Raw genomic sequence first — 115,343 nt, forward strand, 5'->3', positions numbered from 1 at the left:
TCTCTGCTTCTTCATGCGTCCGTCCTCAATGGGCCGGACTCTAATCCATTCTGGAGGAAATTCTCAGTGGCAGGTCAATGCAATCGCACTATGACTTTAGCAAAGCAATAGATAGGGCCGATCTCAGCACCCTCAAATGGGAGATGGAAGTCGACCGGCTGGGCACCCCGGATATCCTCTCATTTGGAACTGCCGACATGGATTTTCGATCTCCGCCGGCTGTCGTAGACGCGCTGCATCGTGCGGTCGATACCGGCCATTTCGGTTACCCATACAGGAGGCCGAGCTATTTCGACGCGCTCACAGGTTATCTGAGCAGGCGCTTTGGATGGCAAGTCGAACAGTCGTGGATCGATTCCTGCGTCGCGATCTACCCATCAATGTTCGCGATCATCACGGAATTGACGCAGCCGGGTGATGAAATCATCTATCAGCCACCCGTTCATCACGTTTTTTTGGAAATTGTGAAGGCCAACGGTCGTGTACCGGTCGCCAACCAACTGGTCAGACGCGGTGAAACCTATGAGATGGATTTTGCCGGGCTGGAGGCCTGCATAACCGAGCGAACAAAATTGCTGTTGCTCTGTAGTCCACATAATCCGGTCGGTCGCGTCTGGACTCGAGACGAGCTAAAAGAGCTGGCACGTATATGCGCGGAACGCGGCATCATCGTGGTTTCCGATGAGGTTTACAGTGGGATGCTCTTTGAAGGGGTGGAGTTCACACCTTTCGCGGCGGTTTCCGAATGGGCCGCGATGAATTCTTATTGCCTGATGTCCCCAAGCAAGCCCTTTAACCTTACCGGGCTAAAGCATTCCATCGTGATCACCCCAAATCCGGCACTGCGGGAAGATTTCAGGCGCGGTTTGGTAGGCGCTAATCTCATGTATGGCGGGAGTGTCCTTGGCTACGCCGCTGCAGAGGCAGCGTTTCGCGATTGTGACGATTGGAGCGAAGCGTTGATGCAGCACATCTCCAGCAATCACGCCTACGTCGCCGACCTCATCCATGCTTTTCTGCCAGAGGTGACGGTTCCGGCGGCCGAAGCGGCATACTTCGCCTGGCTCGACCTCTCGAAGCTAAAGACGCCGAAGAGCGTTTACGAGGAGCTTATCGAAAAACAAGCGAAGCTCATTGTGACCTACGGCGAATTGATGGGGCCTGGCGGGGAAAATCATATCCGTATCAACCTCGGCACGTCGCGCTCGGTCTTGGAAGCTGGCATGCGCCGCCTGCTTTCAGTTCTTGTTCCCCTAACTGGGCGCGTCTTTGATGATTGAGCATTCTAATGGCCAGGCGGAATATCCGCGTTCTGAACGATGTTTCGAGCGTCTCCTATCCACCATAAGCCTGCCAGAAGCCGCCAGTCCGTTACCGGCCCCAAACTGCCAGACCGAAAAGCCCGCCCAAGCCGCTCGACTCTATCGTCGGCCAGTGACCAAGATGCACGGAGGTGACGCCTATATGTAATCCTCCAATGGCGGGGCTTCCTGCACGGTCACGCCGGTTGACCCACTGCAACAAGACTGCCACTGTTTATGACACCTTTATGACAGCCTGCATCTTTGATCTTTCGAACTCGACAAGGCCGCCGATGTCGCCACCGTATTTGCCTTCTAGCCGTCCTCAGGAGGATGGGCCTGACGCCGCAACGCGGGCCCGAATGGAATTTTCTAACGAGATGCTCTTCGACCGGCCCAAGGCCGAAGCCTTCTACGGTTCCCCGCCGGAGCGTGCCGGACGCTTTTATGACGATGATCGAGGGCTGGTGGTGCGCTCCGACATCGATGGCAACCCGTTTCATCAAGATCTGATACAATTTGATCCAGATGCCCTCGCGTTTACCGGCAGCGGCACGCCGCGCCCCTTGCCAAGCGTCGGGCATCATTACCAGACCGTCGAGAGCGGGGATTGGCTGCATTTCTGCCTGCGTCTTGGCGGGCGGGGCGTAGAAAGCATCTCGAACTACGCAGATATAGACCAGCCCAGCAGGAGCTGCATCGTCACTCGCTATCCGGCCGGCGCGCGGATAGAGCGGATTTCCTCTCCGGTCGATGGCTGGCGCACAGCGTGCCTCTGGCTGCGGCCGGCGGCGGTACTGCGCTTCCTTGAAACCACGGTGTCACGCGTTCCTGAGCATCTTTCGCTTCTGGTTGACCCCGGCCACATCGATACGCCGAGGCATTTTTCGCTGCCGTTGGACAGGCGGATGGTTCTGGCGGTCGATCAGGTGCTGGACTGCCCCTTTACCGGAGGTACCCGGCGTGCCTTCGTTCGCTCGCGCTATCTCGAGATCCTCGCGCTGATCTATCAGGCCGCGGTCGAAATGCCCGGCGAGAGCGTCGGCGTCTCGCTCACGCGACACACCACCGAAGCCATCACCCGGGCTGCCGCGCTTCTTGCTTCGCGGCTGGATCGCATGGGCAGCCTCGATGAAATCGCCCGCGAGGTAGGCATCAGCCGCACCCGCTTGACCCACGGTTTCCGCGCGCTGATGGGCACCTCGGTCGAGGCGTACTGGCGGCAGTGCCGCATGAACTATGCCCGAGACCGTCTCTGTGAGGACAAGGTCGCGATCGGTGAACTGGCACAGCAACTTGGCTATGCCGAGCTGGCTTCCTTCTCGCGCGCCTTTACCCGAACCTTCGGATTAAGCCCGATGCAAATGCGTACGTTGCGCTGAGTGGGTGCAGACCGTACAGCGTCGTTGCGTTGTCTTCTTCACTGCTGCCCTCAAATCAACGCTTGAGCGACCTTCGGACCTGTCCGTTGCGACAAGAAATTTGTCCGCACAGACAAGGGCTTTTACCGGGAAGTGCAATAGCATGATCCGGTGATTGCCTGGCCAGGATCGCCTCCCTACCGGATGTAATCCTGCTGCATCGAACAAAGATGTGAAGGCGTGACGTTGCGCCTTCGTCAAGGAGCCCAAAGGGGGAGGAGATAACGGATGACAACTCGCAGACAGGTTTTGGTAGGTGCGGGCGCCACGCTGGCGCTTGGCGCGGTTGGGATGCCACTTGCGGCCAAAGCCCAGGGCAAGAAGACCGTTGTGCTGGCATCAATGGGTCCGTTGACCGGTAACTTCGATCCGACGTCCCATACGACGCTGGGGCAGGGCAATTTCGACAAGCTGATCTTCAGCCATCTGACACGTGCGCCGATGGAAGAGGGCAAGACTGACGTGCTCGAGCCCGATCTGGCCCTCAGCTGGCAAATCATCGACGAGCATACCCTCGAGTTCAAGCTCCGTGATGGCGTGAAGTTCCATGACGGGCAAGATTTTTCCGCAGCGGATGTGAAGGCTACCTTTGAGTATGCATCGCAGCCCGATCGTCCTGCCTCTTCCTTCTATCCCGGGCAGGTCGAAGTCGAAGTGGTCGACCCGTTGACCGTCCGCATCAAGACCGACAAATACGGATACCCGGCCTCGACCTTCTGGTTCGTGTCCAGCTACCTGCCGATCCTTTGCGCGGCCGACATCGCCGATCCCGCCAAGTTGCAGTCGCGCCCGAACGGCACCAATGGCTTCAAGTATGTAATGACGGAAGGTGACCGCAGCACGCTCGAGGCATTTGACGGCTATTATGCGGGTCGGCCGAAGATCGACGAAATTGTCTATGCTTATGTGCCCGATGCGAACACCCGTGTGCTTGGCCTCATGAACGGCGAGTATCAGATCGCCGAGCGGCTGGAACCTGAGCAGTATCAATCGCTGCTGTCGAATGACACCGTGGCGGTGCGCAAGGGCATGTCTACGGAAAACAAGTATCTGCACTTCCGCTGCAACAAGGCCCCCTTCGATGACCCGCGCATCCGTCTGGCGGCCTGTCATGCAATCGACCGGGAACAGATCCTTGCCCTTATGGGGGATGCGGGCGTGGCCTCGAATTGCTTCGTTTCGCCGATGAAGTTCGGCTACACGGACATTCCGAACTATCCCACCTATGATCCGGCCGAATCCGCACGTCTGCTCGAGGAGGCCGGATTTCCGGGCGGCAAGGGTTTGCCTCAGCTGGAATACATCACCTCGATCGGCTTTTATCCCAAGACCAAGGAATATGGCGAACTGATCGCAGCGATGCTGATGCAAGTCGGCTTTGATGTGCAACTGACCGTACTGGAGCCGGCGGCTTGGGAGCAGGCGATCTACCGCGGTGCCGATGGCCAGGGTCCGGGGCATATGTGTGACGTGGGCTGGATGACCGGCTCGCCGGAGCCCGATCTGGTGCTACGCCCGAACTGGCATTCCTCGGCCGCGCTGATCAACGGGGTGAGCGATGCCGAGATCGATGCCGCGCTGGACAAGGAGCGGGCGACGCTGGATCCGGCGGAGCGGATGAAGGTGCTGGCCGAGGAGACCTTCCCGCTTCTCGCTGCCAAGGTGCCGAGCTTCTCGCTCTTCTCGGCGGTCGTTTTCCACGGTGCTGCGAAGAATCTCAAGGGTGCCTACTACTACCCGAATGGCCCGATCGACCTGACCAAGGCCGACCTGGTCTGATGTCGCGCCGGGATGCCCGTCCCTGACGGGGGACTTCCCAAAACCCTTATTTGCATCGGCCCGCCTGCGGGTGGGCCGGGCGCAAGAATTTGCGAGCCCGCCGGATTGCCAGGGCGACCCGAACAGGACTGGTCATGTTATTTGCCGTAGACTTCTTTCTGCGCAGGTTGTTGCAGGGTTTGGTCATCGTCGTTCTTGTCGCGATGCTGATCTTCACGCTGCTTCGCGTTGTGCCGGGCGATCCCGTCCGGATTATGCTGGGCCCGATGGTCACGGCCGAGATGGCCGAGGAGACCGCGCAGAAGATGGGGCTGCGCGATCCGGTCCCGGTGCAGTTCATCCGATACGCCGCTCAGGTCGTAAGCGGCGACTTTGGCCATTCATTCGTGCGAAGTGCACAAGGGGGCAGTACCGGCGGTTCGCGCGGGGGGGACACCTTCGATGCCTCAAACCGCGCGCCGGTCATGGGGCTGATCCTGACCGCCTTGCCCTACAGCCTTCTTTTGGCCGGCCTCGCTCTCGGCATCTCGTTGGTGATCTCGCTTCCCATAGGCATCGTTGCGGGACTGTTTTCCGGGCGTTGGCCCGATCGACTTGCCCTATACCTGAGCTCGCTCTTCGTCTCCCTCCCGAACATCTGGCTGGCACTGGTTCTTATCTTCTTAGTCTCGGTAAAGGGAGGGCTTCTGCCCGCCATCGGCTACCAGAACTGGACCTACGCCATCCTGCCGGCGCTCGTTCTGGCAATCGAGCTCTCGCCGGTGTTCATCCGCTCGGCCTCGGTGGCCGTATCCAGCAACATGATGGAATCCTACGTGCCGTCGGGAATTATTCGCGGCCTGTCACGACCGAGGATGATCGTGGCCCACGTCCTGCGCAACTCGATGATCCCGCTGTTGAATGTCGTCGGTATCCAGGCCATCGGCCTGCTGCTCGGCAGTCTCTTCGTCATTGAATATGCATTTAACTATCCTGGTGTCGGGCTGCTGATGATCAACGCCGTCTTCCAGCGCGATTTCCCCGTGATCCAGGCCATCGCCATCCTCGCTTGCACGGTGCTGGTGCTGGTCAACATCCTCGTGGATTTCGCTGCCACCACGATCGACAGAAGGTTGCAATACTGATGACGCCCGAGCTTGTCTCCACTACCTCTGTCGCACAACCGACCCTCCGTGGTCAGCGTTCGCTTTCGGCGACGATGTTCATCAATGCCTGGAGAACGACCGAGTTTCGAATAGGCTTTTTCGTCTTCTTCGGGCTGATCGTTTTGTCGGTGCTGGGGCCGTCATTGTTCGGCGTCTCGCCCACGAAAATCAGCGTCGCGGACAAGTTTCTGCCTCCGATCGGCTTCGAGGGCGGAAACTGGGCGCATGTGCTCGGAACCGACCAGTTGGGCCGTGACCTTTTTGCCCGTTCGCTCATCGGGTTGCGCAATGCGCTGATGATCGGATTGATCTCGGTCGTTGGAATGTTTCTCCTGGGCTCGGCAATCGGAATGATTGCGGGATACGTCGGGGGGTGGGTGGACCTGATCCTGATGCGGATCACTGACGCACAGATGGCCATTCCGGTCATCATACTTGCGATCACCATCCTGGGGGTTTCTCGCCCGACGCCTTTCTCAATCGTCTGCGTGCTTATTCTCGCCGGCTGGCCCGCCTATGCCCGCACAGCCCGCAGCGTGATGCTGTCCGAACGACGCAAGGAATATGTTCGCGCGGCCAAGATTCTCGGCGCCTCGGATCTGCGCATCATGATCGTGCATGTCGCGCCAAACATCCTGCCGCCTATCGCCTTTGTCGCGGTTCTGGATGTGGCACGGATGATGATCATCGAGGCCATCCTCGGCTTCATCGGCATCGGCATCCAGCCGCCGACCCCCACGTTCGGCACGATCATTGCCGATGGAACGAAATACTTGATGAATGCATGGTGGATCACCACGGTCCCCGGCCTACTGCTGGCGATATCGCTTTGCGGCATCAACCTCATGGGTGGCGCACTGGAGCGGGCCCGCAACAAGCTTCTGCAGGGGGTATCATGAGCGAAGCGCATCCCATCCTCAGGGTCCGCGACCTTACGGTTGAACTGCAATCCGCTGCTAGCCGCCGCACGGTTCTAGACAGTGTCTCTCTCGACCTCCACGCGGACGAGGTTCTGGGCATCATCGGCGAAAGCGGCTCGGGGAAGACCGTGCTGTCGCGGGCAATGGTCAACTGGGTCTCGCGCCCGCTCGAGATGACCAGCGGCCAGATCTTCTACCATGGCGAGGATCTGAGGCAGATGCCCGTGCGGCAGTTGCAGGTCCTGCGCGGTCGCAAGATCTCTTATATCGGTGCCGACCCGACCAGCGCGCTCGATCCGACGCTGCCGATCGGGCATCAGATCGTCGAGAAGTTGAAATCGGTCGAGCCGGGCATATCAGAGGCCGACGCGAGGAAGCGGGTGATCGAGACACTGCAGGCTGTCCGGATTCCCTCGGCCGCCGAACGGTTCAACGAGTTCCCGTTTCAGTTCTCCGGCGGAATGATGCAACGGGTGATGATCGTCGATGCACTGGTGACCAGCCCCGACCTGCTGGTCACCGACAATATCACCCAGCCGCTGGACGTGACGGTGGCCGCCCAGATTCTGCGGCTGCTACGGGACTTGCAGGCCGAATACCGCACTGCAATCCTTTTCGTTTCCTCGCTTCTGGGGGTGGTCAACGATATCGCAGACAAAGTGCTGGTGCTGGCGAATGGGAGGGTCGTCGAGCGCCAGTCGATGCAGGGCATCTTGCAGTCGCCCGAACATGAGTACACCCGCCATCTGGTCCGTGACATGCCGCGCATCTGGGAGGCGCAGAGCGAAGTCCCGGCCGTCCGGGCCCGTGTGAACTCCAATGATGGGCGAGAGGCTATCCTTTCGGTGCGCGATGTCAGTCGCACCTATGCGACCAAGGACAGAAGTCGCCTTTTTGGCAAGCAATATGTGCAAGCGGTCCGAGGGGTTTCCTTTGACGTCTACAAGGGTGACAGCCTTGGCATTGTCGGAGAATCCGGCTGCGGGAAGTCAAGCCTCTCGCGGCTGCTGAGCCGACTGGAGGAGCCCGACAGCGGTAAGATCCTGTTCAAGGGTCAGGACGTGGGCGGCTTGCGGGGGACCGCCCTCCTCAACCTCCGCCGGGGCTTCCAGCTGCTGTTGCAGGACCCCTACAATTCGATCCCGTCGCATCTGACCATTGGTCGGACCGTGGCCGAGCCGCTGATCATCCACGGCGGTCACTCCAAGGCCGAGATCCGCGAGAAGGTGGCAGAGACCATGGCTGAGGTCGGGCTGGGGCCCGAGCTTGCCCATAGCCTGCCGGTCGGCCTCAGCGCCGGGCAGCGCCAGCGGGTCAACATCGCCCGCGCCATGGTGCTGGAACCGGAGCTTCTGATCCTCGATGAAACGCTTTCGGCACTGGATCAGGTGGAGCAAGCCAAGCTCCTGGGGTTGTTCGAGAAACTGCAGGTCCGCCACGGCATGACCTACATCTACATCTCGCATGATCTTGGCATGGTGCGTCGGGTCTGTAGCCGCGTCGCAGTGATGTATCTTGGTCGCGTGGTCGAACTGGCCGGGAACGAAACCACCTTCTTCAACCCGGGCCACCCGTACACAAGGGCGCTTCTCTCAGCCGTGCCGGCGATCGAGCACCGGCCCTATGACGCAGCGACCTACCTGCTGGAGGGCGAGCCGCCGAACCCGATCAACATCCCGCCCGGATGCAGTTTCCGCACACGCTGCCCCTTTGCCTTCGACCGCTGTGCCAAGGACGATCCGGCGCTTCTCGCGCGCGGCAGCGGCGATCTGGCTGCCTGTCATTTGGCAGAAGGCGGGATGCCCGCACCCGGCATGTCGCCGGCAGGACTTCACGATCTTAACCAAGTGCCGGCCTTGAGATCCGGGACAGGCGCTTGAACTGAGGGTTTCACCAGATGGACTTCGACTACATCGTGATCGGCTCGGGAAGTGCCGGGTCTCCCCTGACCGCTCGCCTTCTCGAGAAGGGCATGAAAGTGCTACTCATCGAGGCGGGCAAGCGCGAGCGCATTCCGATCACCCGCCTTCCCGCAGCCTTGATACATACGGTCGGCAATTCGCGCTATGATTGGTGCTACAAGACCGAGCCTGATCCCACCCGCAACGGACTGACCGAGGCCTGGCCCCGCGGCAAGGTGCCGGGCGGGTCTTCCGCGATCAACGGCATGATCTTCATCCGCGGCGCCAAGCAGGACTACGATGCCTGGGAGAAGCTGGGCAACCCAGGCTGGGGTTGGAACGACGTACTGCCGTATTTCCGGCGGATGGAAACGGCTGATAACGACAAGGACAATGGTGTGCGCGGCGGCATGGGGCCGCAGCGCGTCTCGGCGCTCCGCTGGAAGCATCCGGTATCGGAGACCTTTTTGAAAAGTTTCCTCGCTGCCGGTGCCACGTTCAACGATGATATGAACGGCGTCTCGCATGAGGGCGTGGCCTGGAACCAGGGCTCGACCAGGAACGGTGTTCGTGCTTCGAGCTATGACAGCTTCGTCCGCCCGAAGCTTGGCAATCCGAACCTGAGGTTCGTCGACGACACGCTGGTCGAGCGCGTGATCATCGTGGACCGCCGCGCTACGGGGGTGGAGGCGCTCCAATCTGGTGAACGTGTCACCTTCTCCGCCAGGCGGGGCGTGGTGCTGTCTGCAGGCTCGATCAACTCGCCGCAATTGCTGATGCTGTCCGGCATTGGCGATCCGGCGGAACTCAAAAAGCACGGGATCGTCACGGTTGTCGACAGCCCGGAGGTGGGCAAGAACCTGCTTGAGCATCCGGGCCTTTATGCGCTGGCCGAGATGAAAGTGCCAACCGCCAACCGGATGGCTCGTCCACTACGCGGCGCCTTGGCCTTCGGAGAATGGCTCTTCGGCAGGCGAGGGGTGATGAGCGTGCCGACCGCCCAGCTGATCGCATTCATCAAGTCGCGGCCGGAGCTGGAGTATACCGATCTGCAGTTTCACCTCTTCCCGTTCGGCCTGGCTCAGACCAAGACTAAGCTCAAGGTGCCGAAGGCGGATCTTGTCACCATCTTGATGAACATCAATCATTCGAAAAGCGTCGGTCATCTTGAACTTCGGTCGGCCGACCCCCGGGAGAAGGTGGCAATCTTCCCGCGTCTGCTGGACCACCCCGATGATGTTGAAACCCTGCTTCGCGGCATTGAGTGGATCCGTCGGATCTGTGTCCAGCCGCCCTTTTCGAAAGACATGCTGCGCTTTCTCGACCTTCCGCCCGAGGGCAGCTCACGAGAGGAAGAGATCGCCTACCTGCGCCGCACGACGGTGCCGTTCTTCCATCCAGTCGGCACGTGCCGGATGGGATCGGATGACAAGGCGGTGGTGCGCCCCGACCTCAAGGTGCGCGGCGTCGAGGGGCTTTGGGTCGCCGACGCCTCGATCATGCCGCGGCACATTTCGGGGAATACCAATGCCACCGCGATCATGATCGGGGACAAGGCCTCGGATTTGATTCACGCCTGACGCCGTCCCGGCAAGGGCGCGTTTCCGGCCTTGTCGAAAACCAGACTTCCGGCACGTCGCGTGCCTCACTCATCTCGCTCCACTGCGTCCCGGCCGGGACGCGGGCTAGTGAACCACGTTCAAAAGGCAGATCCTGACATGACGGAATTTTCTGAACTCTTCATCGGAGGACGTCGCGTCGCCTCCACCGCTCCGCGGATCATTGAGGTCCGCTCTCCCTATGATGGCTCAGTCGTCGGCACTGCCCCGCTGGCCAGCCACGAAGACATTGACCGCGCGGTCGACGCGGCCCGCCGTGCGTTTGATCATGGGCCCTGGCCGCGCCTTTCGGTGGAAGAGCGCATTCAGGTAATCGAGAGGTTCCATGCGCTATACGAGGCGCGCTCGGATGAGTTCGCCCGCTTCGTTTCGCGCGAGATGGGCGCACCGCACTGGTTCACCCAGGCAATCCGGACCCTGATTACCAATCAGAGCCATGCCTTCTTCAAGGCCGCGCGCAGCTACCCGTGGGAGGACCGCCGCGATGGCTTCCCGACCGGCAAGAGCCTTTGGTTGCGGGAGCCGGTCGGCGTCGTCGCAGCCATCATTCCGTGGAATGCCCCACATCAGGTGGCGCTTGGAAAGCTCTATCCCGCGCTGATCGCCGGTTGCACCGTAGTGCTGAAACTTGCCGAGGAAACGGCGGTTGACGGCCAGTTCCTGGGCGAGTTGTTCGCCGAGGCGGGGCTGCCAGAGGGCGTGTTCAGCGTGATTGCCGCCGACAAGGAAACCAGCGAACGTCTGGTGACCCATCCAGGAATCGACAAGATCGGTTTTACAGGGTCCTCTGCGGTGGGGCGCCGCATTGCCGGTCTTGGCGGCGCCCTTCTGAAACGCGTGAGCCTGGAACTGGGTGGAAAGTCGGCAGCCATCGTCCTGGAAGACGCCGATATCGAGGAAACGGTGGCGGCGCTCAAGTTTCGCTCCTTCCCGAACAATGGGCAGGTCTGCGTGGCTCAGACCCGGGTACTGGTACCGCGGCATCGCCAAGTCGAATTTGCCGATGCCATGGCCGCGATGATCAAGGAAATGACCATCGGCGATCCAAGTGCGGAGACCACCTTTCTTGGTCCGGTTGTCTCGGAACGCCAGCGGTTGCGGATAACGGACTACATCCGTCAGGCCGAAGCAGAGGGCACCCGCATCGCCATTGGCGGCAGCGGAATGCCCGATGGCATCAACCACGGCAGTTTCATTCGTCCCACCCTCTTCATTGACGTCGACAACAGCTCCCGCATTGCCCAGGAAGAGATATTTGGCCCGGTTGTCTGCATGATCCCCTATGACAGCGAAGAAGAGGCCATCGGCTTGGCCAATGCTTCGGACTATGGCTTGGCCGGGTCGATCTGGACGCCGGATGCGCAAAGGGCCGAGGCTATCGCCCGCCGCGTGCGGACTGGCACGGTGACGCATGGCAACGCGGCGATCGATCTGCTTTCGCCCTTCGGGGGATTCAAGCAGAGTGGCATCGGCCGCGAGTTCGGCGCTGAAGGGATCAACCACTATATCGAGCACAAGACGATTGCCATTTAAGCCATGGATAGAAGCAACAACGTCCATCTTCGCCTGCGCCGCGGGCTTCCGGTACAACATTGGTAACAAAAGGATGCGCGGCCTGCCTCCGGGCGGACGGCTCCTCTTGATAAGCTTCAGAGGCACCAGATGACAGCTGACCTACCCCATGATCTTGTTCAGGAAGCGCTGCAATGGCGCCATGACCTGCACCGGCACCCGGAAATTGCCTATCAGGAACACCGCACATCGGCCTTTGTCGCCGGCAGGCTGTCCGAATTCGGCTATGAGGTGACCCGCGGCCTGGGGGGGACCGGGGTCGTCGGCACGTTACGACGCGGCAGTTCCACACGCTCCATCGCGCTTCGCGCAGACATGGATGCCTTGCCAATCCATGAACAGACCGGGGTTGCCCACTCTTCGACGGTGGCGGGGATGATGCATGCGTGCGGTCATGACGGCCATACCGCGATGCTGCTGGCGGCGGCGCGCCACGCCGCTACCCGCGAGGATCTGGACGGGGTGCTCCATGTCATCTTCCAGCCCGCCGAAGAGGTCGAGGGCGGCGCGCAGAAGATGATCGAGGACGGGCTGTTCGATCAGATTGCGCCCGACCGGATCTTCGGCTTGCACAACTGGCCTGATGCCCAGCCCGGCACCGTGGCAGCCCCGGACGGGGCGATGATGTCGGCATTTGGCACCTTCGACATCACGGTCTCGGGTAAGGGTGCGCATGGTGCCATGCCGCACCAAAGTGCCGATCCCATTCTTGCCGCCAGCCAGATCGTCTCGGCCCTGCAAGTGATTGCGGCACGCAATGTCTCGCCGCTCGACTCCATCGTCGTCTCAGTGACCAAGATGCACGGAGGCGACGCCTATAATGTGATCCCTGGATCGCTGCATCTGGCTGGCACGACCCGCTGGTTTACTGCTGAAGGTGTCGAACTGATCGAACGTCGGCTGACGGAGGTGGCGCAGCATGTGGCCGCGGGATTCGAATGCCGCGCAGAGGTCGTGCATCAGCGTCGTTACCCGGCAACGATCAACGATGCCGGGGCTGCCACCTTCGTACGCAGTGTTGCGGCAGAGGCAGGATTTGGGATTGTCTCGGCTCCGCCCTCGATGGGCGCCGAAGACTTCTCATTCATGCTGGAACGTAAGCCCGGCTGCTACATTTGGCTCGGCGCAGGCAGGAACGGTAAGAACCCGATGCTGCACTCGCCGTTCTACGACTTCAATGATGCGGTGCTGGGGGATGGCATCAGGCTATGGGACCGACTAATTGGCGCGGCCCTGGCGGCCTAGTAAGTGCTCGAGACGGGCAAGAGGCTGGTCATCCTCAATCAGACGCAGGGGGGCGTCGTTGAAATGTGGATTACGCGGCACCAATGCCCCAATCGGCAGGCCGGGTGGAGGTCTCGTGGGAAGGCGACAGACAACCCTTTTGTTGAGCCACTTAAATGGGGAGCGAAGCCGCGAGGCCAATTGCGCGCGATGGCATACAATCCATTCTGTCCGCTTTCCTTCCACGTCCCACCAGCAGCGGACAGTCGGCTTCCGGCCCCATTTCGGTCGTTTTGACCGTGGCTTGGAAGCTGAGTTGGAGCCGTAGTGAAAACCGTTTCCGTTTCGACTGCGGCGAATGTACAAGTCTCAGTGTAATCAGGCCCCCGCAACCAGATCAAAAGCCTGCTTCGTGCGGGCTTTTTTGTATAAGCTATTGTTAATTTTAATTTAATGCAGCTCATTGTTTTGAGCCCGCCGCGCTCGGAAAAAAACCGGGCTCCGGCGAGTTAAGGACTGAGGTTATCCGATCTGCACCGATACGGAGCGCATTTCCCCGGAAAATCCCCGGACCTGCATAGCCCGCCCTTCCGGAAATGTGCTGCGACAATCGCGTTCTAGCCATCGCGTTGAAGAGGCATACTAGTGATTCTCTGCCTTGTCCTCTTTGGGCACGCCGTGGCCACCTCGACCGCGCAGTTTTCCGCAGACTCAATCAATCAGCCAAGCTTTCTTGACGGCCTTCCGTACTTGGTCAATGTGCGAGGAAGACACCGGTTACGGTGGATACCGGAGCTTGTGAGAACGGATTGACGAAGCACACTCTCACTCGTTGTGCGCTGGAAGCACGAGCGGTTCAACATTTGCAGGACTCTTGGAAAAAATCCGGTTGGCCCGTGCCGCTTCGGTTTTCTGTTGCCAAGGAGCCCCGGCCCGTAGGCTTCACGCGGCTCAGACTGGGTCATCCGGCTTGGAGGACCCGTCGAAGTTCATTCGCTACATAGGGAGTTAAACCTGCCGTGACGGGATTTACTCTCGCCAAGAAACTCCGGGCCGATGCATAATTGACCTTGTCCCCCAGTTTTATCCAGTTTTGAGTTCGCTCCAGCGGTTTTGGGTTGCTGCATTTGGGGTGTAGCGGCGGGTTGCGGTGCGGAGCCATTTCGGCTGCGCAGCACCGAATCACGTCGCGGGCTGATGGTCTGAGCGAACTCGGCAGGTGTCAGCCAGCCGAGGCCGGAGTGCGGTCGGTGATCGTTGTAGTCGCCGCGCCAGTTTGAAAGCGCTGAGCGTGCATGGGTCAGTGATGAGAAGGGCGTTTCATTCAGGAGCTCGTCTCGCAGCCGCCCGTTGAAGCTTTCGATGAAGGCGTTCTGGATCGGCTTGCCAGGCGCGATGTAGTGCCAATCCACCTTGGTCCGGTCCGTCCATTGCAGGATCGCGTTGCTGGTGAACTCGCTGCCGTTGTCACTGACGATCATCTTCGGTGTGCCGCGCGCCTCGATGATCCGGTCAAGCTCACGGGCAACCCGTAGGTCGGAAAGCGATGTATCGGCGACGAGAGCCAGGCATTCCCTGGTGCAATCGTCGACGACCGTCAGCACCCGTAACCTGCGGCCATCGGTCAGTTGATCCGACACGAAGTCCAGCGACCAGTGCTCATTGGCTGCCATCGGGATCAGCATCGGGGCTCGTGTGCCGATCGCCCGCTTCCGGCAATCGCTGACGCCGTGCCTCCGGCAAAGCTCCGAGACAGGCGTACCCGCCTCGTGCTCCTTCAAAATGCCGATGATCTGTTCGTCTGTGAAACGGTTGCGCTTCATTCCCTGGTCCTCTCAATGGGCCAGAGCTTACTTCAAAATGGATTATTTCAACGGGGCAAGGTCAATACAAGACACCAGCCGAAGTCTTCCGGCAGAAGCTACTGGCGCAGATGCGCCCTGCCGGATAGCTTGGTTCCGCTCGCAAGTCGCGGTTCGGCATGAACTCACAAACTCACACCTGCATCTTTGCGCAACGAAATGTTGATATCGTTCAATGCCGCGGCATCGCCGATGCGCACCTTCAGGACCCGCCCCGGATGGACGCCGCGGCTCCCGTCAGCAGGGGAGAAGGGCTCGAGATCCGGTGAGAATTGCGCAGCAAGCAATAACAACATTCCCGCTACACAACCCAGCCACATAAGCAGTTTTGCAGCGGTCATCGTTTGGTCATCTCCTCCTGAAGGAGGAGCAACGGTTTAGATCGCTGAGAGGTTCAGGTCTTCTACCCATCTTCCGTTATCGCTCCCTGAAGGCTCGTGCGAACTGATCTGTGAACGGCTTGACGAAATAGGAGAGGGCCGTCCTCTGCTCGGTCGAGATGAACACTTCGACCGGCATGCCGGGCAGAAGCTTCGCTTGGCCGAGCTTTTTCAGTTCCTCTGCCGTGACGTCGATCCTCGCGAGATAGTAGGTTTCGCCCGTTGCGTCGTCATGGCTGGTTGCCGGGGAGATGTGCATCACGCTTCCGCTGAGTTCGGGTGTCGTGCGCTGGTTGAAAGCGGAGAAGCGCAGGCGCGCCACATGCCCCGTCTCAACCTGATCGATCGACACCGGGGAGAGCCGTGTCTCGATGGTAAGGCGTGCATCGCTGGGCACGATGGTGACCAGAATCTCGGCCGGAGTGATGACGCCGCCTATCGTGTGAACCTTGAGTTCGTTGACCACGCCCGAGATCGGCGCGCGCAGGTCGGTGCGCGACAGCAGGTCCTCGATCGCCGTTCTTCTGTCGTGCAGTTCGGAAAGCTTGGTGACGACGAGGCCAAGCTCGCGTTGCGCCTCGGTTCTAGCCTGCTCGTCGATGGCGATGATCTGGAGGCGGACCTCGTTCTTTCGGGTTCCCGCCCGCGCGATCGCTGCGGTGATCTCAGCGCGTTCGCCGGCCAGACGGGCCCGGTCCCGATCGATGCTGTAAAGCCGGCTGTGCTCGATGAGTTGCTTCTCGACCAGACCCTTCATCTTGGCGTGCTCGGCGGCGATGAGCGTGATCTCCTCGCTCTTCGATTCGCGCTGGGCTTCCAGGCCGGCCAATTCGTCGTCAATTTGGGCGATGCTGAGTTCGAGCTGCTGCTTTTGGCTGAGGCGATGTTTACGGTTGCCTTCAAAAAGGCGCGTTTCGCCCGCCATCATGAGAGTTGCCTCGTTTCCCTCGGTAGCGAGGCTCTTCGGGAACACGATTCGGTCAATGCCGTCCCGCTCAGCCAGGAGTCTGGCCTCACGGGCCGCAAGTTCGGTTGTCTGCGCGCGAACGATCGACAGTTCCGCCTTTGTCTGGGCATCCTCGAGCGAGAGCAGCACCTGTCCCTCCTCAACGAAGTCGCCCTCGCGCACAGCGATGGTGCGAATGATCCCGCCGTCACGATGCTGGACGGACTTTAGCTTCTGATCGACGGCAACAGAGCCCTGAGCAATCACGGCGCCGGTGAGCTGAGCGGTCGCCGCCCAGCCGCCGACTCCTGCCAGCAGCAGAAAGGCGAGCGTGAGGCCGGCCGTTACGTGCAGCCCGAGGCGAAAGGCGGGCTGCTCCTCTTCGGAAGGGTTGGCCGACGCGGGCCGGATACTGTTCGGCTTCATCATCATGGCGGTGCGTTCCCCAATTTCTCATAATATAGCCTGGCAGCTCAGGCGATGGCCTCCACGATGACCAGCACATGACGCCCGTTAAGAAAAATGGTGGTCTCATAGATGTCGTCACGATTGAAATCGGCCTCGATGACGGTGGTATCGGTGCCCGTCTCCGCGTTGTACTCGCTTCGGAAGCGAATTCGGGCATCGTCGTCGTCAACTTTATCGCCATAAATCTTCTCGAATTCGTCCTCGAATTTGTCGAACACCTTCTCGAATATGTCGTACTTCTTGAGCTTTACCTTGTCGCCTGCTTTGAAGTCGGTGATTTCGAATACCGTTGGTGCTGCTACAGGTGTGAACTCAAAAGTATTGTTGCCGCCGCCGCCCGCAAGAACAGCGGGTGCGCCGGCACCGGCGCGGAAATAGTCGTCACCGACACCGCCGATAGCAATCTCAAAGCCGGTGATCGTATCATCGCCAATCTCGATGCCGGAAGCGGTCCCGCAGACCAGATCGATTGCTACGCCCTGGGTGGTTGCCGAATAGTCGATCGTGTCGCAACCCGCGCCGCCGTCGTAGCGGTCGTCGTCGCCGTCTAGCGCTGCGACCACCGTGTCGTCGCCGGCGCCGCCATAGACGATATCACGGCCTGCCCCATCGTGGATCAGGTCGCCGCCGCCGTTACCGTAGAGGATTTCGTCGCCATCGCCGCCAATGAGCGTGTCTGCGCCGGCACCGCCCATGGCAATCTCGAAGCCAACAATCGCATCGTTGCCGATCTCGCTGCCGGACGCGCTGCCGTCGACCAGATCGATAACGACACCCTGTTGGCTTTCCGAGTAGTCGAGCGTGTCGCGCCCGTCGCCGCCGTCGTAATGGTCGTCGTCGCCGTCGATTGCCGCAACCACCGTGTCGTTACCGGCGCCGCCATGAACAACGTCACGGCCTGCCCCATCGCGGATCTGGTCATTGCCATTGCCGCCGCGGATGACATCGTCGCCCTCGCCGCCGTCGAGGATGTCGTCGCCTTCTTCGCCGTCCATCCGGTCGTTGCCGTCGTCGCCATAGGCGGTATCGTTGCCTAGCCCACCGATGATGAGATCGTTGCCCTTGCCGCCGAAAAGGACGTCGTCTCCGGCATCGCCGAACAGCGTGTCGTCGCCCTCTTCTCCGAATATCCGGTCGTTGCCGTCGCCGCCTGAGAGCCAGTCGCTGCCGCTCCCGCCGAAAATGACGTCGTGGCCCGAGCCGCCGAAAACCGAGTCATTGCCGCTACCCGCCAAAATGTGGTCGTTGCCGGTACCCCCGAAAATCGTGTCATCACCGCTGCGCGCATCGATGTTATCGTCACCCGCGCCGCCGTCGATCGTGTCGCGGCAAGTGGAGCCGAGAACCCGGTCGTCGGCATCCGTACCGATGATCAGATTTTCCCCGACGACGGCGAAATGCGCCGTCTGCACGACGGAAAGGGCTCCATCGGTCACTTCATAGGTAATGGTGATCGGGCCCTCCAGGCGCGGTGTTGCCTGGAAAATCCATCCTTCTGCCGACGCGGCTAGACTGCCGGAGGAGATCTGCACATTTCTGATCGAAAGCGTATCCCCATCGGGATCATGAGCGTTGCGCAGGAGGTCGGCAATCGAAATCGCAAAGGCGATGCAACTGGTGACATCCATCAGTTGGACGGGACCGGAGAGGCGCGGCGCCCGATTGACACGTTCCCCGTCGTCATCGCTGTTATCATTGCCGCTATCATCGTCGTCGTTATCATCATTGTCGTTGCTGGATGGCGGATCGGTCTCTTCTTTATCGTCATCATTGTCGCTGTCAGTGGGGGGATCACCATCGCCGCCCTTGTCGTCGTCGACGGCGTCGCTTCCGTCGGGCGTCGGCTTAATGCCAGGTGTCGGACCGGTGCCGCCATCCACCATGTTGTCGTTGGCCGGGCGCGCGGGCGCAGAGGGTAGGGACGGATCGCGCCAGGTCAAAGGCAGTTCCGGTAACAGATAGTTCGGTACTGGGTCCATGGCCAGTGGCAACAGCCTGCCTCGGCCGAGCAGTTCGATTACCTGCCCACCGCCGGCCCAACTGTTCGGCAGGATCGAGCCGGTGATCACTTCTGTGTCCGGCCGCTCCTCCTCGCTTTGCGGGGACATTTGATCGCCGGCTTCCATCATCTCGTTCGCCGGATCCGCAGGCAGGTCGTCTCCACGGGCCTTCCGTTCGGCTCGCGGTTGGGTCAGCCAGGCAGACATCATTGACATCAGATAGAGTGCTGTCCCGACCAACAACCAGGCGATCACCTTCGGGCCGTGAGCCGGACGGTCCATGCTTTCCAAAAGATAGCGTTGTGATGCGGAAGCCTCTTTTGAATCTGTTTTGGTGCCTTTTGCCTTGATAATCATGCCGGTAACCGCGCCGATAGCTGTGCGCGCCCCTGTTTTTTGCCGTCAGGATTGATCGCCGGCTCGGCACGCCGGTTCTCGCCGCCGAGAATGCCGTCCTTTGCTCCGAAGGCCGTCATTTTTCCATTTTGAACCACTGCGACAAGGTCGACCGCCGCCAGCGCGCTCGGCCGGTGCGCTATCACGACGACGATGCCGCCGCGGGCCCGCACCGCTTCGATCGCAGCCGTCAAAGCCGCCTCTCCCTCGCCGTCGAGGTTCGAATTCGGTTCATCCAGAACGAGCAGGAACGGATTGCCGTAGAGAGCGCGCGCAAGCCCGATGCGCTGGCGTTGTCCCCCCGAGAGCGAGACGCCCAGTGGTCCAACCCGAGTTTGATAACCCTCCGGCATTCGAACGATCATCTCGTGTACACCAGCTGCCTTTGCCGCCTCGACGACGGAGCGCGCCTCTGGCTCCGCAGTCAGGCGGGAGATGTTCTCTTCGATCGTCGCGTCCATCAGCGACACGTCCTGCGGTAGGTAGCCGATGTAGCGGCCCCGCGTTTCATCGGACCACTGCTCCAACTCCGCCTCGTCGAGGCGCACGCTGCCGCGCAAAACGGGCCACACACCGGTCAGGACCTTGACGAGGGTCGTCTTGCCGCCGCCGCTTGGGCCGATCACCCCGACGGCCTGGCCCGCCTTCAACTCGAAACCGACATCGGCGAGTAGGATGCGTCCCGACGACGGAGCTGCTACGGTCACGTTTTCGACCTTCAGCGATTGCGTCGGGGCGGGAAGCGGCATCGGCTGGCGGACTTGCGAGAGTGCCACCACCGTCTCCTTCAGCCGGTTGTAGGCAGCGCGTGCCGAAACAAAGTTCTTCCAGTTGGCGATGGCCAAGTCGATCGGCGCGAGTGCCCTCGCGGAGGCCACCGAGGCGGCAATGATGGCGCCGGCCGACAGTTCCCCGCTTATGGTCAGGAATGCGCCAAGCCCGAGCACGGCCGACTGCAGGATCATCCGCAGCACGCGCGAGATGGCCCCGAACGTGCCGCTGATGTCGTTGGTGCGGGTCTGCACCCGGAGGTGGGCGTCGTTGGCCGTGTTGAACCGCTGCACAGCACGGCGGGCAAAGCCCATCGCCTTGAGGATATCGGCATTGCGCGCGTTGGAATCGGCGATCGTATTGCGGTTGATCACCGCCTCGTGCAGCGCCTTGTTCCAGCGCCGTGTCATGAGCTCGGTCGCGATCGTCAGCATGGTCAGCACGAACGCGCCGCCGATCGTCAGGGCGCCAAGGAAAGGATGGAGGATGTAGACGAAGACGAGGAAAAGCGGCATCCACGGAAGGTCGAACAGCGCGATCGGTCCCTGGCTGCCGAGGAACCCACGCACGGTGTCGACGTCGCGGCCGCGCTCCAGCGCCTCCGCCGTCGAAAAGCCGAACCGCGGCATGTCGACGGCAACCTCATGGGCGAGCGGTGCCAACTTCTTGTCGAGCCGGGCTCCGACGCGGATAAGAACCTGGGAGCGGATAATGTCGAACAGGCCCTGGAACAAATAAAGTCCGACGGCGAGAACCGAGATAGCCAGGAGCGTTGCGACGGACCCGCTCGTCAGTGCCCGATCGTACACCTGCAGCATGTAAATGGAGCCTGTCAGCGCCAGAATGTTGATGATGCCGGACGTGAAAAAGAGAAAGACGAAGATGCCGCGAAATCCCTTGGTGAGCTGTTCGGCTCCCTTGCTAAGCGACGCTGCCCTGGCATCCTTGGAATGCATGTCAAATCCCCCACGCCGTCCTTCGCTGGTCGGGGCCGCCCTGTGGACGAAACAGTGGCGGCCCCTGCTGCTCTTGCTGCTCCGGCTCAGAGATTGAAGTCGCCCCCTGTCAGGCTATGGGTGCCCTTGATGCTGATCTTGAAGTCGGCATCGGTGCTGCCCGATGTGTTGCCGGAAACCACCGTGTAGTCCCCGTCTTCTCGGTTCTCGTAGGTCACGAGCAACTGTCCACGGTCGGTGATGGCATTGGACACCAGCGTGAAGCTCTGGTTGCCAGCAACTGCGCCGTCGGCATCGATCGACGAGAGGTCGAGCCGGTCGCCCGGCTGGAAGCCGAGGATAGTGTCGCCGTCCGCGTCGGCGGCTGCAAGGAAGCGGAACGTATCGTTGCCGGTGCCGCCATCCATGACGTTCACCGCAGCACTCGCGGTGATCGTGTCGTCGCCCGAACCGGTGATGATGTTCTCGACGCTCCACAGCGTGTCCGAACCTGTCTGGGAGCTGGTGACGCTGCCGCGTCCCAAGTAGCCCGTACCGAGATCGGCCGTGATGGCCACGGTGATGGCCGACATGTCCAGTGTGTCGTTGCCGGTTCCACCGTGCATGTCGTCGCCGTAGTAGGTGTCGTTGCCGTCGCCGGCTTCGGCTACAAACAGGTCGTTGCCTTCGCCCCCGAACACCGTGTCGTTGCCGGCCCCGGCGTTGATGAGATCGTCGCCACCCTGGCTGAGGATGCGGTCGTCTCCGGCCTCGCCGTAGATTATGTCCGCGTCTGCCCCGCCCAGCACGTCATCGTTGCCCGCACCGGCGAAGATGACATCCCGGCCCGTGCCGCCGTCGATGAAGTCGTCGCCGGCACCGCCGCGGATGACATCCGCACCGCCGCCACCGATCAGAACGTCATCGCCGTCAAAGCCGATGATCGTGTCTGCATCCGCGCCACCGGTCAGAACGTCGGCAGCCGGTGTTCCTACGAGGACCGGCCGAGAGACCGGTGGCAAGATGACATCGTCGTCGTCAGTTGGCGTATTACCGTCGTCTTCACCAGCGGCATCATCATCATCATCATCACCGCCCCCAAGCACGTCGTCATCATCGCCGCCGGCATAGGGAACGTCATCGTCATCCGCGCCACCGATGGTCGGCATGCCGTCAGGGGCGAAAAATGTGATGGTCTGCCCGTCGGGGCCGACCAGGGTCGTGCGCCCGTCGTCGCCGATCGTCACCTCGTAGTCGGCAATCGTCCGGCCGTATGGCAGTTCCACCACATCCTGCGAACGCAGCGTGCCGATGATGGTGTCGTTGCCGCCGTTGGAGCGGAAGTAAATCCGGTGGGCCGAGGCCAGGGCCGAGATGTCCACCGTATCATCGCCGCCATCGCCGTTGATGGTGATGGTGTTGAAGTTGAGGCTGGTTGGGCCGAAGTCGCCCACCGTCGAGACCGTGTCGTTGCCCGCCCCGGTGTTGATCGTGATCTCCTCGATGTTGTCGAGTTCCGCGATCACGGCCCCGTTGCGGGTGATGACGATCTCGGTCTCATCCCTCAGGACCGCGATCCCCGCGGCGACCGCGGCTGCCTTCGAGTAGACCACGAAGGCCTCTGCCGTGTTGTTACCGTTAACCACGAAGCGGTCGCCCACTGCGGTGTTCGTGCCGCCGTCGACGAAGTCACGGCCGTCCGTGGCGCCATTGTTGTTGGCGTTCCACGTGATCGTATCGTTTCCGCCTCCCGCGAAGATGATGTCGTCGCCCGTGCCGGCATCGATCGCGTTGGCGTTGCCGTTTCCGACGATGATGTCGTTTGCGGTGGTGCCGTTGAGCGCGTCGGACGTGGTCGTCGTGACGGTTACCCGGGCAGCATTGTTGCTGCTGAGGCTGCCGTCGGTGATGTTGTAGTCGAACCGCCCACCTGAATTTTGCGTGTCCGTCACGCTGAATGAGCCACCCGAACGAACCACGTTTAGGCTGTTCACCTGCGTGGGGTTCCCCGTGATGGAGACTGGCGAACCTTCCGGATCGGAGTCGTTGGCCAGCAACGCCCATTCCGGAACGAGGAAGGCGGTGTTGTTCGCGACGTTCGTGATGACGTTGTCGCCGACTGCGACGGGTCGATCGTTCACCGGTGTGACGCTGATTGTGGTCCTGGCCACGTTGCTGTCCAGGATACCATCGTTCACCGTCACGTCGATGACGCGGTCCTGGTTGCCCGGGTTGTCGGAGGTGCTCCGGTAGAAGATCGCCTGGATGGCCATCTGGTAGTCGGCCGTCGAGGCGGTGCCGGAGAGCGTGACTGTGATCCGTCCCTCGACCGATTCGTCCACCGTTGCCGAGATGCCTGCCGGCAGGGCTCCTACAATCAGCGAGTCCCCCAGACGGGAATTCGTCAGGACGATCCGGGCCGACACGAGCTCACCGCTGTCCTCCTCGATCCCGGGGAGCGAGGCGATCGGGACCGCATTCCCGTTCTCGGTGAAGCTGGCGGCATGATGCTCCGTCGGCGAGGCGGCCGGCACGATCACGTCGATCGACAGGTTGTCGACGCGGACGAACTCGTTTCCGCTGCTGATGTTGGAGGCAACGAAGCGGATCGCGGCGTTCACCGTGAACGGCCCCTTGAGATAGAAGCCCATCTCTGCCGGGCTGCCCCCGTCGATGATGCCGATCTGCTCGAACGTCGATCCGTCGCGGGAGAACCAGACGATCACCTGCTCGTCGGGCTCAAGGTTCGCGGTGCTCGTCGTGAAGCCGATCTTGGCGTCCGTTGCCGCGGAGAGGTTGACGGTGCGAGTGATGGTCGCCCCGCCGCCCTGGCCGAACTGCAAGGTGCCGCCCGTGATGCGGATCTGGCCCGCGGTCGGGGACGAGTTGCCGTCGCCCTGCTCTGCCCAGCCCGGCCCCCAGTTGAGTGAGCCGTTGGTATTGCCGTAGTTGCTGCTGCTGAAGTTGTCGCGGTAGTTGCCCGCCGCGTCGTAGGCATTCAGCATCAGCTTCGGCGGGGAGAGGGTGATCTCCTGGTCCTTGAACCTGAGCACCTCGATGTTGGTCAGGCGGTCGATGCCGTCCGAGACCCTGTTGCCCCCCGTGGTCGGGTTGACCTCGTCCGAGACCGTGACGTGCTCGACGGTGATGCTGCCGTCGGCGTTCCGCGTGATGGAGTAGTTCTCCCGCACGTCCCAGTAGACCGCAACGTCCACGTCGCCTTCCTTGCCGCCGTCGACGATCTCGCGGACGATCGAGAGCTGGCCCGGGTTAAGCGTTCTGTCGAACATGGTCTGCTGGAGGGTCTTGCCGCCGAACTGCGCCGTCGCGCCGTCGACGACCTCGCCCTTCATGTAGTCAGACTCGAGGTAGATTTTCGAGTCCATCCCGTCGGCCGTGTATGCGACATCATCCTTGACGATCCGGATGCGGACGTTGAGCCACTTGTCGCCGTCGATGATGTCGTTGCCGCCGCCGCCCTTGATCGTGTCGCTGCCGCCGCCACCGAGCAGGATGTCGGAGGCGTCGTCCGTGTTCATCACCGCCGTCTCGGTCTTGCCGTCGGCCCCGGTGAGCGTGAACCGTTCGAGATGCGCCACGAGATCGGCGAGGCCGTCGACCAGGTGAAGGTTCTTCTCCAGCAGCGCGTTGGAGTAGGACTCAAGCGGGGCATCGGGGCCGATCTGGGCGGCGTTGCCGTTGGCGTCGAAGGCGCCCATGACCACGTCACGGCCAGTCAGCTTATCGTTGAGCTTCCAGCCCGACAGGCCCTCCACGAGGTCGAAGCGGTCCCGCAGGATGTTGTTCTGCTGGTTCTGGAAGATCGTGATCGTCATATCCGAGTCGGCGGCCTGGTTGTGGCCCTTGTGGATAGCCCAGTCGAAGCCAGCCATGCCATTGTTGCGTTCGATGCCCTCATTCTGGAACATGATGTCGTCGCCGGACTCGGCGTCGTAGTCGTTGTCGTTCCCGCGACCGTTCAGGACATCGTGGCCAATGATGGTCGAGTTGAAGAATAGCTCGGAATTTTCACCCGCTAGGGTGTCGAAGCTCTCGCCGCCCTCGATCCAGTCGTCGCCCTCATTGCCTTTCAGGAAGTTGATGCCCGTGCCGCCGCGGATGAAGTCGTTGCCCAGGCCGCCGGAGATGTCCTTGGCCTCTGTGCCGCCGTAGATGAAGTCCTGGCCGCTGCCACCGAAGACGAGGTCGAGGCCGCTGCCCGGGTTGATGACGTCGTTGCCTGCATCGCCATGGATCACGTCGCCCGCGCCGATGTCGGTGCCGCTGTCAACGATGATGTCGTCGCCGTCGCCGCCGTGGAGATGGTCGACGCCGTAGCCGCCCTCGAGATAGTCGTCGCCGCCGTCACCCCAGAGCGTGTCGTCGCCGTCGCCGCCGATCAAGGTCTCGCCCCGGTTCGAGCCGCCAAGCACGACGTGGTCGGTGCCGGTGTAGCGCAGGTAGTCAACGATCCCGTCATTGTTGGTGTCCTTGCGGATCACCATCGGGCTGATCGCGCCGAGGATCGGATCGTCGTGCAGCGGATCGTCCCCAATCTGCTTGTGTCTCTCGATTTCGAGGATGTGGTCAGCAGTCTGGAAGGCGGCGCCATTGATGTGAGTTGAACGATCGTCGCCGAGGCTGGTGTTGCGCATGATGAGCTGAGCGAAGGAGTCAGCCTCGAGCTCGTTGAGCAGGTTCAGGCCCTGCGTGCGGCTCAGGTAGTAGAACCGATCGCCCGCCTGGAGCTGCTCCATCTGGTACTCGAAGACGTACGTGAAGGTGGACCCGAGCATCGACCCGAAGGTCATCTTCTTCTCGGCCAGGCCGCCAATCCAGAAGTCGACGTCGTTGAGGCCGCCGAGCCTCCCATCCTCCGTGTCCCCGTAGGCACCCTGTCCGTGCAGGAAGTCTAGCCGGTCGGCCGGAGCGCCATTGCCACCCATCACAAGCAGGGTCGCCGCCGTGCGCTTGGCCTCTAGTGTGGTGGCTGCGGTGATCGAGGCATGAGTGCCGTAGGCCGCAATGAAGTTGATCACCGAGGCGGTGTTCTTGAGCGAGAGCGCGAAGTCGTACCAGCTCTCGTAGGGCTTGACGCGGGTGTCCTGGGTGTCGGCGAAGAACTGCTTGCGGGCCTCGTTGAGCGAAGGCACGCCGGTCTCACGGGCCCGGGCGATGTTGGTCGCACCCAGGTCGAGCGGTAGGCCGACGAGGTTGTTGCGCAGCGCGCCCGTCAGGAACTCGTCAATCTCGTTGCCGACCTGGCGGCTCATGCCGTTCAGGATGGCACCCGCCGCCTCGTTGGGGTTGATGCCCGCATTGCCGAAGGCGAGCGGGTTGAGGAACGCCTCGATCAGGCCAATATCGCTCTGGACCGGATTGCCCTGAGCATCGGTGTGGACCATGTCGATGGTCTCGGTGAGCATCGAATGGCCGAAGCGGTACACCACGTGGGCGAACTCGGCGACGATGGCGCCGGAGACGGTGGTGGAATTGGAGAACAGGAAGGGGTCGACGTCCGGCGCGACGGCGCGGGCGAACTCCTCGAAGACCAGGTGCTGGTAGACCATCTCGGTCGTGAAGCGCCCCGCCTGGAAAAGGCGCTCGCCATCCCAGACCAGGGCATCGATCTCAGCCTGCGTGGTCGGGATTTGCGTCACGTCGACGGCCAGCCACTCGTTGAGGAACGCGAGATCCCCAGACTCAAGCGCGATCTTCTTCGTCTCATCGATGATCCGGTTGTGCTCGGAGTGGAAGACGTGGTGGATCGAGGTCAGGCCGATGTTCTCGTTGCCGCGTCCGTCGCCCACGATCACGTGCCTGTCGAGAAGCTCGTTGTCGTAGGTGGTGTTGACCCCCATCTGGTTCGCGATGATGGGGTTGCCGGCGATGCTGTCGTCGTCAGCGGCCTTGATTCCGTCCGCGACGCCGTCATGGTCGAGGTCGTACATGCCAGGAGCGGCGTTGTGGGCGATGTCATTCAGGAACGCACGCCCGGCTGACATTGCATCCGAGGCTGTGATTGGATCGGCAAGGTTGCCCTCCACGAAACCATTGGCCGTGACGAGCTGCGGGAAGCCGTTCTCGCCGCGCACGAACTCGCCGTAGACATCGGTCAACAGGCCAGGAACGCGCAGGATGTCCATGTCGGTCAGGAGGATGCCGAGCTTGGTTGCCGCCTGTTCCTTGACGTCGGCCCAGGTGGCCGGGCCGCCGTTCTGGCCCTCGAGCATGCGTCCAGTCGCGACGGGCTTGCCGTCGACCAGCGTGTACTCGCGCAGGAAGACCTGGTGCGACGGATTGGAGGTATAGACCTGGTTGAGGTCGATCCACGGCGTGGTCTCGTTCCGGTGGCCGAGGAGGACGTCGTCATCCGTGCCCAGTTCCCCGTCCGCGCCCGCGCCCATCACCGGGGTGGCGCGCGTCAGGACCATGAAGTTGGTGTGGCTGCCGTCCACGTAGAGCGGGTCATCGGGCTGGAGCGGGATGTAGACGGTGCCGTTGTCGCCCTTGCTGACGAGATCGAGGCCGTGGTCGAAGAACTGACCGAACAGGGTGAAGAAGCCGTTGAAGGGCGCCGTATCGCCGAGGTCGGCGGACACGTTGTCGATCATGACGGTCTTGGGCGTCATCTCGATGTAGTCGATACGGGCGAGTTCCAGCGTACTCGCGGTCGCCCTCAACTCGACGACCGATTCCGGGCCGATCTTAACGTTCTCGAAGGTGATGGTGCGGAGGTTCGCGGCCTGGGCGCCGTCACCGGGCTGGTTCGGGGCATCGAGCATCCAGTTGCCGACCTTCTTGCCGTCGACCCAGAGTTCCATGGGGATGGCGCCGTCGTTCTCGTCCAGGTAGGCGATCTTGATGTCATTGAATACGGATGCAGCCTCGTTTGACGACACATTGGTCGAGGCCGCTCCGCTCTGGTTGGGACCAAGGCGGATCACCGTGTTTCCGGACGTGCCGCTGATCGTCTCCCTGAAGAAGGCACCGGGATTGGTGAAGTCCTCCGCCTCGATCCTGGTCGCGGTGCCGTATACGTATTGAGCCTTGCCCTGAGCGATGAGAGCCTTGATGGCAGGGTTGTCGGGGGACTGGTCAGAGATCAGGTTCGAGATGATGCGAGGATCGGCATCCCACACGTCGCCAGTGTTCCCGTAGTGCGTCGGCTCCGGACTTGCCGGCGACCCGGGCCCCTGCGCCCCGGCGGGTCTATGATCGGCCGGAACGTACTTCGGATTGAGGAGACGCGGCATGATCTGGTCTGCGGCGCCGTTCCACTCTTGGCCGGCGATCAGGTTGTTGTAGCTGCCGTCTACTGTGCGCAGTCCGTAGGGAAGCAGGTCATGGCTGACCAGTTCCGTAAGCGGGGTCGACTCGGGGCCGTCATGGGCCACCGAGTTGGCCTCGGCAGTCTTGATCTGCTTCAGGATGAATTCGAGATCGTGCTTGACCAGTTGGACCATTTTAGCCTCACGTTTGAAATGCGGCAGTCAACCTGCCCGCCAGGACTGCGGGAACGAACCTGCATAGCCGTGTTTGGCGGGCGCCGTTCCTGGACTATTTTGCTCTGTGTCAGCGAACGGGAGCTTCGCAGTGTTCCAGACTGACCGACAATGCCCCGGGGTCACCTCCTCCGCATCTTCTGTTGGTCCAATCGTTTGTTGGACTTCCAGCGGATAGGCATTGGACCCTCGGCCGGTAGCGCGATTGGACCAAAGGCGGATGCGGGCTACTGAATTTCGTGACACGCACGCGTTGGCGAGCACGCGGATCAACTGAAGTTGACTTAACGTTAGGGGGGGTGCATTACAACTTTTCCACGCATGTGGCTATCCAGGCGAGTATTTGCCTGAACCAGCGCGAGTATAGCGTACCCGGGGTTTGCGACGGGGGCATCAGTGGGGACGGTCAAATTGAGAGTGGCCAGATTTCGATCGCTGTCGATGCAGTTCCTTGTTGTCGGCGGGCTGCTAACGGTCGCAGTCATGGCAGTCGCGGGTTATCTGATCACAACCATGGTAGCCCGCGACACTGTCGGCGCCACTGCCGCTTCGACGGCCCTCTTTATGCAGGCGATTACGGGCAAGCACATTCCCCATTTGAGCGGGTTTCAGTCGCTGGATTCAGAGACAGTGCAGGACCTGGAATCTCTATTTGCTGCGGATGCATTCAAGCAAAGGTTTCCCTTCGTCGAAATCTGGTCGCCTGAGAGCACCGTCCTCTACTCGACTAGTCGGGAACTCATTGGCCAGCGCTTCGATCCCCCTGCGGGCCTTCAGCGGGCTCTGGCGGGTGAGGTGGCGGCCGAATACACGGACCTGCAGGCAAGGGAACACAGTTCGCGCGGATTTAGGTCGCAGTTCCTCGAGGTTTACAGCCCGCTTAGAGCGGTAGACGGACGCATCGTAGCCGTCGCAGAAGTCCACGAGTCGGCCGAACCGTTGAGACAGCAGTTGGCCCACCTGGAGGCCACCACTTGGGCGGTTGTCGGGGGATCGACCCTCCTGTTCGTTGGGGGCCTATTTTCAATCGTCCATCGCGGAAGCAGGACGATTGAACGTCAGGACGCGGAGCTTCGACAGCGCCTCGCCAAAGCGCAAAGCATTTCCGAGCAAAACAGCGTCCTGAAGGACCGCGCGCGCAAGGCCTCGGTCAGGGCATCGGATGTGAACGAGCGGTTTCTAAAGGCGATTGGTGCGGACCTTCACGACGGCCCTGTCCAACTCCTCGCCTTCGCCATTCTCCAAGCCAGCCATCTCGCGACCGTCAACAAAACCAACGAGCGCGAAACCTGTATCAGTATCCTAGTGTCGACGCTCCAGCACGCGACGCGGGAAATCCGCGCGATCTCAAAGGGTTTGCTGATGCCGGAGTTGGACGACCTGCCTCTAAAGTCAGTTGTGATGGAAGCCATCAATGCCCACGAAATGAGGACTGGGACAACGGTAGAGTTTGATCTCGATGAGATAGACGTAAAAATGTCTCCTGTCGTGACCGCCTGCGTCTACCGTTTTATGCAGGAAGGCCTCAACAACGCCTATCGGCACGGCACGGCAGACTGGCACAAAGTGGAAGCCCGTCTGGCGAATCAGGAACTGGCGGTAGCTGTCCTCAACCCTGTGGGACCGCCGAAAAAACGCGCGGTACGCGGCGACCGAGGGTTGGGTCTCGTCGGCATACGCAGCCGGGTGGAAAGCCTAGGCGGCAACGTCACCTTCTGCATCCGCCCGGACGATGCCGCCAGGCTCGAGATGCGCCTCAATGTCGGAGATGATGTGTTCACCCTACATCCTGACAAGTTTGAATAGACCGTATGGACGACGCTTCTGCTGAAGGGACACATTTACTAATATAGGCGATGAGCGGCTTTGCTTCGAAAGAATATACGCCAGAATTTACCAATAATTAATTTTTCGTTTCCGCTAAAATTCTAATTATGTATCCTTTGCGTTCAAAATTGAGGCGGAGGTGATTGGGTTATGGGCGAGGTTACCCTAGCATTCATTGATGACCATCCTGTACTGCTTGAGGGGATCGGGAAGATATTTTCCATGGACCGCGCCTTCAGAGTGGTCGCGAGCGGCAGTTCTGCCTCAGACGCGATTCACATCTCCAGGCAGTTTCGGCCAGACGTTCTCGTCATGGACCTGAACATGGAAGGCAATGCATTCGAGGCGATAGGATGGATCGCCCGGGCCGCGCCGGAAACGAAGGTGGTTGCCTTTACTGCGGCTTCCGGGACGGACGCGGCAGTCAAGGCGCTGGAGGCCGGAGCCAGCGGCTATGTTTTCAAGGGTAGCACGACGGAAGAGCTACGTAGAGCCATCTTTGCGGTTCTCAAGGGTGGAACCTTTATTTCACAAGAGGTCGCACTCAGCGTGATCACCGCCTTGCGTAGCAGCAAGAAAGGTCATGATCTTGATCGCAATGCGCTCAAGCTGAGCGTCCGCGAACAGCAGGTGGTCAGCTTCCTGCTACTCGGAAAAACAAACCGCGAGATCGCCGCCGAACTGGGAATCGGCGATAAGACGGTTAAGCATTACATTGGCATCTTGCTGCAAAAGCTTCAGGTCAGAAATCGGACCGAACTGGTTCTTGCCGCACAGAGGCTGCCTCATGTAACGGCATCCCCGATCGGCGACTACCTCAATTAACTCAAGCTATGGCTTGCTTGGTGCCACGCTGACACGATGGAGGGCTGTTTCTACGCAAGGTCGCCCGCCACCAAATGTGCCGGCTGACTAGAAGAGTCATTCTGGTCTGTCCATTTCCACCTGCGTTACACCTTGGCCGCTATGATGTCTTACAAAAGCAATCGATCTGGATTGAAATGACCAATGGCTGCTCAGGGTCACTGGCACTGGCCTGAATGTCCGCTCCTGATGCTTGTATCCGTGATTCAAGAAAGGCCTACTCAACTCATTTTCGCTGAAGCGGAAATTATTTCCGCTTGAGCCGTCTCACTGAAGTGAAATGTACACTTGCACTTGGGACCATTGCGCGTGAGCGGAAATTTCCGCTCACGGTTCGAAGGTAATGTCTAGACGACCGACTGTTAGTGGCGGGTTTGCGCCGCCATTTCGGTCGTTGAGATGAATGTTTCGCACGCCCGTAAGCAGACGCTTGGACCATCTGTGACCGGCGCGGAGCGTTATGGGCATTGCGCACTTAGTCGGATGACGTCGAATTGCAGGAAGCAGCGGCTGACACTTCTGTCCTGTGCTACTCGGCAAGTTTACCCCCAAGCGCCGGAGAGGCCATGTAGCGGATAGCGGCTTCGATCTCTTCCTCAGAGCAGTCTTCACAGGCGCCCTTGGCAGGCATGGCATTGAATCCATCCATGGCACGCTGGAGAACCGTCTCGAAGCCTGCTTTCAGGCGTCGCTCCCATTGCACGCGGTCGCGCAGCTTGGGCGAGGACACCATGATGTTGGAAGGCGCGTGACATGCCGCACAGGAGGATTCGTAGACTTCCTTTCCGACGTTCCAGTCCGAGGAATCAAGCTGAGCCTTGCTCGTCAGCGACTGCGAAAATGCCGCAGGGATCGCGAGGCCAATCAATATGGGGAGGAGGATAAGCACGTACCGCATGGCCGATGTCCCTGTGGATGAGCCGGACGGGCGAACCCGCCCGGCTGATCGGCCTTACTGGCCTTCCTTGGCGCTGAACATCTGCTCGGCATAGATGACACCGAGACCATACCCGCCAGCATGTTCCTTGGCGATGTCCATCGTGCCGGCATAGGTTTCGCCGCGGGCCCAGTCGCGCTGGAGTTCCAGGAGGTACTGAACCCAGGTGATCGGGATTGCCCCCGCCGCGACCATCCGCTGAACGGCCATGTCATGCGCCTCGTCCGTGACCCCACCCGAGGCGTCGGTGACGACATAGACCTCGTATCCGTCTTCAATGGCGGAAAGCGCCGGCAGCACGACGCAGACCTCAGTCCACAGTCCAGCCATGACGATCTTCTTCCGTCCGGTTTCTTTAATGACGCGAACGACGTTGTCATCTTCCCAGGTGTTCATCGTGGTACGATCGATCGGCTTCTGATCGGGGAAGACCGCCTGAATCTCGGGGAAGATCGCGCCCGAGAAGCTGTCGGCGGCGACAGTCGTCAGGATCGTCGGCACGTTGAAGAGCGCGGCGCTCTTGGCCAGGCCAACAGCATTGTTGCGCAGCTCCGCCACATCGATGGACTTGGTGGCAAACGCCATCTGCGGCTGGTGGTCGATCAGGATCAGCGAGTGATTGTCCGGGGTAAGTAGGCTGTTGGCCGCGGGAGCAGCCTCGGCTGCGTAAGTGCCGAGGCTGATCGGCAGCGCGACAGCAATGGCCTTCAGAGTGTCGAAGAAGCGCATTTTGGAACTCCTGGTAATCTGACAGAGGCGGGAATGCCTCTTCACGGCCTAGAGTTGATGGGTTTTTCATGCCGGAACAATTGCCTATTGCGGGAATATTGAATTCGATATTATTGAATAATCCCTGACAAGCCTCGGAGCCCTCCCGGACCGGCCATTGCAACGAAACAGAGACAGATGATCCGAGATCTTGCCACCTTGAGAACGCTTGTGACGATCGCAACCGCGGGAAGCTTTGCCGGTGCCGCTGAGAAGCTGCGGATCTCACGGGCCATGGCCAGCAAACACATCGCGGACCTGGAAACGGAACTCGGCGTCAAGCTCATCAATCGCACGACGCGCCATCTCAGCCTCACGGAGGCAGGTCAAACGCTTACCGCGACGGCAACCACGATGTTCGGCCTGATCGAGACGGCCGAGCAGGAAATCCGCGCGTCGAGGGCCACGCCCCGCGGCACGCTGCGCGTCAATGCTCCCATGTCCTTCGGCATCCGGCATCTCGGGCGGATCGTGAGCGAATTCCTCAAGCAATGTCCTGAGGTCGAGGTCGAACTCACGCTGAACGATCAGGTGGTCGACGTTGTCGAGCACGGCTATGACGTCGCCATCCGCATCCGCCAACTCGAGGATTCATCGCTTACAGCCAGGTATCTGGCTCCGGCCCGCATGGTGGTTTGCGCCTCGCCCGAGTATCTGGAACGGCGGGGCAAGCCTGCGCATCCGCGCGATCTCGAGGGGCACGATTGCCTCGTTTATGACTATCTTGCCCGGCACGGGACCTGGAGCCTTGAGCGGCAGGGGGAGCGCGAGGACGTGCGCGTGCGCGGGCGCATGCGCGGCAACAATGGCGACGTGCTCATGCAGGCGGCCATAGACGGGCATGGCATCACGCTGTCGCCCACCTTCATCGCCCATGAGGCTTTGCGGGCCGGCACCCTGAAACCTGTCCTGGACGACTGGTCCATCGTTGCCCCGGCCTTCTTCGCCGTGATGCCACCGGGCCGCGTCGACGTTCTGAAGGTTCGGGCCTTCCTCGATCACCTCGCGCGATCGCTTGGCAAGGAACCCTATTGGGACCGCGAACTCCGGCTTGGGGATTGAGGTCTCTCGCTTGCCGATGTGACAAAGCGGACTGGAAAGGCCTTTAGGGGACTGTGCTGTCCCCCTCCAGAATATTCCGCTGCCGCGCGATCTCGGTCGCCAGGAAATCAAGGAAGACGCGAACGCGCGGTGAATGTCGCATATCGGGGTGGGTAAGCAGCCAGAGATCCGCAGCGAAGTCGGGCTGCGGATCCGAGAGCCGGCTGAGGGCGGGGTGCGCATCCCCGATGAAGCATGGCAAATAGCCTATGCCGATCGCTGATTCGATCGCCCGCGCAAGGCCGAGCACGGCGTTCACCCTGTAGACGATCCGTTCCGGCGGAACGTGCCGCTGGACGAACCGGACCACGTTCAGTCCCGCGAAGTCGTCGTCGAGCGAAACCCAGTTGCGCCCGAACAAAGCGCCGTCGCTTGCTTCGCTGCCAGAAGCGGTTTCGGCGCTTGAACCATAGAGAGCCCACGCGATCCGCGCGACGCGTCGGCCCACCAGATTCTCGGGTGGAGCATCTGTTGCGCGGATCGCCACATCGGCATCGCGCTTTGACAGGTTGAGCGCCCGGTTGGCCAGGACGATGTCGAGGCGGATCTGTGGATAGGCTGAACGGAAGCGGGCGAACAGCGGCGTCATCAGATGAACGAGGAGGGAGTCGTTGGTGGTGACGCGCAACTCGCCCGCGGGAGAAATCTCGCGAGCCATCGCTCGGCGGGCAAATGCGGCAATCTCCTCGTCCATTCGCTGACCGAGTTCCACCATCTCCTCGCCGATAGGCGTAGGGACGAAGCCTCTGCGATGGCGCTCGAAGAGCTTTGCCCCCAGTGCCTCCTCGATCTGTGCAAGCCGCCGGAAGACAGTCGAATGGCTGACGCCGAGTTGTTCCGCGGCGGCAGGCAATCCCTGCCTGTCGGCCACCGCCGTCACAAGGCGGAAGTCATCCCATGGCAGCGTTTTCAGTTGATCGGTCATCCTGTCCTCATTCGATGCGGGGCCGGCGTGCTCTTTTGAAGGCCGATTTCCCTGCCATTGCAACAGCCGTTGCAAAATTGCGCTACCGCCATTGCGCCGATGCAATCAACAAACCCTAGTGCCCGCCCGCCTTTTCCCTATCTTCTGAAGCAAGGGCATGAAAGCACGCCCCCGTGAAGGGAGATTTCAGATGGTTGAGAACGGCATTCATCACGTCACCGCGATATCTGGCCTAGCCCGCCGCAACCTGGATTTCTACACCCGCGTCCTTGGTCTCAGGCTGGTCAAGAAGACCGTAAACTTCGACGATCCAGCGACCTATCACCTCTACTATGGCGATGAGAGCGGGACACCTGGGACGATCTTGACCTTCTTCCCATGGGAGCACGTTGCACCCGGGCGGGGCGGCATTGGCGAAACGATAGAGACCGCCTTCCGGATTCCAGAGGGATCCATCGGTTACTGGACGCACCGTTTCCTTGAGAAGGGTGTCGAATATGATGCGATCATCAGGCGCTTTGGACAGACGGTACTTTCCTTCAGGGACCCCGACGGCATGCGTCTGGCGCTGGTCGCCCACCCTGGCATCGGGAACGAGGCTGCGTGGGCTGCGGCAGACGTGCCCTCAGAGCATTCGCTCCGCGGCCTTCACGGCGTGACCCTGCTCCTGCGCGAGGCTGCTCCGACCGGCGCGATCCTGACGGACGTGTTCGGCTTCTCAGAAGCAGGGCGAGAAGGCTCCATCGTTCGCTTCAAGGCCGCAGAGACCAGGCTTGGCGGTATCATCGACATTCATGCTGTCGGCGACTTCCTGCGCGGGCGACAGGGTTGCGGATCGGTGCACCACATCGCCTTCCGTGCTGCAGATGACGAGGCGGAGTTCGCGATGATGCGAAAGCTCGCCGAAAATCATGGCATCCGCACCACCGAGCAGAAGGACCGGAACTACTTTCGCTCGCTCTATTTTCGCGAACCTGGCGGCGTCCTGTTCGAGATCGCGACGGACATTCCGGGCTTCGCTGTCGACGAGCCGATGGCCGAACTCGGTCAGTCGCTGAAGCTTCCGTCGCAATACGAGTCGCGGCGGCAACAAATCGAGGCACGGCTGCCAGACCTGGCGGCCTGATTGCAAGGTGTCTTTTGACGCCGGGCGTCGGATGAACCGACGCCCGGACAACGAGAAGCCTGGACGGACTGCGAGACGGATCGGCCGACCTGCCGATCCGAGCGGTCGCGCGCGGGCAAACGAAGGAGCATTATGATGATACAGAACTCGAGATCCAATCGCCGCGCGCTTGCTGCAGTCACCGAGCCCCGCTTGGATATCGGCCGTCGCGATTTCCTGCGCTTGGGTCTGGCCGGCGGCCTCGCCTTTGCGGCCGCCCTGCGGACAGATCACGTGTTCGGGCAGACCGGGGAAGCCGACCTCATTCTGACGAACGGGCGCATCACCACTTTGGATCCGCTGCGGCCGCAGGTCAGCGCCGTCGCAATGCGCGATGGCCTCATCCTGCGGACAGGCTCTGACGACGAGGCTCTCTCCGCGCGAGGCAGCGCGACGAGGATCATAGATCTCGGAGGTCGCACGGTCATCCCTGGCCTGAACGACAGCCACACCCACGCTGTACGCGGCGGCCGCTTCTACAATCTCGAACTGCGATGGGACGGTGTGCCGACGCTCGAGCGTGCGCTCGCCATGATCGCCGAGCAGGCGAAGCGGACACCACAAGGGCAATGGGTCAGGGTGATCGGCGGCTGGTCGCCCTATCAGTTTGCCGAGCGGCGCATGCCCACGCCTGCGGAACTGACCGAAGCAGCTCCCGACACGCCGGTCTTCGTGCTGTTTCTGTACAGCCGCGGTTTCCTCAACCGTGCCGCGGTGAAGGCGCTCGGCATAACCCCGCAGACGAAGGCTCCGGACGGCGGGCGCTACGAGATTACGCCCGACGGCGGCGCGATACTCTGGGCCGAGCCTAACCCGGCAATCCTGTACCAGACGATCGCAGCCCCGCCGCAGCTCTCGGCCGAAGAGCAGGTCAACTCGACGCGCCATTTCTACCGTGAGCTCAATCGGTTCGGCATCACCAGCGCGATCGATGCGGGCGGCGGCGGCCATGAGTTCCCTGAAGACTACGGCGGCAGCGAGGTGCTTGCCGCAGCCGGCGAGATGCCGATACGTATCTCGTACTATCTGTTCGCGCAAAGAGCGCATGAGGAACTGAGGGACTTCCAGCGCTGGTCCCGCAACTGGGCGGAAAACATGAACATGGCCAGGAAGCTGGAGGATGGCTTCGTCCTCGAAGGCGCTGGCGAGTTCCTCACCCAGTCGGCGGGCGACTGGGAAAACTTCACCGCGCCGATGCCCGATATTGCTGCGCGACCGGGCTGGCGCGAGGAATTGACCTCGGTCACGCGCCACCTGCTTCGCGAGCACTGGCCGATCCGCATTCACGCGACCTATGACGAGTCGATCGGCCACGTCATGGACGTGTTCGAGGCCGCGCATCGCGCGGAAGTCGAAGCCGGCGGTTCCGGATTCAGGGGCATACGCTGGGCGATCGATCATGCCGAGACGGTGAGCCGCAAGAACCTCGAGAGGATTGCTGCGCTTGGCGGTGGTGTTGCAATCCAGAACCGCATGGCTTTCGCCGGCGAGTTCTTCGCAGAGCGGTACGGCGAGGAGATGACGCGCCAGGCGCCCCCGATCCGCGACATGATCGAGCTTGGTATTCCGGTTGGCGCGGGCACCGATGCGACACGGGTCGCCGGGTACAATCCCTGGATCAGCCTGTGGTGGCTGGTGACGGGCAAGACCGTCGGCGGCACGCCCCTTCGCGATCCGCGACATCTTCTCTCGCGCGAGGAGGCGCTCGGGCTCCACACCACGGGTGCGGCATGGTTCTCCGGCGAGGAAGCCCGAAAGGGCCGCCTGGCTCCCGGCCAATACGCCGATCTCGCCGTTCTCTCGGAAGACTATTTCTCCGTGCCGGAGGACAGGATTCCGTCCATCGAAAGGGTGCTGACCGTCACGGGCGGACAGATCGTCTACGGCGCCGATTCCTTCGGAGACCTTGCACCTGAGCTGCCCCCGATCCAACCCGCCTGGTCGCCGGTGGCGCAGTTCGGCGGATTTCACCGAAGCGAGTGAAAACCCCAAGCGGATCCGCGAACCGGTTGCCATGCGGGCAGCCCTTTGCGGCCGCCTGAGTTGACTTGACGCGAACTGGCGACGAGGCGGTTTGGCCCGATCACTGGCCCAAACCGCCTCGTCGTCCAAGCGCACGATCGCGCCCCGTCATGGCGACCGTCGAATATCGGATCTCACCAGCCTACCAGGCGGTATACTTAAAAGAAGTCATGAAGGAGCTTTCTCATGAGCGTCGCTGTGGCGGGCCCGACGAATATCCGGAGCGGTTTTAAATGGTTCTTCGTTGAAGCTTGGCGGCACACCTTCGTCAGCGTCGGCGGGCTTCGAAGATTCCCGCCAACATCCAGGAGAAGGCGCGGGCGCTCCATCGAAGTGAGCGACCGCTCGCAGTCTCGCATTACATCGGGCTTGAAAGCTGACCGCCAACCCCGCCGTAAGTGGCGGAACGGATCTCGCGCTTCGCGAGCAGGGTCGCTCTGACGTGTGCCTTCGGGCATCTCATGCAAGGCTGAGATGGCCGCGAGCCTGACGTTCATCTGTCGGCCGATGAACGTCTCCTTTGGCGAATCCTCGCGTCCGCAAGGAGCCAAGACACAGAGCGGTCAGGAAAGCATCCGAGTTTGTGACGATGTGCCTAAACATCGCCTCGCTCTATGGTTGCGGATCTCTCAGGCCCAGCATCTTGCGGGCCTGCCGCCACGTTGCCACCGGGCGGCCGTGCCGTTCGCATAGCTCTGTTGCGCGGCGCACAAGGGCGGCGTTGGAAGGCGCAAGGGTATGGCGGTCCAGCCTGACGTTGTCCTCGAGCCCAGTGCGGACATGTCCGCCTCCCGCGATGCACCACTCGTTGAGCTCAATCTGGTGCCGTCCTATTCCTGCGGCGCACCACAGTGCTCCTGGCATGAGGCGTTGTGTCGTGCGGACATAGAAGTCGAAGACCTCGCGGTCGGCAGGCATGGCATTCTTCACGCCCATGACGAACTGGACGTATGGCAGGTTCTTGATCTTCCCCTCGCGGACCATCTCGGCTGCCTTGAACAGATGGCTGAGATCGAACACTTCAATCTCCGGCTTCACGTCGTGGATCAACATCTGCCTGCCCAGCCAGTCGACCAGTTCGGGCGGGTTCTCGTAAACCGTGGTGGGGAAGTTGTTCGATCCCACTGCAAGCGACGCCATGTCCGGCCGCAGGGACAGCATGCTCCCACGCCTCTCTCCCGCGCCGGACCGTCCTCCCGTGGAAAATTGGATGATCATGCCTGGGCAACTCTTCCGGATTCCTTCCTGCAGGCGCGCAAACCGTTCCGGGTCCGAGGTGGGCTGTCCCGCATCGTCGCGAACGTGGCAGTGGACGATGGAAGCTCCGGCTTCGAATGCTTCCTGCGCACTCTCGACCTGTTCCGCCACTGTGATGGGGACAGCCGGGTTGTCCGACTTTTGCGGAAGTGACCCGGTGATGGCGACGCAGATAATGCAAGGTTCGATTGTCATTCCCGGCCCTCCTTGGCCACAGCCGATAAAACGAGTTCTGGCCCCCAGTTACCCGCCTTCCGCGTCCGCCTGTGCTCGCTCGCGGGCGAGGGACCGCTAGGCGCGCGAGCCGCCGGGCTTACGCAGTGATGGGGCCTCCCCGCTCCAGGCGCGAACAAGCAAGGCCTTGAGCCCGGCGGCCTCGAGCGGCCGTGGATTCCAGTAGGGCTTGGCAAGGGCCTCGTCGACGGCAGCGTCGATTCCCTCCTCGCGCATGCCGAGGTCGCGGAGTGCGGTGGGCGCGCCGAGCGCCTTGGCAAGATCGTAGATGCCCCGAGCCGCATCTCGAACGCCAATGGCCCGAGACACGCGTTCCATGGCTGCAGGGGCGGCGGGGGCATTGTAAGCCATGCTGTGCGGCAACAGAACCGTGTGGGTCTCGGCATGCGGCATGTTGAATATCCCGCCCAGCACATGGGCGAGCTTGTGATGCAGCGCCATCGTCGTCGAGCCAAGCACGGATCCGCACAGGAAAGCTCCATAGAGGGCATCCGCTCTCGCCTCCCGGTCCGAAACTTGCCTCATGATGCGCGGGAGCGCTCGCGCCATTCTTGCAATGCCTTCCTCCGCCAGCAGCGACACGACAGGATTGCCATCCCGTGCATAGAGGCCTTCGACGGCGTGCGCCACGGCGTTCATGCCCGACGTGGCCGATATCGCAGCCGGCAGCGTCAGGGTCAGGTCGACGTCGTAGATCACCGTCTCCGGCAGGACCTTGGGGCTGCGCTGCGTGGTCTTCCGATCTCCCGCGGTCTCGCCGAGGATCGGTGTCATCTCCGACCCGGCGTAGGTCGTCGGCAGCACGATCTGCGGCAGGTCGGTGCGGAGCGCGAGCGCCTTGGACAGGCCGATCGCGGAGCCGCCTCCTACCGCGACCAGCATGTCAGCGCCAGCCTCCCGAACGGCTGACAACGCGCTGTCTGTCACCGCGACGGGGGTATGCATCACGGCCTGGGCACACACGCCCACGCTCAGCGGGCCGAGATGCCCGGCGACATCGTCGGCGACGCGTTCTCCCCGCCCCGGGGTGGTGATCGCGATGGCCCGTCGGCCGCCCAGCCGCGCAGCCTCATTCCTCACCTGACGCATCGTTCCGCTGCCGAATACGACCCGCGTCAGGACGGTCTCATAGATGAACCCGAGTGTCATGATGCTCCTCCATAGGCGAACCAGATCAGCTCAGGAACCTGGTCACTGCGACGAGTTCTTCCTGCCGGACTTCGTGGCCGCCGTCGTGCATCGCGAGTTCCACATGCGCGCCCTGACCTTGCAGGTAGGCCGCCAGTGATTGCGTTGTCGGCAGCGGACAGATCGGATCGCGCCGCCCCGCCGTGACCAGCACCGACACGGACTTCAGCGCCGGATTTGGCTGCGGCGTCCACGGGATCAGCGGATGCATCAACACCACCCGGTCGAACAGTTCGGGCGCCTCGAAGATGACGGATGCCAGGATGTTTGCGCCGTTCGAATAGCCCAGCCCGTAGACAGGCGCACCGGGGCTCGAATCCTTATGGGCCTGGATGAACTGCTTCATCTTTTGCGTGCGCGCCGCAAGGTCATCCATGTCGTAGACCCCTTCTCCGGTGCGGCGAAAGAAACGGGCGGCACCGTGTTCCGAGACGTCGCCCCGTGGCGAGACGATGCCCGCCTTGGGCAGGATCTGTTCGACGAGGCCGGCGAACTGGTGCTCGTCGCCGCCAGTGCCGTGAAAGGTGAACACCAGCGGAGCGCCTTCGGCAGGTCGTTTGGTGATGTGGTGATAGGCCGATTTCGACATTGTTCGACTCCTTCAAGGGGGAACCGCCGGCAGGGCCGGCGGTTGCTGAGGTTGGTCAGTCCGCGATCGGGGCTAGAATCTTCTCGATCTGGGGACGCAGAAGCGCGTGCTGGGCGGGGATCTTCAGCGCCTCACCGAGGTGCGCTGTGTCCTCGTCGGTATCAAAGCCCGGTTCGTTGGTCGCCACCTCGAAGAGCACGCCGCCTGGCGTGCGGAAGTAGATTGCCCAGAAATAGTCGCGGTCGATCACCGGGGTGACGTAATGGCCAGTGTCGATTAGCGCCTTCCTCACCTCGAGCTGGGCCTTGCGATCTTCCACAGCGAAGGCGACGTGGTGGACCGAGCCGGCACCCTGCCGGGCCGGTGCCGCACCGGGCAGCACCTCCAGGTCGATGAAGTCAGCACCATTGCCGCCGGGAATGGCCAGACGGGTCAGCGCCCCCTGACGGTCGACCTCCTGGTAGCCCATGTACTTCAGCAGCTCGCTTGTGGCGCCGCCGTCGCGAAGGCGCATGGTGACCCCGTGGAATCCGTGCACGCCGACATCCTCCGGTACACGGCCACCGTCGAAGGGCTTGCGTTCGTCACCATCCACTTCCACCAGCGCGAAGCCGTCGCCATCGGGTCCGAAGAAGCGCAGGCGCTTCTCGCCGAAACGTTCCTGCTGTTCCAAACCGGACACGCCTTGCGCAGCGAAGCGCTCCTGCCAATAGCCGAGCGTGCCGCGCGGAACAGCGAAGACTGTCTCGGAAGCCTCACCGGCGCCCCGTCGTCCCTTTACGATATCGGCAAATGGAAAATAGGTCATGATCGAGCCGGGGGCTCCGGTCTCGTCGCCATAGTAGAGGTGATAGGTGCCCGGATCGTCGAAGTTCACGGTCTTCTTTACCCGGCGCAGGCCGAGCAGCTTGGTGAAGAAGTCGTTGTTCTGTTGGGCGTCCGCCGCCATCGACGTGACGTGGTGCAGGCCTCGGATCTGGTTGAGCATAGCAGGATCTCCTCGCGTTCGAGTGTTTCGCTGCCCAGAAGGTAGGGCTTGCTACTCCGCAGTAGAATAGGCATAATTCGGCGGATATTATTGCGCCAAATGCAATGGTGATTGATGGGCGAACTCGAATCCCTCCGGGTCTTTCTAGCCGTTGCAGAGGAGCGCGGCTTCGCTGGCGCGGGCCGCCAGCTCGGCATGACGCCCGCCTCGGTGACGCGTGCGGTGGCGGCTCTCGAAGAGAGGCTGGGCGTGCAGCTTCTCCTTCGAACGACTCGGCAGGTCTCGCTGACCTCGGCTGGCGCGGTTTACGCGGCGCGCGTCGCTCCGCTGGTAAGGGGCATCGCCGATGCTGCTTCCGAGACGATGGAGGCGCAGGGCATCACCTCAGGCCTCATCCGGGTGAGTGCACCGATGTCTTTGGGATTGAAGGTGCTGCCCACCGTGCTGTCGCAGTTCGCGACGCTCTATCCTCAGACCCACGTCGCAATGACGCTCTCCGACCGTTTTGTCGACATCGTCGAGGACGACTACGACCTCGCCATCCGCATATCGGGCCCGCCCTCCGACAAATCGACGATCTGGCGGAAGGTCTGCAGGGTACCCCGCGTGCTCGTCGCCTCTTCCGCCTATCTTGCGCAGCGAGGCACTCCGGAAAAGCCGGAGGACCTCGCCGGATTCTCTTGCCTGAGCTACAGCCAGGATGCAGGAATCGAGATCTGGGAACTTTCGAGGGGAGTGAGCCACCGGAGCCACAGGGCGGAAGGCAGCTTCAGCGCCAACAACGGGGACTTCCTGGCGCGCCTGGTCATGAACGGGGAGGGCATCGCCCTCCTGCCGCGCTTTATCGTCGAAGACGACCTACGCTCCGGACACCTCGCCGAGGTTCTGCCAGACTGGACCGCGCCGGAGATCTGGCTAACGCTCTACTATCCCCCTTACGCGCAACTGCCACTGCGGGTTGCCACATTCTCAGACTTCTTCGAGCACTATGTGAGCGACACCCGCCCGCTCTGAGAGCCGGGGGGCGCCCGCCGCAGGTGAAGCCGCCGTTCCAAATACGCCACTGCCATCCAATCCGGCGACCCCGCATATTGCTGATGATGAAGGCTGCACCTCCTTCTTAATGTTCAGCCAGGGCAACACGAAAGATTGTGCCATTGGCATCGTCGCTAACCAGCAGGGCTCCGTCCTGGGTGACTGCGATGCCGGCAGGGCGGCCCCAGACCGTGTCCTTGTCCAGCACGAACCCGGTCATGAAGTCTTCATAGACGCCGGTCGGCTTGCCATCCTTCATGCGGGCACGTATCACCTTGTAGCCGGTCCGTTCCTGCCTGTTCCAGGACCCATGCATGGTCGCAAATGCGTCGCCCCGGTACTCCGCTGGAAACGCGTCCTTGTCGTAGAAGACAAGTTGCAACGTGGACGAATGCGCCTGGAGAAGGACGTCCGGCACGCTGACCTTGTCCTTGAGGTCGGGACGCTCGCCGGCATTGGCCGGATCCTCGTTGCCGCCGGTGTAGTACCATGGCCAGCCGTAAAATCCGCCGTGTTTCACGGTGGTCAGGAAATCGGGCACCAGGTTGGGGCCGAGATGATCGCGTTCGTTGCCCGTGCACCACAAGGTGTCCGTACCCGGCTGAATGGTCATGCCCGAGCAATTACGGATGCCGGTAGCAAAATTGCGGACGTTCTCACCTTCCGAATCGAACACACGCACCACGGCCCGATTCTCTTCATCGCCCCAGGCGGCGCCGACCCCGTGCGTCTTCTCGAAGGCCTTGATCTCCTCGGGCGACTTCTTCGGCATGTCGGGAGCGACATTGGTGGACGAGCCTATGGAGACAAACAGGTGTTGGCCGTCCGGCGAGACCGCTAGGTCGCGGGTCCAGTGCCGCTTGGTGGGAATATCGGGGATGATGACTTCGGCAGGCCCGGTCGCCTTGCGGTCCCCGGCCTTGTACGGGTAGCGAACGACCTGGTTGGTGGCCCCCGCAACCAACGATACTTGTAAATTCTCCCACTCGGGGTATTTGCGACGAAGCTCCTCCGCAGATGCGTCGAGGAGCTTTTTGCGTTTATGCTCCGTGTCAAGTACGGGGGCACGCATATTGAACGCCCCTGTCCGAGTGATGCACAAGACCGCCGCCATGAACGGGACGCCGCTCATGAAGGGCCTGCTCCAGGGCATCGAGGACGAACCCCGCGTGTGCCGACCGGCTCACCCGCCGGCCGACGATGCGACGGGCGAAGGCATCGATGACGAAGGCCACGTAGACGAAACCCTGCCAGGTCGCGACATAGGTGAAACCGAAACCCAGAGCCTGTTCGGCGCAGGAGCCTTGAACTGGCGGTTCACCCGATCGAGCGGGCTGGGAGTCGTCTTGTCCGGGATCGTCGTGCGGATCGGCTTGCCGCGGATGAGACCCTGCGGTCCCATCGACCGCATGAGCCGGGCGACGGTGCAGCGGGCTATATCGAAGCCTTCCCGCTTCAATTGCCGCCAGACCTTGCGCACGCCGTAGACGCGAAAGTTCGCCTCGAACACACGGCGTATCTCCATCTTCAATGCGATATCGCTGCGGGCGCGGACCGACAACCGGTCCACGTCCAGGCGCTTGGCAACGTTGTCGTAGTAGGTTGATGGGGCAATCGGCAGCAGTCTGCAGATTGGCTCGACCCCGAACACCGACCGGTGTTCGTCGATGAAGGAGATCATCGCTTCAATGGGCGGTCGAGCTTCGCCATCGCGAAATAAGCAGACGCTTTGCGCAGTATCTCGTTGGTCTGCCGAAGCTCGCGGTTCTCCCGCTCCAGCGCCTTCATCTTCTCGGCCACGTCGCTTGGGAGTCCGGGCCGGGAACCATCGTCCACTTCCGCCTTCTTCACCCATTCATTGAGCGTCTGCGCCGTGCAGTCGATCTTGGCGACGATCGAGGAAATAACTGCCCATCGTGAGGAATATTCGCCTTCGTGATCCAAAACCATCCGCACTGCTCGGGCGCGACTTCCGGTGAAAATTTGTTTGTTGTCTTTTTCATATCGGCTCCACTTTCTCAGAAGTTGGAGCCTCCGGCAAACCCGGTGCGGTTCAAACCGCGCTTCGGCTCATCGCAGGATGGATCGAAGACTGCAGCGAAATCCATCCCCATTCCGCGCTCAAGATGGCTTCCCCACGGCAGTTCGTTAGGGCTAAATCAAACCCGCCGACCTGTCCGGTGAAACGGGGTGCGCTCGAAGGACAGTGGCCGCCTTCATGGTGGCGTAAGCCGAAAGGCCTTCTCCCACTCGCTCGATACACGCGGCCATTGCCATCCATCTGCATCGCCTGCGAGCGATTGCCGTCGAACTTGGAGCAAAGGATTGAGAAGACGGCGCGAAAAAGCTAGATTGCAATCCCGCCCACAAACGATGGTCGAGCAGGATCCACACATCGCGTACCTGGCTATAAGAATTACTTGAAAACAAGGCGCAACATACGAAAGGCATAGCTCAGTCTTTGCTGAGACCGACCTTTCGGGTCGAAAGGAGGGGAATAGGAATGACATTTCCGCATCCTTCTGTTGTTTCCGGGCTTTTCGTTGAGGGCTCTTTGGCACTTGGTGGTTCTACTTCGCCGGGTCCGGGAGATTGGGAGGCCGCACCGACTACGCAACGCGGATCCCGCTCCTGCTGGCGGGAGCCGGGACGGTGACCGCCGATGGGAGCATCACCCACGCCCCTTATGCGGAGCGATTGGACGGGCGGTACGTACCGTCCGACCGCGAAAAAGATCGTGCAGTGTCTGTCACGAAAAACGCGGCGGCTCTGACACGCTTTGAGTTCTCGACCGAGGACGTGGCGGGTTCGGACCGGTTTGCGGCCTGGCGCGACAGCTTTGCACCAATGGTCGAACTGGCGCGTACCGATGCGACGCCGACGCATTTCAGCGGCCGGCAACGGCTATGGGACCTTGGCAGTCTCCTCCTTGCAGAGATCATCACCGACGACCTGGCGTTTGCCAGTCTGCCCGGACATGCGCGGCGTGACCCGGTGGATCACTGGGTTATCACACTCCTGAAATCCGGCACCATGCGGACCGAGACGCCGAGGACGGCCTTTACGGCCGAGACGGGCAGTGTCCAGATTCATTCGCTCGGCCGGGAGTTTACCGGCCACGCGTCGAAGAGCGAGATGCTGATGCTCTTCGTGCCGCGCGATTTTTCGCTCGAAGCGACGGCCATGCTGGGAAGGGCCGAGTTCTCCAGGCTTTCGACCGGCATGGCGGGCCTGTTCGCGGACTTTCTGGTCGATGTGGCCAACCGGCTGCCGATGCTTGCGCCGGCAGAGCTGGATGCCTTGGTGGCAGCAACGCGTGCGATGATTCTCGCCTGCGTGCAACCTTCTGTAGAGAATGTCGGTGCCGCGGAGGGGCCGATCTCGACCCTGCTTCTCGAGCGGGCGAGGCAGTTCATACAGAAGAGGCTGCTTGACCCCGAACTGGATTCCGAGGCTGTGCGGCGCGAGCTCGGTACCTCGCGCACGCGCCTTTACAACCTTTTCGAGCCGTTCGGCGGCGTGATGCACTACATTCAGCACCGTCGGCTGATGGGCGCCTATGCCGCGCTGACCGACCCGAGCGACCGACGGCTGATATTCGAAATTGCCGCGAAGCACGGGTTCAGTGACGGCGCGGAATTCAGCCGGGCCTTCAAGCGGGCGTTCAGCCATAGCCCAAGCGCGGTGCGAAATCGCGGCGGCGGCTTGCCATACCGTCGAGCCACGAACCTCCAGGACTGCCCCGCGCAGGAGCGCCTGGGCGTGCTTCTGCGGCGCCTGCAGGGGTAGGCCGGATACTGTTGCAGTGCCGATCGCATTTCCAAAAAAACCGAAGAATAATGCCCCGGTCATGCCGGCATGGACGACAGAAGAGGGTGGAAAAGTCGGCGGAACGATCGAGGCTTTCCGAACGAACGTTCCGGGGAATGGGTTCGGCGTGAACTTCGGGAGCGCCGAAATTTGAACTGACAGCCTGGTTATGGGATTCTATGCCGATCACAGCCCGATCGGCCTGACACTATACTCATGCGGGTGGCGCGTGGGGAGTCGTGCTTGTGATTACGGTTGGAGCAATCATCGGCGCCGAGTTGTGAGCACTCATCGACGCAGCGGAGAGTTGGAATTGGCGCCGCTATCCGCAGCGTTTCCAGGGCCGTGATCGGCAACGGCGCGGGACAGTCAGACCAATGCTTTTTCCCCCTCCGATGTCGCGCGTCGCGGCAGCCGGTGGACGTCAAGCCGCACAACGTCCCGGTGGTGTCGCTCTCGGCGCCGCGTATTTGCGGCTGGGCGTACCGGGTCGCAGGCCTGCCGGTGCTCCCAAGTGCCCATTAGCGGTGCCTGCAGCGGTGCCTGCGCAAGTGGTAGTCGATGGCGCCGGCCCCAGAATTTTCGCGCGACGCTCGGTCGCGATTCCTCGGTTCAACGGGCTCAACAGGAGACCGCATATGGCAACTGCCAACGCCGCACCGAAGACCGCGATGCAACGATTCCTCGACGGCGTCGAGAAGGTGGGCAACATGGTGCCCCACCCGGTGGTCATCTTCCTGATCCTGATCGGCATCGTCATCGTGCTGTCGGCCGTGTTGGGTGCCTTTGGAGCCGCGGTCACCTATGAGCGGATCAATCCGGAAACCCACGAAATCGAGGCCGCGTCGACACAGATCCGCAGCCTGCTGAATGTGGACGGCATCCGCTTTCTCTACGCCTCGCTCATTCCGAACTTCATGACCTTCACGGCCGTGGGGCTGATGATCGCCGCCATGATTGGCGCCGGCGTGGCCGAGGAGTCCGGCATGGTCACGGCGCTGATCCACAAGCTCGTGGCTGTTTCGCCGAGCTGGGCGCTGACCTACATTCTCGCCTTTGTCGGCATTCTCGCCAGCATCGCCGCGGATGCGGGCTATCTGGTGCTGATCCCGCTGGCCGGCGTGGCCTACCTGGCCGTCGGGCGCCACCCGGTCGCCGGGATTGCGCTCGGCTTTGCCGCGGTCGCCGGCGCCTTCACGGTCAACATGCTGATCAAGCCGCTCGATGCCGTGCTCGTGGAGTTCACCAACGACGCGGCGCACCTCGTCGATCCGTCGCGCTCCATCGGGCTTGCCTCCAACCTCTGGTTTTCCATCGCCTCGGTGCTGTTTCTCACGGTCGTCGTCGCCTTCATCACCGACCGCATGATCGCGCCGCGCCTGGGCGCCTATGTGCCCGACAATGCGGTGGATGGTGCCGGCACCGAGGCCGGCGCGGCCCTTTCCGAGCGGGAATCACGTGGCTTGCGCTTTGCCCTTTACGGGTTCATCGGCCTGATCGCGGTCTTCCTGCTCCTGACGGTGCCGGCCGGCGCGCCGCTGCGCAATCCCGACACCGGCGAACTGATCGGCAACTCGCCGTTCATGAACGGGCTGATCGCCCTGATCATGCTGATGTTCCTGGTGACGGGCTGGGCCTATGGCATCGGCGCGGGAACGCTGCGAACCCTGGCGGAGGTGATCGCAGCGATCGAGAAGTCGATCAAGAACATGGGCGGCACGATCTTCCTGTTCTTCGTGCTCAGCCAGTTCGTGGCCTACTTCACCTACACCAATATCGGCACGGTCATGGCGCTCAGCCTGTCCGGCGCCCTTCAGGCGGCCAATATCGGCGCCTTGCCGCTGCTCCTCGGCTTCATCGTCGTGGTGGCGATCATCGATCTGCTTCTGACCGGAGCGATTGCGAAATGGGCGATCTTCGCGCCCGTCTTCGTGCCGCTGCTGATGAAGCTCGGGGTCGAGCCGGAAGCCGTGCTCGCCGCCTATCGCGTCGGCGATTCACCGATGAACGCGATCACCCCGCTCAACGCCTATTTCGCGCTCGTCGTCGGCTTCGCCCAGAAATACGACAGGTCCGCCGGCGTCGGCACGATAGTCTCGCTGATGCTTCCCTATGTCGTGTGGATGTTCGTGTTGTGGACGGCGCTGTTTACCATCTGGAAGGCGCTCGGACTGCCCTGGGGGCTGTGACGAGGCGGTGCAACCCTGGAAACCCAAGCGACCCGAAACCCAAGCGAACGGATGGAAATCATGAGCACCACCTCTATTCCCCTCGACGTCGCCGCGGCGGAAGAACATCTCATGCAGTTTCTCTCCGTCGAAGGCGTCACCGGGCAGGAAGCCAACATCGCCGCCGCCGTCAGCGACGCCCTGAGGAAGATCGGCGTGCCGGCCTCGGCCATTCGCTTCGACGACGCCAACACGCGCATTCCGCTGCCGACGCAGACCGGCAACCTCATCGTCGACATTCCCGGAACGCGGCCGGGGCCGCGGCTGCTGTTTTCCACCCACCTCGATACCGTTCCGCTCTGTGCCGGGGCCAAGCCGCGGCGGGAAGGGGACCGGATCGTTTCCGACGGCACGACGGCCCTGGGGGGCGACGCCCGCACCGGCGTTGCCGTTCTCGTCGTGGTCGCCGAGACCATCATCAAGCACAAGCTGCCGCATCCGCCGATCACCCTTCTGTTCACGGTGCGCGAGGAAAGCGGCCTTCACGGTGCGCGCGAGTTGAACCCTGCCGATCTCGGCGGCGCCGCCATGTGCGTCAATGTCGACGGCCAACTTGCCTCGGACCTGATTGTCGGGGCAGTCGGCCAGGAGAACTGGGAGGTCGAAATCACCGGCCGGGCGTCGCATGCCGGCGTGGCGCCGGACAAGGGCATCTCTGCGACGCTCGTCGGGGCGATCGCGCTCACCGAGGCGCAGCGCGCCGGCTGGTTCGGCAAGATCGTCAAGCCCGATGGCCGCGGCACCAGCAATGTCGGCATTTTCGGCGGCAAGGGCAACAAGCCGGCCGGCGACGCCACCAACGTGGTCACCGACTACGCCTTCATCAAGGGGGAGGCGCGCAGCCCCGAAGCGGCCTTTGCAACCAAGATCGCCAATGGGTACAAGGAAGCCTTCGCGAAGGCCCAGGCCGAGGTCAAGACCAGCGACGGCGACATGGCCGAAGTCAAGTTCAGCCACAGGGCGTCCTATCCGCCCTTCGAGCTGGGCAAGGACAGTCCGGTCGTCCAGCGGGCGACGAAGGCCCTCGGAATGCTCGGCATCGAGCCGGTCTATGTGTTTTCCAATGGCGGGCTCGACGCGAACTGGCTCGACAAGCACGGGGTCCCGACGATCACCATCGGCGCCGGTCAGGCCGAAATTCATACGATCAAGGAATACGTGAACCTGGCGGAATATGAAATAGGCTGCCGCCTGGCCATCCTGATGGCTACGCTCGACGACTAGCTCCGCGACCGGCTGTCCGGGCATTGCGGTCAACCGCGATCGTCCGGCCGACCCGCGAGGGACGGAGCCCGACCTCGCCGCGGATCGGGGCGATTTTACCGCAGGTGGCGTGCGCGTCGGGAGCGGGCGTCACTGACCTGGCATCGAGGCCCGGCGGGGCCGATTGAGGAGCAGATCGCTTGAGCCCCATTGCCTACATCGCGATCATCATCGCCGCGACCGTCGTCCTTTTCGTCTGGAACAAGTTGCCGGTGGTCGTCATCGCGATGGCAACCGCCCTGGCGCTCTGGGCAACCGGCGTCCTTACGATCGGCCAGGCGCTGAGCGGCTTCGGCGATCCGGCGGTGATCTTCATCGCATCCCTTTTCGTCATCAGTTCCGGGCTGGAGGCGACCGGCGTGACCGCCTGGGCGGGGCAGTTGTTGATCCGGGGGGCAGGTGAAGAAAGCCGCACCCGGCTTCTATTGTTGACGATGGGGCTGGTGGCGCTTCTGACGGCGCTGATCAGCGTCAATGGTGCGGTTGCCGCGCTGCTGCCGGTGGTGGTCGTCATCGCTGTCCGGCTGAAGCGGTATGCCTCGCAGTTGCTGATGCCGCTGGTTTTTTCCGCCCATGCTGGATCGATGCTGGCCCTGACGGGGACCCCGGTCAACGTGCTGGTGTCCGAGGCGGGCATGGACGCCGGCGTCGGCGGTTTCGGCTTCTTCGAGTTCGCCCTGGTCGGCGTGCCGCTGCTCGCAGGCACGATGGCAATCATTATTCTGTTTGGCAGGCAGCTTCTTCCCGAACGCAACGGCGCAACAATGCCGGCGGATTTCAGCCATCACGCCAGAACGCTGGTCGAACAATACGGCCTCGCCACCGGTATCCATCAGATGCGCGTCCGCGGCAACTCGCCCTATGTGGGCATGCGATCCGATGAGCTGGTGCTGGCGGCCGATTCCGGCCTGCAACTCGTGGCGATCCAGGAGGGCGACGCGGCAGGACCGCTTCGCCGGCCCGTCATCGCCGAGGGGGACCGGTTGCTGGTGCGTGGCGAGGCCGAGGCCGCCGCCGCCTTTGCCGCGCGGATGCATCTCGCCTTTCGCGACAAGGTTTCCGCAGGGGACAGCGAGGAGACCCTGTTCAACCGCAGTTCCGGTCTTGCCGAGGTCGTCATTCCGCCTCGCTCCGGCCTGATCGGCGAGACGGTCTTTCCGGGCATGGTCACCGAAAGCGGCGACCTCATTATCCTGGCGGTGCAGCGGGCAGGCACGGAGATCGCGGCGCAAGCCACCAGGGATACGGGCGGAATCGTTCTCCAGGCCGGCGACACCATGCTCTTGCAGGGAACCTGGAAAGCGCTCGATGTCCACCTCGACGACCCGGACGTGCTGGTGGTCAATTCGCCCGAGCTGGTGCGCCGTCAGGCCGTGCCGATGGGGCCGGGCGCGCGCCAGGCGGTCGCCATTCTCATCGCCATGGTGCTGCTCCTGGCGACCGGCATCGTCCCCCCGGCCGTCGCCGGCCTTTTGGCAGCCGGCGCGATCGTGCTCTCCGGGATCATGAACGTGGAGCAATGCTATCGCGCCATCGGATGGACGACGGTGATCCTCGTCGGCGCGCTGATGCCCCTTTCCACCGCCATGGTGGAGACCGGCGCGGCGAAGCTGCTGGCCGAGCATCTGGTCAATCTGGTCGGGGATGCCGGGCCGATGGCGCTGCTGGCGGGGCTGTTCGTGCTGACGGCGATCATGGGGCAGCTGATCAGCAACACGGCGACGGCGCTTATCGTCATACCGATCGGCATTGCCGCGGCGACGACCATGGGCATTTCGCCGCGACCGGTGCTGATGAGCACGGCGGTGGCCGCTGCCGGCGCGTTCCTGACGCCGATCGCAACGCCGACCAACCTGATGGTCATGGCGCCCGGCGGCTACGCCTTCAACGACTACTGGAAGCTCGGGCTGCCATTGCTGATCTGGTTCTTCGTCGTTTCCGTGTTCATCGTCCCGTTGATCTGGCGGTTCTGACATCCACTGCCGCAAGCGCGGCGCGCTTCAGTTGGATTTGACCAGTCCGGAAAACCCGGCGACGGCGAGAAGGCTCAGGGCCCAGCCAACGACGGACTGGAAGAAGTAGTAGTTCAACGTGAAGGCCCCGTTGGGCATGGTCGGGTCCGGCCGCCAGTACTCCTTCTGCCCGATCGCCAGCACCGGTAGAAGCACGTCCAGTGAATACATGACCGCTTTGAACTCCGGATAGCTGGTCGCCTCGGGCTGGCGACGAAAGCAGGTGAGCTGGCTCTCCCCGGCCTTAGCGCGCCCTGTCAGTTCCTGTCCGGTGGAGGGCATGAAGCGGCGTTCGGTCTGCTCAAGGCCGCACATCGTCCACTCTGTCGAGCGCAGCACGACAGGGCTGTTCGGCTTGATCGCGCCGTTTCGCTCCGCCAGCGCGAAGACCACGACGCCGATCGCCCAGAACAACACCAGCCACAGCAGCGCCATCAGCGGCTGTCGCCCATAGCGCAGCGTCACCGCCAGCACGCCGTCGCTTACGGCCAGGGCAGTGCGCAAAAACGGGTTCCGTGCGCGTGCCCGCCGCGCCCGCCGCTGCAGCCGCTCCTTCTCGATCAGAACCGCACGGGCGTCCTCGTTGTGGCCCATCTCCCGGAGCACGGTCGAAAGCTGTTCGTAAGGTTGCGGCCAGAAATCCGCGTTCCAGCGCTCCGGCGTCTGGCGTGACAGCCAGTCCAGCCTGCTTGCCGCATCGACGGGACCGCCGATGAAGGCGCCGTACTGGCAGCGGTTCAACAGGAGGTCGCCCGGCTGCGGCCAACTGCCCCGGTCGTCGTCGATGGCTCCGATGGACGTGGCCGTCAGATCGAGCACCCCCTCGATCGAGGCTCCCTGGCGTAGAAAGAAGGCGCCGGTGATCGTGGCCCTGTCGAGCCGCAGGGCATGGCCGCCGGGCTGGAGGAGCGTTGCAGCGCTACAGTCGATGTCACCACCGAAGTGGGCCCCGAGAAGGCGGATCTCGCCTGAGATGATGGCGCCTCGCAGCGCCAGATCGCCGCCTGCCGCCATACCATCGAGATTGAGCACCACCCCGCCAGGACGTTCGATGCGCGCGCCGACCGCGTTGACGTCCCCGACAAGGCGGCCCCCCAACAGGTTGATGCCACCGCGCACATTCGCCCCGCGCAACTGGACGCCGCCGCGGGCTTCCAATCCCGCCGCCTCGAACACGATGCCGTCCGGCACTGCAAGCGTTGCGCCGTCGGCCTCGATGCTGTCGCCGGTGCGTGCACCGGAAAGCCGGATTTCGCCGGTCACGATCGCGCCGCGAAGGGACAGGCAACCGCGTGCTTCCAGCCGGTCGGCCTGCAGTCCGGGCAGCGAGGAGCCATCGAGGAACAGGTTGTCGATGATGGCGGAGCGCAACACCGGCGGCGCATCGAAGTGGCAATCCTTCAGCCCGATGTCGCGCGGGATGCGGCACCCCTCCAGGTCGAGAATTCCACTCACCCACGCCCCGGTCAGCCGCAAGCCTTTTTCGTGCACACGGAATTCGTCCTTGCCGAGAATGAGGACGCGCAGCAATTCCGCGCGCACCACGCGGGCGGGGTCCTCCCGCTCCGGCCGAAGGCCGTCGCCGAGCCTGTCGAAATCGCCCATGCTCAGGTGAGCGACGATCTTGGACTCGGCGGCGCTGAGCGGCTGGAAACGGGCGAGGCTCGCCGCAGGCGGAATGTCGGAACCGGGGGGCGGACCACTGTCGTTCATCGGTCCGGCATCCGATCGGTTTCGGGGCGAAGCGCTGTCGCAACCCGTCCCCTCGTTGACACGGCCATGGAAGCGCTTCTGCTCATGCCATCGTCTCCTTCTTCGGCGCAGGGCGCACGGGGGGATACCGGCAGGCGACCGCCAGAACGGAGAGCAACAGCCAGCGGCAGCTACGCGCACTTGATCCGGCAGGCCAACAAGAATTGATTTCTCTCATTCGACGAACGGGTCAAGGGGCGGGGGTCATTGCGGGCTACGGCGAAGCCGAAAAACGCGGCAAGTGCCGCGCTCGCCGGACCAGAGGCGAAATTTCCGGATTCAATGCCGATCACAGCGCCGCATCGGCAGTGCTAGTATCGCAAGCCTCCGTCTGCTCGTGGGCGTGCGGGGAGGGCCGCATGCAGTGAACGTTCCTGCCCTGTCGTGCATCCCAGACAATTTTACCCGCTCAAGGGCCTGCAAGATGCCGCAAAGCCAGAATGAGGTTCAGTCACCCGCGGCGGGAATGTCACAGAGCGTCATGGTGCTCTGGGCGCTTCTGTTCGTCGTCTGGCTGGTGGTCAACGCGTCGCTGGAACTGCCGATCGTCGTTGTCGGCGCGGTGCTGTCTTTCATTCTGGCGTGGGTCTTCGTTCGTCGCAGCGCGGTCTGGCGGATCGAGTGCACGCCGCGCACGGCATTTCATTTCCTCGCCTATACCGGGGTCTTCATCGTCGAGCTGGTGAAGGCCAATCTCAACATGCTGCGCTACGTCTATGCGCCGCGGATCGACATCCATCCCGGCATCGTCAAGGTGAAGATGCGGCTGAAATCGCCTATCGGCCGGCTGGCGCTTGCCAATTCGATCGCGCTCACACCGGGGTCCCTGGTCATGGACATCGAGGGCGACGCACTGTTCATCCACTGGCTCGACATCCGCACCACGGATCCGGAGCAGGCGACCGCGATGATCGTCGACCCGTTCGAACGGCATCTGGGAGCGGTCTTTGGCTGATACGATCCTCACAATCGCGGTCGTGCTGATCTTCCTCAGCATCCTGTTCGGCGTGGTGCGGCTGATCGTCGGACGAACCGTGTTCGATCGGGTCGTGGCCATCGACATGCTGACCGTCGTCACCATCGCATTGATCGCGCTCTATGCCCACCTGTCGGGCCGCTTCGTCTATCTCGACGTGGCGCTTGTCTATGGGCTGCTGAGCTTCCTGGCCGTTCTTGCCATTGCCCGCTTTCTGGAAAGGGGGCCATAGCGTGATGCTCGAACTGCTGATCCTCCTGGTCTGCGGCAGTATTCTCGTCAGTGGCCTCCTCGCCGTGACGCTGGACAATCTCATGGCGGCGATGGTCAGCGCCGGGCTGGCAAGCCTGTTTGCCGCAGCCTCCTATGTGCTGCTTGCCGCGCCGGACGTTGCCATGGCCGAGGCGGCGATCGGCTCCGGCCTTGCAACGCTGGTCTTTCTCTATGCGATCCGCAAGACCGGTGGGGGAGGGAACGGCGCGTGAGGGAACTGATCGGCAGCATCGTGATCCTTGGCGGGGCGTTCTTCCTGTTTTCCGCCGGCCTCGGCCTGCTGCGCATGCCGGACGTTTTCACGCGCATTCAGGCCGGAACGAAGGCGTCCACGCTGGGCAACATCCTCATTCTTGTCGGCCTCGGCATCTACCATCCCGATTGGGCGCTGAAGCTGGTCATCATCGCCTATTTCGTTCTGATGACCAATCCGTTGTCCTCGCACGCGCTGTCGCGCGCCGCCCACGCGATGGGCACGCCGATGGCACCGACGACTGTGGCCGACGCGCTAGCGGACAGGAACCGGCCGGCCGACGACGAGGGGGCGGCATGAGGGGCGCCTTCTCCCTGCTGGCGGTCGCTGCCTTCGGCTTCATCTTCGCCGGGCTCGTCTTCGACTACAGCGAGCGCCAGCTCGTTTCCGAGCTGGCCGAGTACTATCTGACGCAGGTTCCCGCGCAACTTGGCGCGCCGAACGTGGTCACGGGCATCCTGATTTCCTTTCGCGGCTTCGATACGCTGGGGGAGGTTGCCGTGCTGTTCATGGTCGCGGCGAGCGTCGGCGCGCTTCTCACCGCTGGAGCCGGCGCAGGGCCGCAAGCCGCCGGGACAGCGGCGACGAGGCGGCCTCCGAGCGAACTCGTGCGCAACGGCGCCGAGGTCGTGCTGCCGCTGATCTTCCTTTTCGGCGCCTATGTGATCAAGAACGGTCACCTGTCCGCCGGCGGCGGCTTTCAGGGCGGCGCGGTCGTGGCCTCCGGCGTCATGCTGTTCATGCTCGCCTATCCCGAAGGCCGGATCCCGCAGGCCTTCCTCAGCGTGACGGAATCGCTGGCGGGTGTCCTCTACGTCACCATCGGCATCCTCGGGATCGCCTTCGCCGGAGGTTTCCTCGACAGTCGCATCCTGCCGCTCGGCGAATTCGGGACATTCATCAGCGCAGGCGCGATCCCGCTCGTTTCGGCCCTGCTCGGCATCAAGGTGGGGGCTGAACTGAGCGTGATCATCTACCGCTTCCGAAGCTGAACCGCAGCAGGGGGATCATCATGGGAGTGCCGGTATCGCACATACTGCTCGCCACCGGGTTTGCTCTGGTGCTGCTCGGCTTCTGGGGGCTTCTGAGGCACCGCAACATCCTGCGGATCATCATCGGCTTTTCCCTGGTCGATACCGGCATGCACATCGTGCTGGTCGCGACCGGCTACATCACCGGCGGAACCGCTCCGATCATCGACGCGGCGCTCGGCCGGAGCGAGGCGGCCACGCGCGCCGTCGATCCGATTCCCTCGGCGCTCGTCGTCACCGCGATCGTCATCGGCTTCTCGGTCAGCGCCGTGATGCTGGCCTTTGCCATCCGGCTTTATGAGACACGGAAGACCCTTTTGATCGACGCGCTGACGGAGGCGAAATGGTAGAGAGCCTTCTCCAGCCGCTGAACATCTTCCTGCTTGGGCTCGGCGGCGGCTTTCTCATTCCTCTTCTTTACCAGATCAACAAGCGCCTGCCGGCCATTGCCTTTATTCTCGCGCTTGTCGGCATGGCCGTCATTTCCGCGGCCTGCCTGTGGCGGATCCAGGGGGGCGTGTCGTCGTTCGAGGTCATGATGGCCGGCAGCGTGCCGCCGTTTTCGATCAACCTGCGCTTCGGGCCTTGGGAAGGCTTCTTCTCGCTCAGCGTCAACATCGTTGCGCTGCTGGGGGCCTGGCACGCCTGGGAGCGATTGCGCGACAGCTATGTGGCGCTGCTCCTCTACCTGATCCTGATCATGGGCATCAACGGCATGGTGATGACCCGCGACCTGTTCAACCTGTTCGTCTTCCTGGAGATCGTCTCCATCGGCACCTACGGGCTTCTGGGCCTCGACAGGACACCGGTGGCGCTGGCTGCGAGCTTCAAATACATCCTGGCGACGGTGCTCGCCTCGTCCTTCTTCCTGCTGGGGACCGGGCTTCTCTATCATGTCACCGGCATGCTCAACATCGATGCGATGATCGCCAATCGGGCGCTGATCGTCGGTCCGCTCGGCACGACGGCACTGCTGTTCGTGCTTGCCTGCCTTGTCGTCGAATTGAAGCCGTTTCCGGCCAACGGCTGGGGGCTGGATGTCTATCAGGCGGCAAGCTCCGGGACGGCGGCACTCGTCTCGGTCGGGGTTTCGGCTGGGGTATTCTTCGCGCTGTTCAAGCTCCTGCCATTGTTCGAACCCTATCTCGGCATTCTGGCCCTTGCCGGTGGGACGACCTTCCTGTTTTCCAATCTTGTCGGCCTGCGACAGGTGAACGTCCAAAGGATGCTCGGCTATTCGTCGATCGCGCAGATGGGGCTTCTGCTCCTGGCGTTGTCGCTGCTGCACGAAACCGACGCCGAGGCGGCGCTGCCGCTGGTCGTCGGCGGCCTGTTCGTCAACCATCTCTTCGCCAAGGCCGGGCTGTTCTGGCTGGCCGGCTTGGTCGGCCGGGACGAGGTCGACGGCTGGGGCGGCATTGCCGGCGATCGGCGGGTTTTCATGACCCTTGCCGCGCTTGTCGTCGCGATTGCCGGGCTGCCGCCGTTTCCGGCGTTCTGGGCGAAATGGGAACTCGTCATGCAGGCGGCGGCCGGCGGGCGGTATGCGGCAGTCGCTGTCGTCCTGATCGGTTCGCTGCTCGAGGCGGCCTATATGTTTCGCTGGTTGGGGCAGGCAAAACGGGCGCCGCCGGGCGAGGCAGTGGTCGTTCAGCCTGTGGCGCGGCTGATGCCTGCCATGGCCTGCGTGGTCCTGCTTGCCGCAAGCGGCACCATGGCCGCCGCCCTTGCTGATGCCGCGTCTCTCCTGCTGGTCGCGCCCTTGTGCATCGGTGCCGGTCTCTTCCTGTTCGACGGGCTTCCCGGCCGGGTTAAATGCCTGCTGATGCTCGTTGCCGTTTTGGCTTCGGGAGTGGCAATCCTGCCCGGCCTCCAGGGCATCAGACAGTTGTTCGCCGTGGTCCTGCTCGCCGGCGGACTGGTCATCGGTTTTGCCGGCCTCTACCGTTCCGAGCCGCGATCCGGGTTCCATGCGATGCTGGCGGTGCTGCTCCTGTCCATTGTCGCGCTGCTGCGGGCTTCGACCAGCCTGGAATTCTTCTTCCACTGGGAGATCATCACGCTTTCGTCCTATTTCCTGATCGCGCAGGGTCGCCGCGCCGGGGCGCACATCCTGCCGTTCCTGCTTTTTTCGCTGGCCTCGGCCTACTGCATGCTCGCGGGCTTCGCACTGGCTGCTGTGGCGACCGGAACGACCGCCCTTGCCGCACTGGCGACGGCGGGGCCTGCCGCAACCACCGCCTTCACGCTGCTCGCCATCGGCTTCCTGGTCAAGGCCGGGGCTGTCGGCGTGCATGTCTGGCTGCCCGGAGCCTATGCGGAGGCGGACGACGATCTGTCGGCGATGCTGTCGGCTGTCGTCAGCAAGTTGGCGGTCTTCGGTTTGTTCATGGTGACCTATCTCGCCATTCGCTCCGAGGTCGGGCTCGATATGGCGCACGCCATGGGCTGGATCGGCCTGCTGACGACGCTCGTCGGCGCCATCCTGGCGCTGCAGCAGGACGACATGAAGCGCATGCTCGCCTATTCAAGCATGAGCCAGATCGGTTACATTGTCACCGCGATCGCGCTGATGAGCCATCTCGGCTGGGTGACGGCGTTCTATCTCGTCGCCAACCATCTCATGGTCAAGGGGATCCTGTTCCTTGCGATCGCCGCCGTCATCCTGCGGACCGGAACCCGGTTGCTCGACCAGGCGGGCGGCGTTGCGGCCAAAATGCCGTTCACCTTCGGGCTCGTCGTGATCGCCCTGGTCTCGATGTCGGGCCTGCCGCCGCTGGCGGGCTTCGGCGGCAAATGGCTGCTGCTCAGCGCCATGGTCGACAAAGGCTGGTACGGGCTTGCGATCCTCACGGTCTTGGCAACATTTATCGGCTTTCTCTACATGTTCCGCCTCGCCCATGCACTTGCCGTCGGATCCGGCAAGGCGGGCCGGGGCGATCTGCGCGAAGCCCCGTGGCCGCTGCTCGGGGCGCAATTCGTTCTGGCTGCGGCGATTTTCCTGCTGTCGTTCTACCCCAAGCTCTTCATGGACCCGGTATCCGCCGCGATCGACCCCTACTTCGCTTCGACGCTTGTCTGGCAGGGCATGTCGCTTGAAACGATCTATGGCTACTGGAACCCCATACCCGTCATGGCGATGACGGTGGCCGCCACGGCGGTGCTGTTCTTGCTGTTCCTGCTGATCTACAGGCGGCGCGGTCGTCGCTCCCCGGCGATTGGCACGCCGCAGTTCTACGCCTTCTACCGGGCCGCCCTGGCGCGGGTCGTTGTCCCGATCGCCAGCGTCTTCTGGGACGGCGTGTGGGCCGCAACGATGGCGGCAGCGGGAGGAGTGCGAAGGATCTATACGGGCGACGGCCAGACCTATGCGTTGCACGTGCTCTATTATGTAATCGTGCTTTATGTCCTTGGCACTTTCGGCTTTCCGCGAGGCTGATCGAGCGGATTCCGGTCCGATGTGACGGACGTTTTTCTGCGGAGGTGTCGGGTGGCGACAAAAAATCTGGACGCTGGGCCTGATTGCGGGATTCCTTGCTGATCACTTGGCGTCTTGAACCGCACTATAGTCCGAACTGGGCTGTGTGGGGCTGCTGAAGGCATTGCCCAGACCGATCCAGGCACTTGGGGGCGCATCGTGACTTGGGTTCAGACGCTCGTTCGCACTGATCACAACTGCAGCAGGTCTCACAATCAAGGGAGCCCTTGCCTGCTCTGTCGCACGGTCGTCCGCGCCGGAAAAGGGTCCGGGTCCACAACGCTGTTCCGCCGCGCCAGGTTCATAGCTTCGCGACCCGTTTGCCGACCCATGCCCAGGTTTCTTCAATGATTTGCGCGTGACGGCACGATGCCGCGCCGCCAAGCTATTTGGGACGCTATCGATGAGAGCTCGCCTTGCAGCATCGAGACCTAGCGCAATCCTTGGTGTCTGTGCGGTCGCACTCGCCACCCTGGTCCTGGCCGGATGCCGGGACGAGGAAGAGGCGGCGGCGCGCCCGCCACGCCCGGTGAAGACAATCGCCGTCTCGTTCAATCCCGATGACACGTTCGGCTCGCTGGTCGGTGAGGTTCGCCCGCGCACCGAGACGAATTTCGGCTTCCGGCAGGGCGGCGAGATTCGCGAGCGCGATGTCGAAGTCGGCGATCTTGTCGAGGTCGGAACCGTTCTCGCCCGCCTCGACGCCGAAGATGCGCAGGACGCCTTGCGCAAGGCGGAGGCAAACCTGTTTGCCGCCCGGGCGCAACTCGAGAATGCCGAGGCCGAGCGGGCACGCCAGCAGCAGCTTTACCCGCGGACCTCGACCCGCCAGGCGCTCGAAAGCGCGATTGCCCAGGCAAGCACTGCCCAGGCCGGCGTTGACGCCGCCCAGGCGGGTCTGCGGATCGCCCAGACCAACCTCGACAACCGGGTCCTGAAAGCGAATTCCGCCGGTGTGGTCACCGCGGTGGGGGGCGAAGTCGGGCAGGTGGTCGGTGGAGGGCAGATGGTGGTTCGCGTCGCCAAGCTCGATGCCCGCGACGCCGTGTTCCAGGTGCCTGAGGCGACGATCCAGACCACCGGCGGCGACGCTCGCATCGAGGTCCAGCTGCTGAGCAATCCCAATGTCAAGGCGACCGGAACCGTGCGCGAGATATCCCCGACCGCGGACCCGATTACCCGCAACTTTACCGTTCGCGTCGCACTCGACGCCGCTCCGGAGGATTTCCGCTTCGGTAGCGCGGTGCGGGGGACGCTCCGTTTCCCGGGACCTCCGGCCGCGCGCCTGCCGATCTCCGCGCTGTTCAACCAGGGCAACCAGACGGCGGTCTGGGTTGTCGATACGGCGACCAGCACGACCAAGCTCATGCCGGTCGAAGTGCAACGGTTCGATACGGATGACTTCCTGGTGACCAAGGGGCTGGCCAGTGGCGACAATGTGGTCGCCGCCGGCGTCCAGCAGATACGCCCGGGCATGGCCGTTCGCTTGCTTGAAGGAAGCACAGAATGAAGGATGGCTTCAACCTGTCGGTTTGGGCAATCGAGCGGCAGAGCCTCATCATCTTCCTCGTCGTGCTCAGCGCGATCGCCGGCATCCTCGCCTATCTGAACCTCGGGCGCGACGAAGACCCGGAGTTCACCTTCAAGACGATGGTTGTCTCCGCCGGCTGGCCGGGCGCCACGATCGAGCAGACCGTCGACCAGGTCACCGACCGGCTGGAGCGCGCGCTGGAGGAGGTGCCGCATCTCGACAACCTGCAAAGCCTGACGGCGGCCGGGCAGGCGGTCATCCATGTCACGCTGGACGATGCCACGCCGCCCGACCAGGTCGGCGAATCCTGGTATCAGGCGCGCAAGAAGGTCGGCGACATGCTGACGACGCTGCCCGCCGGGGTGCGCGGCCCGTTCTTCAACGACGATTTCGGCGACACGTTCGGCATCATCTATGCCTTCACCGCGGAGGGATTCAGCGACCGCGAGGTGCGCGACTGGGCCTATGAGGCGCGCACGCGCCTGCTTCAGCTCGAAAACATCGGCAAGGTTCAGCTGATCGGCACGCAGGACGAGACGATCTACATCGAGTTTTCCACCGAGCGGCTGGCGAGCCTGGGGCTGAGCAGCCAGACGGTGATCGCCACGATCCAGGCTCAGAATGCCGTGCTGCCGGCCGGCCTCATCACCGCCGACCAGGACCGCACCATCCTGCAGGTTACCGGAACCCTCTCCGATGAGAACACCATCCGGGCGCTGAACATTCCGACCGCCGCCGGCTTCGTCCGGCTGGGCGACATCGCAACCGTGGTACGAGGCACGGTCGATCCGCCCCAGCCACGCTTCCGTGTCAAGGGCAAGCCTGCGATCGGCCTTGCGATCTCGATGGCATCGGGTGGCGACATCCTGCAACTCGGAAGCAACATCGACGCGACCATGCGGAAGCTGGAGGATGATCTGCCGATCGGCATCACGCTGACGCACGTGGCCAGCCAGCCGACCGTCGTCAAGACCGCGATCCGGGGTTTTACAACCTCGCTGGCGCAGGCGGTCGTCATCGTTCTCGGCGTCAGCTTTCTCGCGCTCGGTGTCCGCGCCGGGCTGGCGGTGGCCGTTTCGATCCCCCTCGTCCTGGCGCTGACCTTCCTGTTCATGGATATTGCCGGGATCGCGCTGCAGCGGGTCTCGCTCGGCGCGTTGATCATCGCCCTGACATTGATGATCGACGACACGATGGTCACCGTCGAAACGATGATGGCGAAGCTCGAACAAGGCTATGAACGCGTCAAGGCGGCGGCCCATGCCTACACGTCCACGGCATTTCCCATGCTCGCGGGCACGCTTGTTACGATTGCGGGCTTCATTCCGGTCGGCTTCGCGCAGAGCTCTTCCGGCGAGTATGCACGCTCGCTGTTCCTCGTCATCGGCTTTGCGCTGATCGTGTCCTGGCTGGTCGCGGTGCTGCTGACGCCGATCGTCGGCCTTGCGGTGCTTAAATCCGGATCAGGCGGCGGCGGCAAGGAAGACGGCCCGGTGATCCGCGGCTTCAAGAGCCTCCTGCGCAACTGCATGCGAATGCGCCATGTGGTGATCCTGGCGACAATCGGCCTGTTCATTGCCGCGCTTTTCGGATCGAACTTCATGAAGCGGCAGTTCTTTCCACCTTCGGACCGTCCCGAACTGATCCTGCAACTGACCTTGCCGCAAGGCGCGTCCCAGGCAGCGACGGCGGCGCACGTGGCCAAGGCCGAAGAGGTGCTTGCCGCCGACGAAGACGTGGCCGACTGGAGCTTCTATGTCGGCTCCGATCCGGTCCGCTTCTACCTCTCCATGGACTTGCAGGCGCCGGCCCCGTCGCGTGCCCAGGCCGTCGTGATCGCCAAGAGCGTCGGCGCACGTGATGCGCTGCAGGCGCGTCTGCAGAAGGCCCTTGACGAGAAGCTTGCCGACATCGTCGTGCGTGTATCGCCACTGGAAATGGGGCCGCCGGTCGGCTGGCCGGTGCAGTATCGGGTGAGCGGCCCGGATGTCGCCGGCGTGCGCCGGCTGGCCTGGGAGGTCGCCGATGCGATCAGCAGGGTCCCGGGCGTGGTTGAGCCCAACCTCGACTGGAACGAACCGATCCGCAAGATCGTCATCGATGTCGATCAGGATCGGGCGCGGCTGGTGGGGTTGAACTCGTCCGTCATCGCCCAGACGCTCTTTGCCACCACGTCCGGCCTGCCCGTCACCCAGGTCAAGGATTCCATCTATCTCGTCAATGTCGTGGCCAGGGCTCCCGAGAACGAGCGGGTCGACGTCGACACGCTTCGCTCGCTGCAGATCCCCGTCGGCCCCAACCACACGGTGCCGCTGTCGAGCATTGCGACCATTGACTATCAGGTGACCCAGCCGGTCATCCGGCGACACGATCTTTCCACGACCATAACCGTCCAGGCCGATACGGCCGAGGGCGTGATGGCCGCCGGCGTGGTCGAGGATGCCGCCGCCAAGATTGATGAGCTTCGGGCGGCCAATCCGAACTACCAGATCAAAGTGGGCGGCACCGTCGAGGGCGCCGACGAAGGGCTCGCCTCGGTCGTCGCGATGCTGCCGGTCATGGCCGTCATCATTCTAATCATTCTGATGTTCCAGTTGCAGAGCGTGCAACGGCTGCTGCTCGTCATCAGCGTCGTCCCGTTGGGCCTGATCGGTGTCGTTCTGGCCATGCTGATCACCAACACCCCCGTCGGCTTCATCGCCGTTCTCGGCATGATCGCGCTGATCGGCATGATCACCCGCAACTCGGTGGTGCTGATCGACCAGATCGATCAAAAAATGGAGGAGGAGGGCAAGTCGTGGCAGGGCGTGATCGACGTGACCGCGAACAGGGTGCGGCCCGTGTTCCTGACTGCCGGGTCGACGGTGCTCGGCATGTTGCCGATCATTCGCGATCCCTTCTGGTCCCCGCTTGCCTTCACCGTCATCGGTGGCCTCGTGGTGGCGGCGGCGCTCACACTCGTGTTCCTGCCGGTGCTCTATGTCCTCTGGTTCCGCATTCCTCCCAAGGCGGAGCCGGCAAGGGTCGACGCCGAACTTGAAGCATCCGAACCGCAACCCGTCGCGGTCGGAGGCTAGACGGCGGCGGGCGCCCAAATGAAAATCATTCCGTCGGCTGAAACCGCCCAAGACCCGCGACCGGCGGAACCGTGCGGAAATATGCCAAAGCCTGGGAAAAATGCCTGAGGGAGACATGGCGGAACGCGGCAACAATGGGACGGGAAGCGCGGTCGCCGCGGGAATTCTGGTGCTCGCGCTGTTCTATGTGGCCGAGCCGATCTTTGCACCGCTGGTCTTCTCGCTGATGATCATTGCGCTCGTCTGGCCGTTTCAGGCCGCTTTGCAACGCTGGTTGCCGCGCCTGCTGGCGCTGCTGGTCACGCTCCTGGTCACGATGTCCGTGATCGTCGCCGTCGGCTCGTCGGTGGCATGGGGATTCGGCAAGCTCGGCCACTGGCTTTTTCTCAACGCGCAGCGATTCCAGGCGATCTATGCCGACTGGACCGACTGGCTGGAGCAGCATGGCATCGCCATTGCGGGGCCGGTGGCCGACCGTTTCGACGTCGGTTGGCTGGTCGGCTTCCTGCAGGGCATGGCGGGGCGATTGAACAGCTTTGCCGGCTTTGCGCTGCTCGTCTTCATCTTCGTCATGCTCGGCCTGCTGGAAGTCGAGGATTTCAACCGGCGTCTTCGCGCCCCGGCCGCCCAACCCTACGGCGAGCGGCTCCTGATCGCCAACCGGGTGATCGGTGCGAAACTGCGTCGCTTCATGCTGGTGCGCACCGTGGCGAGCATTCTCACCGGGCTGCTGGTGTGGTTGTTTGCGCTTGTCGCCGGGCTCGAGCTGGCCGCCGCCTGGGGCGCCATCGCGTTTGCGCTCAACTATATTCCGTTTCTCGGCCCGTTCGTCGCCACCGCGCTCCCGACTGTCTTTGCCATCGCCCAGTTCGACACCTGGCAGACGGCTGCGGTCGTCTTCGTCAGCCTCAACGTGATCCAGTTCATCATCGGCAGCTATCTGGAGCCGCTGCTGACCGGGGCATCGCTGCAGATATCGCCGTTCGCCGTCATCTTCGCGGTGTTCTTCTGGAGCTTTCTATGGGGCATCGCCGGCGCCTTCATCGGCGTGCCGATCCTGATTGCATTCATCGTCTATTGTGCCGGCATTCCATCGGTACAGTGGCTGGCAATCTTGCTGTCCGGCGGCTCGAAGAGCGTGCCGGAGGGGTTGGGCGGCCCATCTTGAAAGTCTGACCGGAGACAGATGGCGTTGACGTTTGGCTCTCTCATGGAGCAGCCGACCCATGTTCTCATCGATCCTGTTTCGCATTTCTGGGGTTCATTTCCGATCTCGCTGCCTAGAGCATGCCGTCGAACTCCTTTCGGCCAGCCTCGAGAGTTCCGCCTTTTACGGACCGGCGACCGAGGACAACCTCTTGAGGCTCCACAACCAAGCGTCCGACACGCAGATGATGGAGGCGATAGAACCGTTCCTGTTCCGCTGCCAGCTTGCGGAGCAGATGCTGACAAAGCGCGTCTTCCTGGGCCGATAAATCGCGGCGGGCCTGCTTGGCTTCAGGCAGGCCCGCCTTGGTCAGTGACGTTGAGCCCGGCCGCAGACCTGGAGATCAGGTGCGCGGCTTCAGGTTCTCGGGATCGTAGAGCGGCTTGTAGCCGATGCCGACGACCTCGACCGGGTAGGTTTCGGCGAAATACTGGATGTTGAGCTTGCGCCCCACCTGGCAGTAGGTCCAGGGCAGATAGGCAAGCGCGATGTTTTTGCCGATCGTCGGTCCGAAGGCGATCGAGGTCGTGTAGGAGCGGCGGCCGAGTTCGTCGATGAGCACCTCGCCGGTTTCCGGATCCATGACCGGCAGGTTGCCGAGCGGGTAGCGCTTCACGCCGTTCCGGTCGGTGTTTTCCGTCATCACCAGCGTGCAGAGCATGGCCGGCTGGTGCTCGCGCGCCTTGTATTCCAGGTGCTTTGCCTTGCCGCGGAAGTCGGCCTCCTTGACCTTCGGGCGGGCAAGGTCGGCCTCGATGAGGTTGTACTGGGTGAGGAGGTCGGCGTTCTGGAGGCGCAGGCTCTTTTCCATGCGACGCGAGTTCGCATAGGTCTCGACGCCGACCGCGATGACGCCCGTGGAGCGCAGCGCGTCCCAGACGGCAAGGCCGTCCTCGTACTTCATGTGCAGCTCCCAGCCCTGCTCGCCGACATAGGAGATGCGGAAGGCGCTGACCGTCCTGCCGGCGATCTCGATCGGCTTGATCGCGGCGAAGGGGAAGTTCTCGATGTCGAGACCGGCCGGATCGGCAACCACCTTCTTCAGCGTGGCGCGGGCATTCGGGCCCCAGATACCGATGGTGATGAACTTTTCCGACACGTCGGTGATCGTGACGTCGAGGCCGCGATCCTGTGCGACCCGGCGCATGTAGTGCAGGTCGCGCGGTCCGGCATCGGCACCGTTGACCAGACGGCAACGGTCGGCCATGCGGAAGACGGTGAAGTCGGCGCGCACCATGCCCTCGTCGTCGAGGAAGTGGGTGTAGATGCCCTTGCCGATATTGGCATCGCCGCCGATCTTGGCGGCGCAGAGCCATTCCAGCAGCTCGACGTGGTCCGGCCCCTCGATGTCCACCATGTGGAAGTGCGAGAGGTTGATGATGCCGCAATCCTCGCTCAGCGCCAGATGCTCGGCGTTGGAGACGCGCCAGAAGTGGCGGTTGTCCCACTCGTTCTCGCGCACCGGCACGCGATCGCCATACTTTTCGAGCAGATGCTCGTTGGCCTTGTAGCCATGCGCACGCTCCCAGCCGCCGAGTTCCATGAAGTAGCCGCCGAGTTCCACCTCGCGCTCGTAGAAAGGCGAGCGCTTGACGTTGCGGCCGTTGGCGAAGGGTTCGCGCGGATGCACGGCCGGGAAGTAGATCTTCTGGGCGGACTCAAAGCAGCGGCCCTCGATGTACTTTTCTTCCAGCTGATGCGGGTAGAAGCGGGCGTAATCGATGCCGTTGTGGTCGATCTCGGTGCGACCGTCGGTCATCCAGTCGGCGATCAGCTTGCCGTAGCCGGGGCCGTCCTTGACCCAGATGGCGATGCAATACCACAGGCCGCGCACCTTCTGGCTCTCGCCGCAGGACGGACCGCCGGCGGCGGAGACCTGCAAGAGGCCGTTGAACGAGTGGCTTTCGTTGTAGCCGAGTTCGCCGAGGATCGGCGTCAGTTCGATGGCCTTTTCCAGCGGCTCGAGGATCTGTTCCATCTCGAGGTCGCGCTGCGAGGGCGACAGGCGCGCCTCATGCTTTTCGAGGATGTCGCGCGGGTGGCAGAGACGCGGATTGGTGGTCTCGTAGTAGCCCCACTCGATCTGGCCGCCCTCGGTGGTCTTCGGGTCGCCGGTGTCGCGCATATAGGCGGAGTTGCCCTGGTCGCGCAGCAGCGGATAGCCGATCTCCTTGCCGGTGCCCTCGAACTCGTTGTACGGGCCGAAGAAGGTCAGCGGGTGGTCGACCGGCATGACCGGCAGGTCTTCGCCAACCATTTCGGCAATCAGGCGGCCCCAGATGCCGGCGCAGACGACGACGTGGTCGGCCATGATCGTGCCGCGGTGCGTGACGACGCCCTTGATGCGGCCGTTCTCGACGATCAGCGACTGGGCGGGCGTGTTGGCGAAGGCCGTAAGCTTGCCCGTCTTTTCGGCGGCATCGACCAGCTTGCCGGCAACGGTCTGCGAGCGCGGGATGACGAGACCGGCGTCGGGATCGAACAGACCGCCCTGCACCTTGTCTTCCTCGATCAGCGGGAACAGCTTCTTAATTTCGGCCGGCGAAACATAATGGGCGCGGGTGCCGAAGGCCTTGGCCGACGTCAGCTTGCGCTTGATCTCCTCCATCCAGGCGTCGTCGCCGGTGCGGGCCACTTCCAGGCCGCCGATGCGGGCGTAGTGGCCCATCTTTTCGAAGAAATCGATCGAGTACTGCGTGGTCCAGACCGAAAGGTAATCATGGCTGGTCGTGTAACAGAAGTCGGAGGCATGGGCCGTCGAGCCGATGTCGGTCGGGATACCTGACTTGTCGATGCCGACGATGTCGTCCCAGCCCCGTTCGATCAGATGATGGGCGATCGACGCGCCGACGATGCCACCCAGCCCGACGATTACGACTTTCGCCTTGTTCGGAAACTCTGCCATTGATTGCCACCCTAGTTGGTATTCGCGCCGGATTTTAGAGCCTGCACCATCGTGACTAAAGCCTGTCTACGACATAATCATCCTGCTGCACGACCAGTGCGACATTTGCGATGATGGAGGCTTGGTCCGGGCGGGCAGACAGCCGCAGTCAGGCCGCACATTCTGCCACCCGATCACGAGAAAGGCCGGCCGACGGCCTGCGTCGCAGGGCCGGGCAGCGAAGATGGGTCGATGTCCGCACCGGTTGCCGCCGAGGCACTATTGTTCCAGCCGCTGCTCATCGTCTTGGCTGGAGACGATGGTGGAGACCGACGGTGGAACGTCCGGATCGCCTTCCGCGCGGTCCCGGTGCAGCGCTGCCTGGGCGAGCAGCATCAGCGTGACCGGCGTCGTGACGGTGACGAAAATGCCGACCAGCAGCTCGTGGAACACCGGCCGTCCGCCAATGACGGAGAAGTAGATCATCGAGGCCATCACCACGCCGCCGGTTCCCCAACTGGTGCCGAGCGTCGGCGCATGCAGGCGCTGGTAGAAGGTCGGCAGCCGCGTGAAGCCGATCATGCCGATCAGCGCCAGCCCCGAACCGAGCAGGAGAAAGGCCGACACGACGATGGCCGCCCACAGCGGCAGGTCCGCGGCATGGCTCATTCGATCACCTCGCCGCGCATCAGGAACTTCGCCAGTGCCATCGTCGAGACGAAGCCGAGCAGGCCGATGATCAGCGCCGCCTCGAAATAGATCGTCCGCCCGCTGCCGATGCCGAAGACCAGCAGCAGGAGCATCGAATTGAGATAGAGCGCATCGAGGCCGAGCACGCGATCCTGCGCCCGCGGCCCGAAGACCATCCGCAGCAGGGCCAGCGCCATGGCGATCGAGAGCATCACCTGCGCGGCGGTCAGCGACCAGTAGAGGATCGTTGCGCTCATTCGAATATCTCCCTCAGCAACCTCTCATAGCGGTTCTTGACGATGTCGATCCATTCCCTCTCGTCCATGACGTCGAGAATGTGCATCAGCAGCGTTCCCTCGGATGAGTTGTATTCAATCCAGGCGGTGCCTGGCGTGCTCGTCACGATCACAGAAAGCAGCGCCAGCCCGGTCGGATCCTTCAGGTCGAGGGGGACCACCAGGAAGGCGGAGTGATGTCCGGGCTTGCGGCCGGTGAGGATCAGCAAGACGACGGCGATGTTCGATTGAATGATGTCGTAGAGTACGATTGCAAGCAGCCGCGCGAGAAGATCCCATCGGCGGATGCGCGGCTTGCTCGGCCGCAGGGCCGCCATCGACCAGGATGCGAAGACCGCAATGGCGCTGCCGAGGAGGAGATGGCCGACCGAGAAGCTGTTGAGGACGAGCCACATCAACAGCAGCGACAGTGCCAGCAGCGGGTAGGGCAGGACACTCATGGCTGCACCTCCGCGCTGGCCGGGCCCGCCAGGCGGGCATTGGTGACGGCGTCGATATACTGGTGCGGGGCGCTCAGCGCGCGCGCGGTCGCCTCCATGTAGCGCATCGCCGGGCCGGCCTGCACGGTCAGGAGCAGCGTTGCGAGCAGCAGCAGCAACACCGGCGCCACCTCGATCACCAGCACTCGGGGCTTGGTGCCTTCCATCGATGCCCAGAAGGTGCGGATGCCGGAGCGTGTCATCGCGATCAGCGCCGAAAGGCCCGACAGGATGATAAGCAAAACGACGAACCACATGACGGCCGGCACGACGGCGGCGCTGCCGCTGCCGGCAGGCTCGAGCATGGCCGACAGCATGGCGAACTTGGCCACGAATCCGGAGAGCGGCGGAAGCCCTGCGAGCAGGATGCCGCAGGCGGCAAAGCAGATGCCGAGCACCGCCATGGTGCCGGGCAGGGCAATGCCCTCACCGCCTTCTTCCGGTTCATCCTCGTCCGCGTCGCCGTAGACCTCCATCGTCACGGCCAGCACGCTCGCGCCGGCATCCTGGCCGCGCTCGACCAGTTCGATCAGCATGAAGAAGGCGCTGATCGTCAGGGTCGAACTTGCAAGATAGAACAGTGCCCCTGTCGTGATCGCGCCGCTGCCGAGGCCGATGGCCATCAGTAGCGTGCCGGAGGAGACCAGCACCGAGAAGCCGGCGAGGCGACCGAGCGCCTGCGAGGCGAGGACACCGATGGCGCCAAACGCGATGGTCGCCATGCCGCCGATCAGAAGCACCTGCAGGCCGAAGCCGGACGAGCTCGACGTGCCCTCGCCGAACACCAGCAGAGACAGCCGGAGCACGACATAGATCCCGACCTTCGTCAGGATCGCGAAAATGCCGGCGACCGGTGCGGCGGCCGCGGTGTATGCCGGCGGCAGCCAGAAATTGAGCGGCCACATGCCGGCCTTGATCAGAAAGGCCACGCCAAGAATGCCGGCACCGGCCTCGAGAAGCATCCGCTTCTGCGGTTCGACGCTTGCCACGCGAACGGCGAGGTCGGCCATATTGAGGGTGCCGGTGACGCCATAGATGAGGCTGACGCCGATCAAAAACAGCAGGGCGGCGGCGAGATTGACGGCGATGTAGTGCAATCCGGCCTTGACGCGCAAAAGCCCCGAGCCGTGCAGCAGCAGGCCGTAGGAGGCTGCCAGCAGCACCTCGAAGAAGACGAAGAGATTGAACAGGTCGCCCGTCAGAAAGGCCCCGTTCAGTCCCATCAGCAGGAACTGGAACAGGCTGTGGAAATGCGCACCCGCCGTGTGCCAGCGGGCAAGGGCGAAGATCAGCGCCGGCAGCCCGAGCGTCGCGGTCAGCACCAGCATGAGTGCGGAAAGCCGATCGACCACCAGCACGATGCCGAAGGGGGCGGCCCAGTTGCCGAGCAGATAGACGCCCTGCCGCGCCGTTTCCGGCCCGTCGATCCCATCGGCAAAGCGGAAGAGCGCGACGGCAACGACAAGGAGGATGATGGTGGAGGCGAGGCCGATCATTGCTTTCTGAAACCGCCGGCGCTCGTCGATCAGAAGCAGCATGGCTCCCGTGAGTAGCGGAACCAGGATCGGGGCAATAATGAGATGCTGCCCGAAGCTCATTGCGACTGCTCCCGGCCGTCGACGTGGTCCGTCCCGGTGAGGCCGCGGGCTGCGAGCAGCACGACGAGGAAGAGTGCAGTTGTGGCAAAGCCGATCACGATCGCGGTCAACACCAGCGCCTGCGGAACCGGGTCGGCCAGCGCCGCAGTCTTGGACCCGTCCGCCAGGATGGCGGGTGCGTTGACCTTCAGACCGCCGACGCCGAAGATGAAGAGGTTGACCGCATAGGAAAGCAGCGAGAGCCCGACGATGACCTGATAGGTGCGCGGACGCAGGATGAGCCACACGCCCGATCCCGTCATGATTCCGATCCCCAGCGAAAGAACGAGTTCCATTATGTGTCCTCCGGCTTCGGCTCGGTCCTGATCCGATAGGTGCGGACGGACTGGTGGGCAATAGCGATCAGGATCAAAACGGTTGCGCCGACGACGAGACTGAACACGCCAAGGTCGAAGAGCAGGGCGGTTGCGGTCGGGACCTTTCCGACCAGCGGCAGTTCCACATATTGCGAATGCGACGTGAGGAACGGGTAGCCGAAGAACCAGGATCCGACGCCGGTGGCGACGGCGATCAGCAGCCCGAGCGCGATCCAGCGCAGCGGCAGGATTCGCAGGCGGTCTTCCGCCCAGCGCGTGCCGCCACCGAGGTACTGCAGCAGGAAGGCGATCGCCATGGTGATGCCGCCCGCAAAACCGCCGCCCGGCAGGTCGTGGCCGCGCAGGAACAGGTAGATGGCGAAAATGATGATCACCGGGAACATCCACTGCATCACCACCGAGGGAACCAGCAGGTAATCCCGGACCGTGTCGCCCTCCTTGCGATCGGGTTGGGCAACGTCGAAGGCGTTCTGGATCTCCTGCTGTTCGGTGGTCCCGATGCTCTCCGGCGCCGGCCGGAAACGACGCAGCAGCGCAAACACGGTGAGCGCGACGATCCCGAGCACGGTGATTTCGCCCATCGTGTCGAAGCCGCGGAAATCCACGAGGATGACGTTGACCACGTTCTTGCCGCCGCCTTGCGTGTAGGCATTGTCGAGAAAATAGTTGGCGATGGTGTCCGGCACCGGCTGCATCATCACCGCGTAAGCGAGGATCGACATGCCGGCTCCGCAGATGACGGCGAGCGCGAAGTCGCGCAGGCGGCGCAGCCGCGCGGCGAGGGTGGTGCTCTCGTCGATCTTGCCGATACGCTTGGGCAGCCACCGCAGCCCGAGAAGCAGCAGCACCGTCGTGACGATCTCGACCACCAACTGGGTGATGGCGAGGTCCGGTGCCGACAGCCAGGCGAAGGTGATGCAGGTGACGACGCCGGATCCGCCGAGGAGCACGAGCGCTGCGACGCGATGGTACTTGGCCAGCAACGCGGCGCTGACCGCCGAAACCATCCCGATGACCCAGAGCATCGCGAATGCCGGATCGACCTGGGCAAGCGGCGGCAGTTTTGCATCGAAGCCGGCGAGATAGAGCGGAACGGCGGCCGCGAGAAAACTGAAACCGGCGACGAGGCGCAACTGCGGCTGCAGTCGCCTTGTGCCGAGATTGGCTTCCACCCACCGCGCCCATTTCCACGACACGGTAACCAGGATGCGCTCAAAGATGCGCTGTCCGCGAAGATGGCGAAAGATCGGCGGCCCGTCCTCGCAGTGGGCGAGGTACTTCTGCAGGAGAGAATAGAGAATCGTGCCGCCGACCATCGCGACCACGCTCATAAGGAGCGGCAGGGTCACGCCGTGCCAGACCGCGAGGCTGTATTGCGGCATGTCGGGACCGAGGACCGAGACCACGGCGGTGCTGAGGAAGGGCCCGATCGACATGCTCGGCACGATGCCGACGATCAGGCAGGCGAGCACCAGGAACTCGACGGGAAAGCGCATCCAGCGCGGCGGCTCGTGCGGGTTCGGATTGGGAATCTCGGTCGGGGCCGGCCCGAAGAAGACCGTGTGGATGAAGCGGATCGAGTAGGCGACGCTGAAGGCGCCGTAGATCGTCGCGATGTAGGGCAGGGCGCGATCGAGGATCGAGTCCGCGTGGGTCTCGACGGCCTCGGCGAAGAACATCTCCTTCGACAGGAAGCCGTTCAACAGCGGCACGCCGGCCATCGCCGCGCAGGCGACCATTGCCAGCGTCGCCGTGTGCGGCATGAAGCGGTAGAGCCCGCTCAGCTTCTGCATGTCGCGGGTCCCGGTCTCGTGGTCGATGATGCCGGCTGCCATGAACAGCGATGCCTTGAAGGTGGCGTGGTTGACCATGTGGAAGATCGCCGCCACCGCTGCCAGCGGACTGCCGAGGCTGAGCAGCGTCGTGATCAGGCCGAGATGGCTGATCGTCGAATAGGCGAGCAGGCCCTTCAGGTCGCGCTGGAAGATCGCGAAATAGGCGCCGAGCACGAGCGATGCGATGCCGGCAAGCCCCAGCAGCCAGAACCACTCGAAGGTCCCGGACAGGGTGGGCCAGAGTCGGGCCAGCAGGAACACGCCGGCCTTCACCATGGTGGCGGAGTGCAGGTAGGCCGATACGGGCGTGGGCGCCGCCATCGCGTTGGGAAGCCAGAAATGGAAGGGAAACTGCGCGCTCTTCGTCAGCGCGCCGATGAGGATCAGGATCAGCGTCGGCACGTACAGCGGATGGGCGCGCACCACGTCACCTGCGGACAGGACCGCGTCCAGATCATAGCTGCCGACAATGTGGCCAAGCAGGATCACCCCGACCAGAAGGCAAAATCCACCGGTGCCGGTGATCGTCAGCGCCATGCGCGCGCCATCGCGGGCATTGGCGTTGTGGTACCAGTAGCCGATCAGCAGGAATGAGAAGATGCTTGTCAGTTCCCAGAAGATCGACAGCACGATCAGGTTGCCCGAGAGCACGACACCGAGCATCGCGCCCATGAAGGCGAGCAGGAACGAAAAGAAGCGAGCGATCGGATCTTCCGCCGACACGTAGTAGCGGGCATAGACCACGACGAGGAAGCCGATGCCGGTAACCAACATCGAGAACAGCCAGGCGAAGCCGTCCATCCGCAGCGTGAAATTCAGACCCAGTTCGGGTAGCCAGGCAATTTCCTGACGGACCACTTTCCCGGCCGTGACGGAAGGATAGTAGAGCGCCGTCGCGATTGTCGCGATGAGCGCGACGGTGCCCGCCAGCCAGGCAGGCAGCGACCGGGAGGCTGTGCGCAACAGCAGGGCGGTTGCAATGCTACCGGCGAAGGGAAGAACTAACAGAAAAAACAACAAGCTTTCAGGCATCAGCTAACATATCGCTTCGAATCGGAACCTCTCTGTCACATTGGGGTTTGATGTCTAGCGCAGACGGGAGCCAGCCGCGCGTAGACACTTATAAAATTATTGTTACCCATCAAGGCGCCCGTTGCAATTGCCTATCCGCCGCAATCCGTTCGACCATCTGGATCGTAGGCGTCGCGCCGCCGGCGAACGGCCGCGCTTCGCACGGCCGCCGAAAGCGGCGTTTTCGGGACTCGAGGCGGGCGCCCGGAACTGGCCTAGGGGTGTTAGCCTCAGCGCAGTTTCATGTGCCGGTTGACGTCCTTGTAGAGCAGGTAGCGGAACTTGCCGGGCCCGCCGGCATAGCAGGCCTGCGGGCAGAAGGCGCGCAGCCACATGAAGTCGCCGGCTTCGACTTCGACCCAGTCCTGGTTCAGCCGGTAGACGGCCTTGCCTTCCAGCACGTACAGTCCGTGCTCCATCACGTGCGTTTCGGCAAAGGGGATGACGGCACCGGGCTCGAAGGTGACGATCGTCACGTGCATGTCGTGGCGCAGGTCGGCCGGATCGACGAAGCGCGTCGTCGCCCATTTGCCGTCAGTGTGGGCCATCGGCGTCGGTACGATGTCTTGCTCGTTGGTGAAGATCGGTTCCGGCATGTCCAGGCCGTCAACCTTTTCATAGGCCTTGCGGATCCAGTGGAAGCGGGCAGCTTCCGTGCCATGGTTGCGCAGGCGCCAGCCGCTCGACGGCGGCAGGAAGGCAAAGCCCCCGGGGCGCAGAACGTGCAGTTGTCCGGCCAACTCGACCGTCACCTCGCCTTCCATGACGAAGAGCGCGCCTTCGGCACCCGGGTCCAGTTCGGGCCGGTCGCTGCCGCCGCCGGGGGCGACTTCCATAATGTACTGGGAGAAGGTTTCGGCGAAGCCGGACAGCGGGCGCGAGAGAACCCAGAGGCGGGTGTCGTTCCAGAAGGGCAGGTAGCTCGTGACGATATCCATCATCACGCCCTTGGGGATGACCGCGTAGGCTTCGGTAAAGACCGCTCGTCCGGTCAGAAGCTGCGTCTGCTCTGGAGCGCCGCCCTTGGGTGAAAAATAGGTCCGTTCAGTCAACTCAGTCTCCCCGTGTGTTTTGCGAATCCGACAGATCCCGTATGCCGACCGATAGCGCAGTCCGCCTGAAAAGTCGTCGGCCAATCACGCTCAAAGCCTTTGCGTTGCGCGGAAACCTCCTTCGTGCACGGAATTGGTCCGTGCTGGATGTGATCGCTATGGCGGCAACGAACATTGCGGACTATCGTGCCATTTTCGCGCGTCGATGTGCCTGAAGCGCCGGTTCGGCGGCGCAGAGCGGGCAAGGAGTGAAATGATGGCTGCCGCCCGTGAGGATCTGCGGGAGTTTCTGCGGGAGGAAGCAGACTGCATGCTTGTTGAGGTGACGGATGCCGACGGCTCGACGCCGCGCGACACCGATGCCTGGATGCTGGTTTCGCGAAATCGTATCTTCGCCACGATCGGCGGCGGTCAGCTCGAATATCTTGCGATCGACCATGCGCGCCGTGCGCTGGGCCTGCACGAGCCCGTCGAGCCGATCTCGGTTCCGCTGGGCCCCGAAATCGGTCAATGCTGCGGCGGGCGCGTCCGGCTTGCCTTCACGGCAATGACGCCGCAACGGTCCAAGGATCTGATTGCGCGCAGCGACGCCGAGACGGTGCGCCGGCCGCATGTCTGCATCTTCGGCGCCGGCCATGTCGGCCGTGCGCTGGCGCTGGCGCTGGCGCCCGCTCCGGTCCGCACCGTGCTGGTCGACACGCGCGAACAGGAACTTCGCGACGGTCAGATCGCCGGTGTCGAGACCTGCCTGACGCCGGTGCCGGAGGCGATGGTGCGTGATGCTCCCGCCGGCAGCGCTTTCGTCATCCTCACGCACGATCATGCGCTTGATTTTCTGATCGCCGCCGAGGCGCTGTCCCGAGGGGATGCGGCCTATGTCGGCATGATCGGCTCGAAGACGAAACGGGCGACGTTCCGAAACTGGTTGTCGCGCGAGATCGGTCGTCCCGAACTCTGCGAGCGTCTTGTCTGCCCTATTGGTGGTGGGGCGGTAACGGACAAGCGCCCGGCAGTGATCGCGACGCTCGCTGCGGCCGAAATCCTGACTGCGGTTTTGACCCACTCGACCGAAGGAACCCGAGGCAAGCGGCACGTCCAGAGGTCACCGGCGCGCTGATCTTGTAGCCAGCCTCAACCGACCAGGCGCAAAGATTGGGACCGCAACATTGAATTGCGCAGCCTCTCTTTCCGGTTGCTGCATGCCGAAAGCACGCGTGTCGACCGAAGCGTTGATATACCGCGTCAGCATTCAGAATCTCGTGGATTGCGCCTGAGTTGTCGCGGTGCGTGGGACATGAGAACATAGGAATGCCGGATTTGGGCGGTGATTCTCGCCAGCCAAAACAGGGCAGGGCAAGGAATTGGGCACGACATGTTCTCCGGGGTTGAGGCGGACCGCTTCAGCCATTAGGAGGAAGCGGGGCCAAAGTCGAACTTTGCCGGAGACGGGTGAAACTGTGATCGATCCCTATGACATCATCGGCGTCCCGCGCGATGCCAACACCGCGGCGATCAAGGCCGCGTACCGGCGCCGCGCCAAGACGGCCCATCCGGATTCCGGCGGCGACGTCGACACATTCGGCAGGCTCAAGGTCGCCTACGAACTGCTGCTCGACCCCGTGCGGCGGAAGGTCTACGACGACACCGGCTATGATCCGGAGCTTGCGGATACCAAGGACCTCAAGGGTCTGATGGTGCTCGAAAAGCTGATCAACGAGGTCATCCTCGACGAGCGCGAACCCGGCAGTTTCGATCCGATCGCGACGATCCGGCGAAAGCTGACGAACGAGATCGTCAATGCGCGCTTCCACATCATGGAGATGGAGCGGCACCGCGCCCGCATCCGCAACCATATGGATCGGGTCGGCAAGCGGCCCAGCGCAGACGTGTTCGGCAGCATGCTGCGCGCCCGCAGCGAGGCGATTGCCGAGGCGATCGAGAAGGCGGAGGCGCAGATCAAGGACATCGAGCAGGCCTACGGCATGCTCGACGGTTATTCGTACGAGGTCGAAATCGAGACCGAGACACGAAGCGCAGCAGAGTAGGCCGCCCGCACGGAGCCGGTGCCGGGACGCCCTAGGGCCGTTTCGCGCCTACAGACTGTCCTCATCGGTCGAGCATTCATAGAGCTCTTCGCCCGTGTCGGCATCGACGCCCACAAGGCTGACATCGTAGCCCCAGAGGTGGCGGATGTGGCGCAGGGTAGCGTCGCGGCTGTCCTCCTCGAGCTGGATGCCGTTCTTGACATTGTGCTGCAACCGCAGCTGGCGGTCTCCCAGAAGATCGACGTCCACCACCTGGATGTCCTGCTGATTGACGCCGATGTCGTAGCTTCTGGCCAGCGCAGCGCGGATGGCCTGGTAGCCGCGCTCGTTGTGGATCGAGGCGACCTCGAGGTAGTTGTCGCTGGCGCTGTCGGTCAGCAGGAAGAGCCGGAACTTGCGGATCAGGGCCGGGCTCAAATATTGCAGGATGAAGGACTCGTCGCGATGGTTCGCCCAGGCGTCGAGCAGCGTCGAGCGCCAGTCTCCGTTTCCCGCGATCTCCGGGAACCAGTCGCGATCCTCCTCGGTGGGGTCGATGCAGATACGCTGGATGTCCTGCATCATCGCAAAACCGAGCGCATAGGGGTTCATGCCGGAATAGCGGGGGTCGTCAAAGCCTGGCTGGAAGACAACATTGGAGTGGCTTTGCAGGATTTCCAGCATCGCTCCTTCGGTGATCTGGTCCTTCTCGAACAGCCGGTTCACGATCGTGTAGTGCACGAATGTGGCACAGCCCTCGTTCATCACCTTCGTCTGTCGCTGCGGGTAGAAATACTGGGCGATCACCCGAACGATCCGCAGCAACTCCCGTTGCCACGGCTCCAGGATCAGGCTCGTCTTCTCGAGGAAGTAGAGCAGGTTTTCCTCCGGAAGGTGCAGCGCCTTCTTTCGTTCCGATGCGTCGCGCTCGGCGGCGTCCCGGTCGCTGGTGCCGGCCGTAGGCGGCAAGGTCCGCCAGAGGTCGTTGAAGGTCTGTTCCTCGTATTCCAGCCGCTCGCGTGCGCGCTCGCGCTCCTTTTCCGATGACAGCCTGGGCGGGCGGCGATAGCGGAAGACGCCCTGGTCCATGATCGCATGTGCCGAATCGAGGATGGCTTCCACCGCCATGGTTCCGTACCGCTCCTCGCATTTGCTGACGTATTTCTTGGCGAACTCCATGTAGCTCAGGATCGCGCTGGCCTCGGTCCATTGCCGGAAGAGATAGTTGTTCTTGAAGAAGTGATTGTGGCCGAAGGCGGCGTGCGCGGTGACGAGCGCCTGCATCGCCATCGTGTTTTCTTCCATCAGGTAGACGATGCAGGGATTGGAGTTGATCACCAGCTCGTAGGCGAGGCCGCGACGCCCCTTGCGGTAGAGATGGTCCTCCAAGACGAAGCGCTTGCCGAACGACCAGTGCTGATACATCAGCGGCATGCCGACCGAGGAATAGGCGTCCAGCATCTGCTCCGAGGAGATGATCTCCATCTGGTTGGGATAGACGTCGAGCTTGAGCTCGTCGAGGGCGATCGTCTCGATCGCGTCATACGTGCGCGCGAGCGTATCGAAATTCCAGTCGGAGCTCTGAAACAGCAGCTTTCCAGCGCTTTTCATCATCACGATGCCTTTTTCATTTGCGTGGCTTGCGTGCGGCGGGCTGCCTGGCAAAGAGCTTGCGGAAAACCGGATAGATATCCGCCGGCTTGGCGATCCGGGTCATCTGGAAATTGGGAAACTCGCCGTCTATGGTCCGGTAGGCGCGCCAGAGCGAAGTGCCGTTGTCGGTGCGGGCGAAGATCTCGCTTTCGCGTTCGTCGATGATCTCGACATAGGCGTAGTATTGGCACAGCCGCATGACCGCACTGAGCAGCGTGATGCAGCGGTCGGAATCGCCGGAGATATTGTCGCCGTCGGATGCCTGGGCGGCGTAGATGTTCCATTCACTGGCGGGATAGCGCGCCTCGATGACGCGCAGCATTTCAGCAAGAGCGGTGGAAACCATCGTGCCGCCGCTCTGGGTGCTGTAGAAGAACGTCTCCTCGTCAACCTCCCGGGCCTCGTCGGTGTGCCGGATGAAGACGATCTCGATGCGCTCGTAGCGTCGCTTGAGGAAAAGGTGCAGCAGCACGAAGAAGCGCTTGGCGAGGTCCTTCTCCCGCTCGCCCATCGAGGCCGACACGTCCATCAGGCAGAACATCACCGCGCTGGCATTCGGCAATGGCTGCTGCTCGAACCGGTTGAAGCGGATGTCGACCGTATCGATGAACGGAACGCGCCGGCGCCGGCGCTCCAGCCAGTCCAGTTCGGCGTGCAGCATTGCCAGCCGTTGATGCGTATGACCGCCCCCCTTTATTTCCAGTTCGGCGATCTCCGCCTGCAGCGCATCGATCTCCGCCTGCTTGGGTCGTCGCAGCGCAATGCGCCGGCCCAAGCTGTTTCGCATCGTTCGTCCGACATTGATGTTGGTGGGATTGCCGGTAACGGAGAAACCGGCGCGTCGGGGCTTGAATGTCGGGGTTTCCTTCAGCGAGAGCTTGACCATGTCCGGCAGTTCGAGATCCTCGAAGAACAGGTCGAGCACCTCGTTGCGTGAAAGGGCGAACTGGAAGTCGTCCTCGTCCTCCCCGGTGCCGGCGCCGCCCTTGCCGCCTGCGCCGCCCTGTTGCTTGCGCAGGCGATCGCCGGGGGAAAACTCCTTGTTGCCCGGCAGCACGCGCTCCCGATCACCGGTGTCGCCGGCGGGCTGGAACGTTGGCTCGCCGACACCCCGCGTGGGCATGGACACGCTGTGCGTGGTGCCGACATCCGCGATGCCGATAGACTTTATCTGTTCCTTGACGGCACGCTTGAGTTCTTCGCGGGCCCGCCGCAGGAAGCGTTGCCGGTTGCCGATGCTCTTGTCCTTCGGGTTCAGACGCCGGTCTATATAATTCGGCATGCCCCAGACCCCTCGGTGGGCATCAGCCCGCTTTGTTGACCCGCATGTACCAGTCGACCAGACGCCGGACCTGGCGCTTGGTGTATCCGCGTTCGATCATCCGCTGGATGAATTCGGCGTGCTGCTTTTCGGTCGCACTGTCCTTCTTGGAGCCGAAGCTGATCACCGGAAGGAGATCCTCGACCTGGCCGAACATCCGCTTTTCGATCACCTCGCGCAGCTTTTCGTAGCTGGTCCAGGAGGGATTGCGTCCATGGTTCTTGGCGCGGGCCCGCAGGGTGAACTTCACCACCTCGTTGCGGAAGTCCTTCGGATTGGCGATGCCGGCCGGCTTTTCGATCTGCGACAGCTCGCTGTCGAGGATCTGCCGGTTGAGGATCTGGCCCGTATCGGGATCCTTGAAGTCCTGGTCCTCGAGCCAGGCATCGGCATAGGCGATATAGCGGTCGAACAGGTTCTGCCCGTATTCGCTATAGGATTCCAGATACGCCTTCTGGATCTCGTGGCCGATGAACTCGGCGTAGCGGGTGGCCAGTTCCGAGCGGATGAAGTCGAGATAGGCGGCTTCGGTTTCCTTGGGGAACTGCTCGCGTTTGATCGCCTGCTCCAGGATGTACATCAGGTGAACCGGATCGGCCGCCACTTCCTTGGTGTCGTAGTTGAAGGTTTCCGAAAGCACCTTGAAGGCGAAGCGGGTGCTGACACCGGTCATGCCTTCGTCGACCCCGGCTGCGTCACGGTACTCCTGCACGGATTTCGCCTTGGGATCGACATCCTTCAGGTTCTCGCCGTCGTAGACGCGCATCTTGGTGTACAGCGGTGAGTTCTCATGCGGCGCCAATCGTGTCGAGACGGTGAAACGGCTGAGGTTTTCGAGCACTTCCGGCGCACAGGGGTTATTGGCGAGTTCACTTTCGCGCAGGAGCTTTTCGTAGATCAGCCGCTCTTCGGTGACCCGCAGACAATAGGGGACCTTCACCACGAGAATGCGATCGAGGAAGGCCTCGTTGTTCTTGTTGTTCTTGAACTGCAACCATTCGGATTCGTTCGAGTGGGCAAGCACCATGCCCTGATAGGGGAATCCGCCAAAGTTCTCGGTGCCGTTGTAGTTGCCTTCCTGGGTTGCCGTCAGCAATGGATGCAGCACCTTGATCGGCGCCTTGAACATTTCGACGAATTCCAGCAGACCCTGCGTCGTCCGGTTGAGGCCGCCGCTGTAGGAATAGGCGTCCGGGTCGGACTGGCTGTAGTGTTCCAGCTGGCGGATGTCGACCTTGCCCACAAGCGAGGAGACATCCTGGTTGTTCTCGTCGCCCGGCTCGGTCTTGGCGATGGCGATCTGCCGCAAGCGCGAGGGCATCAGCTTGACGACGCTGAACTTGGAAATGTCGCCGCCAACCTCGTCCAGCCGCTTGGCGGCCCAGGGCGAGATCAGTCCGGTGAGGCGGCGGCGGGCGATGCCGTACTTGTCCTCGAGCAGGTCGGCCATCCGCTCGGGATGGAACAGGCCCAGCGGCGATTCGAAGATCGGGCTTACCATGCCGTTGACCATCAGGGTGTAGATCGGCCGTAGTTCCATCAGCTTTTTCAGACGCTCGGCCAAAGAGGACTTGCCGCCGCCAACCGGGCCGAGGAGGTAGAGGATCTGCTTGCGCTCTTCGAGACCCTGGGCGGCATAGCGAAAATACCCCACGATCCGCTCGATCGTGTCTTCCATTCCGTAGAAATCGGAGAAGGTCGGATAGATCTTGATGGTCCGGTTGGAGTATATGCGCCCGAGCCGTTCGTCAGTGCTGGTATCGACGAGAGTGGGTTGGCCGATCGCATCAACCATCCGCTCCTGCGCGGTCGCGTACATACTCTTATCGTCACGGCACGCGAGCAGATATTCTTGAAGACTCATCTCCTCCCGCGCGGTGCTGGAGTAGATCTCCGAGAAAAGGTTGAAGACGTCGGATTCACCCCTTTGCATGGTCGTCTCCCACGACAAGTCGTTGAGTCGGATCGGAATCGCTGCCTGAGAATCATTATACAGGAAAACGGAATCCTTGGACCAATGTTCCCTTCACATAATCGGCATTGCTCGCGAATTGCGTGATCGGAACGGCCGCGGCACCGATTGGCACACCGGCGGCTCGAACGCCGTGCGCGCGCTGACCTTATGGATGCTGGTGCGCGCCGAGCAGCGGGGGCAGGGCAGGCCTTGGCCGGCCCCGTCACGCTCGGCATTTGCCGGGCCTACTCGGACGTCTTCGCGTCCGGATGATCGGTCCTGCCGGCGGGAATGGTGCTCACCGTGATCGAAACCGGGTCGCTTGCGGGAAACGAAGCTTCCAGTCCTTCATCCAGTTCCTCCTCCATCGTTTGCGTGTCGCCGGTGGCGCGGGCGCTGCGAAGGCAATTCGCCCCATCGTTGCTCGGCAGATTGCCATCGAAGGCGGCGACCTCCAGCAGCACCGTCTTGGCACGGTCCATGGCGTTGAGACGATTGAGATCACTGTCGTCGCCGGCCGGCAGGAGGACACTGACCACCTCGCCGGCCTCGCCGACGAATTCGACGGTGAAGCCGGACCTACCACCCCTCTCCGGATGAACCTGTACTCCAACAACCTGCATCGTCTTGCTCCTTCATCCGGTTCCATGAAACGTCGGACGAGAAACGCCATTCCGGCGGCAAGGTTCCCCGCGTGGTCAGGTCGATGCCCGGCCGGCGAAAATCGTTTGCAGCCCTGGATTGCTGTTCCTACTATCGCGCAGTTGACAGCAATCAATGTCAGGCGCCCGGCGCCGGGTATGCTTTCTGCATCACAACGGATTGCAACGTCGCGGCAATCGTCCCTCCGGTGGGCGGCAAAAGTGAAAGGTACCGTTTGATGGACAGGAAGGGATGGATCATTGCCGCATTGGTGGCCCTTGTGGCTGCGGCTGCGTACTATGCCTGGGCCAATCTTTCCGGCACCGGTTTGCCAGCCGGCATCGCCAGCGGCAACGGTCGCATCGAGGCAGTCGAGATCGACATATCGACCAAAACCGCCGGGCGTATCTTGGACATTCTTGTCGACGAGGGTGATTTCGTCGAGGCAGGCCAGGAACTTGCGCGCATGGACACCGTGCAACTGGAGGCCAAGCGCAGGCAGGCAGAGGCGGAACTTGCGCGCGCCAAAATCAGCGTCGATACGGCCGGCAGCCTGGTGAAGCAGCAGCAGGCGCAACTGGAAGCGGCAAGCGCCGTCATCGCGCAAAGAGGGGCCGAACTCGATGCCGCGCTGACGAGAATGAACCGCTCCGAACAGTTGCTGAAGACCAATACCGTCTCGCAGCAGGTGCTGGACGACGACCGGGCCAGGTACCAGGCGGCGATCGCGACCGTCGCTGCGGCAAAAGCACAGGAGGCCGCTGCTGAAGCCGCGGTCGGCACCGCCCAGGCACAGGTGGTGGATGCAAAGGCCGCCGTCGAGGCGGCCCAGGCGTCGATCGAAAGCATCGATGCGGACCTGGCCGACAGCGTCCTGCGCTCGCCGCGTGCCGGACGGGTGCAGTACCGCGTTGCCCAGCCCGGCGAGGTGCTTGCCGCCGGCGGCCGCGTGCTCAATCTCGTTGATCTGAGCGACGTTTCCATGACCTTCTTCCTGCCGACCGAGCAGGCCGGACGGGTCGCTCTCGGCAGCGAAGTGCGGCTCGTGCTGGATGCCGCCCCGCAGTATGTGGTTCCCGCCAAGGCGACCTTTGTTGCCGACGTCGCCCAATTTACGCCGAAGACCGTCGAGACGCAGGAAGAGCGGCTGAAGCTGATGTTTCGCGTGAAGGCGCGTATCGAGCCCGAACTGCTGAAGCGGTATATCAGGCAGGTCAAGACCGGTCTGCCGGGAATGGCCTATGTTCAGGTCGCTCCCGACGCCGAGTGGCCCGCCTTCCTCGGAAACATCGTAAAATGAGCGCCCGTCCGGTGGAGGCTGCACCGGCGCCAGGGGCGGTCGTCAGCTTGCAGGGCGTCGGGCTTTCCTATGGCAGGACGCGCGCGCTCGACGCCATCACGCTCGACATTCCGGCAGGCTGCATGGTGGGACTGATCGGCCCGGACGGGGTCGGCAAGTCAAGCCTGCTGTCGCTGGTCGCCGGGGCACGGGCGATGCAGGAGGGCCATATCGAGGTGCTCGGCGGCGATATTGCCGACGCCCGGCACCGCCGCCTGACCTCGCCGCGCATCGCCTTCATGCCCCAGGGGCTCGGCAAGAACCTCTATCCCACCCTCTCGGTGTTCGAGAATGCCGACTTCTTCGGCGGGCTGTTCGGGCAGGGCGCGCTGGAGCGCAAGACGCGCATCGAAGCCTTGCTCAAGAGCACCGGCCTCGGCCCCTTCGCCGGCCGTCCCGCCGGGAAGCTTTCCGGCGGGATGAAGCAGAAGCTCGGCCTGTGCTGCGCCCTGATACACGACCCCGACCTCCTGATCCTCGACGAGCCCACGACCGGCGTCGATCCCCTGTCGCGCCGCCAGTTCTGGGAGTTGATCGACGATATCCGCAAGAACCGGCCGCAAATGAGCGTAGTCGTCTCCACCGCCTACATGGAGGAAGCCGCACGCTTCGACTGGCTGGTGGCGATGGATGCCGGAAAGGTGTTGGCCACCGGCACGCCGGCCGAGCTTCTCGAGAGAACGGGTACGACCAATCTCGATGCCGCCTTCGTCGCGCTTTTGCCGGAGGAAAAGCGCCATGGGCACGTCGAGCTCATCATACCGCCGCGCAAGGCTGCCGCGGATGAGGAGATCGCGATCGAAGCGGAACACCTGACGATGCGCTTCGGCGACTTCACCGCCGTCAGCGACGTCAGCTTCCGCATCCCGCGCGGCGAGATTTTCGGCTTCCTCGGCTCGAACGGCTGCGGCAAGACGACGACGATGAAGATGTTGACGGGACTGCTGCCGGCGAGCGAGGGAACGGCACGGCTGTTCGGCACCGAGGTTGACCCGCGCGACATGGCTGTGCGGCGGCGCATCGGTTACATGTCGCAGGCCTTTTCGCTGTACACGGAACTGTCGGTCCGGCAGAACCTCGAACTGCACGCGCGCCTCTTCGATCTGCCGCGCGATGTGATCCCCGAGCGCATCGCCGACATGGCCCGGCGCTTCGAGCTGGGGGAGGTGATGGACGTCATGCCGGACGCGTTGCCGCTCGGGATCCGCCAGCGCCTGTCCCTTGCGGTCGCGATGGTCCACTCGCCGGAAATCCTCATCCTCGACGAACCGACCTCCGGCGTCGACCCGATCGCTCGCGACGGCTTCTGGGAATTTCTTGCCGACCTGTCTCGCAAGGACAATGTGACGATCTTCGTCTCGACCCATTTCATGAACGAGGCGGCCCTCTGCGACCGCATTTCGCTCATGCACGCCGGCAGGGTCCTGATCAGCGACACGTCGGAAAACATCGTCAAAAGGCGCGGGGCCGCCACGCTCGAACAGGCCTTCGTCGAATATCTCGAAGATGCGATAGGCGAGGCCGATGCGCCGGCGGCGCCGGCCGCCATCGTACAGGGATCCACCGCGCCCGTTGAAGGCGCCGCCGCCATGCAGGCGCGCACGAGCCGCGTCTTCGATTTCGGCCGGATGTTTGCCTATACGAAGCGGGAGGCACTGGAGCTCCAGCGCGACCCGATCCGAGCGACGCTCGCGCTGATCGGCAGCCTCATCCTGATGTTCGTCATCGGCTACGGCATCAACATGGATGTCGAGAACCTGTCCTTCGCCGTGCTGGATCGCGACGACACGCCGATCAGCCGTGACTATACGCTGCAGATCGCCGGTTCGCGTTACTTCACCGAGAAGCCGCCGATCGCCGACTACGAGGATATGGACCGGCGGATGCGCAACGGCGAACTGAGCCTTGCGATCGAAATTCCACCGGGGTTCGGCCGCGACCTGGCCCGCGGTCACGATGCCCAGATCGGCGCCTGGATCGACGGCGCGATGCCGACGCGCGCGGAAACCGTGCGCGGTTACGTGCAGGGCATGCACGCGACCTGGCTGGCGCAAAAGGCGCGCCAGATCTACGGGGACGCGGCGACGATCGGCGACTACCAGCTCGAGATCCGCTATCGCTACAATCCCGATGTCCAGAGCCTGATCGCCATCGTGCCGGCGGTCATGCCGATCCTCCTTTTGATGATTCCCTCCATGCTGACCGTGCTCAGCGTCGTTCGCGAGAAGGAACTCGGATCGATCATCAATTTCTACGTCACGCCCGTGACCCGTTTCGAGTTCCTGCTCGGAAAGCAGCTTCCCTATGTCGTGCTGGCGGCCTTGAACGTGGTGCTGCTGACTGCCTTTGCGATTTTCGTTTTCCGTGTTCCCTTTACCGGCAGTTTTCTGGTGTTCGGGACGGCCGCGCTGCTCTACGTCATCGTGACGACGAGCATGGGGCTCGTGATCTCGACGTTCATCAACAGCCAGATCGCGGCCGTCTTCGGCACCGCGCTGATCACCCTCATTCCAGCCGTGCAGTATTCCGGCCTGATTGATCCGGTGTCGTCGCTGCAGGGCTTCGGCGCCGTCGTCGGCAACATCTTCCCCACGACCTATTTCGTGACGATCTCGCGCGGGTCCTTTTCCAAGGCATTGGGCTTTGTCGATCTAGGCCCGTCCTTCGTGCCGCTGCTGATCGCCATCCCTGTGCTGCTGGGCCTGGGCGCGGCCTTCCTCAAGAAGCAGGCGACCTGAGATGCAGCTGGCAAACATCTTTCAACTGGGCGTCAAGGAATTGCGGGGGCTGGCGCGTGACCCGATGCTGTTGATCCTCATCGTCTACACCTTTTCGTTGTCGATCTACACCGCATCGAATGCCACGCCCGAGACGTTGAACCACGCAGCCATCGCGATCGTCGACGAGGACGAGTCGCCGATCTCCTCGCGCATCATCACGGCCTTCTACCCGCCCTACTTTTCGATTCCGCGCCTGATCGACCAGTCCGAGATGGACAAGCGGATGGATGCCGGCCTCGACACGTTTGCGCTCGACATTCCGCCGGATTTCCAGCGCGATCTGCTGGCGAAGAAGACGCCGACGATCCAGCTCAACATCGATGCCACGCGCATGTCGCAGGCTTTCACCGGCGGCGGCTACGTGCAATCGATCGTGGCCGGCGAGATCGACGAATACCTGAACCGCTATCGTGGAGCGTCGAAGCCGCCGGTCGAGCTCGTGCTGCGCGCGCGCTTCAACCCGCAGCTCGACAAGGGCTGGTTCATGCCGATCTCCAACGTGATCACCGCAGTCACCATGCTTTCGATCATCCTGACCGGCGCGGCCCTGATCCGCGAACGCGAGCACGGAACGATCGAGCACCTGCTTGTCATGCCGGTCACGCCGACCGAAATCATGGTCAGCAAGATCTGGTCGATGGGGCTCGTCGTTCTGGTCGCCTCCGGCCTGTCGCTGGCGATCGTGGTGGAGCGGATGCTGCAGGTTCCGATCGAGGGTTCGCTGGCGCTGTTCCTTGCGGGCACGGCACTCCAGCTCTTCGCCACGACCTGCATGGGCATCTTCCTGGCGACGATTGCCGGTTCGATGCCGCAGTTCGGGCTGCTGCTCATGCTCGTGCTCCTGCCGCTGCAGGTCCTCTCCGGCGCGCTGACGCCACGCGAAAGCATGCCGGAGATCATCCAGAACCTGATGCTCGCCGCGCCGAACACGCATTTCGTGATCCTCGCCCAGTCGATCCTGTTCCGAGGCGCCGGACTGGCCGTTGTGTGGCCGCAATTCGTCGCGCTGTTCGTGATCGGCGTGATCTGCTTCTATTTCTCGCTTCAGCGGTTCCGGCAGTTTTTGCGCTAGCAGGCCGCCGCAGTCGCTATGCTGTCTCGCCGGCGCGTGCCGGCCCGTAATTAGCGGCTTGACTTCGAACGTGCTGTGCCGGACGAACGGTGCTGCCGTTTCATCCACCGTTCAAGGAATTTCCCGCATGCCCGGTCCCTATGTCGTTCCCGTTCATGGCGATGCCGAATTGCCGAAGGACGTCGATGTCGTCGTCATTGGCGGCGGCATCATCGGTGCCTCGACGGCGCTTGAGCTGGCGGAGCGGGGGGTGCGGGTGGCGCTGTGCGAAAAGGGCGGCATCGGCCAGGAGCAGTCGAGCCGCAACTGGGGCTGGGTGCGGATTGCCTGCCGCGACCCGCGCGAAGTGCCGCTGATGGCGGAATCGCTGCGGATCTGGGACACGCTCGACCAACGAACCGGGCGCGACACCGGCTTCAAGCGCGCCGGCATCATCTTCACATCCTCGACCGAACAGGAGTTCAGCGATCACAGCAACTGGATCAAGAACCTCGAGGGCCATCCGATCGAGGCGCGGATGCTCAGCGGGCAGGAGTTCCGGTCCATGTATCCGGGTACGACGATGAACCTGAAGGGCGCGCTCTATACGCCGACCGATGCGCGTGCCGAGCCGCAGAAGGCCGCGCCCGCGATCGCCGAAGCGGCCCGTGCCAATGGAGCTGCGATCCTCACCGAATGCGCCGTGCGTGGCATCGAGACGGCCGCCGGTGCCGTGTCCGGCGTCGTTACGGAGCGCGGGTCGATCGCCTGCAAGGCGGTGGTGCTCGCCGGCGGGGCGTGGTCCAGCCTTTTCGCCGGGACACTCGGCATCCATCTTCCGCAGTTGAAGGTCCTGAACTCGGTCCTGCGCACCAAGCCGTTGGAAGGCGGACCGGAACAGACGATGTGGGCCAGCAACTTCGCCTTTCGCAAGCGGCAGGACGGCGGCTATACGATCGCATCGGGCAACGAGAACATCGTCGATATCGTGCCGAAGTCCTTCCGCTTCGCGCTGGACTTCGTGCCGGCGCTGCGCAAGGAATGGCGGGCCCTGAAGTTCCGCCTCGGATGGCGCTTCTGGGACGAACTGCGCATCCCCGATCGCTGGACCCTGGACGAGCCGAGCCCGTTCGAATATTGCCGCGTCCTCGATCCCAGGCCGTCGACGGGGATGTCGGACAACGCCCTTGCCAACCTGCGGCGCGCCTTTCCGATCTTCGAGAGTGCGCAGATTGCGCAGCGCTGGGGTGGGTACATGGATGTCATGCCGGACGCGATTCCGGTGATCAGCGCCATCGATCACATTCCCGGCTTCCATATCGCCACCGGCTTTTCGGGCCATGGGTTCGGCATCGGCCCGGGCGCTGGCCGGCTCATGGCCGACATCGTTACCGGCCGAACTCCGGTGGTCGACCCGAAGGATTTTCGCCTTTCCCGCTTTACGGACGGCTCCAAGATCGAACTGATTTCGGGGTACTGAGGTAGAAATGGCCTTGTCAGAAATGGCAAGCCCTGACCCGCGACCTTGGCTGAACTGATCCCAAAACGCTGTTTTTGATTACTTTTTGATGTAACTAGTCCTTTCGTCGTACATCGGTAACAGAACCTTAATATACTTATATGCACGTTATCGTTCGGAACGGTAGCGTGCATATCTGCTTGAGGGGATAATATATGAATGCGCGTGGGGATGAGGACGAGATTCGTGAACGATTGACCTTTGTCGGGCTGGGGCCTGACGAGAGCGATATCCTGAGGCAGACTTCACCGATCGTGATGGCGAACATGGATGCTGCACTTGCAGCATTCTACCGAACAATCCTGTCCACGCCCCAGACGCGCGGTTTCTTTGACAGCGATGCGGCGGTAGCGCGTGCGGGAAGCCGTCAGAAGCAGCATTGGGCGATGATCCTTAGCGGAAACTTCGGCCGCGACTACATGGAGGCCGTCCGCGCCGTCGGTTCCGTGCATGCCAGGATCGGGCTGGAACCTCGCTGGTACATCGGCGGCTATGCTCTCGTGATGGAGCGGCTGCTCGAGGGGCTGTTTGCGGCCCGACAGCCGCAAAAGCCGAAATCGGGCTTTGCGGCCGCCTGGAGCAAGACGCAACCGCCGCAAGATAACCTGGCGAGGGAGGCGATCGTTCTTGTCAAGGCGGCAATGCTCGACATGGAACTGGCGATCTCCGTCTATCTCGACAATCTGGAGAAACGCCGCCTCCAGGCGGAAGCGCAGCAGATCGAGTCCCTTGATCAGATTGCCGCGGCATTGTTGCGGCTCGCCGATGGCGACCTCGGCGTCTCGGTCGATCCCAACGTATCGGAGAAATCGGAGCAACTGATCCATGGCTTCAACGAAGCGGTCGCAAGCCTCCGGCGCGTGATCGCCTCGGTGCGCGAATCCGCGGCCAATGTGCGCGCCGGCTCGGTGGAGATCGCGAGCGCGGCGGAGAACGCCAACCGTCAGTGCGAGCGCCAGGCCAGCGCACTTGAGGAGACCGTCGAGGCGATCCGGGAACTGGCCGGCGCGATCGAGAGCACGGCCGGGACGGCTCAGGAGGCGAGCCGCACGGTTTCAAGTGTGATCGAGTCGGCGGAACAGGGCGTCATGATTGCACAAAGGACGGCCGATGCCATCCGCGAGGTCGATGCCTCGTCGGCAAAGGTGACGAACATCATTTCCGTCATCGACAAGATTGCCTCCCAGACCAACCTGCTGGCGCTCAATGCCAGCGTCGAAGCCGCGCGCGCCGGCGATGCCGGAAAGGGTTTCGCGGTGGTCGCAAGCGAAATACGGTCGCTGGCGCAACGATCGGCCGATGCGGCGCGGGAAATCGCCGGCCTGCTGGAATCAAACTCGAACAGCATCTCGGCCGGTGTCAGCCTGGTTGGTGAAACGCAGGCCCAGCTGTCGAGTATAGCCGACGCGATCCGGCACACCGGGGATCTCGTTCACGGCATCGCCCAGTCGGCCCACACGCAAGCCGCAAGTATCGCCGAGATTTCCACTGCAACCGGCCATATCGACGACGCCACGCAGCGCAATGCATCCGTGATCGAGGAAAATGCTGCTGCAAGCCGGTCGCTTGCCGCCGAAGCGGAGGCTCTTTCGCGTGCCATTGCTGGTTTTCGAGACGGAACCGACGATGCGCGCCCACGGCCGGAAGCTGGGCGCAGGGCAGGGGCGGGCGTCAACGGAAGCAGGCCGCGCCATGCAGCGTGATCGGAGCGGATCGGCCGTCCAGGAACACGCTCGGCTGCGCTCGGGGCCGAGATCAGGACGCCGTGGCCGACCGGATCCGATCGTAGCAGGGGCAGCAGCGGTCATGCAGGATCTTGCGATCACGCACGGTGATGCGGCCGCGATTGTAGGTGATCGCGCCCGCGTTCATCAGCTCGCTGCAGGCGGCATTCACGGTTGCCCTTCGAAGTGCCAGCAGTCGCGAGATCGCCTCCTGGGTGACCTGGAACTCGTCGCCGGAGACACGGTCATGCGCCTGCAGCAGCCAGCGGGAAACCCGCTGCTCCGCCGTATGCAGGCAGCTGCATGCGACCGACTCCATCAGCTGCATCATCAGCGACTTGGCGTAGCGCAACATGGTCTCGCGCACGCCACTGAAGCGCAGGAGAGCCTGATCGAAATCGGACGTAGGAAGCCACAGCGCGCGACCAGGCACCTGCACGACCGACGTCCCCAACGACGTGTCGCTCTCCATGATACGAGCAAAACCGAGAAACCCCTCGCGCCCGATCGACACTTTTTCGACGCACTTGTCGCCCGCAAGTTCGGCGATGAAGGACACGACGCCCTCCACCGGAAACACCAGGTGCGTCACCCGCGCGCCGTTCGCAAAGATCACATCGCCGGTGTTCATCTCGCGCATCTCGGAGTGGTCAGCGATGAAATTCCGGGCGTCCGCACCCAGTGCGGCGAGGACGTTGTTGCTCAGAAATGCTGGGGAATTGCCACTCTCTGCCAAGGTGCGCTCCGCGTGACTTTAGTGCCAACACACCGCAAAAATTGTGAAATGTCAAATCAGCGATAACTGCTTGTTTCGTTTAGTTATAATACACAACAGTTGATCCATTCAGCACGGAGCCTGAATTAGAATGGATGGATTGCAGATTACTGAAGAGACTGTGCCGATCGTCGATGAAAGCGTCGGCGAAAGCCGCTCCCGCAAACGCCGGCGGCGACCAGCAATTGTCCGGATCCTGGCGGACTCGAAGCGAGGCGCAGGCAACACCCGAGATGGGGAGGATGAAAACGGCGGTTTGCAAGGACTGTTCAGCGCCTACCAGGCTGCGCTGGACCAGCATGCGATCGTTGCGGTGACGGACAGGCGTGGAAAGATCGTCTTCGTCAACAGCAAGTTCTGCGCGATCAGCGGCTACGCATCCGACGAGCTGATCGGACAGAACCATCGGGTCGTCAACTCGGGGCACCATCCGAAAGATTTCTTCGAGGGCATGTGGGGCAGGATCGCCCGCGGTGAAATCTGGCACGGCGAAGTGTGCAATCGCACCAAATCCGGCGCGCTCTACTGGGTCGACACCACGATCGTCCCGGTCGCGGACCGCGCGGGTCGGACGAACGCCTATGTCTCGATCCGGTATGACATCACCGATCGGAAGCTCGCCGAGCAGACCTTGCAAGAGGAGGTCGCCAGACGTCGCAATGCCGAGGCGTTGCTTGTGGACGTCATCGAGACGATCCCCGACGGCATTGCCGCCTTTGACGCCGAAGATCGACTTGTCCTGCACAATCGTGCCTTCGAGGAAATGTACAGCAAGGCGCGTGAAGCGATCGTGCCCGGCAGCACCTACGCCGCGATCGTCCAATGCGGATTGCAGAATGGGCAATACATCCTGCCGCGCAACACCGCGGAGGGGCGCGAAGCCTGGCTCCAGGCACGCTTGCGCGAACACGCAAATCCAGGGCGCAAGGCGGTCGTGGCAATCGCCGGGGGGCGTTGGCTGCAGGTGCAGGAAAGACGATCAAACTCCGGTCATGTCGTCGGCACCCGAACCGATATCACCGAGCTGAAGCGATCCGAAGCCGCCATCAAGTATCACGCCGAGCACGATCCGCTGACGAAATTGTTCAATCGCTCGGTGCTGGAGAAGCGGTTGGAGCAGGCCGTCGCAAGCAGTCGCAAGACCGGTGTGAGCGGCGCCTTGATCGTGGTGGATCTCGACGGTTTCAAGCAGGTCAACGACACGCTGGGCCATGCTGCCGGCGATGCGCTGCTCATTGCGGTAGCCAAACGGATGCAGGATGCAATCCGGAAGGCAGATACCCTCGTGCGGCTCGGGGGAGACGAATTTGCGATCATTCTGTCGAATGCCACGAGAGCGAACATCGACAAGACCCTAGAGAGGTTGCTTGCAAGGGTTCAGCAGCCGGTTCCTTTCCAGAGGCATCAGATCACGCCGCGCATGAGCATCGGGGGCTGTCTGTTTCCTCGTGACGGACGGCGGCCGGAAAGCCTGCTGAAGAAAGCCGATCTCGCCCTCTACGAGGCGAAGGCCGAGGGCCGCGGCCGGCACAAGCTCTATTCGCGGGTCATGTCTGTGGAGAATGAGCGCAGGCTCAGGATGGCAAACGCGCTGGCAGCGGCCGTGTCCGCGAATCAGATCGACGTCGCCTTGCAGCCGCAATTCCGGATCAGCGACGGATCCCATGCCGGGTTCGAGGTGCTGGCACGCTGGAACCAGGCCGGCAAGACGGTCAGTCCGGCCGAGTTCATTGCGGTGGCCGAGGCGCACGGCTTGATCGTGGAACTGGGCCATCAGATCTTGCGCAAGACGTTCGACAGCGTGCGTGGCCTGCGGTCCCGGGGCCTGGACATCGGTCAGGTGGCGATCAACGTTGCGGCGGCACAGATCCGTTGCTCGGGCTTTCCCACGATGTTGCGGGCGATGGTCATGGAAAGCGGGCTGGAACCGCAATGCGTGGAAGTGGAACTGACCGAAAACATCCTTCTCGATGCCGCCCATGACCAGATTGCGCAGACACTGACCGAATTGGACAAACTGGGTTTTTCGATTGCGCTCGACGACTTTGGCACGGGATATGCCTCGCTGGCGCATTTGCGGCGTTTTCCGGTCAACCGGATCAAGATCGACCGGTCGTTCGTTCGCGACATGTCTGCGAGTGCGGATGCATTCCGTATCGTGCGCGCCACCGTTGGCCTTGCCCACAGCCTTGGAATGCAGGTCGTCGCCGAGGGAATCGAAACCGAGGAACAGCTGGAAATTCTGCAGGGGATGAACTGCGATTTCGGTCAGGGCTTTCTGATCTCGGCACCCCTTGCCCGCGACGCGCTGCCGACGTACCTCGCGGCGCGCACCGACGCCGAGCAGGATCGCGGCCCCTATCGTCGAAGCCAGCTATCGAGTCCCTGAGCGGCGGCCCGGCCGGTTGCCATGCAGGCCGTCAGCAGATACCCGCCGGTTGGCGCCTCCCAGTCAAGCATTTCGCCGGCGACGAAAACGCCGGGTAGCGCCTGCAGCATGTAGCCGGCATCGATTCCACTCCACCGGATGCCGCCGGCCGAGGAGATGGCTTCGGCGATCGGGCGCGGTCGCTGGACCCGCAGCGGCAGGGCCTTCATCGTCATTGCGAGACGCTCCGGAGCGTATCGTGCGAGATCGGGTGCGAGTTCGCGCAGCAAGGCCGTTTTCACGCCCTGCAGGCTCGCGCCCTTGCGCAAGCGATTGCCCAGGCTCGCCTTTTCGCTCTGACGGCCGAGGTCGCGTGCGAGCCGCTCGGCGGCTCGGCCCGGCATCAGATCGAGGAGAAGCACCGCCTCGCCGTCGCGTTCGAGCCCATCGCGCAGGCTGGCCGCATGGGCATAGACGAGGCTACCTTCGATCCCGTGTCGGGTGATGACGAATTCGCCGGGAATGACGCCGGCATCGGACGTCGCCGTCACCGACTTGATCGGCTCGCCCGCGAAACGCGACAGGAAAGCTTCGCTCCAGTCAACGTCGAAGCCGCAATTTGCTGGCCGGAACGGCGCGACAGGCACGCCTTTCTCCCGAAGCGGGCCGACCCAGGATGCATCGGAGCCGAGCCGCGGCCAGCTGGCGCCGCCGAGCGCAAGGAGCGTGGCCGCGCTCTCAATCGTCTTTGGGCCTTCCGGCGTGTCGAACAAAAGGTGCTGATCGGCAAAGCCGATCCAGCGATGACGGGTCCTGATCGTTGCCCCTTGCGCCTCCAGGCGGCGCAACCATGCCCGCAGCAGCGGCGAAGCCTTCATCGCGGTCGGAAAGACGCGGCCGGAACTGCCGACGAACGTCTCGATGCCAAGCCCGGCCGCCCAGGCGCACACCGCGTCGGGGGGAAACGCGTCGAGCGCCGGGCGCAGGCGCTCCGCGGCCTCGCCGAACCGGCCGGCAAACCGGGCATAGGGTTCCGAATGGGTGATGTTGAGCCCGGATTTGCCGGCCAGCAGGAACTTTCGGGCCACGGTCGGCATCGCCTCGTACACCGTCACCGCACGTCCGGCGCCGCTCAGCATCTCGGCCGCCATCAGCCCCGCCGGCCCACCGCCGATGATCGCTATCTCGTCCCGTTGCATCCGTCGGTCCGCCACTGAATTCGTTCGCCGCTCTTCTTGCGCGGACGGCGGCGGAGCGCAAGCGATATCCGGACGGCGCGGGGGCTGTTGACAGCCGACTGCTGCATTGGCACTGGCATTCGACATTCGCTAGGTTAACCGGACAATCAAGAGGACTGGGGCCCGATGAAGAACGACGCATCCGGTGACCTGCGCGTGATCCTCCGGATCGATTTTCCGCATGGCGAACGGCTCGGGCGCGGCAAGGCGATGCTGCTGGAAAAGATCCGCGAGACCGGATCGATCTCGGCGGCGGGCCGCGCGATGGACATGTCCTACCGCCGCGCCTGGCTGCTGGTCGACGCCATGAACCGCATGTTCGCCGCACCGGTGGTGGAATCGCAGCGCGGCGGCAAGCAGGGCGGCGGCGCGGCCGTGACCCCGTTCGGCGAGGAGCTTCTGGAACGCTTCCGCGGGATGGAGGAGAAGGCGAGAGGGGCGCTTTCCAAGGATCTGGATTGGCTGCAGGCCAATCGTGCGGAGGGTGCGCCGGAAGACGGCCGCTGATTCAGCGCGTGTCCCTCAGCGCGTGTCGAGCGCAACCGTCTTGATGATGGCAAACACGGTCTTGCCAGGGTGCAGTTGCAGCCGCTCGCCGGACAGTGCGGTGATGCGGGCATGGACGGCATCGCCGCCGCAATCGACCTCCACCGTGATCATGCCCTCGCCGTCGGAGGCGATCTTCGCGATCGTTCCCTGGAGAATATTCAGTGCGCTCAGGCCCTCGGGCTTGCCGGTCGCAAGCATGACGTCGCGGGCGGGAATATGCACGCGCACGGCCTGGCCGGCATCGATATCTGTGTTGGGCACGTGGAGGTCGCGCCCATTCAGGCGCACGGTCGCAATCCGATGCGGCCGATCGACGGCGACGATGGTGCCCATCAGCACGCTTCCGGCCTCGCGACGATCCACGGCCGCGGTGAGCAGCGGGCTGCTCAGCACGTCCGACACGGCGCCGATGGCCTCCACCCTGCCATCGTTCAGCAAGACGACGCGGTCCGCCAGCCGCGCCACCTCGTGCACGGCGTGGCTGACATAGACGATCGGGATCTTCGTTTCGTCGCGCAGCCGCTCCAGATAGGGCAGTATTTCCGCCTTGCGCTCTTCGTCGAGCGCCGCCAGCGGCTCGTCCATCAGAAGCAACCGCGGCGCCGACAAAAGCGCACGGCCGATGGCCACGCGCTGCTTCTCCCCGCCGGAAAGGTTCGCCGGCCGCCGGTCGAGCAGGGCGTCGATGCCGAGGAGATCGACGACATGCTCGAAGCTCGCCGTCTCGGCGTCGCGCGGCGCAAACCAACGGCCATAGGTCAGGTTGCCGCTGACGGAAAGATGCGGAAAAAGCCGCGCCTCCTGAAAGACGTAGCCGAAGCGTCGCTTGTGCTTTGGCACGAAGATCTTGCGCTTGGTGTCGACCAGGATGTCGCCGTCGAGCACGATCCGGCCTTCGTCAGGGCGGACGAGGCCGGCGATCGCGCGCAGGAGCGAGGTCTTGCCCGAGCCGGAACGACCGAACAGCGCGGTGACGCCGCCTTCGGACGTAAAGCCTGCGTCGAGGCGGAAGGTGCCGAGCTGGTGGCGGATTTCGACCGACAGCGTCATTCAAAATGCACCCGCTTACCGACCGCGCTCGCCATGTATTCCGATGCAAGCAGCGCCGTCATCGAGATGATGATGGCAACGATCGTCAGCCGCATTGCGCCGGCATCGCCGCCGGGAACCTGGGTGAGGGTGTAGATCGCCGCCGACAGCGTCTGCGTTTCGCCGGGAATGTTGGAGACGAAGGTGATCGTCGCGCCGAACTCGCCCATCGCCTTGGCGAAGGAGAGGATCGTGCCGGCGATGACGCCCGGCAGGATCAGCGGAAGCGTGACGGTGACAAAGACCCAGGCCCGGTTGGCCCCCAACGTGCCTGCCGCATCCTCGAGCTTGCGATCGACCGCATCGAGCGACAGGCGGATGGAGCGCACCAGCAGCGGAAAGCCCATGACCGCGCAGGCAAGTGCGGCACCGGTCCAGCGAAAGGCGAAGACGATGCCGAGATACTCATCGAGAAACGCGCCGATCGGACCTTTTCGCCCGAACAGGACGAGCAGCAGGAAGCCGGTGACGACCGGCGGCAGGATCAGGGGCAGGTGGACGATGCCGTTCAGCAGCGACTTGCCCCAGAACGTGCCCCGCGACAATGCGAGTGCCACCAGGACGCCGAAGGGGAGGCTCGCTGCGACCGCAACCGTGGAAACGAGCAGGCTCAGCCGGATCGCCGTCCATTCCGCGTCGCTGAGGGTCAACCAGTCCAAGTCAGAGCTCACAGTTCCCCGATTGGCATCTCGGGGCACGCCGTCCGGCGAAAGCCCTTGCGCATCGGTTGGGAATCATTTGCAGCCACGTTAGTGCAACGTTTCAAAGGAATACAACGCCCGCACCGTTCCCGGCAAAGGCCCGCGGGGAGGAATTCACTTCAGGACGGTGAAGCCCTGCTCGGTGAAGAACACCGCCGCCTTGTCGGATTTCAGGAAGTCGAGATAGGCGCCGGCCTCGGCGCTCCTGGCTTCCGACAGGATGGCGATCGGATAGATGATCGGCGGGTGGCTGTCGTCGGGAAATGTTCCGACGATCGCCACGCCCGGATCGGCCGCGGCATCCGTCTGGTAGACGATGCCGTAGGGCACCTCGCCCCGGGACACCAGCGCGAGCGCCGCGCGCACGCTTTCCACCCCTGCGACCTTGGCCTCGACAGATTGCCAGACGCCCAGCTTTTCCAGTGCGGCCTTGCCGTATTTGCCGGCGGGAACGGTGTCGACCGCCCCCATGGCGAGCCTGCCGTCACCCACGAGGCCGGCAAGGTCGAAGCCGTCCTCGATCTTGACCGGCTTGGCCCCATCCTTAGGCGCCACGAGCACGATGCGGTTGCCGAGCAGGTTGGAGCGCGTATCGTCCTTGATCAGCTTCTTCTCCGCCACATAATCCATCCAGGCGAGATCGGCGGAGATGAAGATGTCTGCGGGCGCGCCAGCCTCGATCTGCTTTGCGAGTGCCGAGCTGGCGCCATAGGAGACCGTCGTTTCCCGGGACGTTTTCTTCGTCCAGGCGGCGTTGGCCGCATCGAGCGCATTCTTCAGGCTGGCGGCGGCAAAGACCGTGAGCCTGTCCTCAGCCGACGCCGGCGCGGCCATGGTCGTGCTGCCGAGCCAGGTGGCGGCAACCGAGGCGGCCGCGAGCCTCATCCAGTGACGACGGTTGAATTTCATAGTTCCCTCCATGCGCGCGATATTTCGTTGAATATAACGGTCACCGGCAAATGGCCAGTGCTATATATCCAAAAATATATCGCTTGCAGGAACGGCGGATAACGCCCAACTGCGGACGCGGGGCAGGGCGCTCATTTCGGGGCAACGAAATCCGCGAGGACGAGGGACTGCTCGACTTTAAGCCCGACCGGTCGCCGTTGCAGCCGATTGCGCCGCTCCGGCTTGACGACTTCGACACCGGTTAGGCGGATGCCATGACGCACTGACAGAAAGGCCTGAACTGCGCTTCGGCTACATCTGCGCGGACATGCCGCCGTCGACGGTGAGCGTGATGCCGTTGACGAAGCTGGCGGCCGGCGAGGCGAGGAACAGGGCCGCCGGCGCCAGTTCCTCCGGTCGACCCCAGCGCTTCAACGGAATGCGCACGTCGACGAAGGCTTGCACGCTTGCATCCTCCGACAGCGCCTTGTTCGGTTCGGTGACGAACCAGCCGGGCGCGATCGCGTTCACGGTGAGGTTGTCAGCGCCGAATTCGACTGCGAGCGACCGGGTCAAGGCCTCCAGTCCTCCCTTCGACGCCGTATAGGCGGGATCGGGCTTGCGGGCGATCCGCGCTGCGATCGATGTCACGAAGATCAACCGCCCGGCACTGGATTTCTGAAGATGCGGAATGGCCGCGCGCGCCAGCCGATAGGCCGCGGTGAGGTTCACGTGGAGCAGCGCGGCAAAGGCCGGGCCGTCGAGATCGCCGGTCTTGCGCCGGTCGCGAACGCCGGCCGCATGGACGACCACATCGAGCCCGGCAAGCCGCTCCGCGGCGCGATGCGCAATCGTCTCAGGATTTTCTGCCAGGTCAGCCGGCAGCGCTTCGGCGAAGAGGCCTTGTTGGCGCAAGGAAGCGCACTGGGCTTCCAGCGCCGCAGCGTCACGACCGTTGAAGGCGACCCGAGCCCCTGCCTGGGCAAATGCCTTGGCGATCTCAAGGCCCAGTCCGCGGGTTGCGCCGGTCACGAGGACGCGTCGTTTGCTATCGGTCATCTGAACGCTCGCACTTCAATGCCTGGCCGTAGCCGGCCCCTCAAATAACCTTGCCGGGGTTCAGGATGCCTTTCGGATCGAGGGTGTGCTTGATCCGGCGCATGGCTTCCAGTTCCTCGGGGCTTCGGGAACAGCCGAGATAGGGACGTTTCAACGTGCCGATCCCGTGTTCTGCCGATATGGAACCCTTGAATCGTTGCACCAGAGCATAGACGATTTCGTCCACGGCATGCAGATCGCTCTCCGAGGCGTTCTCCAAGGAAAACGCGATATGCAGGTTGCTGTCGCCGATGTGGCCGTAGAAGGAGACATGGGCGCCGGGGAAGCGTGACAGCAGTTCTGCCTCGCAGGCCTCGGCGAAACGGCCGATTTCGCCGCTCGGCATGCTCACGTCGAGGTTGACCAGAGACGGCAACAATCGATCCATCGTGACGGCCTCGCGCACGGTCCAGAAATTGCGGGCGTCCTTCTCGGACTGGGCGATGAGGGCATCGACGATGAGGCCCTCCTCCAGTGCGCCGCCGAGGAAACCTTCGAACCGCTCGCGCGCAACCTCCGAACCGTCGCCGTCTTCCTCGATGATCACGAGAAAGGGATATTCGGCTTCGAACAGCTTGATACCCTCGGCCTTGCTGCTGAAGCGGACGAAACTCTGCCACATCGCCTCGTAGGCGGAGAGTGCGAGCAACTCGCGCTGGGCCTTCTGAAGAAAGGCGATCACGGCTTCGTAGCTTTCCAGGGCCACAAGCGCCGTGCTGCGCGCAGCCGGCAGCGGTTTCAGCTTGAGAACGGCGCGGGTGATGATGCCGAGCGTTCCTTCGGCGCCGATGAAGAACTGGCGCAGGTCGTAGCCGGTGTTGTTCTTCGTCATCTTGTTGAGCATCGACAGCACCGTGCCGTCGGCGAGCACCACCTCCAGTCCCAGCACGTTGTCGCGCGTGACCCCGTGGCGAATGACCCGGATGCCGCCGGCATTTGTCGAAAGATTGCCGCCGATCTGGCAACTGCCGCGTGCGCCGAGGTCGATCGGCAGCAGGAAGCCCGCATCTGCCGCAGCAGCTTGCGCCGTTTCAAGGATCGTTCCCGCCTTGAGCGTGATCGTTGCTGCCGCCGGATCGATCTCCTCCACCCCTGCCAGTTGTTCCAGTGAAATCGCCACCTCGCCGCCACGCGGGTTGGCGCCGCCGGCCAGGCCCGTCATGCCGCCCTGGGGGATCACCGGCTGGCCGTGCGCATTGCAGATGCTGAGGGCGGCGGAAACGGCGTCCACGCTTCGCGGACGGATCACCGCCATCGGTGCAACCCGCCCGGTCAGGCTGGCGTCGCTGACGTAGCGCTCACCGATCTCGGAGCCGGTGAGCACGGCTTCCGGGCCAAGGGCACGCTTCAACTCTTCGATGATGGTCATGGTGGCTTCCTGTGTGTGCCGCAACGAGACCGTTTCTGACTAGCGATGACCTTGTCAGATTGCAATCGCGATCTTCCCACGGCGGAAATCGCATTCACATCCCTGTCAACAGATTGAAAATAAAAGATATTGTTGCTGGGATCTTCGGCGCTGCCGCCCTGATGCGCAACCTTGCCGGGCGCGGCCTGATCTGAGGCTGGTGCGCCCGCTCAATCCCGGTCCGGCGCGCCGAGCGGAAAGTATTTGCGGTACGGCCGCGCCTCGTCCACCGCGCGGTCGAAGGAGGGGCGGGCGAGCAGCCGGTCGCGATAGGCCTTCAGGTTGGTGAGCGCCGGGTCGATAGCATGGGTCCAGTCGGCGTAGAACAGCGCCGGAGCGGCGGCGCAGTCGGCCAGGCTGAAGGCGTCGCCCGCCGCCCATATCCGGCCGCTCATGTGGCGGTCCAGCCACCGGTAGGTCCGCTCCAGCAGCGTGCGCGCTTCGCCGACGCCATAGGGATCGCGATCCGCCTCCGCCCGAATGGCGTTGAAGACGATCTTCTGTTGCGGGGTGCTGATGTAGTTGTCGAAGATCCGGTCGAGCATCCGCACCTCGATCGCCGCCAGCGGATCGTCCGGAACCGGCTTGAATGGGCCGGGGTGGGCGAGCGCCAGGTACTCGATGATAACGGTCGCTTCCAGCAACGTCCTTCCGCCGTCGACAAGGACCGGGAAGCGCTTGATCGGCCAAAGCGCCTCGAATTCCCGAAGGACATCGGGATTTTCCGGGCTGAGCATCCGGAACTCGAAAGAGGTGTCGTTCTCGTAGAGCGCAATCAGCGCCTTCTGGCAGTATGACGAAAATGGATGCGCAAAAAGGATCGGCTTCATAACGTCCTCCCGTGCCGGTTGGACCATAGCCTAGCGAATCCGATTGCACATCGCAACCGGTCTCCGATTGAGAAAATTGCGCGGGCCGTGGCAGGGCGTTCGCCATCACCGCCGACGGTTGCGGAAACAGAACGCGCTTGTCAAAGTGTCCGAAGTCTTGTTGTCATGGTCGAACTGCCGGCATTATCGATTCGTTGGCATTGGCTGAACGCGCGCTCCTGGGGGATTGGGATACGCGCGAACCAGTCGCAGCGAAAAGTTGTCAGGGAAACCCTTGGAGGGGACACATGACGCATCGCATCGCATTCACGCTTGTCTTTCTTGGGACCAGCACGCTCGGCCACAGCGCTCTGGCCGCCGACCTCACGCCGACCGTCATGACGCCGGATGCGCAGCAGGTACAGACCGAAAGCGGCTGGACCTTCACGTTCGCGCCGTATTTCTGGGCGGCCGGGCTGTCCGGCGACGTCGGTACCAAAATCGGACGCTTCGAGCCCACTGTGCATGTGGATGCATCGTTCAGGGATATCTGGGACCACCTTGACTTTGGCGCAATGGCGATCGGCGAGGCCCGGTATGGGCGATATAGCGTGTTTGGCGACCTGCTATATACCAAGATCTCCGGTAACAGCGCCACGCCAAGGGGCTTCCTGGCCGATCGGATCGAGGTCGATGCGGAAACTTTCGCGGGATTTGCCGGCGTCGGCTATTCGGTGTTGGAGGACAATGCCGGCCGCCTCGACATCGTCGGCGGCGTTCGCGTCTGGTCCGTTAACACATCGATCTCGTTCGTCGGTGGCCGCCTTGACGGAGTATCGAAGAGCGACGGCGACACCTGGGTCGATGCCCTCGGCGGCGTGAAGGGAAGCTATTTCCTCACCCCGAACGTCTTCCTCGCCGGCTGGGGTCTGGTCGGCGGTGGTGGCGCGGACATCGACTGGGATGTCGCCGCGACGGCCGGCTATAAATTCAATGAAACGTTCTCGGCGGTGGTCGGCTACCGGGCGCTCGGGGTCGACTATAGCAATGACGGCTTCGTGTTCGACGTCGTCCAGCAAGGCCCTATCATCGGCCTCGCCATCAAGTTCTAGACGGCACACGGCAGCGTCCGGTAGTTGGCAAGCAACAGTTGGCGGAAATAGAAAGGGCCGGTCATCGCTGACCGGCCCTTTTGTATCTCATCCGGTGCCGCTTATTTCGCCCGCTTCAAGGCATCGCCAAGCACCGAGACGATCTCCTCGAAGTGCTTCTTCTCGGCGATCAGCGGCGGCGAGAAGGCGATGATGTCGCCGGTGACGCGGATCAGCAGGCCCTTCTCGAAGCAATCGACGAAGACGTCGTAGGCGCGCGCGCCGACAGCGCCGTCGCGGGGCGCAAGCTCGATGCCGGCGATCAGGCCGATCGTGCGGATGTCGATGACGTGCGGCAGGCCCTTCAGCGAGTGCATCGCTTCGTGCCAGGCGTCCTGCAACTCGGCGCCGCGGGTGAAGAGGCCCTCGTCGCGGTAGATGTCGAGGGTGGCAATGCCGGCGGCGCAGGCGGCCGGGTGCCCGGAATAGGTGTAGCCGTGGAACAGCTCGATCGCGCCTTCCGGCCCGTGCATCAGCGCGTCGTGCACCTTGCGGCTGGCGAACACCGCACCCATCGGGATGGCGCCGTTGGTCAGCCCCTTGGCGGTCGTCACGAGATCCGGCGTCACGCCGAAATAGTCGGTCGCAAAGGCAGCACCCAGGCGACCGAAGCCGGTGATGACCTCGTCGAAGATCAGCAGGATGCTGTGCTTGTCGCAGATCGCGCGCAGGCGCTCGAGATAGCCCTTCGGCGGGATCAGCACGCCGGTGGAGCCTGCGACCGGCTCGACAATGCAGGCGGCGATCGTCTCGGCGCCGTGCAGGGCGACCAGCCGCTCGAGGTCGTCGGCGAGTTCCGCGCCGTGCTCCGGCTGGCCCTTGACGTAGGCGTTCTTGGAAAGGTCGTGCGTGTGGCGCAGGTGGTCGGAACCGGGGAGCTGCGGGAAGACGCGGCGATTGTTGACGATGCCGCCGACGGAGATGCCGCCGAAGCCGACGCCGTGATAGCCGCGCTCGCGGCCGATCAGGCGCGTGCGGGTGCCCTGGCCGATCGCACGCTGGTAGGCGATCGCGATCTTCAGCGCGGTGTCGACCGATTCCGAGCCGGAACCGGTGTAGAAGATCCGGTCGAGTTTTGCGCCTTCCGGACCGGGAGCGATCTCGGCCAGGCGCTCGGCGAAGTCGAAGGCGATCGGATGGCCCATCTGGAAGGACGGCGCGAAATCCATCTGCGTCAGCTGGCGCTCGACGGCGGCGGCGATCTGGCGGCGGCCGTGGCCGGCATTGACGCACCAAAGCCCGGCGGTGCCGTCCAGAACGGTGCGACCGTCGTGGCTCGTGTAGTGCATGCCCTCGGCGGACGCGAGCAGGCGCGGCGCCGCCTTGAACTGCCGGTTGGCGGTGAACGGCATCCAGTAGCTGTCGAGCACCGGGGCGTTGGGCTTTTTATGAACGTTCATGGGAAGTCTCCTCTGGTTGAGGCATTGACGCCATGATTTGGCAGATTGAACAAGTCCTTTTCTGCCTGATATGAACTTATTGAAATCTAAGAGGTGAAGGCGCGAATGTTTCGGTATATCGAACAATAGAAACAGGCGCGCAGTGCAGCATCGGGAGCGGTGGCATGTCGGTCGATATCGGAGGCAGATTGCGCAGCCTGCGCATGGCCCACAACCTGTCGCAGCGCGAACTGGCGAAACGGGCAGGCGTCACCAATTCCACCATCTCGCTGATCGAGACGAACGCATCGAACCCGTCTGTCGGCGCCCTCAAGCGGATCCTGGACGGCATTCCGATCGGACTTGCCGAATTCTTCGCCTTCGAGCCGGAGCGTTCGCGCAAGGCCTTCTATAGCGCCGACGAACTGGTCGAGATCGGCAAGGGGCCGATTTCCTACCGCCAGATCGGCGACAACCTGTTCGGTCGCAGCCTGCAGATCCTGAAGGAGTGCTACCAACCCGGTGCCGACACGGGCAAGGTGCCGCTGGTGCATGACGGCGAGGAGGGCGGCATCATCCTCTCCGGGCGCCTCGAGGTGACGGTCGATGACGAGCGGCGGATCCTCGGGCCCGGCGACGCCTATTACTTCGAGAGCCGCCGGCCGCATCGTTTCCGCTGCGTCGGACCGGTACCGTGCGAGTTGATCAGCGCCTGCACGCCGCCGACCTTCTGAGCCTTTTTCCGTTCGGTCAGGACCCCCCAGCCGGGGCCGCAGCGCCGTTCTTCGCCGCCGCCGAAGCCACTTGGCGCACGCCGACCACTTCAAAGACGTCGAGCACGGTGGACCGGCCCTTCGCCTTTGCCTGGCCGAGCGGCAGGAACTGGATCGTGCCGTGACACTGGGAAACGACCGCGCTGCTCGCCAGGATCGAGGTGCTGTAGCTCTTGTTCATGCCCTCCAGACGAGAGGCGACATTGATGCTGTCGCCCATGGCCGTGTACTGCAGGCGGTCATTCGCCCCGACGCTGCCAACGACGGCGGGGCCGGTATGAATCCCGAAGCGCGTGCGGAACTCCGGCAAGCCGCGGCTGCGCTGTCTGCCGTTGAAGACATCGAGCCGATCCTTCATCGCCAGCGCGGCTCGGCAGGCATTCTCTGCATGGTTCTGGTCGGGCGCCGGGGCGTTCCACATGGCAAAGATGGAATCGCCAAGGAACTGGATGATCGTGCCCCGGTGCTCGTTCACGGTCGCGTTGAGGATGTCGAAATACTCCGACAGCATGTTGACGACTTCCTCGGGCGGATGTTGCTCGCTGATCGTGGTGAAGTCGTAGATGTCGGTGAACATCGCCGTCACCTCCTGACGACGCGCGTTCCGTCCGGAAAATTCTCCCGACTCCATCCCCTTGCGCACCAGTTCCTTTGGCACATAGAGGCCGAAGGTGAAAATGGCATCCCGCGCCTTGTTCATCGCGCTGCCGAGCGTCGCGATCTCGTTCACGCGAGTGGGCACGTCGATCGGCGTTGTGAAGTCCAGCTCTTGCAGCCGGTTGGCGCTATTGGTCAACTGGTGCAGCGACTTGGTGATCAGATGGGCCAAGAGGAGCGCCCCCAGCACCGCCAGACCGACGATGCAGGCAGAAAGGATCAGGCCCTGGTAGAGGCCGGCGCGCGCCGAAGCCATCAGTTCGTCGACAGGTGCCGCGATCACGGCGATGTGGCCAGCGAACAGGATCGCGGAGTCGACCGCCGATCCCATGGCCACCCACTGGCGGCCGGCGACGTCGACGGTGCCCATTGTGTCCAGAGCCGGCGGATTCGCTCTCAGCGCGTCGAGCAGTGGGTCGTGGACACTGGCCGGATCGAAGTCTCGTTCGGACTTCGAGGCGGCGATCGCCCGCATGATCGCGCGGTCGGAATGCATGATGGGCTTCTTGTCCGGCCCTACGACGAAGGCGACGGCGCTCGGGGTCAGGCGTTCGCTGGCGATGAAATGCGTGACCCGATCGAGCACCACATCGGCGCCGACGACGATGTCGGGATTGCCTTTGTGCGCCTGGGAGACGGTCATGCCGAGCGACTTCGTCGTCGCCATGCTGTAGGGACCGGTCGCGATCGGCCCCGTTCCGCCAACAGCGGCGCGATACCAGGGGCGCTGCCTCGGATCGTAGTTCCAGCCGGTGATCGTGCGCTGCAACAGCTGGTTGCCCTTACCGTCGTAGAAGATGACAGAAGTCAGTGCGCCGCCGTCGTTGGGCTTCAGAATGCGGACCGCCATCGTGGCACCTGGCGGTGCATCAAGAGCTGTGCGCCAGTCCGTCGACGATAGATTGACGGCATGGAAAAATCCGCCATCCGGATAACCGGCATAGACGCCGTCGATTTGCGGCGAGCGCGAGAGTGCTGCCCGCAGGGTGGTGACCTTGTCCGCAATCCGCTCCGATGGCGGTGCAAGGAAGGAGTTGGCGACGGAAACGATCAGATTGACGACGCTCGAGGTGTCGCCGGAGAGGGCCTGCATGCGTGCGATCAGACGGTCATCGAAGCTGCCCATCTGGATTTCGGCTGCTTTGATCGCAGCGTTGCGGGCACGATAGTAGTCGAGGGCGATCAGCAGCCCGGAGACAGTGAGCAGAAGTGCCACCATCACGACGCCGAGGAGGGTGCGAAGCGACCCATGCCAGGCTCTTCTCGCCGGCGCCGCCTCCCTGATCATGCCTGCCATTCTCCGCTCCATAAGCCTTCTGCCGCGGCAGTTGGTGTCGGTCTCGAACAGCTTGTGGCGCTGCCAGTCGTCAGTATCGATCTTATTGATAAGATTCGCCAACTCTTTGCGTCAACGGAAAACCGAAGGTGCGCGCCACGTCGCTTGGCTGGCCCGTGATGGAGGGTCGGCGGCACCGTGGCTGGCGCTGCCGCCACCACCTTGCGATTGCAGGCCTGTTACCGAAGGAACATCACCCGGCTTCCACGCCGACTAGCAATCGGCACACGCCAGGTCGGCGTAGCAACTCTAAGTTTCGAGGAAGCTATGGGCAAGAAAGTGAATTCAGTCGCGGCGCTCCGGGCGTCGCTTGCGCTAGATCCGCTCGCAGTCGGCTACACCATCCCCGGGGTCGGCGATCAGAGCGAGTATGGTGACGACGGCAACAATGCGATCAGCACCGGCTCGGGCCGCGACCGGATCGTTTCAGGCCTCGGTGCCGATACGATCAATGCCGGAACGGGAGACGACGAGATCAGATATCTCGCGCCGGCAGAGCTCTCCGGCGACAAGATCGACGGCGGCCTGGGCTTCGATGAGATCGAGATTGATTTCGGCGGCGCGAGTGCCGGTGTCACGTTCGCCGCCTTCGATCCGATCATTTCAAAGAGCATCCTCGGCGCCGAGATCCTCAACGTCGAGCAGTTCGAGCTTTACGGCAGCAGCTACGCCGACAGCTTCACCGGCGGTCGCTGGGACGACTGGTTTTCCGGTGGCGGCGGCAATGACGTTCTCAAAGGCGAGATCGGGCGTGACTGGCTCGACGGCGGCGAGGGCAACGACAGGCTCTACGGTGGCAACGGCAATGACACGCTGATGGGCTACACCGGTGACGACTATATCTCCGGCGGCTACGGCCAGGACTATATTGCCGGCGATGATGGCAACGACACCCTGTATGGCGGTGCCGGCTCCGACTACATGTACGGCCACTACGGCGACGACACCATCAAGGGTGACAGCGGCAACGACACCGTCTCGGGCGGCTCCGGACGCGACCATATCGATGGCGGCACCGGCAACGACACGCTCGCCGGCGACGCGGACAACGACACGGTTCTGGGCGGCGCGGGCAACGACACGATCCGCCACAGCATGGAAAGCTGGGCCGGCGACGGCAAGGACGTCCTGGATGGCGGCGCCGACATAGACACGCTCGTTCTGCACGGCTTTTCCGGCACCTTCACCGCCAAGGCATCGACGGTGAAGCAGACCCTTTCCAACGGCACGACCTTCGTCAATTTCGAGGCCTACGAAATCTATGGCTTGGAGGGTGCGGACCGGCTCACCGGTTGGTCCGGTGCGGACATGCTTTCCGGCGGATCCGGAAACGACACGCTGATCGGTCTCGGTGGCAACGACCACATCTCCAGCGGCCTCGGCATCGACGTTCTCGATGGCGGCGACGGCAACGATCTTCTCATCGCCGGCAGCGGCGGCAAGGATACCATCCGGGCCGGCAAGGGATACGACAGCGTCTGGATCGAGCGATATGACAGCACCGGCAACCTGACCTTCAGCGTCTCGGGAGCGACCGCCAAGCTTTCGGACGGGACCGTCGTCACAGACGGCGAGAGCTTCACCGTCACCACCGGAAGCGGCAACGATGTGTTGTCCGCCGGGAACGCAAGTTTTGTCGATTTCGACGCAGGCAGCGGCAACAACAGGATGACGGGAGGCAAGGGGAACGACAGTTTCTACAGCAGGGGTGGCAATGACACCGTCAAGGGCGGCGACGGCAACGACCGGATTCTCGATTATGGCGGTGGCACCAACCTGATCGATGGCGGCAACGGCAATGACTACCTGTCGGCCGACACAGAGACGGGAACCGCGCTGACGACGATGCTCGGCGGCGCCGGCAACGACGCGGTGATGATCAACACCGCGGGTGGCTCGACCGCCGGGCGCTACGCCGTGGATGGCGGGACGGGGACCGATACGCTCTGGATCAACCGCTACGACAGCAAGGCGAACCTGACCTTCGTGCTTTCTGCCAATGCGACGCTCGTCAACGGCGGGGTGACGGCAAAGAACTTCGAAAGCGTCGACATCACCACCGGCCAGGGTCACGATTCACTGACCGGCGGAAGCCTGAGCGACCATCTCGACGGCATGGGCGGCAATGACACGCTCAAGGGGCTCGGCGGCAACGACTACCTGACGGGTTGGACCGGGGCCGACAAGCTCTACGGCGGCGATGGCAATGACATCCTCTGGGCATCGGGCGGCCTGCCGGACACCGGAGCGGACCGTCTCTATGGCGAGAATGGCAACGATATCCTGCACATCAACGGCGGCGACTATGCCTCGGGCGGCACTGGTACGGACCGTGTCATCATTGACCTCAGCGAAGGAACGTCCGACGTGTCCTTCGTCTTCACCAACGGTCTGGTCAAGGTGAATGCCAGCACCTCCTTCACCGGCATGGAGACGATGGAATACGTCGGCGGCTCGGGGCGGGACACCGTCACCGGCAGTGCGGGCAACGACCTTCTCGAAGGCGGCGCCGGCAACGATACCCTCAGGGGCGGCGGCGGCAACGACACCCTCATCGACGGCAAGGGCAATGACAAGCTCTATGGCGATGCGGGCAACGACAAGTTCATCCGTTATACCGCTGAAGAAACGGATTATTTCAACGGCGGGGCAGGCGTCGACACGGTCAGCCTGAATGCCGTATCGGATCTGTCCGTCATCGTTGATCTCGAAAACAACGCGAAGAACGGTGGCGTTGCCTCCGGTCTGAGTCTCGTGAGCATCGAAAACGTCATCGGCGGGACCCGGGACGATACGATCCTTGGCAACGCCTCGGCTAATACCCTGACCGGCGGCTTCGGCGACGACAAGCTCGATGGCCGAGCCGGCAACGACAAGCTCGAGGGCGGTGGCGACGGCGATACGCTGACCGGCGGGGCCGGCGCGGATCAGTTCATCTACGGCTCGGGAGATGCGATCGGCTCCGGCGACCGGATCACCGATTTCAAGCGCGGCGAGGACAAGCTCGTCATCGACAAGGGTGTTTTCGGCTTTTCCAAGCTCGTGCTCTATGCAGGCAACGATCTGAAGGCGACGGGCACGACCGCCCAGTTCTTCTTCGAAAAGGACAATGGCCGCTTGTGGTACGATGGTGACGGCGCCGGCAACGACGAAGATGCCGTTCTCGTCGCCACCCTCGACAAGGTCACGTCTCTCTCCGCGACGGACTTCCTTTTGATCTGAGGCGGAGGTGAGCGAGACTGCCTCGTGCCGGTCTCGGTTCCCGCAACAAAAAGTCAAGCGATGCAAGGAGCCTGCCGGTTTGCCCGGCGGGCTCTTCCCGATCCGTCACGGACAAGCGATTGGCGTCGTCCAGTCCGGCTTGCACCGAATTGCAGCGGCGTAACCAAGGATCCCAAAATAACCATTCGTCGCGGCTGGGCCTTTATTTCTATGCAACCGACGCTACTATTGCCTGCGACAAGGTGAGGTGTCGATTTGTCTGAACTCTCTTCCAGCCAGCCCGCTTCGCAGGAAAGACGTGCCAGGCGCCGTGTCGAACTGATCGCGTTTTTCGTGCTGGCGTTCGGAATATGGCCGTTGGTCGCCGTCGGCGTGGTGGGCGGATACGGCTTCCTGGTCTGGATGTTCCAGATCATTTACGGCCCGCCCGGCCCCCCGGGACATTGAGGGTGTGATGCGGACAGAGCCGATATCGCGGCGGGAGCTTTTCGTTGGCCGTTCGATCGCCGGAACGGCCGGCATCTGTCCACCGGGGGCAACTCCGCAAAGCCTTGAAGCCTGTACCGGCTGTGGTCGCTGCGCCGAGCGATGTCCCACCAGCATTGTCCGCTTAGCCGATGGCGTGCCGTCCATCGATTTTTCGCTCGGCGAATGCACCTTTTGCGGCGAATGCAGCGCCGCCTGTCCGGAGCCGGTCTTCGTATCGAAGGGGGACACGCGGTTTGCACATGTGGCGGTGGTCAAGGATGCCTGCCTGGCGCGAAACGACATTGCCTGCCAGTCCTGCGGTGAATGCTGTCCCGAGCAGGCGATCCGTTTTCGCCCGCGTATCGGCGGTCCTTTCCTTCCCGAGCTGAACGAAGCGGTCTGCAGCGGTTGCGGCGCCTGCCTGAGTGTCTGCCCCGTCGGCGCGATCGGACTGCGGGCCCGCGATATGGAGACAGCCGATGTCTGAGCCGACGCAGCGCTACCATGTTTCCAGTGCCGTGATTGCGACGATGCCGGCGCACACCGAGGCCGTCCTTGCGGAAATCGCGAAGATGGAAAATGTCGAAATCCACGGACACGGCGGCGGCAAGATCGTCGTCGTGATCGAAGGTACGAGCACGGGCATGCTTGGCGACTGTCTGACGCGCATGTCGCTCCTGGACGGAGTGATCGCCGCCAACATGGTCTTCGAGCATGTCGAGACAGAGGAGAGTGAAAGCGATGACCGGAACACTGACGCGGCGTGACATCCTGAAGGCCCATGCCGCTGGCATCGCCGCCGCGACGGCCGGCGTCGCGCTTCCCGCCGCCGCCCAGCCGGTGCCGGGCGGCGTCGAGGCGCTCGAAATCAAGTGGTCGAAGGCACCCTGCCGTTTCTGCGGCACCGGCTGCGGCGTGATGGTCGGCGTCAAGAACGGCCAGGTCGTCGCCACCCACGGCGACAGCCAGGCCGAGGTCAACCGCGGCTTGAACTGCATCAAGGGCTATTTTCTCTCCAAGATCATGTACGGCGAGGACCGGCTGACGACCCCGCTGCTGCGCAAGCGCAATGGCGCCTATGCGAAGGACGGCGAGTTCGAGCCGGTGAGCTGGGATGAGGCCTTCGACGTGATGGCCGATCAGTGCAAGAAGGTGCTGAAGGAAAAGGGTCCGACGGCCGTCGGCATGTTCGGCTCCGGCCAATGGACCATCTTCGAGGGCTATGCGGCAACCAAGCTGATGCGTGCCGGCTTCCGCTCCAACAACCTCGATCCCAATGCCCGCCACTGCATGGCGTCGGCGGCCTACGCCTTCATGCGCACGTTCGGCATGGACGAGCCGATGGGCGTCTACGACGATTTCGAGCATGCGGACGCCTTCGTGCTGTGGGGCTCCAACATGGCGGAGATGCACCCGATCCTGTGGACGCGCGTGGCGGACCGCCGGCTCGGCCACCCCCATGTCCGGGTCTCCGTGCTCTCGACGTTTACTCACCGCAGCATGGATCTCGCCGACATACCCATCGTCTTCAAGCCGGGCACCGACCTGGCGATTCTCAACTTTATCGCCAACCACATCATCCAGACCGGGCGCGTGAACCAGGACTTCGTCCAGAAGCACACGCGGTTTGCCCGCGGCGCCACCGACATCGGTTACGGCTTGCGGCCGGACAATCCGCTGGAAACCAAGGCAGCCAACACCGCCGAACCGGGGAAGATGGAGCCGATCGACTTCGAGGCGTTCAAGGAACTCGTATCCGAATACACACTGGAAAAGACGGCCGAACTGACCGGCGTCGATGCAGGCTTCCTGGAGCAACTGGCCGAACTCTACGCCGATCCGAACACCAAGGTCATGTCGCTCTGGACGATGGGCTTTAACCAGCATGTACGCGGCGTCTGGGCCAACCAGATGGTCTACAACATCCACCTGCTGACGGGTAAGATCTCGGAGCCCGGCAACAGCCCGTTCTCGCTGACCGGGCAACCTTCCGCCTGCGGCACCGCCCGCGAGGTCGGCACCTTCGCCCACCGCCTGCCGGCCGACATGACCGTCACCAATCCCGAGCATCGCAAGCATGCGGAGGAGATCTGGCGCATCCCGCACGGCATCATTCCCGAAAAGCCGGGATACCACGCGGTACAGCAGGACCGCATGCTGAAGGACGGCAAGCTCAACTTCTATTGGGTGCAGGTCAACAACAACGTCCAGGCAGGCCCCAACACGAGCAACGAGACCTGGCAGGGCTATCGCAATCCCGAAAACTTCATCGTCGTTTCCGACGCCTATCCGACGATCACGGCGATGAGTGCCGACCTGATCCTGCCTGCCGCCATGTGGGTGGAGAAGGAAGGGGCCTACGGGAACGCCGAGCGCCGGACCCATGTCTGGCATCAGCTTGTCGACGCCCCCGGCGAGGGGCGGTCGGACCTATGGCAGCTCGTGGAGTTCTCTAAGCGCTTCACGACCGACGAGGTCTGGCCGGCCGATATTCTCGATGCAAATCCGCAATATCGCGGGAAAACGCTGTACGACGTTCTGTTCCGCAATGGCGAGGTCGACCGCTTCCCGCTCAGCGAGATCAATGCGGAATACGACAACCAGGAAGCCAAGGACTTCGGCTTCTACATCCAGAAGGGGCTATTCGAGGAATATGCAGCGTTCGGGCGCGGGCACGGCCACGATCTTGCACCCTACGACACCTACCACGAGGTGCGCGGGCTGCGCTGGCCGGTGGTCAACGGCAAGGAGACGCTGTGGCGCTATCGCGAGGGCTACGACCCCTATGTGAAACCGGGCGAGGGGGTCAACTTCTACGGCCAGCCGGATGGCAAGGCGGTGATTCTCGCCGTGCCTTACGAGCCGCCGGCGGAATCGCCGGACGAGGAGTATGACGTCTGGCTCGTGACCGGTCGGGTGCTGGAACATTGGCATTCGGGATCGATGACCATGCGCGTACCCGAACTCTTCAAGGCGTTCCCGGGTGCCCGCGTGTTCATGAACGCCGACGACGCGCGCAAGCGCGGCATCAACCAGGGTGCGGAAGTGCGGATCGTTTCGCGCCGCGGCGAGATCCGCTCGCGGGTCGAGACGCGCGGCCGCAACCGGATGCCGCCCGGTGTCATCTTCGTCCCCTGGTTCGATGCCAGCCAGCTGATCAACAAGGTCACGCTCGACGCCACCGATCCCATCTCCAAACAGACGGATTT

82 protein-coding genes, 3 pseudogenes and 1 other annotated feature (1 of these 86 running past the window's edge) are annotated in these 115,343 nt (G+C 62.9%); of the genes and pseudogenes, 46 read left to right on the forward strand and 39 right to left on the reverse strand.

Annotated elements, in window-relative coordinates:
* Positions 1 to 77 precede the first annotated feature (77 nt).
* The 9 genes from JNC62_RS00005 to JNC62_RS00045 all read left to right on the forward strand — a co-directional run bounded on the left by JNC62_RS00005 (position 78) and on the right by JNC62_RS00045 (position 12,903).
* Positions 78 to 1,280, forward strand: coding sequence for a MalY/PatB family protein (locus JNC62_RS00005; protein WP_374834828.1), 1,203 nt, complete (start codon positions 78 to 80; stop codon positions 1,278 to 1,280).
* Between the two features lie 383 nt (positions 1,281 to 1,663).
* Positions 1,664 to 2,683: a helix-turn-helix domain-containing protein gene (locus JNC62_RS00010; protein WP_374834829.1), complete on the forward strand. Its 1,020-nt coding sequence runs from the start codon at positions 1,664 to 1,666 to the stop codon at positions 2,681 to 2,683.
* Between the two features lie 267 nt (positions 2,684 to 2,950).
* Positions 2,951 to 4,501 carry an ABC transporter substrate-binding protein gene (locus JNC62_RS00015; protein ID WP_374834830.1) on the forward strand — a complete coding sequence of 517 codons (1,551 nt, stop codon included), beginning with the start codon at positions 2,951 to 2,953 and terminating at the stop codon, positions 4,499 to 4,501.
* Between the two features lie 134 nt (positions 4,502 to 4,635).
* A complete protein-coding gene (locus JNC62_RS00020) occupies positions 4,636 to 5,625 on the forward strand; it encodes an ABC transporter permease (RefSeq protein WP_374834831.1) in 990 nt (329 codons plus the stop codon).
* Positions 5,625 to 6,545, forward strand: coding sequence for an ABC transporter permease (locus JNC62_RS00025; protein ID WP_374834832.1), 921 nt, complete (start codon positions 5,625 to 5,627; stop codon positions 6,543 to 6,545). Before JNC62_RS00020 ends, JNC62_RS00025 begins: the two co-directional genes overlap by 1 nt.
* Positions 6,542 to 8,446: a dipeptide ABC transporter ATP-binding protein gene (locus tag JNC62_RS00030; RefSeq protein WP_374834833.1), complete on the forward strand. Its 1,905-nt coding sequence runs from the start codon at positions 6,542 to 6,544 to the stop codon at positions 8,444 to 8,446. Before JNC62_RS00025 ends, JNC62_RS00030 begins: the two co-directional genes overlap by 4 nt.
* Before the next feature lie 17 nt (positions 8,447 to 8,463).
* On the forward strand, positions 8,464 to 10,047 hold the full coding sequence (locus tag JNC62_RS00035) for a GMC family oxidoreductase (protein WP_374834834.1): 1,584 nt from the start codon (positions 8,464 to 8,466) through the stop codon (positions 10,045 to 10,047).
* A gap of 138 nt (positions 10,048 to 10,185) precedes the next feature.
* Positions 10,186 to 11,619: an aldehyde dehydrogenase gene (locus JNC62_RS00040; protein WP_374834835.1), complete on the forward strand. Its 1,434-nt coding sequence runs from the start codon at positions 10,186 to 10,188 to the stop codon at positions 11,617 to 11,619.
* A 129-nt stretch (positions 11,620 to 11,748) separates the two neighbouring features.
* Positions 11,749 to 12,903: an amidohydrolase gene (locus JNC62_RS00045; protein ID WP_374834836.1), complete on the forward strand. Its 1,155-nt coding sequence runs from the start codon at positions 11,749 to 11,751 to the stop codon at positions 12,901 to 12,903.
* A gap of 1,062 nt (positions 12,904 to 13,965) precedes the next feature.
* On the opposite strand, the pseudogene JNC62_RS00050 reads toward JNC62_RS00045, so the two are convergent.
* From JNC62_RS00050 to JNC62_RS00080, 7 genes and pseudogenes are all read right to left on the reverse strand, one after another.
* A pseudogene (locus JNC62_RS00050) lies at positions 13,966 to 14,597 on the reverse strand (IS3 family transposase); the annotation flags it as partial.
* A gap of 51 nt (positions 14,598 to 14,648) precedes the next feature.
* Positions 14,649 to 14,705, reverse strand: a pseudogene (locus JNC62_RS00055) (hypothetical protein); the annotation flags it as partial.
* A gap of 164 nt (positions 14,706 to 14,869) precedes the next feature.
* Positions 14,870 to 15,085, reverse strand: coding sequence for a hypothetical protein (locus JNC62_RS00060; RefSeq protein ID WP_374834837.1), 216 nt, complete (start codon positions 15,083 to 15,085; stop codon positions 14,870 to 14,872).
* Between the two features lie 76 nt (positions 15,086 to 15,161).
* A complete protein-coding gene (locus JNC62_RS00065; RefSeq protein WP_445482857.1) occupies positions 15,162 to 16,502 on the reverse strand; it encodes an HlyD family type I secretion periplasmic adaptor subunit in 1,341 nt (446 codons plus the stop codon).
* 41 nt (positions 16,503 to 16,543) lie between these two features.
* Positions 16,544 to 18,895 carry a calcium-binding protein gene (locus tag JNC62_RS00070; protein WP_374834838.1) on the reverse strand — a complete coding sequence of 784 codons (2,352 nt, stop codon included), beginning with the start codon at positions 18,893 to 18,895 and terminating at the stop codon, positions 16,544 to 16,546.
* A complete protein-coding gene (locus tag JNC62_RS00075) occupies positions 18,892 to 20,661 on the reverse strand; it encodes a type I secretion system permease/ATPase (RefSeq protein ID WP_374834839.1) in 1,770 nt (589 codons plus the stop codon). Before JNC62_RS00075 ends, JNC62_RS00070 begins: the two co-directional genes overlap by 4 nt.
* Positions 20,662 to 20,747: 86 nt before the next feature.
* Positions 20,748 to 28,106 (reverse strand): peroxidase family protein, encoded by a 7,359-nt coding sequence (locus tag JNC62_RS00080; protein ID WP_374834840.1) that lies wholly within the window; start codon positions 28,104 to 28,106, stop codon positions 20,748 to 20,750.
* Between the two features lie 480 nt (positions 28,107 to 28,586).
* Here JNC62_RS00080 and JNC62_RS00085 point away from each other — a divergent pair, with 480 nt between their 5' ends.
* The gene (locus JNC62_RS00085; RefSeq protein ID WP_374834841.1) at positions 28,587 to 29,951 is read left to right on the forward strand and encodes a sensor histidine kinase; all 1,365 of its coding nucleotides are present in this window, start codon (positions 28,587 to 28,589) and stop codon (positions 29,949 to 29,951) included.
* A gap of 171 nt (positions 29,952 to 30,122) precedes the next feature.
* Positions 30,123 to 30,797 carry a response regulator gene (locus JNC62_RS00090; protein WP_374834842.1) on the forward strand — a complete coding sequence of 225 codons (675 nt, stop codon included), beginning with the start codon at positions 30,123 to 30,125 and terminating at the stop codon, positions 30,795 to 30,797.
* 568 nt (positions 30,798 to 31,365) lie between these two features.
* On the opposite strand, the gene JNC62_RS00095 is transcribed toward JNC62_RS00090, so the two are convergent.
* Both JNC62_RS00095 and JNC62_RS00100 read right to left on the reverse strand, forming a co-directional pair.
* Complete coding sequence (locus tag JNC62_RS00095) at positions 31,366 to 31,734, reverse strand: c-type cytochrome (RefSeq protein ID WP_374834843.1); 369 nt, start codon at positions 31,732 to 31,734, stop codon at positions 31,366 to 31,368.
* A gap of 54 nt (positions 31,735 to 31,788) precedes the next feature.
* On the reverse strand, positions 31,789 to 32,502 hold the full coding sequence (locus tag JNC62_RS00100) for a hydrolase (RefSeq protein ID WP_374834844.1): 714 nt from the start codon (positions 32,500 to 32,502) through the stop codon (positions 31,789 to 31,791).
* 177 nt (positions 32,503 to 32,679) lie between these two features.
* On the opposite strand from JNC62_RS00100, the gene JNC62_RS00105 reads away from it, so the two are divergent.
* Positions 32,680 to 33,603 (forward strand): LysR family transcriptional regulator, encoded by a 924-nt coding sequence (locus tag JNC62_RS00105; protein ID WP_374834845.1) that lies wholly within the window; start codon positions 32,680 to 32,682, stop codon positions 33,601 to 33,603.
* Between the two features lie 43 nt (positions 33,604 to 33,646).
* Here the strand turns inward: JNC62_RS00105 and JNC62_RS00110 are convergent, their stop codons facing one another.
* Complete coding sequence (locus tag JNC62_RS00110) at positions 33,647 to 34,672, reverse strand: LysR family transcriptional regulator (protein ID WP_374834846.1); 1,026 nt, start codon at positions 34,670 to 34,672, stop codon at positions 33,647 to 33,649.
* An 85-nt stretch (positions 34,673 to 34,757) separates the two neighbouring features.
* Here JNC62_RS00110 and JNC62_RS00115 point away from each other — a divergent pair, with 85 nt between their 5' ends.
* Together JNC62_RS00115 and JNC62_RS00120 are read left to right on the forward strand one after the other, a co-directional pair.
* Positions 34,758 to 35,693: a ring-cleaving dioxygenase gene (locus JNC62_RS00115; RefSeq protein ID WP_374834847.1), complete on the forward strand. Its 936-nt coding sequence runs from the start codon at positions 34,758 to 34,760 to the stop codon at positions 35,691 to 35,693.
* Positions 35,694 to 35,828: 135 nt separating this feature from the next.
* A complete protein-coding gene (locus tag JNC62_RS00120) occupies positions 35,829 to 37,715 on the forward strand; it encodes an amidohydrolase (protein WP_374834848.1) in 1,887 nt (628 codons plus the stop codon).
* A 651-nt stretch (positions 37,716 to 38,366) separates the two neighbouring features.
* Here JNC62_RS00120 and JNC62_RS00125 read toward each other — a convergent pair.
* From JNC62_RS00125 to JNC62_RS00140, 4 genes are all read right to left on the reverse strand, one after another.
* Positions 38,367 to 39,206, reverse strand: a complete 840-nt coding sequence (locus JNC62_RS00125; RefSeq protein WP_374834849.1) for a 3-oxoadipate:acetyl-CoA acetyltransferase — start codon at positions 39,204 to 39,206, stop codon at positions 38,367 to 38,369.
* A gap of 96 nt (positions 39,207 to 39,302) precedes the next feature.
* Positions 39,303 to 40,394: a maleylacetate reductase gene (locus tag JNC62_RS00130; protein WP_374834850.1), complete on the reverse strand. Its 1,092-nt coding sequence runs from the start codon at positions 40,392 to 40,394 to the stop codon at positions 39,303 to 39,305.
* Between the two features lie 25 nt (positions 40,395 to 40,419).
* Entirely contained in the window at positions 40,420 to 41,022 is a 603-nt protein-coding gene (locus JNC62_RS00135; RefSeq protein ID WP_374834851.1) for an alpha/beta hydrolase, read from the reverse strand.
* A 55-nt stretch (positions 41,023 to 41,077) separates the two neighbouring features.
* The gene (locus JNC62_RS00140; protein ID WP_374834852.1) at positions 41,078 to 42,010 is read right to left on the reverse strand and encodes a VOC family protein; all 933 of its coding nucleotides are present in this window, start codon (positions 42,008 to 42,010) and stop codon (positions 41,078 to 41,080) included.
* Between the two features lie 114 nt (positions 42,011 to 42,124).
* Here JNC62_RS00140 and JNC62_RS00145 point away from each other — a divergent pair, with 114 nt between their 5' ends.
* A complete protein-coding gene (locus JNC62_RS00145; protein ID WP_374834853.1) occupies positions 42,125 to 43,024 on the forward strand; it encodes a LysR family transcriptional regulator in 900 nt (299 codons plus the stop codon).
* 106 nt (positions 43,025 to 43,130) lie between these two features.
* Here the strand turns inward: JNC62_RS00145 and JNC62_RS00150 are convergent, their stop codons facing one another.
* Together JNC62_RS00150 and JNC62_RS00155 are read right to left on the reverse strand one after the other, a co-directional pair.
* Positions 43,131 to 44,177, reverse strand: coding sequence for a PQQ-dependent sugar dehydrogenase (locus tag JNC62_RS00150; RefSeq protein WP_445482858.1), 1,047 nt, complete (start codon positions 44,175 to 44,177; stop codon positions 43,131 to 43,133).
* A pseudogene (locus JNC62_RS00155) lies at positions 44,104 to 45,048 on the reverse strand (IS3 family transposase); the annotation flags it as partial. The gene JNC62_RS00150 and the pseudogene JNC62_RS00155, both read right to left, overlap by 74 nt.
* Positions 44,652 to 44,768, reverse strand: a sequence feature (AL1L pseudoknot). Its footprint overlaps the pseudogene before it by 117 nt.
* Positions 45,049 to 45,697: 649 nt before the next feature.
* Here JNC62_RS00155 and JNC62_RS00160 point away from each other — a divergent pair.
* From JNC62_RS00160 to JNC62_RS00175, 4 genes are all read left to right on the forward strand, one after another.
* On the forward strand, positions 45,698 to 46,834 hold the full coding sequence (locus tag JNC62_RS00160) for a helix-turn-helix domain-containing protein (protein ID WP_374834855.1): 1,137 nt from the start codon (positions 45,698 to 45,700) through the stop codon (positions 46,832 to 46,834).
* A gap of 659 nt (positions 46,835 to 47,493) precedes the next feature.
* Positions 47,494 to 49,044 carry an AbgT family transporter gene (locus tag JNC62_RS00165; protein ID WP_374834856.1) on the forward strand — a complete coding sequence of 517 codons (1,551 nt, stop codon included), beginning with the start codon at positions 47,494 to 47,496 and terminating at the stop codon, positions 49,042 to 49,044.
* A gap of 60 nt (positions 49,045 to 49,104) precedes the next feature.
* Positions 49,105 to 50,307, forward strand: a complete 1,203-nt coding sequence (locus JNC62_RS00170) for a M20/M25/M40 family metallo-hydrolase (protein WP_374834857.1) — start codon at positions 49,105 to 49,107, stop codon at positions 50,305 to 50,307.
* 179 nt (positions 50,308 to 50,486) lie between these two features.
* A complete protein-coding gene (locus JNC62_RS00175) occupies positions 50,487 to 52,319 on the forward strand; it encodes an SLC13 family permease (protein WP_374834858.1) in 1,833 nt (610 codons plus the stop codon).
* 27 nt (positions 52,320 to 52,346) lie between these two features.
* On the opposite strand, the gene JNC62_RS00180 is transcribed toward JNC62_RS00175, so the two are convergent.
* Positions 52,347 to 54,071 (reverse strand): hypothetical protein, encoded by a 1,725-nt coding sequence (locus JNC62_RS00180; RefSeq protein ID WP_374834859.1) that lies wholly within the window; start codon positions 54,069 to 54,071, stop codon positions 52,347 to 52,349.
* 505 nt (positions 54,072 to 54,576) lie between these two features.
* Between JNC62_RS00180 and JNC62_RS00185 the strand changes: the two genes are divergently transcribed.
* From JNC62_RS00185 to JNC62_RS00235, 11 genes are all read left to right on the forward strand, one after another.
* Positions 54,577 to 55,065, forward strand: a complete 489-nt coding sequence (locus JNC62_RS00185; protein WP_374834860.1) for a Na+/H+ antiporter subunit E — start codon at positions 54,577 to 54,579, stop codon at positions 55,063 to 55,065.
* Positions 55,058 to 55,318: an MrpF/PhaF family protein gene (locus tag JNC62_RS00190; RefSeq protein WP_374834861.1), complete on the forward strand. Its 261-nt coding sequence runs from the start codon at positions 55,058 to 55,060 to the stop codon at positions 55,316 to 55,318. The genes JNC62_RS00185 and JNC62_RS00190 overlap by 8 nt, the downstream gene beginning before the upstream one ends.
* Before the next feature lie 4 nt (positions 55,319 to 55,322).
* A complete protein-coding gene (locus JNC62_RS00195; RefSeq protein ID WP_374835627.1) occupies positions 55,323 to 55,571 on the forward strand; it encodes a hydrogenase subunit MbhD domain-containing protein in 249 nt (82 codons plus the stop codon).
* Entirely contained in the window at positions 55,568 to 55,912 is a 345-nt protein-coding gene (gene mnhG / locus JNC62_RS00200; protein ID WP_374834862.1) for a monovalent cation/H(+) antiporter subunit G, read from the forward strand. The genes JNC62_RS00195 and mnhG (JNC62_RS00200) overlap by 4 nt, the downstream gene beginning before the upstream one ends.
* Entirely contained in the window at positions 55,909 to 56,604 is a 696-nt protein-coding gene (gene mbhE, locus JNC62_RS00205; RefSeq protein WP_374834863.1) for a hydrogen gas-evolving membrane-bound hydrogenase subunit E, read from the forward strand. The genes mnhG (JNC62_RS00200) and mbhE overlap by 4 nt, the downstream gene beginning before the upstream one ends.
* Positions 56,605 to 56,624: 20 nt before the next feature.
* Positions 56,625 to 56,993, forward strand: coding sequence for a sodium:proton antiporter (locus tag JNC62_RS00210; protein WP_374834864.1), 369 nt, complete (start codon positions 56,625 to 56,627; stop codon positions 56,991 to 56,993).
* On the forward strand, positions 56,987 to 60,082 hold the full coding sequence (locus tag JNC62_RS00215) for a proton-conducting transporter transmembrane domain-containing protein (RefSeq protein WP_374834865.1): 3,096 nt from the start codon (positions 56,987 to 56,989) through the stop codon (positions 60,080 to 60,082). Before JNC62_RS00210 ends, JNC62_RS00215 begins: the two co-directional genes overlap by 7 nt.
* A 442-nt stretch (positions 60,083 to 60,524) precedes the next feature.
* Positions 60,525 to 61,631 (forward strand): efflux RND transporter periplasmic adaptor subunit, encoded by a 1,107-nt coding sequence (locus JNC62_RS00220; protein WP_374834866.1) that lies wholly within the window; start codon positions 60,525 to 60,527, stop codon positions 61,629 to 61,631.
* The gene (locus tag JNC62_RS00225; RefSeq protein WP_374834867.1) at positions 61,628 to 64,729 is read left to right on the forward strand and encodes an efflux RND transporter permease subunit; all 3,102 of its coding nucleotides are present in this window, start codon (positions 61,628 to 61,630) and stop codon (positions 64,727 to 64,729) included. The genes JNC62_RS00220 and JNC62_RS00225 overlap by 4 nt, the downstream gene beginning before the upstream one ends.
* Positions 64,730 to 64,844: 115 nt before the next feature.
* Positions 64,845 to 65,897 carry an AI-2E family transporter gene (locus tag JNC62_RS00230; protein WP_374834868.1) on the forward strand — a complete coding sequence of 351 codons (1,053 nt, stop codon included), beginning with the start codon at positions 64,845 to 64,847 and terminating at the stop codon, positions 65,895 to 65,897.
* A 58-nt stretch (positions 65,898 to 65,955) separates the two neighbouring features.
* The gene (locus tag JNC62_RS00235) at positions 65,956 to 66,204 is read left to right on the forward strand and encodes a hypothetical protein (RefSeq protein WP_374834869.1); all 249 of its coding nucleotides are present in this window, start codon (positions 65,956 to 65,958) and stop codon (positions 66,202 to 66,204) included.
* Positions 66,205 to 66,279: 75 nt separating this feature from the next.
* Here the strand turns inward: JNC62_RS00235 and JNC62_RS00240 are convergent, their stop codons facing one another.
* The 8 genes from JNC62_RS00240 to JNC62_RS00275 all read right to left on the reverse strand — a co-directional run bounded on the left by JNC62_RS00240 (position 66,280) and on the right by JNC62_RS00275 (position 76,218).
* Positions 66,280 to 68,841, reverse strand: a complete 2,562-nt coding sequence (locus JNC62_RS00240; protein WP_374834870.1) for a GcvT family protein — start codon at positions 68,839 to 68,841, stop codon at positions 66,280 to 66,282.
* A gap of 258 nt (positions 68,842 to 69,099) precedes the next feature.
* The gene (mnhG, locus tag JNC62_RS00245) at positions 69,100 to 69,489 is read right to left on the reverse strand and encodes a monovalent cation/H(+) antiporter subunit G (protein ID WP_374834871.1); all 390 of its coding nucleotides are present in this window, start codon (positions 69,487 to 69,489) and stop codon (positions 69,100 to 69,102) included.
* Positions 69,486 to 69,767, reverse strand: a complete 282-nt coding sequence (locus JNC62_RS00250) for a K+/H+ antiporter subunit F (RefSeq protein WP_374834872.1) — start codon at positions 69,765 to 69,767, stop codon at positions 69,486 to 69,488. The genes mnhG (JNC62_RS00245) and JNC62_RS00250 overlap by 4 nt, the downstream gene beginning before the upstream one ends.
* A complete protein-coding gene (locus JNC62_RS00255) occupies positions 69,764 to 70,246 on the reverse strand; it encodes a Na+/H+ antiporter subunit E (RefSeq protein WP_374834873.1) in 483 nt (160 codons plus the stop codon). Before JNC62_RS00255 ends, JNC62_RS00250 begins: the two co-directional genes overlap by 4 nt.
* Positions 70,243 to 71,883, reverse strand: coding sequence for a monovalent cation/H+ antiporter subunit D (locus JNC62_RS00260; RefSeq protein WP_374834874.1), 1,641 nt, complete (start codon positions 71,881 to 71,883; stop codon positions 70,243 to 70,245). Before JNC62_RS00260 ends, JNC62_RS00255 begins: the two co-directional genes overlap by 4 nt.
* Entirely contained in the window at positions 71,880 to 72,218 is a 339-nt protein-coding gene (locus JNC62_RS00265) for a Na+/H+ antiporter subunit C (RefSeq protein ID WP_108004507.1), read from the reverse strand. The genes JNC62_RS00260 and JNC62_RS00265 overlap by 4 nt, the downstream gene beginning before the upstream one ends.
* The gene (locus JNC62_RS00270) at positions 72,218 to 75,127 is read right to left on the reverse strand and encodes a monovalent cation/H+ antiporter subunit A (protein WP_374834875.1); all 2,910 of its coding nucleotides are present in this window, start codon (positions 75,125 to 75,127) and stop codon (positions 72,218 to 72,220) included. Before JNC62_RS00270 ends, JNC62_RS00265 begins: the two co-directional genes overlap by 1 nt.
* Positions 75,128 to 75,396: 269 nt before the next feature.
* Positions 75,397 to 76,218: a bifunctional allantoicase/(S)-ureidoglycine aminohydrolase gene (locus JNC62_RS00275; RefSeq protein WP_374834876.1), complete on the reverse strand. Its 822-nt coding sequence runs from the start codon at positions 76,216 to 76,218 to the stop codon at positions 75,397 to 75,399.
* Positions 76,219 to 76,474: 256 nt separating this feature from the next.
* Here JNC62_RS00275 and xdhC point away from each other — a divergent pair, with 256 nt between their 5' ends.
* Complete coding sequence (xdhC, locus tag JNC62_RS00280; protein WP_374834877.1) at positions 76,475 to 77,335, forward strand: xanthine dehydrogenase accessory protein XdhC; 861 nt, start codon at positions 76,475 to 76,477, stop codon at positions 77,333 to 77,335.
* A gap of 340 nt (positions 77,336 to 77,675) precedes the next feature.
* Positions 77,676 to 78,263: a J domain-containing protein gene (locus tag JNC62_RS00285; protein WP_374834878.1), complete on the forward strand. Its 588-nt coding sequence runs from the start codon at positions 77,676 to 77,678 to the stop codon at positions 78,261 to 78,263.
* A 48-nt stretch (positions 78,264 to 78,311) separates the two neighbouring features.
* Here the strand turns inward: JNC62_RS00285 and JNC62_RS00290 are convergent, their stop codons facing one another.
* The 4 genes from JNC62_RS00290 to JNC62_RS00305 all read right to left on the reverse strand — a co-directional run bounded on the left by JNC62_RS00290 (position 78,312) and on the right by JNC62_RS00305 (position 83,793).
* A complete protein-coding gene (locus tag JNC62_RS00290) occupies positions 78,312 to 79,853 on the reverse strand; it encodes a SpoVR family protein (protein WP_374834879.1) in 1,542 nt (513 codons plus the stop codon).
* Positions 79,854 to 79,869: 16 nt separating this feature from the next.
* Positions 79,870 to 81,177, reverse strand: coding sequence for a YeaH/YhbH family protein (locus tag JNC62_RS00295; protein WP_374834880.1), 1,308 nt, complete (start codon positions 81,175 to 81,177; stop codon positions 79,870 to 79,872).
* A gap of 22 nt (positions 81,178 to 81,199) precedes the next feature.
* Entirely contained in the window at positions 81,200 to 83,149 is a 1,950-nt protein-coding gene (locus JNC62_RS00300) for a PrkA family serine protein kinase (RefSeq protein ID WP_374834881.1), read from the reverse strand.
* A gap of 266 nt (positions 83,150 to 83,415) precedes the next feature.
* Complete coding sequence (locus JNC62_RS00305) at positions 83,416 to 83,793, reverse strand: hypothetical protein (protein WP_374834882.1); 378 nt, start codon at positions 83,791 to 83,793, stop codon at positions 83,416 to 83,418.
* A 257-nt stretch (positions 83,794 to 84,050) separates the two neighbouring features.
* Between JNC62_RS00305 and JNC62_RS00310 the strand changes: the two genes are divergently transcribed.
* From JNC62_RS00310 to JNC62_RS00330, 5 genes are all read left to right on the forward strand, one after another.
* Complete coding sequence (locus JNC62_RS00310; protein WP_374834883.1) at positions 84,051 to 85,112, forward strand: HlyD family secretion protein; 1,062 nt, start codon at positions 84,051 to 84,053, stop codon at positions 85,110 to 85,112.
* Positions 85,109 to 87,889: a ribosome-associated ATPase/putative transporter RbbA gene (gene rbbA / locus JNC62_RS00315; protein ID WP_374834884.1), complete on the forward strand. Its 2,781-nt coding sequence runs from the start codon at positions 85,109 to 85,111 to the stop codon at positions 87,887 to 87,889. Before JNC62_RS00310 ends, rbbA begins: the two co-directional genes overlap by 4 nt.
* Position 87,890: 1 nt before the next feature.
* Positions 87,891 to 89,003 (forward strand): ABC transporter permease, encoded by a 1,113-nt coding sequence (locus JNC62_RS00320; protein WP_374834885.1) that lies wholly within the window; start codon positions 87,891 to 87,893, stop codon positions 89,001 to 89,003.
* A gap of 127 nt (positions 89,004 to 89,130) precedes the next feature.
* Positions 89,131 to 90,462, forward strand: coding sequence for an NAD(P)/FAD-dependent oxidoreductase (locus JNC62_RS00325; RefSeq protein WP_374834886.1), 1,332 nt, complete (start codon positions 89,131 to 89,133; stop codon positions 90,460 to 90,462).
* 194 nt (positions 90,463 to 90,656) lie between these two features.
* Entirely contained in the window at positions 90,657 to 92,204 is a 1,548-nt protein-coding gene (locus JNC62_RS00330; RefSeq protein ID WP_374834887.1) for a methyl-accepting chemotaxis protein, read from the forward strand.
* A 52-nt stretch (positions 92,205 to 92,256) separates the two neighbouring features.
* On the opposite strand, the gene JNC62_RS00335 is transcribed toward JNC62_RS00330, so the two are convergent.
* The gene (locus JNC62_RS00335; protein WP_374834888.1) at positions 92,257 to 92,961 is read right to left on the reverse strand and encodes a Crp/Fnr family transcriptional regulator; all 705 of its coding nucleotides are present in this window, start codon (positions 92,959 to 92,961) and stop codon (positions 92,257 to 92,259) included.
* Positions 92,962 to 93,091: 130 nt separating this feature from the next.
* Here JNC62_RS00335 and JNC62_RS00340 point away from each other — a divergent pair, with 130 nt between their 5' ends.
* Positions 93,092 to 95,389: a sensor domain-containing protein gene (locus JNC62_RS00340; RefSeq protein WP_374834889.1), complete on the forward strand. Its 2,298-nt coding sequence runs from the start codon at positions 93,092 to 93,094 to the stop codon at positions 95,387 to 95,389.
* Here the strand turns inward: JNC62_RS00340 and JNC62_RS00345 are convergent.
* Positions 95,359 to 96,567, reverse strand: coding sequence for a TIGR03862 family flavoprotein (locus JNC62_RS00345; protein ID WP_374834890.1), 1,209 nt, complete (start codon positions 96,565 to 96,567; stop codon positions 95,359 to 95,361). The two genes, JNC62_RS00340 and JNC62_RS00345, sit on opposite strands and share 31 nt — an antisense overlap.
* A 165-nt stretch (positions 96,568 to 96,732) precedes the next feature.
* Here JNC62_RS00345 and JNC62_RS00350 point away from each other — a divergent pair, with 165 nt between their 5' ends.
* Positions 96,733 to 97,113, forward strand: coding sequence for a winged helix-turn-helix domain-containing protein (locus JNC62_RS00350; protein ID WP_374834891.1), 381 nt, complete (start codon positions 96,733 to 96,735; stop codon positions 97,111 to 97,113).
* A 15-nt stretch (positions 97,114 to 97,128) separates the two neighbouring features.
* On the opposite strand, the gene modC is transcribed toward JNC62_RS00350, so the two are convergent.
* The 6 genes from modC to JNC62_RS00380 form a co-directional block, all read right to left on the reverse strand.
* Complete coding sequence (modC, locus tag JNC62_RS00355) at positions 97,129 to 98,205, reverse strand: molybdenum ABC transporter ATP-binding protein (RefSeq protein ID WP_374834892.1); 1,077 nt, start codon at positions 98,203 to 98,205, stop codon at positions 97,129 to 97,131.
* Positions 98,202 to 98,903, reverse strand: coding sequence for a molybdate ABC transporter permease subunit (modB, locus tag JNC62_RS00360; RefSeq protein WP_374834893.1), 702 nt, complete (start codon positions 98,901 to 98,903; stop codon positions 98,202 to 98,204). Before modB ends, modC begins: the two co-directional genes overlap by 4 nt.
* A gap of 156 nt (positions 98,904 to 99,059) precedes the next feature.
* Positions 99,060 to 99,854 (reverse strand): molybdate ABC transporter substrate-binding protein, encoded by a 795-nt coding sequence (gene modA / locus JNC62_RS00365; protein ID WP_374834894.1) that lies wholly within the window; start codon positions 99,852 to 99,854, stop codon positions 99,060 to 99,062.
* A 291-nt stretch (positions 99,855 to 100,145) separates the two neighbouring features.
* On the reverse strand, positions 100,146 to 100,892 hold the full coding sequence (locus tag JNC62_RS00370; RefSeq protein ID WP_374834895.1) for an SDR family oxidoreductase: 747 nt from the start codon (positions 100,890 to 100,892) through the stop codon (positions 100,146 to 100,148).
* 40 nt (positions 100,893 to 100,932) lie between these two features.
* Positions 100,933 to 102,300, reverse strand: a complete 1,368-nt coding sequence (locus JNC62_RS00375; RefSeq protein WP_374834896.1) for an FAD-binding oxidoreductase — start codon at positions 102,298 to 102,300, stop codon at positions 100,933 to 100,935.
* A 209-nt stretch (positions 102,301 to 102,509) separates the two neighbouring features.
* Positions 102,510 to 103,169 (reverse strand): glutathione S-transferase family protein, encoded by a 660-nt coding sequence (locus JNC62_RS00380; protein WP_374834897.1) that lies wholly within the window; start codon positions 103,167 to 103,169, stop codon positions 102,510 to 102,512.
* A 287-nt stretch (positions 103,170 to 103,456) separates the two neighbouring features.
* On the opposite strand from JNC62_RS00380, the gene JNC62_RS00385 reads away from it, so the two are divergent.
* The gene (locus JNC62_RS00385) at positions 103,457 to 104,260 is read left to right on the forward strand and encodes a hypothetical protein (protein ID WP_374834898.1); all 804 of its coding nucleotides are present in this window, start codon (positions 103,457 to 103,459) and stop codon (positions 104,258 to 104,260) included.
* A 101-nt stretch (positions 104,261 to 104,361) separates the two neighbouring features.
* Here the strand turns inward: JNC62_RS00385 and aptA are convergent, their stop codons facing one another.
* Positions 104,362 to 105,699: an omega-aminotransferase AptA gene (aptA, locus tag JNC62_RS00390; protein ID WP_374834899.1), complete on the reverse strand. Its 1,338-nt coding sequence runs from the start codon at positions 105,697 to 105,699 to the stop codon at positions 104,362 to 104,364.
* 164 nt (positions 105,700 to 105,863) lie between these two features.
* Between aptA and JNC62_RS00395 the strand changes: the two genes are divergently transcribed.
* Positions 105,864 to 106,412, forward strand: coding sequence for a cupin domain-containing protein (locus JNC62_RS00395; protein WP_374834900.1), 549 nt, complete (start codon positions 105,864 to 105,866; stop codon positions 106,410 to 106,412).
* Positions 106,413 to 106,428: 16 nt separating this feature from the next.
* Here the strand turns inward: JNC62_RS00395 and JNC62_RS00400 are convergent, their stop codons facing one another.
* Positions 106,429 to 108,405, reverse strand: a complete 1,977-nt coding sequence (locus tag JNC62_RS00400; RefSeq protein WP_374834901.1) for an adenylate/guanylate cyclase domain-containing protein — start codon at positions 108,403 to 108,405, stop codon at positions 106,429 to 106,431.
* 306 nt (positions 108,406 to 108,711) lie between these two features.
* Here JNC62_RS00400 and JNC62_RS00405 point away from each other — a divergent pair, with 306 nt between their 5' ends.
* From JNC62_RS00405 to napA, 5 genes are all read left to right on the forward strand, one after another.
* Entirely contained in the window at positions 108,712 to 111,666 is a 2,955-nt protein-coding gene (locus JNC62_RS00405; protein ID WP_374834902.1) for a calcium-binding protein, read from the forward strand.
* A 255-nt stretch (positions 111,667 to 111,921) separates the two neighbouring features.
* Positions 111,922 to 112,113: a periplasmic nitrate reductase, NapE protein gene (gene napE, locus JNC62_RS00410; RefSeq protein WP_374834903.1), complete on the forward strand. Its 192-nt coding sequence runs from the start codon at positions 111,922 to 111,924 to the stop codon at positions 112,111 to 112,113.
* Positions 112,114 to 112,120: 7 nt separating this feature from the next.
* Positions 112,121 to 112,621, forward strand: a complete 501-nt coding sequence (locus JNC62_RS00415; RefSeq protein ID WP_374834904.1) for a ferredoxin-type protein NapF — start codon at positions 112,121 to 112,123, stop codon at positions 112,619 to 112,621.
* Positions 112,614 to 112,901 (forward strand): chaperone NapD, encoded by a 288-nt coding sequence (locus JNC62_RS00420; protein ID WP_374834905.1) that lies wholly within the window; start codon positions 112,614 to 112,616, stop codon positions 112,899 to 112,901. Before JNC62_RS00415 ends, JNC62_RS00420 begins: the two co-directional genes overlap by 8 nt.
* A protein-coding gene (napA, locus tag JNC62_RS00425) for a periplasmic nitrate reductase subunit alpha (RefSeq protein ID WP_374834906.1) crosses the window boundary here: on the forward strand, positions 112,876 to 115,343 show its 5' portion. Its footprint extends 37 nt past the window's final position; 2,468 of the gene's 2,505 nt are visible here — the first part of the coding sequence; its start codon is at positions 112,876 to 112,878; the stop codon falls past the right edge of the window. Before JNC62_RS00420 ends, napA begins: the two co-directional genes overlap by 26 nt.

Origin of the sequence: Mycoplana ramosa (genome assembly GCF_041930185.1) — a bacterium.
Classification (GTDB): domain Bacteria; phylum Pseudomonadota; class Alphaproteobacteria; order Rhizobiales; family Rhizobiaceae; genus Mycoplana; species Mycoplana ramosa.

Bases quoted from the DNA above. Each gene is read 5' to 3' on its own strand.
- JNC62_RS00090 (WP_374834842.1), top strand. From the start codon at position 30,123: ATGGGCGAGGTTACCCTAGCATTCATTGATGACCATCCTGTACTGCTT.
- JNC62_RS00230 (WP_374834868.1), top strand. From the start codon at position 64,845: ATGGCGGAACGCGGCAACAATGGGACGGGAAGCGCGGTCGCCGCGGGA.
- JNC62_RS00005 (WP_374834828.1), top strand. From the start codon at position 78: ATGCAATCGCACTATGACTTTAGCAAAGCAATAGATAGGGCCGATCTC.
- JNC62_RS00070 (WP_374834838.1), bottom strand. From the start codon at position 18,895: ATGATTATCAAGGCAAAAGGCACCAAAACAGATTCAAAAGAGGCTTCC.
- JNC62_RS00030 (WP_374834833.1), top strand. From the start codon at position 6,542: ATGAGCGAAGCGCATCCCATCCTCAGGGTCCGCGACCTTACGGTTGAA.
- JNC62_RS00015 (WP_374834830.1), top strand. From the start codon at position 2,951: ATGACAACTCGCAGACAGGTTTTGGTAGGTGCGGGCGCCACGCTGGCG.
- JNC62_RS00045 (WP_374834836.1), top strand. From the start codon at position 11,749: ATGACAGCTGACCTACCCCATGATCTTGTTCAGGAAGCGCTGCAATGG.
- JNC62_RS00210 (WP_374834864.1), top strand. From the start codon at position 56,625: ATGGGAGTGCCGGTATCGCACATACTGCTCGCCACCGGGTTTGCTCTG.
- JNC62_RS00270 (WP_374834875.1), bottom strand. From the start codon at position 75,127: ATGCCTGAAAGCTTGTTGTTTTTTCTGTTAGTTCTTCCCTTCGCCGGT.
- JNC62_RS00180 (WP_374834859.1), bottom strand. From the start codon at position 54,071: ATGAACGACAGTGGTCCGCCCCCCGGTTCCGACATTCCGCCTGCGGCG.
- JNC62_RS00295 (WP_374834880.1), bottom strand. From the start codon at position 81,177: ATGCCGAATTATATAGACCGGCGTCTGAACCCGAAGGACAAGAGCATC.
- JNC62_RS00025 (WP_374834832.1), top strand. From the start codon at position 5,625: ATGACGCCCGAGCTTGTCTCCACTACCTCTGTCGCACAACCGACCCTC.
- JNC62_RS00385 (WP_374834898.1), top strand. From the start codon at position 103,457: ATGACGCATCGCATCGCATTCACGCTTGTCTTTCTTGGGACCAGCACG.
- JNC62_RS00290 (WP_374834879.1), bottom strand. From the start codon at position 79,853: ATGAAAAGCGCTGGAAAGCTGCTGTTTCAGAGCTCCGACTGGAATTTC.
- rbbA (WP_374834884.1), top strand. From the start codon at position 85,109: ATGAGCGCCCGTCCGGTGGAGGCTGCACCGGCGCCAGGGGCGGTCGTC.
- JNC62_RS00120 (WP_374834848.1), top strand. From the start codon at position 35,829: ATGATACAGAACTCGAGATCCAATCGCCGCGCGCTTGCTGCAGTCACC.
- JNC62_RS00345 (WP_374834890.1), bottom strand. From the start codon at position 96,567: ATGCAACGGGACGAGATAGCGATCATCGGCGGTGGGCCGGCGGGGCTG.
- JNC62_RS00300 (WP_374834881.1), bottom strand. From the start codon at position 83,149: ATGCAAAGGGGTGAATCCGACGTCTTCAACCTTTTCTCGGAGATCTAC.
- modA (WP_374834894.1), bottom strand. From the start codon at position 99,854: ATGAAATTCAACCGTCGTCACTGGATGAGGCTCGCGGCCGCCTCGGTT.
- JNC62_RS00220 (WP_374834866.1), top strand. From the start codon at position 60,525: ATGAGAGCTCGCCTTGCAGCATCGAGACCTAGCGCAATCCTTGGTGTC.
- JNC62_RS00370 (WP_374834895.1), bottom strand. From the start codon at position 100,892: ATGACCGATAGCAAACGACGCGTCCTCGTGACCGGCGCAACCCGCGGA.
- JNC62_RS00185 (WP_374834860.1), top strand. From the start codon at position 54,577: ATGTCACAGAGCGTCATGGTGCTCTGGGCGCTTCTGTTCGTCGTCTGG.
- mbhE (WP_374834863.1), top strand. From the start codon at position 55,909: ATGAGGGGCGCCTTCTCCCTGCTGGCGGTCGCTGCCTTCGGCTTCATC.
- JNC62_RS00310 (WP_374834883.1), top strand. From the start codon at position 84,051: ATGGACAGGAAGGGATGGATCATTGCCGCATTGGTGGCCCTTGTGGCT.
- JNC62_RS00225 (WP_374834867.1), top strand. From the start codon at position 61,628: ATGAAGGATGGCTTCAACCTGTCGGTTTGGGCAATCGAGCGGCAGAGC.
- JNC62_RS00305 (WP_374834882.1), bottom strand. From the start codon at position 83,793: ATGCAGGTTGTTGGAGTACAGGTTCATCCGGAGAGGGGTGGTAGGTCC.
- JNC62_RS00020 (WP_374834831.1), top strand. From the start codon at position 4,636: ATGTTATTTGCCGTAGACTTCTTTCTGCGCAGGTTGTTGCAGGGTTTG.
- JNC62_RS00080 (WP_374834840.1), bottom strand. From the start codon at position 28,106: ATGGTCCAACTGGTCAAGCACGATCTCGAATTCATCCTGAAGCAGATC.
- JNC62_RS00135 (WP_374834851.1), bottom strand. From the start codon at position 41,022: ATGTCGAAATCGGCCTATCACCACATCACCAAACGACCTGCCGAAGGC.
- JNC62_RS00400 (WP_374834901.1), bottom strand. From the start codon at position 108,405: ATGGCAGGCATGATCAGGGAGGCGGCGCCGGCGAGAAGAGCCTGGCAT.
- JNC62_RS00325 (WP_374834886.1), top strand. From the start codon at position 89,131: ATGCCCGGTCCCTATGTCGTTCCCGTTCATGGCGATGCCGAATTGCCG.
- JNC62_RS00140 (WP_374834852.1), bottom strand. From the start codon at position 42,010: ATGCTCAACCAGATCCGAGGCCTGCACCACGTCACGTCGATGGCGGCG.
- JNC62_RS00035 (WP_374834834.1), top strand. From the start codon at position 8,464: ATGGACTTCGACTACATCGTGATCGGCTCGGGAAGTGCCGGGTCTCCC.
- JNC62_RS00115 (WP_374834847.1), top strand. From the start codon at position 34,758: ATGGTTGAGAACGGCATTCATCACGTCACCGCGATATCTGGCCTAGCC.
- JNC62_RS00265 (WP_108004507.1), bottom strand. From the start codon at position 72,218: ATGGAACTCGTTCTTTCGCTGGGGATCGGAATCATGACGGGATCGGGC.
- JNC62_RS00195 (WP_374835627.1), top strand. From the start codon at position 55,323: ATGCTCGAACTGCTGATCCTCCTGGTCTGCGGCAGTATTCTCGTCAGT.
- JNC62_RS00065 (WP_445482857.1), bottom strand. From the start codon at position 16,502: ATGATGATGAAGCCGAACAGTATCCGGCCCGCGTCGGCCAACCCTTCC.
- JNC62_RS00395 (WP_374834900.1), top strand. From the start codon at position 105,864: ATGTCGGTCGATATCGGAGGCAGATTGCGCAGCCTGCGCATGGCCCAC.
- JNC62_RS00165 (WP_374834856.1), top strand. From the start codon at position 47,494: ATGGCAACTGCCAACGCCGCACCGAAGACCGCGATGCAACGATTCCTC.
- JNC62_RS00145 (WP_374834853.1), top strand. From the start codon at position 42,125: ATGGGCGAACTCGAATCCCTCCGGGTCTTTCTAGCCGTTGCAGAGGAG.
- mnhG (WP_374834871.1), bottom strand. From the start codon at position 69,489: ATGAGCCATGCCGCGGACCTGCCGCTGTGGGCGGCCATCGTCGTGTCG.
- JNC62_RS00240 (WP_374834870.1), bottom strand. From the start codon at position 68,841: ATGGCAGAGTTTCCGAACAAGGCGAAAGTCGTAATCGTCGGGCTGGGT.
- JNC62_RS00105 (WP_374834845.1), top strand. From the start codon at position 32,680: ATGATCCGAGATCTTGCCACCTTGAGAACGCTTGTGACGATCGCAACC.
- JNC62_RS00010 (WP_374834829.1), top strand. From the start codon at position 1,664: ATGGAATTTTCTAACGAGATGCTCTTCGACCGGCCCAAGGCCGAAGCC.
- JNC62_RS00075 (WP_374834839.1), bottom strand. From the start codon at position 20,661: ATGCATTCCAAGGATGCCAGGGCAGCGTCGCTTAGCAAGGGAGCCGAA.
- JNC62_RS00420 (WP_374834905.1), top strand. From the start codon at position 112,614: ATGTCTGAGCCGACGCAGCGCTACCATGTTTCCAGTGCCGTGATTGCG.
- modC (WP_374834892.1), bottom strand. From the start codon at position 98,205: ATGACGCTGTCGGTCGAAATCCGCCACCAGCTCGGCACCTTCCGCCTC.
- aptA (WP_374834899.1), bottom strand. From the start codon at position 105,699: ATGAACGTTCATAAAAAGCCCAACGCCCCGGTGCTCGACAGCTACTGG.
- JNC62_RS00255 (WP_374834873.1), bottom strand. From the start codon at position 70,246: ATGAGTGTCCTGCCCTACCCGCTGCTGGCACTGTCGCTGCTGTTGATG.
- JNC62_RS00040 (WP_374834835.1), top strand. From the start codon at position 10,186: ATGACGGAATTTTCTGAACTCTTCATCGGAGGACGTCGCGTCGCCTCC.
- JNC62_RS00215 (WP_374834865.1), top strand. From the start codon at position 56,987: ATGGTAGAGAGCCTTCTCCAGCCGCTGAACATCTTCCTGCTTGGGCTC.
- xdhC (WP_374834877.1), top strand. From the start codon at position 76,475: ATGGCTGCCGCCCGTGAGGATCTGCGGGAGTTTCTGCGGGAGGAAGCA.
- JNC62_RS00100 (WP_374834844.1), bottom strand. From the start codon at position 32,502: ATGCGCTTCTTCGACACTCTGAAGGCCATTGCTGTCGCGCTGCCGATC.
- JNC62_RS00375 (WP_374834896.1), bottom strand. From the start codon at position 102,300: ATGACCATCATCGAAGAGTTGAAGCGTGCCCTTGGCCCGGAAGCCGTG.
- JNC62_RS00350 (WP_374834891.1), top strand. From the start codon at position 96,733: ATGAAGAACGACGCATCCGGTGACCTGCGCGTGATCCTCCGGATCGAT.
- JNC62_RS00340 (WP_374834889.1), top strand. From the start codon at position 93,092: ATGGATGGATTGCAGATTACTGAAGAGACTGTGCCGATCGTCGATGAA.
- JNC62_RS00125 (WP_374834849.1), bottom strand. From the start codon at position 39,206: ATGACAATCGAACCTTGCATTATCTGCGTCGCCATCACCGGGTCACTT.
- JNC62_RS00150 (WP_445482858.1), bottom strand. From the start codon at position 44,177: ATGAGCGGCGTCCCGTTCATGGCGGCGGTCTTGTGCATCACTCGGACA.
- JNC62_RS00250 (WP_374834872.1), bottom strand. From the start codon at position 69,767: ATGAGCGCAACGATCCTCTACTGGTCGCTGACCGCCGCGCAGGTGATG.
- JNC62_RS00320 (WP_374834885.1), top strand. From the start codon at position 87,891: ATGCAGCTGGCAAACATCTTTCAACTGGGCGTCAAGGAATTGCGGGGG.
- JNC62_RS00170 (WP_374834857.1), top strand. From the start codon at position 49,105: ATGAGCACCACCTCTATTCCCCTCGACGTCGCCGCGGCGGAAGAACAT.
- JNC62_RS00405 (WP_374834902.1), top strand. From the start codon at position 108,712: ATGGGCAAGAAAGTGAATTCAGTCGCGGCGCTCCGGGCGTCGCTTGCG.
- JNC62_RS00095 (WP_374834843.1), bottom strand. From the start codon at position 31,734: ATGCGGTACGTGCTTATCCTCCTCCCCATATTGATTGGCCTCGCGATC.
- JNC62_RS00130 (WP_374834850.1), bottom strand. From the start codon at position 40,394: ATGACACTCGGGTTCATCTATGAGACCGTCCTGACGCGGGTCGTATTC.
- JNC62_RS00380 (WP_374834897.1), bottom strand. From the start codon at position 103,169: ATGAAGCCGATCCTTTTTGCGCATCCATTTTCGTCATACTGCCAGAAG.
- JNC62_RS00060 (WP_374834837.1), bottom strand. From the start codon at position 15,085: ATGACCGCTGCAAAACTGCTTATGTGGCTGGGTTGTGTAGCGGGAATG.
- JNC62_RS00235 (WP_374834869.1), top strand. From the start codon at position 65,956: ATGTTCTCATCGATCCTGTTTCGCATTTCTGGGGTTCATTTCCGATCT.
- JNC62_RS00085 (WP_374834841.1), top strand. From the start codon at position 28,587: ATGCAGTTCCTTGTTGTCGGCGGGCTGCTAACGGTCGCAGTCATGGCA.
- JNC62_RS00330 (WP_374834887.1), top strand. From the start codon at position 90,657: ATGAATGCGCGTGGGGATGAGGACGAGATTCGTGAACGATTGACCTTT.
- JNC62_RS00415 (WP_374834904.1), top strand. From the start codon at position 112,121: ATGCGGACAGAGCCGATATCGCGGCGGGAGCTTTTCGTTGGCCGTTCG.
- JNC62_RS00260 (WP_374834874.1), bottom strand. From the start codon at position 71,883: ATGAGCTTCGGGCAGCATCTCATTATTGCCCCGATCCTGGTTCCGCTA.